Source organism: Mycobacterium alsense (genome assembly GCF_002086635.1).
GTDB classification, from domain to species: domain Bacteria; phylum Actinomycetota; class Actinomycetes; order Mycobacteriales; family Mycobacteriaceae; genus Mycobacterium; species Mycobacterium alsense.
The window spans coordinates 1-94,409 of sequence record NZ_MVHD01000016.1 but is presented as its reverse complement, the minus strand read 5'-3'; the positions used below and the strand labels follow the sequence as shown (position 1 = coordinate 94,409).

Genomic DNA, 94,409 nt, shown 5'->3' with positions numbered 1-94,409 from the left:
CGAACTCGTTGCGGTTGGCCGTGACCAGCGCGGGATGCACGGTGGCGGCGACGGTCGATTCGAACGCGCCGGCCACCACCCGGGCCTGCGCCGCCGCCGCCTGCGCCTGCGCCGCCGCCTGGGCCAGGTACCCCGCGTAGCGGGCCGCGTTCTGCGCCATCGCCGCCGACGCGGGCCCCTGCCAGGCCTGGCCGGCCAGCCCCGACGTGACCGAGGAGAACGACTGCGCCGCGGTGGCCAGCTCGGTGCCCAGCCCGTCCCACGAGGCGGCGGCGGCCAGCATCGACGCCGGGCCGGGACCGGAGTACAGCAACGACGAAAGGATCTCCGGTGGTGACGTCAGAAAGCTCATCGCCGGCTCGTCCTTTCGCTCCGCTGCCACCACCCCGCCGTTGGGAACGGGACCCACGCCACGTCGACGTGGGGCAGACAGACTTTAGGAAATTGCGAACCGAAAATCCGGGATTTCGCCGAAGCTCAGATCTACTACGAATAAATCTTTGCTTCGCCGGTGCCGTAGTTGATGAGCACCGGATGGTTCTGGAAGAGCCGGTTGCCGGTGTTCATCTGCCCGCTCGAGATCGGCACCGGGGAGTAGTCCTGGCCGTAAGTAAACGAATAGAGCAGAGTGTCACCGGCAGACACCTTGATGACATCCCCCGGTTGCGCGTTCAGGCCCGCCGGGAGGGTGCCCTGCACGCCACCGGAGTCGACGATTGACGGCACGGTGATGGGGGTGGCGGTGGGGCTATCGCCGACCGTGACGTTCAGGTTGGTAATCGGCATCGCGGGAAGCGGAGCTAGCTGGGTCAAACCGGTTCCGAGCTGCATGGGGTCACCGAACTGCAGAACGTGGCCGGGCTGGTTGATGAGCAGGCCCTGGTTGAACGGCCCCGGCAGCGCCTGCAGCGGGATGCTGGGGCCCGGGCCGGTGGCGTTCGGCCCCACGCCCAGGACGCCGGCCGCGCCGTCGGACGCGAAGAACGACTGGAACGTGAACCCGTTGTTCACCAGCGTCGACAGGTTCGTCGGGAACGCGAAGAGCTCGACGTTGACGGGCGTGTTCGCGGTGACGAGCCCGCCGCCGAAGTTCACCGGCGCGTTGTAGGTGGCGTAGACGTAGTCCAGCCCGCCGCTGTAGCCGCTGATGCCCAGGCCGAGGGGCAACCCGAGCCGCAGCAGGCCCGTCAAACCCCCCACCTCGGTGAAGGGGATGACCAGCCCCGCCGATCCGGTGTCGACCAGCAGCGGCACCGGGGCGCCGGCGCCGACGGAGGCGTTCACCAGCGGCTCGGTGCCGCCGTAGACCGACAGCGGGACGGAGCCGGTGGCGGACGGCCCGGTGCCGGAGATCGAGCCGCCGAGGGACACCGGCGGCGTCGTGGGGATCAGCTGAAAGCCGAACAGCACCTCGGTGGGCGCGTTGATCACGTTGATGGCGTAGTGCTCGACGGTCCCCAGCAGGCCCGTCAGGGGGTCGGCGGCCGCCGGGGCCACGGCACTCAGCGCCGCGCTCACCGGGTTGGCCGCCGCTGTGGAGGCCGCTGTGGAGGCCGCTGTGGAGGTCACCGCGGCCGCCTGGCCCGGCAGGCCCTGCAGCGCCTCCGACCAGGTGGACAGCTGCGCGGCCGCGGCCGAGGCCCCGCCGTGGTAGCCGATCATCGCGGCGACGTCGGCGGCCCACATCTGCTCGTAGGTGGATTCGGCGGCGGCGATCGCGGGCGCGTTCTGGCCGAACAGGTTGGACAGGACCAGCTGCACGAACTCGTTGCGGTTGGCCGTGACCAGCGCGGGATGCACGGTGGCGGCGACGGTCGATTCGAACGCGCCGGCCACCGCCTGGGCCTGCGCGGCCGCCGCCTGCGCCCGCGTGGCGGCGGCGGACAAAACCCCCGTGTACTGCGCCGCGGCCGTGGCCATGGCCGTCGACGCCGCGCCCTGCCACGCCTCGGCGGCCAATCCCGAGGTGATCGAGGAGAACCCCTGCGCGGCGGAACCCAACTCGGTGGCCAGCCCGTCCCAGGACGCCGCGGCGGCCAGCATCGGCGCCGAGCCCGGGCCCGTATACAGCAACGACGAAATGATCTCCGGCGGCGACGTCAGAAAGCTCATCCCCCGGGCGTCCTTTCCCCTCAACCGCAAGACCGGTACGCCAAACTCTAGGAAAATCCGGCCCGGATATCTCGGAATTCACCAAAGCGGTTCCCCGCCAACAACGTTCGGGCGGGTCGGCCGCGCCCGGCACCGCCGGGCGGGTCCCCTTACATCGACCGCCGGTGGCGGCAACGGGCTGCCGCCGGGCGGTGGCCGGCGGTGTGTCAACATTTGGCAATGAACCCACGCAGGCTTGCCCGCATCGTTGGTATCCCGGCCGTGACGGCGTGGGCGGCGCTGAGCGCGCCCGTGCTGACCCCCGCCGCGTCCGCCGCACCGTGCGCCGACGTCGCCGTGGTGTACGCGCGCGGCACCCACCAGGAGCCCGGGCTCGCCGACGTCGGCCAGGCCTTCGTCGACTCCCTCACCGCCCAGGCCGGCGGGCGGTCCGTCGACGCCTACGCGGTGAACTACCCGGCCAACGACGACTACCACAACAGCGCGACGGCCGGCTCCAACGACGCCAGCGCGCACATCCAGGACGTCGTCGCCAACTGCCCGAAGTCCAAGATCGTGCTCGGCGGATACTCCCAGGGCTCGACCGTGATCGACCTGGCCAGCCAGACGCTTTCGGCCCCCGCGGCCGACCGCGTCGCCGCCGTGGCCCTGTTCGGCGAGCCCTCCAGCGGGTTTTCCAGCATGCTGTGGGGCGGCCAGCCGCTGCCGACCATCAGCCCGCTGCTCGCCGGCAAGACCATCAGCCTGTGCGCCCCGGACGACCCGATCTGCTCCTCGGGCGGCAACATCATGGCCCACGTCTCCTACATCCAGTCCGGGATGACGGATCAGGCCGCGACGTTCGTGGCCAACCACCTGGGTCCGGCGTCGCCCAACACGCAGACCGGGTGAAATCCGTCGGTGCGTTGACCCGCGACACCGTCGCGGTCCGCATCCTGATCGCCCTCGTGCTCGGCGTCGTCGTGGCCGTCGCGGTGGGCAACACGGCCGGCTGGCGGTTCGCCCTGGTCGGCTGGATCGCGACCGCCGGTCTGTATGTCGTGTGGACGCGGCTGCTGCTGGGCGGAATGGATGCCGACCGGACCCGCGAATACGTGACCCGCGAAGACCCCACCCGGTGGGTCGCCGACTCGGTCATCGTATGGGCCAGCGTCGCGAGCCTGGCCGGGGTCGGCTACGTGGTGGCCGCCGGGACGCGCAGCGGCGCCCAGGCCCTGGCCGCCGCCCTCGTCGGCGTCGCGACCGTCGTGGCGTCCTGGTTCGCCGTGCACACGCTGTTCACCGTGCACTACGCGCGCCTGTACTACTCCGGCGAACCGGGCGGGATCAACTTCCACGACCCCGAGCCGCCGTGCTTCCGGGACTTCGCGTACGTGGCCTTCACCGTCGGCATGACCTTCCAGGTCTCCGACACCGAGGTCGGGCTGGCGTCGATCAGGGCCACGGTGCTGCGGCACGCCATGCTGTCCTACCTTCTCGGCGCGGTCGTCCTGGCGGTCACCGTCAATCTCATCGCGGGCCTGGGTTCCAAGCTGTAGCGCCGAGTTAGGCTGGCGGGCATGGCCATCGAGTCCACCATGCTCGCCCTCGGCACCCCCGCCCCGTCGTTCTCGCTGCCCGAGCCGGCCACCGGCGCCACGGTCAGCCTCGACGACCTCACCGGGCCCGCGCTCGTCGTCACCTTCATCTGCAACCACTGCCCGTACGTCAAGCACGTCGCCGCCGGACTCGCCGCGCTGGGCCGCGACCTCGCGGAGAAGGGCGTCGCGATGGTCGGCATCTCGAGCAACGACGTCGTCACCTACCCGCAGGACGGGCCCGACCAGATGGTCACCGAGGCCCGCGCCCACGGCTGGACGTTCCCCTACCTCTACGACGAGACCCAGGACGTCGCCCGCGCCTTCTCCGCGGCCTGCACGCCCGACACGTTCGTCTTCGACGGCGAGCGCCGCCTCGTCTACCGCGGCCAGCTCGACGACTCCCGCCCGAACAACGGCAAACCGGTGACGGCCGCCGACGTCCGGGCCGCCGTCGGCGCCGTGCTGGCCGGGCGGCCGGTCGACCCCGACCAGCGGCCGTCGATCGGGTGCGGGATCAAGTGGCGCTGAGCCGCGCCCACACCGGCGGGACGCGCTAGCCCTGTTGCGGGGCCGTATTTCGGCGGTCGCCGTTTGGCCGCCGTGTGCGCGGGTATCGCAAGGCCCCAACGAACAAATCCCAACGGGAGGGGGCCGGCGTGAGCTATCTGGGCTTGGCCAAAGGCGCCAGGGACCAAGCGGTGGGCGTGGTGAAGAAGATCCTCGAAGCCCAGCCGCGCCGGGTGGCCGGGCAGACCGTCACCATCGCATGCCCGCCCGAGCGGATCGAGCGGTTCTGGCGCGACCCCCAGCAGCTGTCGACGGTTCTCGGCGACATCGCCGACGTCGACACCGGCGGGCCGGATCGCTACCGGTGGCGCCTGCACACCGACCCCGAGGCGGTCTGGGAATCCCAACTGGTCGCGGAACCCGGCGGGGTCCGCTTCGTCGGCACCGGCGACAAGAACGAGATCGCGGTCAGCTACCGGCCCGCCCCGCGCGGCCTGGGCACCGAGGTGACCCTGCGGGTCGCCAGCCCGGTCCCGGGCCTGCTGTCGGGGGCGGCCGCGTTCAAGCTGCTGTACCGGCTGCGCGCGCTCATGCAGACCGGCGAGGTGCCGACCATCCGGAGCAACCCCAGCGCGCGGGCGTCGGCGCGGTAAGGGGGACGGCAATGCGGGCACTGTGCTGGAACGGCGTCAACGACCTCTCGGTGGAGACGGTCGACGACCCGAAGATCCTCAACCCCCACGACGCCATCGTCGAGGTCCGCCTCACCACCACCTGCGGGTCGGACCTGCATTTCATCGACGGCTACCTGCCCGGGATGCGCGAAGGCGACGTCTTCGGCCACGAGTTCATGGGCGAGGTGGTGGAAACCGGCCCCGAGGTGCGCGACACCAAGGTGGGCGACCGGGTGGTGGTGCCGTCGTTCATCGCCTGCGACCGGTGTTGGTTCTGCGAGCACGAGATGTATTCCTGCTGCGACACCACCAACCCCAATGCCGAACTGCAGCAGCCGCTGCTGGGCTACCCCTCGGGCGGAATCTACGGCTACACACACCCATTCGGCGGCTACGCGGGCTCGCACGCCGAATACGTCCGGGTCCCGTTCGCCGACACGAACTGCTTCGCGATCCCCGCCGGCATCACCGACGAACAAGCGCTGTTTGTGTCCGACGCGGCGCCCACCGGGTTCATGGGCGCCGACTTCTGCGACATCGCCGGCGGGGACACGGTCGCGGTGTGGGGCGCCGGCGGAGTCGGGTTGATGGCGGCGCGCAGCGCCCTGCTGCTCGGCGCCGAGCGGGCGATCGTCATCGACCGCTTCCCCGAGCGGCTTGCCTTGGCACGCAACGGGTTCGGGTTGGAGACGATCGATTACACCGCGGTGGACAGCGTGCACGAGACGCTGCGGGAGATGACCGGTGGCCGCGGGCCGGACGGCTGCATCGACGCGGTCGGCATGGAGGGCCACGGGACAGGGCTGCAGCAGGTTTACGACCGGGTCAAGCAGTTGCTGCGGATGGAGACCGACCGCGCCAATGCGCTGCGCCAGGCGATTTTGGCCTGCCGCAAGGGCGGAGTGGTGGCGGTGCTCGGCGTCTACGGGCTGACCGACAAGTTCCCGACGGGCGTGCTGACCAACAAGGGCCTGACCCTGAAGACGGCCCAGCAACACGGCCAGCGCTACGTCAAGCGCCTGTTCGACTACGTCGAGCAGGGCGACCTGGATCCCGCCAAGTTGATCACCCACGACCTTCCGCTGGCGGACGGCGTGCGCGCCTACGACCTGTTCAAGAACAAGAAGGACAACTGCGTCCGCGTGGCAATGCGCCCGGGCGGAAAACGAAAGGGCCGGCGAGAATGACCGCGCAACCCCCGGATCCCGATCCCGGGCAAACCCCCGGCCTCGAACGGGGCGGGGGCGTCACCCCGGGGACCACCCCGCCGGCCGCCCCTCAGACGTCGGGTGTGGCCCAGCGTCGGCCGCCCAACGCCCGCCGGATGACGCCCGGCGCCGTCCTCACGGTCGTCGGCGTCTGCATTTTCGCTGCGCTGTTCCTCGCGGTGGCGGTGCTGCTCGTCATGAAGATCGTCGGGGCGGGAGGCTGACATGACGGTCGGCCCCGACGACGTCAAGCGACTGCTCGCCTGCCAGGACGACGATGCCGCGCTGGTCGCGATCGAGGGGCGCGTCGAGGTCGTCACTCCGGCGAAACTGGACTCGGCGGAATATCGCGGGGCCCTACAGGTCGCGACCCGCGGGGAAGTGGTGCAGCGCGCGGGCGGCGAAAAGCTGTCGGATCGTGAAATCGCCGAGCAGGCCGAGGATCTCGACACCGCGGTGCGCAACCTGGGGGCCTGACCGCGGCCGCCGCCGCGGCTCACGGCCCGACGGTGACCGGGTCGCCGACCCGGACGACGCCCGCCGCCAGCACCGCGAGGTACACCCCGGCGCACGGCTGCTTGCCGTGACCGCCCGTGTCCCAACGGTTTTCGGCCGCGGGCGTGCGAAGGGCCTGCGGCGCGCGCGGCAGCGGACCGTGCTCGAGCGTGGGCACCACGCACCGTGACGTCTCCGTCAGGGGGCGCAGCCGCACCTCCCCGACGAGGAGTTCCCTACCGACCCAATCCTTTTCGCCATAGGGCGGCTCGCCCGGCGGCGTCGCGATCACCAGGTTCGGCCGGTAGCGCAGCGCCTCCACGCCGATGTGCTCGAGGGTGGCCGTGGTGATCGCGTGCAGCGGTGCCTCGTCGGTGAACGAGTCGCCCGGGGTCGCCTGCGCGATCTTCACGATCCGGCCACCGACCTCGGCGGCCGCGGCGTCCAGCCCCAGCTCGAGCAGCTTCTCCGGATCCGGGCGCTCCAGCGTCGCGCCGTCCGGTCGCTGCCTGACCAGCCGCACCGGCCGCCCCACCAGCCGCGACAGCACGTCGTCGACGCCGGGGTCGTCGGCGGTGACGGTGGTGCCGTCGGGCAGCCCGATGCGCACCGGCCCCGCGCCCGCGTGGGCCGTGCACTGGAGGAGCCCGCGCCACAGCCGCGCCTGCTTGGCGCTGGCCACGTGCCCGGTCTCGGTGTCGACGAGCGCCAGTCGCCGGTCCCCCTCGGCGCCGCCCTCGTCGACGAACAGGCTCTCCACGGCTTCGCCGAGCATCGACTTCACCGGGTAGCGGCGCAGACTGTCCACCCGCATCACGAGATCAGTATGCGGAGTGTGTGGGCGTTCGCGCGATGCCCGCCCGGTCGATTAACCCGGGCAGTACACGGACTCCGCCGCGCTCACCATCCCGGCGACGTCGGCGAACGAGTAGCCCTTCGAGCTCAGGGTGGAGTGGATGTCCGAGGCGATCGCGTCGGGCGTACTGCCGGCCATGCGGTCGGCGCAGATCTGGTGACCGATCGCGACCATGTCGGACTCCCCGCCCGACGCCCAGGTGAACCCGAGGCCGTGCAGCTTCGCGATGTAGGAGTCGTCGCTGCTGTCGGCCATGGCGACCGCGGTGCCGGTGGTCAGGGCAGCGCCGACCATTACGGGGATGGCCAGTTTCGTTAGCAAGCGCGGTGCAAACATTTCGTGCCCCTTCTTTTCTGTAGGCGTCTGGGGTGCCGTCAGTATATGGCCGTTTCGGGCGAGGTGAATATTAAAAATATAGAAACCCGTGGCGCGGATTAGCGCGCGTAAAACCGGTCAGCTCGCCGTGCCGCGATCGTGTCCTCGCCGGTGTGCCGCGCGCCCGTGAACGGGGAGATCGAGGACGCCCATCCACGCAGGCGCCGCAAAGATGCGGGCTCGAATTTCGTGCAAACGGCGGCACTTTCGGGCCCGCGAGTTCCGGCGTCTTCAAATGCAAATGCGCCATTTACGATCGAAGGGCAACTATTGCCCTGAGAGACAATTCGTTATGGGCTTAATGTGCCAATAGACGTTTTTTCTGCGCGTTGAATTCCTCGTCGGTGAGGATTCCCGCGTCGCGCAGGGAGGCCAGCTCGCGCAGCTCGGCGGCGATGCTCGTCAGCGGGCCGCCGGGCGGGGCCTCTTCGGGCGCGTCCTTGCCCTCGGCGGTCTTCTTCGTGCCGGTGGGCGCCCCGATCCGCTCCTTGCGGCCCGGTCCGCCGCCGGCGCCGCCGGTGCCGGCCAGCGCGCGCCCGGCCATGCCGGCCAGCGCCATCTGGCTGAACAGGCTTCCGGCGCTGCCGGCCGACGCCTCGGCGGCGGCGGTGCCCGCCGCCGGCAACGCGACCGCCAGGGGCCGTATCATCGTCGTCTCGGCCGTCCAGGACGGCGGAACCGACAGCGCCCCAACGGGTCTCGCCTCGCCCAGGCCGGCAGTGACGGCCGATCCACCCGCCAGGTTCGTGATGACGGGGAACGGCGTGGGCGGCTGCGGCCCGACTCCCGGAAACGGCTGCATGCCCGCCCAGCCGCTGACGATGTCGTCGGTGTGGAAACCGGTCAGCGCGCCGACCACGTCGTACGGAAGGGCGATCGTGCTGGTGACCAACCCCGCCGAACCGATCTCGGGGTCGAGCAAGAGTCCGCTCAGGCTGCCCAGCACGTCGATCAGGTCCACCGGCACCGATTGGGCCGGGGTCGCCGCGAGGCTGGACAGGGCGGCGGGCACCGCCGACATCGCCTGCGGGACGCTCGACACCGTGCTCTGCGCGCTTCCCGCGGAGGTGCCGGTCGCCTGCGCCACCGCGGCGGCCTGGGTGGCCGGCCCGGCGGCGTTGGTGTTTCGCGGTGGCGGCGAGAACGGCGTCAGCGCCGTCGCCAGCGCCGAGGCGCCCGCGTAGGCGTACATGGCGGCGGCGTCCTGGGCCCACATCTCGGCGTACTGCGCCTCGGTGGCCGCGATCGCCGGGGTGTTCTGCCCGAAGATGTTCGTCGCCACCAGGGCCACCAGCTCGGCGCGGTTGGCCGCGATCACCGGGGGCGGCACGGTGGCGGCGAACGCCACGTCGTAGGCCGCGGCGGCGGCTTTGGCCTGGTTGGCGGCCTGTTCGGACTGCGCGGCCGAGATCCTCGTCCACGCCACGAACGGGGCGGCCGCGGCGGCCATCAACTCCGACGCCGGGCCGAGCCAGGGCCCGACCGTCAGCGCCGCGAGCTCCGATTGGTAGGCGCTCGCCGCGGCGTGCAGCGAGGCCGCCAGCCCGTCCCAGGCCGTCGCGGCGGCCAGCATGGGGCCCGACCCGGGCCCGAAATACATGCGCGCGGAATTGATCTCCGGTGGCAACGCCGCGAAGTCCATGTCGTTTCCCTCCGATCGGGTCAAACACCGCCGGGGCGTTGGCGGCTTCGGTGACGACGTACTGGACGGCGCAGTCGGGACCGAGCCGGCAAACAATCGCACTTCCCCTAGTAGTACATGCCCGGCGGGTAACGATAGCCAATTCCGCGGCCAACTTGGGCCTCGGTGCCGGGCGCGGCCGGTATGCGACCGGGAAGCGGGTCGTGTAGAAGAGTCTGGTGGGCGAGCCACCCGAATCGTTCGACCCGTCGAAGCTGCGCGACGCGATGGCCAGCCGGTTGTATCGCCGATCGGTCGCCGAGGGCAAAATCACGCTGCCGGCCGTGCCGGGCCTGATCGACGAGTACGTCCACCTGTGCGGCAACCTGTGCGCGACCCTGGGCGTGGTCCACACGCCCGAGCAAACGGCACAGCTCAGGCGGGCGCTGGAAGCCGAGCTGGCGAAGGCCTACCAGGCGTCGCAGCGCTCGGACATCGTCATCTCGTTTCAGGCGCCCTTCGGAACCGGCCTGAACTACCGCGTCGACGCCGCCTGGCGCAGCGTCGAGGCCGACTACGACAACTGGGTGGCCACCCGGCCCGCCCCGTTGTTCGGCAGCGAACCGGACGCGCGGGTGCTGGCGCTGGCGTCCGAGGCGGCCGACCCGGCGGCGTGCCGGGTGCTGGACGTCGGCGCGGGAACCGGGCGCAACGCGCTGGCCCTGGCCCGGCGCGGGCACCCGGTGGACGCGGTCGAGATCGCGCCGAAGTTCGCCGACGTCATGCGGGCGGAGGCGGACAGCGAAGCGCTGGGCGTGCGCGTCATCCAGAGCGACGTCTTCACGGCCATGGAGGGCGTCCACGACGAGTACCAGCTGATGGTGCTCGCCGAGGTGGTGCCCGACTTCCGCACGGCGCGCGAGCTGCGCGGCCTGTTCGAGCTCGCCGCCGACTGCCTGGCCCCCGGCGGGCGCCTGGTGTTCAACACCTTCCTGCCGCGGCCGGGCTACGTCCCGGACGACGCCGCGCGGCAGCTCGGGCAGCAGTGCAACACCATGATCTTCACCCGCGAGGAGGTGACCGGGGCCGCGGCGGGCCTGCCCCTCGCGCCGGTGGCCGACGACTCCGCCTACGACTACGAGAAGGCCCACCTGCCCCCCGGCGCCTGGCCGCCGACCGGCTGGTTCGAGGGCTGGGCAAGCGGCCTCGACGTTTTCGACGTCACCCGCGAGGAGTCGCCGATCGAGCTGCGCTGGCTGGTCTACCGGAAGGCGGGCTGACCCGTGTGCGCTTGCGGTGGGCCTAGGCGGTCAGGTCGCGGGTGGCCGGGCCCTCCAGCAGGGTGCCGTCCGGGGCGAACCGCGACCCGTGCAGCGGGCATTCCCACGCCTGGTCGGCGTCGTTCCAGTTCACGATCCCGCCCAGGTGCGTGCACACCGGCGAGACGCGGTGCTCGGTGCCGTCCACCCGGCAACGGGCTTCGAGATGCCACGGCGGCCCGCTCACCACGCCGCCCTCGCCGTTGACGGGGCTGCGGCGCCCGGTGCGGATCGCCGGGGTGATCCAGCCCTTGGTCAGGTTGAAGCCGACCTCGAGGTTGGCCTGCATCGCCGTCAGCAGGCCCGTGAGCTCGTGGGGGCTCCAGCTGGCGAACGCGCGCGACCAGTCCATCCGGCCGCCCAGGATCCGGCTCGACAGCAACAGCGCCGCCGCCACCCCGTTGGTCATGCCCCATTTGTTGAAACCCGTTGCGACAAAGATGCTTTCGCTGTTGGGCAGGATGGGGCCGACGTACGGCAGATGGTCGATGGGCGTGTAGTCCTGCGCCGACCAGAAGTGGGTCTGCACGGCCCCCGGGAAGTGCTTGCGCGTCCACGACGAGAGCTCCTCCAGCGATTGCGAGGGACTCTTCTCGCGGCCCACTGTGTGACCGGCCCCGCCCACGATGAGCCGCTCGCCGTCGGCGACCGGCGCGTAGCGCACCGAGCGCGTCGGCGAGTCGGTGGAGATCATCATCGGCCGGGTGATGTCGCCGGGGACCTTGAAGGCCAGGCAGTAGGACCGGCTCGGCTTCACCCGCGCGAAATAGCCGCCGCGATCCAGGATCGGGATCCCGGTGGCCAGCACCAGCCGCCCGGCCGTCAGCTCGACGTCGCGTCGCGCGGCGTCGTTGACGTGCACGCGGACGCCGTTGCCGCGCCACGACACCCGTCGCACCCGGGTCTGCTCGACCAGCCGGCCGCCGCGCTCGAGCAGCTCGGCGGCCAACGAGTCCAGGAATGGCATGGGGTCGAACTGAACCTGGTCGGGCAGCCGCACGCCGCCGTGGTACGGGAACGGCACGTCCGCATCGTCGTCCCACACGGCGGGCAGGCCGGCCGCCTGGCACGCCTTCAGCTCCGCGCGCGCGGACGGCACGCCCCTGGCGGACTGCGCGTAGGTGTAGGCGTCCTCGCGCTGCACCGCGATGCCGTTGGACTCGCAGTGCTGCACGATCCATTCCTGGCCCTCGCGATTGCCGTCGACGTAGGCGCGGGCCAGGTCCCTGCCGTGCCGGGGCACGACCTTGGACAGCTGGCTGCCCTGGAGCAGGCTGATCTTGGCGGTGGTGTTCCCGGTGGCGCACGCGCCCACGGTGCGCGCCTCGAGCACCAACACGTCCTTGCCGGCGCGGGCCAGCAGGACCGCGGTCGTCAGCCCGGTGATCCCGGCGCCGACGACGATGACGTCGGCCGAACGGGGGCCGTCGTCAAGCCGGCTTGCGGTCCAAGGCTGTTCGGCTCGCTCGTCGAACCATAAAGAAGTCACGGCGGTGCTGATACCCCCGCAGCGAGGACGGAAACCTCGCCGGCGCCCTCACACCCGCCTGAGCTGCTGCTTCGCCTGCTTGACCGTCTCCGCCGCGGCACGGCCGGCGCGCTTCGCCCTATCGAGGTTGTCGTCGGCCCTGCGGTATTCGCGCTCGGCTCGGCGCACGGCGTCGTCGGCCTTGGCCTTGGCCCGCTCGGCGTCGGCCAGGACCTTCTTGGCCGCCTCCAGCGTCTCCCGGTGCCGCTCCGCGGCCCTGTCCCGCGCGGGCGGCTTTGAGCGCGCCCCGGACCGGCCTTTCGCCGGTGCCGCTTCGCCGAAACCGAAGCCCGACCACTGCTCCGGCTTGGCCAGGCGGCCGAGCCGTTTCGCGACGCCGGGGTCGGCGACGGCGGCCTGCAGCGTGCCGGTCACGTCCTCGCGCACCGACGCCGACGGCCGCTTCACCTCGGCCGCGTCGAACGCGGCCCGGGTGAGATTGGCGATGAGCCGGTGCTGCTCGGCGGACAGCTCGCGGATGCGCTCGCCGTCCATCTCGGCGTGCGCGGCGCGCAGCCGCTCGCCCAGGTCGGTCAGGCGCTTCGGGGCGTCGTGGTGGCGCAGCGCGAGCCGGTTGACCACCCAGGCCGCCGTCGTGGGTTTGCGCGTGGCGGAGATCCGCTTGGCCGCCGCGGCGTCGCCGCGCTCCTTGGCCGCGGCGGCCAATTCGGCGCGCCGCGCGGTGAACGCGTCGGGCCGCGCCCAGTAGAGACTGTCGAGTTCGTCGTCGGCCATGCCCCCATCATGGACTCGCGCCACGTTTCCCGGCACCCGCCGCGGGCTACTCGGTGCCCACCATGACAATCATTCGGTCGCGCCGGACCCCGTCGGCGGTTTTCATCGTCCTGAGCCTGGTCCTGAGCCTCGCGGTCGCCGCGTGCCACCACCCGGGGGCCGCTTCGAAAGCGCCTGAGGCGGCGCGGATAACCATCACCCCCTCCCCGGACGCGCGCGACGTCGACCCCGTCGCACCGGTCATGGTGAAGGCCGACGCCGGAACGCTGACCGACGTCCGCATGGCCAACGAGAGCGGCAAACCCGTCGAGGGCGTCATGACGCCGGACAACACCGTCTGGAAGACCACCGTCCCGCTGGGCTACGGGCGCACCTACACGCTGACGGTCACCAGCCGCGGGCCCAATGGCGTTGCGGCCACGCAGGTTTCGTCGTTCTCGACGCTGCGGCCGTCCAACCAGACCAAGGTGTCGTTCACCACCACCGCCGAGGCGGCGCTGCGCGAGGGCGGCACCTACGGCGTCGGCACGGTGGTCGTCGCCCACTTCGACGAGCAGATCCCCGACCGGGCCGCCGCCGAGCGGCGGCTGAACGTGACCACCGATCCGCCGGTGCCGGGCTCCTGGTTCTGGGTCGACGGCCAAAACGCCCACTGGCGCCCGGAGCGCTACTACTCCCCCGGGACGAGCGTGACCGCCGAGGCCAAGATCTACGGAATCGCCTTGGGGGAAGGACTTTTCGGCCAGGACGACACCCGGGTGTCGTTCCGCATCGGCGACGCGCACGTGTCGATCGCCGACGACGCCACCCACCAGGTGAGCGTCTTCGACAACGGCAAGCTGGTCCGCACCATGCCCACCTCGATGGGGATGGGCGGCACCGAGGACGTGGGCGGCCGCACGATCTCGCTGTGGACCCCGCCGGGCGTCTACACGGTGCTCGACAAGGGCAACCCGGTGGTGATGGACTCCTCGACGTTCGGGCTGCCGAAGAACTCGCGCCTGGGCTACCGCGAGACCATCAACTACGCGACCAAGATCAGCAGCGACGGCATCTATCTGCACCAGCTCGACGCGACGGTGTGGGCCCAGGGCCACCAGGACACCTCGCACGGGTGCCTGAACCTCAACGCCGACAACGCAAAATGGTTCTACGACTTCTCGGTGCCGGGCGACGTGGTCGAGGTACGCAACAGCGGCGGGCCGCCGTTGACGGTGGCGCAGAACGGGGACTGGACGCTGAGCTGGGATCAATGGCGCCACGGCAGCGCCCTGCAGCCGGCCCCGTGAAACGCCTCCAGGAAAGTCTTGACTGATTCCAAATAACGGAGTCATATTGGCAGAGTGTCCCCATCGTCGAGTTACGCGGACCGGCTGCGAGAGGCCGACCTGCGCGTGACCCGGCCCCGCGTCGCCGTCCTGGAGGCCGTGCACGCCAACCCCCACGCCGACACCGAGACGATCTTCACGGCGGTGCGTGGCGGGCTGCCCGACGTTTCGCGCCAGGCCGTGTACGACGTGCTGAACGCGCTGACCGCCGTCGGCCTGGTTCGGCGCATCCAGCCGCTGGGCATGGTCGCCCGCTACGAGTCCCGGGTCGGCGACAACCACCACCACGTGGTGTGCCGGTCCTGCGGGATCATCGCCGACGTCGACTGCGCGGTCGGCGAGGCGCCGTGCCTGACCCCGTCCGACGACAACGACGCACTGGATGGCTTCGTCCTCCACGAGGCCGAAGTCATCTACTGGGGCATGTGCCCCGACTGCACCGCCGAGCCCTGATCACCCCCGTGATCGCCGCATCACCCACCACCGGAAAGGAACGCTGTGTCATCCGATATCTCCCAGAGCCGCCCACCCCACGAAGGCAAGACGGCTAGCACCAGCGAAAGCGAAAACCCGGCGATCCCCTCCCCCAAGCCGAAATCGCATGCGCCGCTGACCAACCGGGACTGGTGGCCCGACCAGATCGACATCTCGACGCTGCACCCGAACAACCCCCAGGCGAGCCCGTACGGGGAGGACTTCAACTACGCCGAGGAGTTCGCCAAGCTCGACGTCGAGGCGCTCAAGCGCGACATGTTCTCGCTGATGACCACCTCGCAGGACTGGTGGCCCGCCGACTACGGCCACTACGGCGGCCTGTTCATCCGCATGAGCTGGCACGCCGCGGGCACCTACCGCATCTTCGACGGCCGCGGCGGCGGCGGGCAGGGCCTGCAGCGCTTCGCCCCGCTCAACAGCTGGCCGGACAACGCGAGCCTGGACAAGGCCCGCCGGCTGCTGTGGCCGGTCAAGAAGAAGTACGGCAACAAGATCTCCTGGGCCGACCTGATCATCTTCGCCGGCAACTGCGCCCTGGAGTCGATGGGGTTCAAGACGTTCGGCTTCGGCTTCGGCCGCGAAGACGTCTGGGCGCCCGAAGAGATCCTGTGGGGCGAGGAGGACGAATGGTTGGGCACCGACAAGCGCTACTCCGGTGAGCGCGACCTCGCCCAGCCCTACGGTGCGACCACCATGGGCCTGATCTACGTCAACCCCGAGGGCCCCGAGGGCAAGCCCGACCCGATCGCCGCGGCGATCGACATCCGCGAGACGTTCGGCCGGATGGCGATGAACGACGAGGAGACGGCCGCCCTCATCGTCGGGGGTCACAGCTTCGGCAAGACCCACGGCGCCGGCGACGCCGACCTGGTGGGTCCCGAGCCCGAGGCCGCCCCGATCGAGCAGCAGGGGCTGGGCTGGAAGAGCTCCTATGGCACCGGCAAGGGGAAGGACGCCATCACCAGCGGCATCGAGGTGGTCTGGACGCCCACACCGACCAAGTGGGACAACAGCTTCCTGGAGACGCTGTACGGCTACGAGTGGGAGCTGACCAAGAGCCCGGCCGGCGCCTGGCAGTACACCGCGAAGGACGGCGCCGGGGCGGGCACCATCCCCGACCCGTTCGGGGGCCCGGGTCGCTCGCCGACCATGTTGGTCACCGACATCGCGTTGCGCGAGTCGCCGATCTACCGCGACATCACGCGGCGCTGGCTGGACCACCCCGAAGAGCTGGCCGACGCCTTCGCCAAGTCGTGGTACAAGCTGCTGCACCGCGACATGGGGCCCATCAGCCGCTACCTCGGCCCGTGGGTCGGCGAACCGCAGCTGTGGCAGGACCCGGTCCCGCCCGTCGACCACGAGCTGGTCGACGAGAAGGACGTCGCCGCGCTGAAGGGCAAGGTGCTCGAGTCGGGGCTGTCCGTCCCGCAGTTGGTCAAGACGGCGTGGTCGGCGGCGTCCAGCTACCGGCGCACCGACAAGCGCGGTGGGGCCAACGGGGCGCGGCTGCGTCTTGAGCCGCAGCGCAGCTGGGAGGTCAACGAACCCTCCGAGCTGGACAAGGTGCTGCCCGCGCTGGAGAAGATCCAGCAGGACTTCAACGCCTCGGCCTCCGGCGGCAAGAAGATCTCGCTGGCCGACCTGATCGTGCTGGCCGGTTCGGCGGCGGTCGAGAAGGCGGCCAAGGACGCCGGCTACGAGATCTCGGTGCACTTCGCGCCGGGGCGCACCGACGCCACGCAGGAGAACACCGACGTGGAGTCGTTCGCGGTGCTCGAACCGCGGGCCGACGGGTTCCGCAACTACATCCGCGCCGGCGAGAAGGCGCCGCTCGAGCAGCTGCTGCAGGAGCGGGCCTACCTGCTGGGGGTGTCGGGCCCGGAGATGACGGTGCTCGTGGGCGGTCTGCGCGCCCTCGGCGCCAACCACGGCGGCAGCAAGCACGGCGTGTTCACCGACAAGCCGGGCACGTTGACCAACGACTTCTTCGTCAACCTGCTCGACATGGGCACCGAGTGGAAGGCGTCGGAGGCGGCCGAGAACGTCTACGAGGGCTTCGACCGTTCGTCGGGCCAGCGCAAGTGGACGGCCACCGCCAACGACCTGGTCTTCGGGTCCAACTCGGTGCTGCGCGCGCTCGCCGAGGTCTACGCCCAGGACGACAACGCCGGCAAGTTCGTCGAGGACTTCGTCGCGGCGTGGGTCAAGGTGATGAACGCCGACCGGTTCGACCTGAAGTGACGCTCGGATAGCACAGGCGACGCCCCGCGGGCCCTCGGCGCGCGGGGCGTCGTCAGCCCGTCGGCCGCCGAGGTTTATGTCTCGAGGTACGACGAGGCCTCAGCGGGCGAGGTCCCACTGCCCGTAGTCGGGCGCCAGGACGTCGTCGACGTCCACGTTGATCCCGCCGAGCAGCGGGCCCGGGTTCGACGGGCTGTTGACGACGGCCTGGTAGAGCACCGCCGCGGGTTCGCGCTCGCCGTTGGACCACGACCTGGTCTGCCACGCCCAGCGGTGCCCCGGCGTGCTCGAGTTCCCGATGACGCCGTCGCGGATCGCCCACCCGCAGGCCTTGGCATGCCCGTAGATGCCGGTGCGGGCCACGCCCAGCACCGAGTTGATCCCGCGAAACCATTGCACGGCAGGGTCATTCCACGTGTTGAGGTCGATGTTGTCGTCGACGCTGAAGAAGATGGGCGCCGAGTCCGGGCCGCCGGCCGCGGAGTGCAGGCGCATCGCGGTGTGGGCGTCGGCGACGCCGCCGTCGAAGCCGCGGGTGTAGTCCGACGGGTCGGGCCAGCCGGGCTTGCCGTACTGGAAGTTGCTGACGATCTGCAGGCCCGCCGCGCGCAGCGAATCGGCGTACGCACGGGTGAGGGGCTTGGCCTCGAAGTTCGCGCCCGGCCGCGACTCCGACACGTAGTTCACCACGCCGCCGTAGCCCGCCGCCTTGATCTCCTCCGGCGCGATCCGCTTCTCGGCGAAGTCGATCAGCTTCAGATCGGCGGCCGCCGCGTTCGGCCCGCCGGCCATGGCGGCCCCCAGGCCGAGGACGGCCGGGGCATACCTGAGGACGTCGCGCCTGGAGAGTCCGCGCACCGCGCGATGGTAACAAAGCCGGCGGCGCGCACGGTTGTCAACGACCGCGGGCCAGTTTGAAGCGCTGCATCATCAGGTCCAGCAGCTCCGGGGTCAGCATGCCCCCCGCGTACTCGACCCAACACCAGCTGCGGGCCGGCTCGTTGCCGGACGAATCGCCCGTCAGCCGCCCGAAGAAGTGCAACGGGCTGCCGCTGGTGTCGAAGGCGAACGAATACGAATCGTCGGCGATCGACGCGTCCAGGGCGACCAGTTTCCCGTCGCCGTCGAAGCCCGGCGTCGCGACGATGTCGTCGTGCACGGTGGTGACGCCGTCCTTGATCCGGTAGCCGGGCCCGAACGCGACGCCGTCGCGGCCCTGCCAAAAGCTGCCGCCGCCCAGGGTTCCGTCGCCGTACTCGTGCAGCCAGGACACCCACATGCCCTGCAGGTGGCGCGCGATCGGCAGTTCGGTGTAGGCCATCCCCGGCGGGCCGTAGGCGAAATCCTGGTGCGCGTACCCCGATACCTCGACGCCGGCGACGACGCCCGTCGCATGCATCAGCTCGTGGCGGTAGTACACCTCGTGGTCGACGCCGTCCTGCGCCGGCACGTGGGTGACGACGACGTCGCTGACCGGCCGGCCGTGGATCTGCCACCGGTCGCCCGCGTCGTACCAGTGAAAGCCGTCCGCGTCGCGTTCGATGCGGCCGCTGGAGTAGATCGTCTGCAGCCGGTCGCCGCCGTCGACGTACTCCATCGGCTCGAACCAGTCGATCGAGGAGTACTCGTCGAACAGGTGGGGCGAGTCGGGATCGAGGCCCTTGCGCAGCGCCCGGAACCCGCAGATCGGCGAGACGACGTGCGTCATCCCGACCAGGAAGTCGTCGGTTCCGCGCAGCCCCCAGTAGTCCTGGCCCGACGCGTCCGAGACGACCGCCCCCAGCCAGATGCCGGCCAAACCCGCGCCGTCGCGCGGCACCCATCCGCGCCGGTAGTGATCCAGCGACGGCGCCTCGCGGGTCACCTCGAAGTCGACTCGTTGCGGCACCCGATCAACATACCGTCGGCGCTCCTGGTTGCCGACTCCCCGGATCCGACGCGGCGCGCATGTCGTCGGCCGAGGTGCTGGATCGGCTCCCGCGGGCGCTGACCACGAAGCCTGCCCGCCGGCCAGTGAAGTCCGCGCGACGGCGCCCCTGCGTTGCGTCATTTAGGTCGGCGAACTATAGTCTGGACACATGTCCAGTTTGCTGTCACGGGGTTCGGGAGTCCGTTGATCGCGACCGAACAGGGGGCGGCCGTCCGCGCTCATTCTCCGGCGGATAAGAGTTAAGTATGCGAATTGCCCTGCTGTCCTACCGTAGTAAGACGCATTGCGGCGGACAGGGCGTCTATGTGCGCCATCTCAGCCACGGTCTGGTGGAACTCGGGCACGACGTCGAGGTCTTTTCCGGCCAGCCCTATCCGGAGCTGCTCGACCCGCGGGTGCGGCTGACCAAGGTGCCCAGCCTCGACCTCTATCGCGAGCCCGACCCGTTCCGGGTGCCGCGGCCCAGCGAGATCCGCGACTCGATCGACCTGCTGGAACTGCTGACCGTGTGGACCGCGGGCTTTCCCGAACCGCGCACGTTCACCATGCGCGTCGCCCGGCTGCTGGCCGAACGGGCCGGCGAGTTCGACGTCGTGCACGACAACCAGAGCCTGGGCACCGGGCTGCTCGCGATCGCCGACGCGGGCCTGCCGGTGGTGGCGACCGTGCACCACCCCATCACCCGCGACCGGGTGCTCGACGTCGCCGCCGCGCGGTGGTGGCGCAAGCCGTTGGTCCATCGCTGGTACGGCTTCTCCAAGATGCAGGAAGAGGTGGCGCGGCGGATCCCCGATTTGCTGACGGTGTCCTCGTCGTCGGCGGCTGACATCGTCGCCGACTTCGGTGTCGCACCGGATCAGCTGCACGTGGTGCCGCTCGGGGTCAACACCGAGCTGTTCCAGCCCGGGTCGCGCCCCCGCCACCGCGGCCGGGTCATCGCGATCGCCAGCGCCGACACCCCGCTGAAGGGCGTCCGCAACCTGCTTCAGGCGGTGGCCAGGCTGCGCACCCGCCGGGACCTCGAGCTGCGGCTGGTCGCCAGGGTGGAGCCCAACGGCCCCACCCACAAGCTGATCGCCGAGCTGGGCATCTCCGACATCGTCCACATCACCAGCGGGCTTTCCGACGCGGAGCTCGCGGCGTTGTTCGCCTCGGCCGAGGTCGCCTGCATTCCCTCGCTCTACGAAGGGTTTTCGCTGCCGGCGGTCGAGGCGATGGCCAGCGGCACCCCGATCGTGGCCAGCCGGGTGGGAGCGCTGCCCGAGGTGGTGGGGACCGACGGCGCCTGCGCCGAGCTGGTGCCGCCCGCCGACGTCGACGCGCTCACCGGCGCGCTCGGCGCGCTCCTCGACTCGCCGGAAAAGCGCCGCACCATGGGCAAGGCCGGGCGCGACCGCGCGGTCAGCGTGTTCAGCTGGGAGGCCGTGGCCGCGCAGACGGTGGGCGTCTACGAGCGGGCGATCGCGCGATGCTGACCGTGGACTTCGACCGCCTCGGCATCGGGCCGGCCACCACGGTCATCGACGTCGGGTGCGGGGCCGGCCGGCACGCGTTCGAGGCCTACCGGCGCGGTGCCGACGTCGTCGCCTTCGACCGTGACGAGACCGAATTACGTTCCGTCGAAACGATTTTGCGTGCGATGGCCGACAACGGCGAGGCGCCCGCCGCGGCGTCGGCGAAGGCGGTCCTCGGCGACGCGCTGAGGTTGCCCTACGCCGACGGGACGTTCGACTGCGTCATCGCGTCCGAAATCCTCGAACACATCCCGCACGACGACGCCGCCATCGCCGAGCTGGTCCGCGTGCTCAAGGTCGGCGGCACCCTGGCGGTCAGCGTGCCGCGCTGGCTGCCCGAGCGGGTGTGCTGGCTGCTGTCCGACGAGTACCACGCCAACGAGGGTGGCCACGTGCGCATCTACCGGGCGAGCGAGTTGCGGGACAAGATCAGCGGCGGCGCAATGGGCGCAATGGAATTGACGCACACCCATCACGCGCATGCGCTGCACTCGCCGTTCTGGTGGCTGAAGTGCGCGGTGGGCGTCTCCAACCCCGACCATCCCGCGGTGGCCGCCTACCACAAGCTCCTGGTCTGGGACCTGATGCGGCGCCCGCGACTGACGCGGTTGGCCGAGTCGCTGCTCAACCCGTTCGTCGGCAAGAGTGTCGCCATGTATTTCACAAAACGGCACGCGATCGAAAGCGAAGCGGCCCCGGGGTATTCCGTTGCATCGGTTTAGCCCGCCCGCCGTTCCGGGTGTCCTCACCCCCGGCCAATGCCGCCAGACCGCGCAGTCGATCGCGGCCGAGCAGGAATCGTCGGGCGCCATCCCCTGGTTCTCCGGAGGCCACACCGATCCGTGGGACCACATCGAATGCGCGATGGCGCTCACCGCCGCCGGTCTGCTGGATCCGGCGCGGGCGGCGTTCGAGTGGAGCCGTCGCACCCAGCGGCCCGACGGCTCCTGGCCCATCCAGGTCCGCGCGGGCGTCGTCGAGGACGCCAACAGCGACAGCAACTTCTGCGCCTACATCGCCACCGGGGTGTGGCATCACGTGCAGATCACCGGCGACCAGTCGTTCGCGTCGGCGATGTGGCCGATGGTGCACGGGGCGATCGACTTCGTCATCGACCTGCAGTTCGGCTATGGCGAGATCGCCTGGGCCCAAAGCGAATCCGGGCCTGTCCCGGAAGCGCTGCTGACCGGGTGCGCCAGCGTGTTCCACAGCATCCGTTGCGCGCTGGCGCTGGCCGCGCTGGTAGGCGACCCGCAGCCGGAGTGGGAACTGGCGCTCGGGCGGCTGGGCCACGCGATCGCCGTGCATCCCGAGGCGTTCACCGAGAAGGACCGCTACTCGATGGACTGGTACTACCCCATCCTCGGTGGCGCCGTGCGGGGCCCGGCGGCCGCGGCGCGGATCAAGCAGCGCTGGGACGACTTCGTGGTCGACGGCCTGGGCATCCGCTGCGTCGGCGACCGGCCCTGGGTCACCGGCGCCGAGACGTGCGAGCTGGTGATGGCGCTCGACGCCATCGGCCACCGGTCCGCCGCGCACCGGCAGTTCGCCGCGATGCAGCACCTGCGCGAAGACGACGGATCCTATTGGACCGGGCTGGTATTCGCCGACGGGAAGCGCTGGCCCGAGGAGCGCACCACCTGGACCGGCGCGGCAATGATCCTGGCGGCCGACGCGCTGTCGGACACCACCGCGGGCAGCGGGATCTTCCGCGGCGACGGGCTGCCGGTGGGGCTGCAGACCGGCTTCGACTGCGAATGCGTGGCTACGGGCCGCTGATGCGCTCCAGCACCCGCAGCGACCCCGTCGCCGAAACCTCCCGGAACTGGCCGGAATCCAGGGCGCGGCAATAGATGTGGTACGGCGGGCGCCCCCCGTCACGCGGGTCGGGAAACACATCGTGGATGAGCAGCGCCCCGCCGACGACCACCCACTTCGCCCAGCCGTCGTAGTCCCGGTTCGCGGCCTCCTCGGAGTGGCCGCCGTCGATGAACAAGAACCGCAGCGGCGATCGCCAGCCCCGCGCGACCACCGGCGAGCGCCCCACGACGGCGACGACGTGGTCGTCGAGCCCGGCGGCGTCCAGGGTGCGGCGGAAGCGCGGCAGCGTGTCGAACAGCCCCGTGACCTCGTCGACCAGCGAGGCGTCGTGGTACTCCCAGCCGGCCTGGTGCTCCTCCGAGCCGTGGTGGTGGTCGACGGTGTAGAGCACGCTGTTGGTCTGTTGGGCCGCCGCGCCGAGCAGAAGGGTGGATTTGCCGCAGTAGGTGCCGATCTCGACGCCGACGCCGCCGTCGAGGTAGCGCAGCGCGGCGTCGTAGAGCGCGCGCCCCTCGTCGGGTGGCATGAAGCCGGTCACCTGCTCGGCCATCGCGAACAGGCGCTCGGGCGACCCGACGTCGGCGCGGTTCATGAGCCGAACCTACCAGGCGTGCACCCGCATTCATGCCGGCGAGCGGCGCGCGCGGGTTGCCTCTAACATCATGCTGTGCGCGTATTGCCTCTCCTCGTCACGGCCGGGCTGTCGGTCGCCGCTGCGGTGCTTCCCCTCGGACCACGGGCGGCCGCGCCGCCCGCCGTCGCGGCCAGCTGTGCGCCGGTGCATGTCGTGTTCGCCCGCGGCCGCAAGGAATCACCCGGCCCCGGCGTGCTGGGGAACGCGTTCATCGGCGCCCTGCGATCCAAGGTGTCGAAGACCATCACCACGTACGCCGTGCGGTACCCGGCCGACACCGAGGTCGACGTCGGCGCCAACGACATGAGCCATCACATCCAGAGCGTGGTCAACGACTGCCCGGACACCAGGCTGGTGCTGGGCGGCTACTCGCTGGGCGCCGCGGTCACCGACGTGGTGCTCGCGGTGCCGTTCAACGCGCTGGGCTTCGACAGCCCGCTGCCGCCGGGCACCGATCAGCACATCGCCGCCGTCGCCCTGTTCGGCAACGGAAGTTCATGGGCGGGCCCGATCACGAACTTCAGCCCGATCTACAACGACCGGACCATCGAGCTGTGCCACGGCGCCGACCCGGTCTGCAACCCCGCCGACCCGAATACCTGGAAGGAGAACTGGCCGCAGCACCTCGCCAGCGCCTACATCGACGCGGGCATGGCCAACCAGGCGGCCGACTTCGTCGCGGGCAAGCTGTAGCGATCAGGCGCGCGACGGCGCGACGCGCCTGGTGCCGAGATTGGCGGGCAGCCTGCTGAATCCGCGCAGGTTGACCAGTCCCCTCGGCTGCGGCGGGCCGGCCAGCTCGAGGTCGGGGAAGCTCTCGAACAACGCCCGCAGCGCGGTCGCCCCCTCGATGCGCGCCAGCGGGGCGCCGAGGCAGGCGTGAATGCCCGACGCGAACGCCAGGTGCTCGCGGGCGTTGTCCCGGGCAACGTCGAACCGCTCGGGATCGGCGAACACCCGCGGATCGCGATTGGCGCCACTGAGCAGCAGGGCGACCATGTCGCCGGCGGCGACGCGCTGCCCGGCGATGTCGACGTCGCACTGCGCGGTGCGGGCGGTCATCTGCACCGGGCTGTCGATGCGAAGGATCTCCTCGATGGCGGACGGCCACAGCTCGGGGTCCGCGCGCAGCCGTGCGAGTTCATCGGGGTGCCGCAGCAGCACGACGATCCCGTTGCCGATGAGGTTGACGGTGGTTTCGAAGCCCGCGCCGATGAGCAGCGCGGCGTTGGCGGTGAACTCGTGGTCGGTGAGCGTGCCGTGGGTGGCCAGCCGGCTGAACGGATTGTCCCCGGCCTCACCGGAGCGCAGTTGATGGAAGCGTTCCCGAAGTTCGCGGTCGGCGCCGCGCAGGCTCTCGATCGCCGACCGGTACGTTCGCCAGCCGATGCCCAGGTCGAGCAGCGGGGCCCCGCTGTGCCCCCATTCCAACATGTCCGCGTGGGTGTCGGGAGGCAGGTCGAGGATTTCGGCGATGATGGCCACCGGCAGCCGGGACGCGAAATCGGCGATCAGATCCGGATGCGTTGTGCCGCCAAGGCGTTCGATGAGGTCGTCGGTGACTTCGCGGACGCGGCTGCCCAGGGCGTCGATCGCGCGCGGGGTGAAGCTCTGCGCCACCGCCTGCCGGTAGCGGGTGTGCTCGGGCGGATCGACGACGACCATGGCGGGCGGTTCGACGGGATTGGCGGCGATTGAGTCGTCGGTGCGCGCGATCAGCGCGCGCAGCGGGCGCGGCAGATCCATGGTGGACGGGGCCGTCACGCCGAACCGCTTGTCCCGCAACACCTCCCGGCAGACGACGTGGTCGACGCTCACCCAGGTGAACGGGGTGCGCACCAGCGGCCCGCGCGCGCGGATCTGTTCCATCAGCGGATAGGGGTCGATGCCGCGGCCATGGCCGGCGATCAGCCGGGCCAACGGGTCGCCGCGCGAGCCGCGAACCTTCGTGAACGCCCGGACGACCCCGTGCATTGCCGCCCACCGCGCCCACAAACGAAGGTCCATGACGAGCCCCCAGTGCCGTCGCTGTCGTGATACAAATAGACTTAGAATGTCTCGGACGTATCAGTGGCCACGATACGACGAGCCACACCGACAAGCAAGGGGCCAGAGTGACCACAAGGGTGACCACCAGCCGAACGGCGGAGTTCGTCCGGCGCCTCACCGCGCCCGAGCCCGCCCTCCTCGCCCAGCTGCGCCTGCCCGACGACCTCACCACCCGGATCCTGGACGCCACCATCGAACAGGCCGAGCTGGTCGGGATGCGGCGCGTCACCATGGACGACATCGCCCGCCGCAGCGGGGTGGGCCGCGCGACGCTGTACCGGCGCTTCCCCAGCAAGGGCGCGCTGATCGACGCGGTCGTCCTCGCCGAGGCGCGCCGCTATTTCGATGGCCACACGCAGGCGTGCGCGACCGCGACCACGCTGGAGGACCGACTGGTCCACGGGACGGTCTTCACGGTGACGTACCTCCGGGAACACGCCCTGCTCAAGAAGTTGCTGCGCACCGAACCCGAGACCCTGTTGCCGAGCCTGACCGTCGACGCCGGCCCGATCGTCGATTTCGCCACCGACCGGTCGGTCGCGGAGCTGCGGACCGGGCTCTACGGCACCGCGAAGACGACCCCCGCCCAGGAGCGCCATCTGCGCACCGTCGCCGAGCTGCACACCCGGCTCACGCTGTCGTTTATCGTCACGCCGCACACGAGCATCAACCTGGCGACCATCGAGGACACCCGCGCCTACGTGCGCCAATACCTGCTGCCGATGATTACGGGACACGGGACGGCGTAAATTTTTTTGGGAGGCAGCGCGGCAAAAATTGCCGCGAAAAATCTCGCGGACCGGCTCTACTCCGGCGAAGCGCGCCCGAAACGCATTGGTGCGCTAGGCGCATTTATTCAGGCCGGGGTATCGCCGTTGGAGTACACCGTGAAGCGACGGACCACGCCGCCCGCCGCCTGCCGCCGGGCCAGGTACGACGGGTGGCGGCGCATCGCTGCGCGGCGCTCCCATTCCCGCCGCCGGGCCGCCGCCCATGCCGGATGAGACCGAAGGTTGATGACCTTCGCCTCGGACCCATTCGCCATGATTTTCTCCTCCCGATCAACCCGTAAAACCACCGCGGTGGTTATGGGTTCGTGATTCAGGATGCCCGCGAATCCTGTGACCAAACCACCCGCCCAGGTGTGAATTGGCCATGAATTGCGGCGCATTCGGTAACCCGGTGATCCAGACTTTAACGGCGGCCACCGACATTCCCGTTTCGCGTCCGCGCGGCGCCGGCTGCTATGGTGCCTTGCTTATGCCGGAGATGGATCGCCGCCGCATGATGCTGACGGCCGGGATCGGGGCGCTGGCGGTCGCGCTGCCGTTCCCGACGGCCAAGGCCGCTCCCCCGCGACCGGCGCCCGGGGCGCCCAGCGGCCAGGCCGGGAGCTACGTCTTCCACGACGAGTTCGACGGCCCGGCCGGCTCGGCCCCCGACCCCTCCAAGTGGGCGGTGGCGAAGGCCCGCGAAACGATCAAGGACCCGACGCACTGGGAGCTCCCGGAGAACATCGGGCAGTACCGCGACGACCGGCGCAACGTGTTCGTCGACGGCAACTCCAACCTCGTCCTGCGCGCCGCCAAGGACGGGCCCACGTACTACAGCGGCAAGGTGCAAAGCCTGTGGCGCGGCGGCGTCGGCCACACCTGGGAGGCCCGGATCAAGCTCGGCTGCCTGACCGCCGGCGCGTGGCCGGCCTATTGGCTGGGCAACGACGACCAGGGCGAGATCGACGTCGTCGAGTGGTACGGCAACGGCAGCTGGCCCTCGGCCACCACCGTCCACGCCAAGGCGAACGGCGGCGAGTGGAAGACCCACAACATCGCGGTCGACGGCGGCTGGCATACGTGGCGATGCCAGTGGGACGAGGCCGGCATCCGCTTCTGGAAGGACTACTCCGACGGCGCGCAGCCGTACTTCGACGTGCCGGCCAGCTCGCTGCCGGACTGGCCGTTCAACGCCCCGGGCTACACCGTGTTTCCGGTGTTCAACCTCGCGGTCGCCGGTTCGGGCGGCGGGGATCCGGGGCCGGGCAGCTACCCCGCGGACATGCTGGTCGACTGGATCCGCGTCTGGTAGGACCGGCCCGTCGATCCACAGTCAGCTCACATTCAGCCGAACTCGAGCACGGTGTAGGCCCCGCGGAACGGCTTCGCGGGGCCGAACTGCCAGAACGCGGGGAACAGGGTCCCGAAAAACAAGCCTCGCCCTCTCGGCATCGGGATATCGTGCACCGCGCGCACCCCGGGCATGGTGTTGGCCAGTTTCGCCAGTTGACCCGCGGAGAGGCTGAAGGGCATCGGCGGCACCCGGTAGCGTCTCGATGACAACAGCCCGCGCGGCGCCAGCTTCTTGACGAAGATCGGCGGCAGGTCGAAGAACATCCGCCCGCCGGGAAACCGTTTGGCGCACTCGGCGATCAGTCCGATGGCCTCGTGGGGTTGCAGGTACATCAGCAACCCCTCGGCGGTGACGAACACACCGTCGCTGCTGTCGATGGTGGGCATCCAGCTGTAGTCGAGAGCCGACTGCGCCAGTTCCGTGATCCGTGAGGAACGCGGCAACAGGCGCTGCCGAAGTTGGATGATCGGCGGCAGATCCACTGACACCCAGCGGAATTGCGCGTCGGGCAGCGAACTGTCCAGGCGCCAGAAGCTGGTTTGCAGGCCTTCCGCGAGCGCGACGACCGTTGCCGCGGGGTGCTCGGTGAGGTATTCGGTGGCGCACCGGTCGACGGCCAGTGAGCGCAGCGCCATCTCCTGGCCCTTGCGGCCGAACTTCTCGAAGTCGAAGTCGATCGACTCGACGAGCTTGATCGCCACCGGGTCGTCGATGATCGGGTCCGGGCGGCCGGCCTGGTCGGCCCTGCCGTAGAGGGTCAACAGCGCGGTCTCCGAGACGCCGGTCAGCAGCCTGGCGTCCACCTTGTCATTGGCTCGGCTCATCTACCACCGGCGGTTCACTGCGTGAGCAGCGCGGTCGCGCTCCACACCCGGCGGCCCGGGTGACGCGGGTTCGGCTCGGGCAGCCAGGTCAGCGGGCGCATGTACAGCGGGAGCCGATGCAACCGGTGGGCGGCCAGATACAGCGGTTGCACGTCCACCACGCGCCAGCCCAGGCCCTCGAAGAAGGCCAGTCCGTTCTCGGGCGCGAACTTGAACGGCGCGTTCTGCAGCATGCCGGCCATCTTCTTGTTCATCATCTTCTTCAGGCCGGGGCCGGCGAAGTCGATCATCCACCAGGCGACCTCGGGGCGCTTGATCGCCGCCGACAGCGAGGCGATGTCGCCGTCGTCCAGGTACATCGACAGGCCCTCGGTCAGCACCAGCGCCCTGGTCGCGCCGCGCAGGGCCTCGTCGAGGAAGGCGCCCCGGGCCTGCGGGTCGGCGAGGTCGACGGCCGTGTGGGTCAACCGGCAGCGCGGCGCCTGGTCGGCCAGCAGCGCCGTCTTTTCCTCGAGCAACTTCGGCAGGTCCGCCTCCACCCAGGTGAAATCGGGCGGCAGCTCCAGCCGGTAGGGCCGGGTGTCCAAACCGGCGGCCAGGTTGAGCACCCGGTCGCAGCCGTCGGCGATCGCGTCGGCGATGGCGTCGTCGATGATCTTGGTGCGCGCGACGAGCCACCACCCGTTGCGGGTCGACCGCGGGACCCGGGAGACGATGGCGCGGCCGTGCTCACCGGCGAGGCGCCCGGCGAGCGGGTCCGTGAACACCGCGTCCGGCCGGGCCGACTCGGTCGCCCGGTGCAGGGCCGTCCACCGGGCCGTGTCGGAGACGTGGGTGATCGTGTGCGCGGGGCTTGCCATATCTGGGTTATAGCAGCCCTACTGGCCGGCCTTGCCGCCGGCGAGCCAGGCGGCGGTCACCGTGCGGGTCTGCGGCGGTGGGAAGACGGCGTCCGGTCGCCCCAGCTGGCCGACCTTGACCGTCCACACCGCCGACGAGCGGTCGATGCAGGTGCCGGGGGCCGCGTCGGGCAGCGATAGCACCGCGGGGTGGGCGCCGGGCGAGTCGCCGCACCCGTAGACGCCGACGTAGCCATCCGCCCGCCCGCCCCAGGCGCCGCCGTTGCGGAACAGGCAGCGCGTGCCGTCGTCCAGCGTCAGCGCGAACGGGTCCGGGTTGGCGTTCGCGCGCACGGGCGGCAGCGGACCGTCGTAAAGCACCCGGTGCATGCTCATGGTCCACGGGTTGTCCACGCACAGCAGCGATCCCGGCGTCGACGGCCAGCAGGCGTTGGCGCCCGCCGCGCTCGGCGAGCAGTAGTAGACGTCGTCGGCCACCGCCGAGGGCGACGCCGTCGAGCAATCGCCGGCCTCGCCGACGTTGCCCGGTCCCGTCGCTTCGCGGTAGCCGTTGATCGGCTGGCCGCCGGGCCCGACGGCGACCACGGTGATCACCTGAGTCGGTGGCGGATCGGCGCGAGCCGGTCCGTGCAGCGAGACGGCCGCGGCGGTCGTTACCACGATGGGCAGCAGGACAATCCGCGACACCACGTTCACCGCGCCAACCTCCGCGTTGCACTGCCCCCTTGTTGAAGAGTAGAGCCGATCGGCGCCGTGTCCAGTACGGTGCGCATATGTCCGATCGAAACCGCCGCTTCGTGCTCAGCAAACGCCCCACCGGACGCATCGGTCCCGACACCTTCCAGCTGAGCGAGGGCACCGTGCCCGACATCAGCGACGGCGAGGCGCTGGTGCGCGTCGACTGGATCTCGCTCGACCCGACCAACCGCATGTGGATCAACGACACGCCCACGTATCTGCCGCCGGTGGCCATCGGCGAGGTGATGCGCGCGGGCGGGCTGGGCGAGGTCGTCGCCTCGAAGAACCCCAGGTACGAGGTCGGGCAGGCCGTGCAGGGCCTGCTCGGCTGGCAGGAATACGCGGTCCTCAACGACACGTCGCTGGTGATGCCGCTCGAGCTCGCCGAGGGCATTTCGCCGAGCGCCTACCTGGGCGCGCTCGGAACGACGGGGCTGACCGCGTGGATCGGGATCCGCGACATCGGCAGGCCGAAGCGCGGCGAGACGGTCGTCGTCTCGGCCGCGGCGGGCGCGGTCGGGTCGGTCGCCGGTCAGCTGGCCAAGGCCGACGGCGCGCGCGTCGTCGGGATCGCCGGCGGACCCGAGAAGTGCGCCCTGCTCACCGAGCGGCTCGGCTTCGACGCCGCCGTCGACCACCGCGCCGACGACTGGGCCGACCGGCTGGCCGCCGCGACCCCCGATGGCATCGATGTCGACTTCGAGAACGTCGGCGGCGACATCATGGACGCGGTCTTCGCGCGGCTGAACATCGGTGCGCGGGTTGCCCTTTGCGGCCTGATCTCCGGCTACAACGCCGCCGACCCGCCGCCCGGCCCGCGCGCCTTCGGCAACCTGTTGATCCAGCGCGCCACGCTGCAGGGCTTCATCGTCCTCGACCATCTGGGGCGTGCGGCGGAGGCGGCCACCGAGATCGCCGGGCTGATCGCCGACGGCCGGCTCACGCCGCTCGAGACGGTGGTCGAGGGCTTCGAGCAGCTGCCGACGGCGATCAACATGCTGTTCGACGGCGCCAACGTCGGCAAGCTGGTGGTCAAGCTTCGCGACGACGGAGCGTAGAAGATCCCGCAACTGCGGCGGGGCCTTTCAAACCGCCACATCCAGCTGATCGCGATCGGCGGCGCGATCGGCACCGGGCTGTTCATGGGTTCCGGGCGCACGATCTCCCACGCGGGCCCGGCGGTCGTGTTGGTGTACGGAATCATCGGCTTCTTCGTGTTTTTCGTGCTCCGCGCGATGGGCGAGCTGCTGTTGTCGAACCTGAACTACAAATCGTTCGTCGACTTCGCGGCCGACCTGCTGGGCCCGGCGGCCGGGTTCTTCGTCGGCTGGTCGTATTGGTTTGCCTGGATGGTCACGGGCATCGCGGAAATCGTTGCGATCGCCGGCTATTCGAAGTTCTGGTGGCCCGGGCTGCCGGCCTGGCCGGTGGCGCTGGTGACGGTCGGCGCGATCCTCGCGGTCAACCTGTTCGGCGTCCGCAACTTCGGGGAGATCGAGTTCTGGTTCGCGCTGATCAAGGTGGCGGCGATCGTGTGCTTCATCGGCGTGGGCGCGGTGCTCGTGGCGACCAATTTCGTCTCGCCACAAGGCCATCGGGCGGCGGTGGCCAACCTGTGGAACGACGGCGGATTCTTCGGCGCCGGCTTCATGGGCGTGGTCGGGGGGTTCCAGATCGCGTTCTTCGCGTTTGTGGGTGTCGAACTCGTCGGCGCCGCGGCGGCCGAGTCGGCCGACCCGCGCCGCACGCTCCCGCGCGCGATCAACGCCGTCCCGATTCGGGTGGCGATCTTCTACGTCGGCGCGCTGCTGGCCATGCTCACCGTGGTCCCGTGGCGCCAGTTTCCCAGCGGCGAGTCCCCTTTCGTGACGATGTTCGCGCTGGCGGGTCTCGGCGCCGCCGCGTCCGTCGTCAATTTCGTGGTGACGACCGCGGCGGCCTCGGCGGCCAACTCCGGGGTGTTCTCGACCGGGCGCATGCTTTTCGGCCTGGCCGACGAAGGCAGCGCCCCGGCGATTTTCTGCCGCCTGAACCGCTCCAGCGTGCCGGCGGCGGCCCTTTGTCTCACGGCGGTGCTGCTGCTGACCTCGATCCCGCTGCTGTATCTCGGCGGTTCGGTCATGTGGGCCTTCACCCTCGTGACCACCATCGCCTCGCTGTTGTTCATGTTCGTGTGGGCGATGATCGTCGTCAGCTACCTGGTCTACCGGCGCCGCCACCCGCAGCGCCACGCCGATGCGTCGTACCGGATGCCCGCGGGCGTGGCGATGTGCTGGGCCGTGCTGGGTTTCTTCGCATTCGTGCTCTGGACGCTGTGCACCCAGCGGGAGACCGCGATCGCGCTCGCCTGGTTTCCGCTGTGGTTCGCCGCCCTCGGGTCCGGCTGGCTGATCGTGCGGCGCCGGCCCGGCCGCAGGGAGAGCTACCGCCGGTTCCAGGCCGAGATGAACCGGGTCTACGACGGGGCGTTGGGCAGGTCGAAGTAGTCGCGCCAGGCGGCGATCTTGTCGCCGTCCACCTCGAAGGCCCCCATGACCCGGGCATGGATCGGTGTGCCGTCGTAGACAAAATGATCGACGCGCTCGGTCAAGACCACGTTGCCCGCGACGGCGAGATTCAGGATCTCGATGTTGCCCTCCGCCGTGCGGTCGACGTAGCCCTGCACGGCCTTGCGGATCTGGTCGAGACCCGACACCGCCCCGAGAGGCACGTTGTCCCAGACGGCGTCGTCGGCGAAGTGGCCCACGATCTCGTCGACGTTCAGGCGACTCCAGGCGTCTAGTTCGGCGCGGACCACCTCTTCAGGGCTCACGGCTCCTCCATCGGTTCGGCAAACCGGATGTGTCCCGCGTGACAGTAGTGCACAGCGAAATCGCGCGCACATTGTCGGGATCTTGTCGGGATCTTGTCGGGATCTTGTCGGGATCTTGCCGGGACCGTTGTTGGGATCGGTAGCCGATCCCCCGGCTTCTACTTGTCGCAGCGGCGCCAACCCGGCGGCGCCACCGGAAAGGAAGTCACAGACATGAAGCTTGTACCCACCAGCATCGAAGAGCAGATCAACCGCGTCGACCGCCAGCGCAGCCTGTACTTCGGGATCAGCGCCGGCCTGGTTGCGGCGTGGAGCGTTTTCCGCCTGATCTGGGTGCTGTACATCGGACTGACGTTCGGCTGGCTCTTCGGATCGATGGTGTTCCAGCTGGTGCTGTGGGGGGTTATCGGTGCGGTCGCTGGGATCGCGGCCGCCGGGTTCTTGACTCGCTACTCCAAGGGATCTTGAGAAGGGACCTTGACAAGGGATCTTGAGTTGCGGTCTTGAACCGGGCGCGCTGCGCGCGCCGGGGAAGTCCCGAACCCGCCAGGGGTTCGGGACTTTTCCCGTTGCACGGGGCCGGGCGTCGAGGTGTTGCCCGGCAATTCGGGGGCGGATCCCCGCAACACGTCAACGTTCGGCGAAATTACGCGACCAGCTCGGGATGGAACTTGGCGGCCATGCGGCGCAATCCGTCCCGCCAGTCGACCGTCGTGCCGCCGATGAGCTCATGCATCCGGGTGACGTCGGTGGGGTTGCCGCGCAGCGCCCGCTCGCTCTCCTCGAACACCGGCTCCTTGCCGACGAGCGAACCCAGATAGCCGCACCAGTCCTGCAAGCTGACGCTCTGGTTGCCGCACCAGTTGACCGTCGTCGCCGGCACCGACGCCGCCTCGAGCAGCTTCGGGATGGTCGCGATGATGTCGTCCTCGTGGATCGGGTTGTAGCGGGCCGGCCCGCCGGGCGGGACGGGGATCGGGATCCCGGCCAGCATCATCTCCATGTGGTAGTACGGCCAGCCGCCGTTGTCGCCGTAGGGCACGTTGAGGCGGGCGATCGTGGTGGGCAGGCCGAGCACGCGCGCCATCGACCGGGCGACGACCTCGCCGGCGACCTTGGAGATCGAATAGGTGGGGAACAAGAACCTGTGGTTGTCGCCCAAAGCGGCCTTCTCGGTGCGGGGTTCGTCGTCGGGCGGGTCGTACACGGCCGCCGAGGAGCAGTGCAGGAAGGCCTTTGCGCCGCGGCAGTGCGCCATCAGCAGGCCGACGGACTCGGCGTTGGCCCCGAGGTCCTTGTCCCAGCTGCCGCTCTTGGCCACCGCCAGATTCAGCACGTAGTCGAAGTCGCTTGGCAGGCCGGTGAAGTCGCCGGCGGCCAGGTTGACCGTCTGACAGCGAATCCCCGCCCGCTCGAGGCCTTCCCGCGCCGCGGGATTGGTGAAGCGGGCGATGCCCCAGACCTCGTTGTCGGCCGCGAGCGCCAGGGCGATGGGGGTGGCGATTTGACCGGTCGGACCCGTGATCAGGATTTTGCAGCCGCGCATCCGCTGATACTAGCCAGGCCTACAGCCCGGGCTGGTCCTCGATGATGCCCAGCCAGATCTGCGCGACGTCGATGGCCACCTTCTCGCTGATGAACGCGTGCTGGGTGCCGGTGTAGATGTCGCGGAACGCCCGCTCCAGGCGGCTGCCCTCGCGGATCGAGCTGGTCCCGGCGACCAGGTGCGCCCACTCGGCGCAGGCCCGGGCCGTGTCGGTGGCGAAGACGGCGGCCACCCGCATGTCCGCGCGCAGGGCTGGGGTCAGGTCGTGTCCCTCGGCCACGGCGGCCTCGGCGGTGGTGAACGCGTCGAGCACCAACAGGCGGGCGGCGCGCCAGGCCGCCCGGTGGTGGGCCAGCCCCTTCTGGAATGTCGGGCGGCTGGCCAGGGCGGCCATGTCGCTCATCCGGAACTTGGTCGCCGCCAGTTCCTGGACGTCGTCGAGCATGCTCTTGGAAACACCCAGCGCCCACGACGCGTGGCCCGCGGCGGTCACGGGCATCAGGCCCATGCGCGTGGCCGGCGACGAGCCGCGGTAGGGCTCGCGGACGAACAGCTCGAAGGTGCGGCCGTCGGGGACGAACACCTCCCGGGCGTTGTAGTCGTAGGAGCCGGTTCCCTTGAGCCCCTGCACGAACCAGCCGTCGTCGAGGCTGATCTGGTCCCGCGGCACCACCGCGACCCGCATCTCGGGGAATCCCTCGCTGATCCAGCGCATCTCGCCGTTGTCCATCGGGAAGAACCCGGCGGCGATGTATTCGGAGTGGCCGGTGCCGGAGCCGAAGTTCCACGACCCGCTCACCACGTAACCGCCCTCGACGACGGTGCCCTGCCCGTTGGGGAAGAACTGGCCGCCCAGCGTCACGCGGTTGCCGTGGGCCGTGAACACCTCGGCGAATCCGTCGTCGGGCAGATAGGTCGCCGCGGCGAAGGACGACGGCAGGTTGGCGATGCCGATCCACCCGAACGACCCGTCCTGCCAAGCCATTTCGATCCAGGTTTCGATCATCTGTGCGAACGACGGCTCGACCCCGCCGGCCGCGACCGGGTTGAACGCCGACATCAAGCCACAGGCCCACATTTCGTCGACGATCGCCGGGGTGAGGGTGCGCGCCCGCTCCGATTCGGCGGCCTCGGCCCGCACCAGGTCGCGCATCCCGCGGGCCAGCGAAACCACGCGGTCATCGGTGTCGGCTAACGACGTCATCGGCGTTTTCCCATCGTCAAGCTGCTGGACCCGATTACTCTACGGCGCGCCCCCGCCCTACCGTGTGGTTTGTGCGCTGGATCGTCGACGGCATGAACGTGATCGGCAGCCGCCCCGACGGGTGGTGGAAGGACCGCAAACACGCCATGCTCACCCTGGTGGACCGGCTCGACCGGTGGGCAAAAAGTCCCGAGAGCCAAGGAGGCCAAGTGACCGTGGTGTTCGAGCGGCCGCCGTCGAGCGCCGTCGCGTCGTCGGTGGTCGAGATCGCCTACGCGCCCCGGGCGGCGGCGAACTCGGCCGACGACCAGATCGTCCGGCTGGTGCGGGCCGACGCCAAGCCGCACGAGATCCGGGTCGTGACCTCGGACAAGGAGCTGAGTGCCCGGGTCTCCGCCCTGGGGGCCTCCGTGTACCCCGCCGCAAGCTTCCGCGACCTGATCGATCCGCGCGGCTGATGGGCGACAACGGCCGCGGTCCCGCGCCCAACCGGGTCTGCGAACTCGCGCGGATCGACATCCCGATCATCCAGGCCCCGATGACCTACATCGCCGGCGCGCAGCTGGCGGCGGCCGTCTCCGGCGCCGGCGCGCTGGGCATCATCGAAACCACGTCCGAGCAGGGCCGGGCCGACCTGCGGCGGGTACGCGACCTCACCGACCGCCCGGTGGGCGCCAACATCGCGCTGCTGTTCAACCGCGACCCGGCCGTAATCGATCTCCTTGTCGCCAGCGGCATCCGGTTCGTCACCACCTCGGCGGGAGACCCGAAGCTGTTCACCGACCGGCTGCACGATGCGGGCATCACCGTCTTCCACGTGGTGGGCACGCTGGCCGCCGCGAGGAAGGCCGTCGACGCCGGCGTCGACGGGCTCGTCGTCGAGGGCGTCGAGGGCGGCGGGTTCAAGAACCGGTTCGGCGCCTCGACGATGGTGCTGCTGCCCCTGGTCGCCGCCCACGTCGACGTGCCCATCGTGGCGGCGGGCGGGATCTGCGACGCCGCGTCCATGGCCGCCGCACTGGTCCTCGGCGCCGAGGGTGTGCAGATGGGCACCCGGCTGATGGCCTCGGCGGAGTCGCCGGTGCACGGCAACCTCAAACAGGCGGTCGTCGGCGCCGACGAGACGTCGACGGTGCTGCTGCCCCTCGACGGCAAGCGCATGATGCGAGTGATCCGCACCCCGGCCGCCGAAAAGCTGGACCGCACCGGGTCCTTCGGGACGTCGTCCGAGTCGGGCGGCGCGGCCCTGCAGCGCGTGCAGCGGCTCTACTTCGACGGCGACATGGACGCCAGCGTCGCCAACACCGGCCAGGTGGCCGGCCGGATCGACGACCTGCCACCGGCCGCCGACATCATCAAGCGGATGTGGGCGGGCTGCCGCGACGTGCTGGCCGGCACGGTCGATCGCCTTGGGCCGGCCCATGGGTGCTAATGGTCTTGATTCGCAGATGAATTCGATCTGGCGCCGGGTGGCGATGTCGGGAGATAATCCCTTATCCGCCAGGCGACAAACGGAGCAGCCCATGAAAGACATCGGCCCTTTCCCCGGCCGCCGGTGGTATGCGGCGAAGGGACGCGGGTGGCCGGTCGTCCTGATCATGACCGCCGCCGTTGCCGGCGCGATTCCGGCGCCGCGTGCGGTTGCCGCTCCTGCGCCCGAAGTCGAGTACCTCTATGACGTGACGGTGCGGCGACATTACGACTTCCCGAACAATGACGCGCTGGGCTACGGCCGCGGGATCTGCGACAGGGTCACCGCGGGCGAGGGCTACCCGGAGCTGTTGGGTGGGGTGAAGGACACGGTGACGCCCAATGACGAGACCGCGGCCAATTACCTTGTCTCGTATGCGGTTAACCTCCTGTGTCCCGCCCAGCTCTGGCAGTTGCGGAACTCGGCCGCGCACTACCAACCGGGCGAATAGTCGCACCGAATCGACACGCGCCGCAAGTTCGCCTACTGCGGCGGCATGCCCGGCGGCGGGTACACCCCGCGCAGAATCCATGGGAGCCAACTGATGCCGAATTCGACCTCGTCACTGGCGTCGTAGTCGGGGCTGGGGTCGATCGGAACGTTGTCCGGTAGGGCCACCGTTGACGCGGGCCCCGGCTGCGGTGGCTTCGGCGGTGGCGGATCCGGCCGATCCGGCTGCCCGTACACGGCCACCACGACGGTGCGATCGGGGCTGTTCTCCGACCACACCCCGATTTGGCTATTGGCGCAGTCCGACATGATCGCGAAATCCGCCGGGTCGTAATACCACCGGTTGAGCAGGTCGATGCCGCTGATCGCCATGGCGGGGTTGATCGCCACGGTTTCGGCGACCCGGCCGGAAAAGCCCGCCGCGTCGGCGCGGTCCTGCGCCGTCGAGCCGTCGGAACCGACGTCGCCGTCGAGGTCTCGGTGATTCAGCACATCGAGGGTGTGCCGTTGGGCCGCCAGCCGCAGTTGCGGGTTGATCTTGACGTCGTTGGTGCAGCCGGCCTGATGCTGGACGGTGTAGACGTTGGCGACCACGCCGTCGTTGAGGCGCTTGTTGTCGGCGAGCGCCGTGGGCTCCCCCAGCGCCGCGCAGGCTGACCAGGCGAGCAATGCTGACACGGTCACCGATCGACGTCGCATCCCGGTTCTCCTTTGCTCACACGGGGTCGAATTGCGAGACCAGCCAACGGTCGTCGACCTTGTCGAGGGTGACCCGCACGCTGGACGCGGTGCTCGTCGGGGCGTCGTGACCGACGACGATGGTCTGGTTCACGAAGAGCAGGACGACGGCGTGGCGGGCCGAAGCCGACGTCGAGGCGGCGGCGGGGATGCTCGCGACGGCGGAGATCTGCTTCTGCTTCGCTCCTGGGATCACCACCTCGTGGGTCAGCTTCGTGTACGCGTCGAGAAACGGGCCGGTCAGTCTGCTCCGCGCCGCCTCCAGGTCCTTCTCCACCGTGTCGGGTCGATATGACAGCAGCGCGACGGTGGCATCGGTGGCGGCCCGCACCGATTCCGCACGGGCGGTGTCGGCGCCTCGCGCCGAGGACTCCTGCCACTTCAAAAAGCCCGCGGCACACGCCAACAGCAGCGCCAGGACGCCCGGAAGCACGTAGGTGATGATCCGCTGCCGGCGGATGTGGCGACGAGGTTTGACCGACTCGGCGGATGCCTTTGCCGCCGTTTCGGTGTCACCGCACTCGCCCGCGCGGGGCGACCCGCCCGCGCTCACGGCACGAACCTGACGTCGGAAACCTTCACTTGCCCCCCGGCCCGTTGCACGGAGACGCGCATCCGCCATGCGCGCGGCGCCTGGTCCGACTCGGCGGCGGTCGAGGTCCGTACGGACACCGCGACCAGGACCTGGGCCGTGTCGGCGGTCTCGGATTCCAGCCCGGCCTCGGTGATCGAGCCCACCGTGGTCGCCTTGGCTTGCTTGAGCACCTCGATGAACGGCTGCGCGCGCCTGGCGAAGTCGTTGTAGAAGTCTCCCGTCGCCCCGTCCAGAATGCGGTGCACGTCGGCGTCGGCGTGCTGCCAGTCGATCGTCGTCAAGTTCAGCGCGCCCTGCCGGGCCACCTGTAGGAACTGATTCCGTCGGGCCTGCGCCTCCTGCAGCTGGTGGACGCGAAATCCGAACCACCCCACGGGCGCCGCCAGTGCGAGGATGGCCGCCAGGCACAAGGTCGCCGCGCGCCGCCGTGTGGACGCGCGCCGCCCGCCCCGCGCCGCGGGCGCCTCCGGGTCAACGCGGGCGTCGTCCACCCGCGCTTCGGTGTCAGCGGTTACCGTCATACCGTCCTCCATCCCATCGCGACCAAGAGATCCGCGGTCATGCTCAGCCGCCCGGCGGCAGCAACATCGCTTGCCATGTCTTGTCTTTCGGCGCGGCCTGACCCAGGTCCGAGCGGGTGTATCGGTGTCCGTCGGGAGCCGTATAGGTTCCGGTCGCCGGGTCATAGTCGGCGAGGGGTAGGGGCGGCGGCTGTGGGATGTCCTGACCGGACAGGGTGGCGTTGGGGTCGCCCTTCCAGTTGGAGCCGTCGTTGAGTGGCACGTAGTGCTCGTCGCTCTCGCACATCTTCACGGTGGGCGCGCGCTTGCCGGGCACGGTTTCGCACGGGGTGTTGCGCGCGCCACGCACGTTGAGCCAGGAGTCCTGCGGCACCCGGCAATACAGGTCGCCGCCCGGGCGGTTCGGGTAGTCCTCGAGCGAGGGGACGCGCTGCTGCTGGGCCGGCAGGAACCCGGTGGTGCACGGCGGCGGGAGGTTGAGGTTGAGGTTGAAGCTCAGGTACTGACCGCGGTACGCCTGCTTGGTGTTCAGATTGGCGACGATGCCCGCCTGGTCGGCGGCGACGGCCATGGGGAACACCACCAGCAGCTGTTCGATGTCGTTCTGGTAGGTGAGCGCGACCTGGCCGACGCTGACGAGGTTGGCCAGCAGGAGCGGCAACGTGGGTCGCAGCCGCTCGATCAGCCCGCTCGCTTCGGCGAGTGCGGGTCCGGCTTTGTCGATGGTGCCGGCGACGGCGCCGTCATGGGCCCGCAATTCGGTGGTGACGGTGGCCAGGTGCGCCGCCCACCCCGCGATGGCATCCGCGCTGTGCGCCTGCGAGTCGAGGACCGGCTGGGCCTGGTCGATCAGGGCCACCAGCGGGTCGAGGTTTTCGCGTGCGTCGATCGCCAGCTTGGACGAACCCGCGACGAGGCGGGACAATTCGGGGCCGAGCCCGCCCACCGCGGTGTACGACTCGTTGATGACCGTCCGCAGGTTGTCGCGAGGTATCGCGGCCAGGGCGGTATTTGCGGCACCGAGCAGTTCGTTGATGTCGGGCGGCACGGAGGTATTGGCCAGCGGGATCACGTCGCCGTCGTGCAGCGGTGGCGACGTGCCGTTGCGCGGCAACAGCGCAACGTACGTCTCACCGATCGCCGTCTGACTGTGCACCTCGGCACGGAGGTCCGACGGGATGTCGATGCCCGATTTCAGGGAGAGCACGGCTTCGACGCCGGTGTCGGTCAGGCGCACGGATTCGACCCGGCCGACTTCGGAGCCGCGGTAGGTGACGTTGCCGGTTCCGTACAGCCCGGCGGCCTGCGGCAGCTCCACGCGCACCGTGTAGCGCCCGACGCCGAGAAGCATGGCCGGTAGTTTCACGAAGTGCAGGAACGTCACCGTCAGCGCGAGCAGCGCGATCGCACCAAAGACACCCAGCTGCAGGATGATTCGTCGGGGTAAATGCATCTATGGCCCCTGATCCGCGCGGTAGGGGGTGGTCAGCGGGTTGCCGGGGGTCCCGTGCGGGCCGCGAGCGGTGCACGGGCTGGGGTACTGACCGATGGTGCGGCCCCATTGCAGCTCCAACTCGGTGAGGTGGCACTCCCATCGGGTGCCGGTGAATATTCCTTGGTCGATTCGGCTGAGGGTGAGGTCGACGATCGCCGTCAGGTTGGCGTAGTCGCCGCGTTGGAAGTTCTCGAACGTTTCGTTGGGAAACGGGAAGGTGGCCAGCAGGCTCAGCGATCGGGTAAGGCTGGGCCCGGCGTTGGCCAGCGAATCCAGCACCGGCCCCAGTTGCCTCAGTTCCTCGACCAGGTTGTCCTTGGTCTTGTTGACCGAATCGGCGGTCAGGGCGCTGAATTTGCTCAGTTGATCGGCCGCCTCGACGAGTTGATCCCGCTCGTCGTCGAGCACCGCGAGCGCGTCGGGAATGGTCGCGAGCGCCCGGTCCAGCACCGGTCGCTGTTGGGCGAACTTGCCGACGAGGTGGTTCAAGCTCTCGGTGGCCGCGATGATGTCGCCCTTCTGGTCGTTGAGCGTTGCGGTGAACCGGTCCAGCTGCCCGATCAGGCTTCTCAGGTCCTGCTCGCGGCCGCGGAATGCGGTGCTGAAGGCCTCGGTGATGTCCTGGATTTGGCCCAGTCCGCCGCCGTTGAGGACCAGCGACAATGCCGCCAACGTCTGTTCGGTGCTCGGGTAGGCGCCCCCGCGCGACAGCGCGATGAGCGAGTGGTCACGCAGCTTGCCCTGCGGCGCTTCGGATCTGGGCGGCGCCAGCTCGATGTGGTACGAGCCGAGCAGGCTGGTCGTGCCGATCTTGGCCGTCGCGTTCGCGGGTAGGTCGACGTCGCCGTTGAGCCGCATGGTCACCAGCGCGTGCCAGCCCTGGCGTTCGATTTTCGTCACGTGGCCGATCGTCACGTCGGCGACGCGCACCCGCGAGTTCGGCTGGATGTTGTTGACGTCGGGCATCTGCGCCTGGATCTCGAAGGATCCCGCCCCGTTGCCCTCGGTCCCGGGCAGCGGCAGCGAATTCAGTCCTCGCCAGCCGCAGCCCGATAGCCCGACCGCGACCACGAACAGCGTTGCCGCCCAGCGCCATCGGCGGGTCATCACGGGCCGCCCGTCGGGGGCTGCATCATGCCGGACAGGCCGGCCGCGGGGTCGGTGGTGACCGCCGGCGCGGCCGGGGCACCGCTGGGCGGTGGCGGTGCATCCGGCGCCGGCGGGACGTGGTCGGGCCGCATCCAGTCCTCGCTGTAGGTGACCTCGTTGGGCCGGGCCTGCGCACCGACGAAGAGGTTCTCGCCGATCGGGGGAAAGTTGTATTGGCGGTTTTTGAAGATCGGCGCCAGGTACTGCACGCACAGCTTTGCGGCCTGCTCGCCGCCCAGCCGCGAGGCGGCCTGCACCGCCCCACAGAGGAACGCGATGGGATTGGCCAGGTTGTTGGCGGCCAGCGCGCCGGTCAGCGCGCCGTTGGCGGGTTCGTAGATGTTGTTGAAGTTCTGCAACACCGTCGGCGCGATGTGCAGCGTCTGCTTGATGTCGTCCAGGCTGTCGACCAGCGCCTTGCTGATCGAGGTGAGTTTGTCGGCCGTCGTGCCCAGCGCCTCGCGGTTTTCCGCGGCGAAGCCCTGCACGTTGGCGACGACCCCGTTCAGCTCCTCGGCCGCCCGAGCGATCTTGTTCGGGTCGTCGGCGAGCACCGACGACACCGCCTCCAGGTTGCGGTTGAGCCGCTCGAGCAGATCCGCGCTGTCGTGCAGGGCCTGCACCAGCGTCGACAGGTTCCTGATCGTGGCGAAGATGTCGTCGCTGTGGTCGCCGAGCGCCGAAACCGTCCGGGACAGCTTGATAATGGCGTCGCGGATGGTGGGGCCCTGCCCACGCAGGTTGTCGGCCGCGGTGTTGATCAGTGAGCCCAACGTGCTGACGCCGCCGGGCTGGGTGGGCTTGAGCAACTCGGTCAGCCGCTGAAGCTGAACCCGCAGGTCGTCCCATTCGACGGGCACCGCGGTGCGGTCCTGCGGGATGACTGCGCCGTCCCGCATGACGGGCCCGCCGGTGTAGGGCGGCGTGAGTTGAATCGCCCGGCCCGTCACCAGCTGCGGCGACAGAATCGCGGCCCTTGCGTCTGCGGGCACTTTGTACCTGCGGTCGAACCAGAACGAAACCTTGGATCTCAGCGGCTGCGGTTCGATTTTGACGATCTTGCCCACCGGCACGCCGCGGATGCGCACCTCATCGCCGGCGAACACGCCGTTGCTGTTGTCGAAGTAGGCGACCACGGTGGTGCGCTCGGCCGCGTCGGAGGCGCGCATCGCGACGATCACCCCCGCCACGAGCACCAGGGCGAGGGCGGTCGCCAGCACCGTCCGCGCGCGTCGGAGTCTCGTTGTCACCGTTGGCCTCCGGGCTGCTGTGCGGGTGGTCCGGGCGGTGGCCCCCCGGGCGCGGGTGCCGGCGGCTCGGGCCGGTACGGATAGCGCGGATCGCCGGGGTTGCCGGTGATCGCGTCCGGCAGGTTCGTCCGTGGTGGGCCACCCTGGCCGGTGCGGGGGTATGGCATGGGCAATGGCGGGGTGCCGGACTGGCCGGTTTGGGTATCGGTCAGCTGCGACGGCAGCAACGTGGCCGGGTCCAGCCCCAGGTCCGAGAACGCGGCGCTGACGAACGGTTGAACGAACTGCCCCGGCAGCAGATTCACCACGTACGCCTTGAAAAAGGGGCCGGACGACAGCGACTCGCCCAGCGACATGACGTAGGTGTTGATCATCGGGATGGCCTTCTGCAGCCGTTCCTTGCGGTTTGCGACGATGTCCAGCACCCCGTTGAGCTTGTCGAGCGCCGGGCGCAGTTGTTGCCGGTTCTCGGCGATGAGGCCCTGCAGCTGCCGCGCAGTCGCCGAGATGTTGCCCCAGATCTGATCCAGGGCGGCGCTTTGCGTTCGCAGCTGCGCCAGCAGCGCATTGGTGTCGCGCACCAGGCCGACGATCTGGTCGGTGCGCCCGGCCAGCACGCCGGTCGCCCTGGCCGCGTTGTCCAGCAGGCCACGCAGCTGGGCGTCGCGGTCGTCGAGGGTCTGCGCGAGCCGGGCGACGCCCTGTACGGCGTTCCTGAGGTCCGCCGGTGTGTTGGCGAAGGTTTGCGCAAGGGTGGCCATCGATTCGGACAGCCGGTCGGTGTTCAGCCCGCTGATCGTGGCGGCCAGGTCGCCGAGCGCGTCGGGCAGCTGGTACGGCGAGATGGTCCGCTCGATCGGGATGGGGCCCCGCAGTGTGCCCTCCCCGCGCGGGGTCACGTCGAGGAACTTGCTGCCCAACAGCCCCTTGGTCTTGATGGCGGCCTCGGTGCGGTTCCCGAGCCGGACGTTCTCACCGACCGTGAACTTGACCAGCACGCCGGGGCCGTCGAGTTCGATGCCGGACACCTTGCCCACCGGGTAGCCGGAGACCTCGACGGTGTTTCCCGTTCGCAGGCCGCCGACGTCGGCGAAATAGGCGCCAACGTCGGTGCCCCGGTTGAAAATTGGCAGCTTCTGGTATTCCAGGGTGGTAAACACCACCGCCGCCACGGCCACCACGCCGACGGAGCCGACGATCATCGGGTTGCGTTCGGAGAACGATTTCACTTCGGAGCGCACCGTCCCGTGGCCTGGCCGGCCACCTTGATGTACACCGGCTGACCGCCCTTGCCGTTGACCTTGAGCACGACGTCGCAGAGGTAGAAGGCGAAGAAGTCGCCATACATGCCCTGGCGGACCAGGGCCTGGTACTTGTCCGGCAGCGTGTTGAGCAGGTTGTCGAGGTACTCGCGGTCGGAGAGTGCGACGCTCGCGACGCGGTCGGTCTCGTGCACCACCTTCGCGAACGGGGCCCGGGCCTGCGACAGCAGGTCGGCGACCGAGCCGGCCGCCGCGTTGGTGTAGGCCACCGCGTTGGCGATGTCGGCCTTGCGTTCGGCGAGCCCGTGAATCAGCTCCGACAGCGACACCACCGCTTTGTCCAGCCGATCGCTTTGGCCGCCCAGCGAGCCCAGCACCACGTTGAGGTTGTTGACGACCTGTCCGATCAGCTGATCGCGGTCGGCAAGCGTATTGGTCACCGCCGCAGCCTGTTCCAGGAACGACCCGATGGTGGCGCCCTGTCCTTGAAACGCCTGCAGCAGTTGTTCGCTCAGCGCGTTGACCTGATCCGGGTTCAGCGCGCGAAACAGCGGCCGGAAGCCGCCGATGAGGGCGTCCAAATCCAGCGCCGGTTTGGTGCGGGCGAGTGGAATCGTTTGACCCGGGGCAAGGGTGCGGAGCCCGCCGGCCCCCTCCTCGAGCGCCAGGTAGCGGTCGCCGAACAGGTTGTCATAGCGGATCACCGCCTGGGTTCCCTCGGTGAGGGTGACGGAGTCGTCGGCGGTGAACTCGACCCGCACGGTCGCGTCCGGGTTGATGGAGATCTTCCTGATCTTGCCGACCTCGACCCCGGCGATCCGGACCAGCTTGCCCTCCCTCAGATTGGAGACGTTGGTGAATTCGGCGTAGTACCTCTTGCCGTCGCCGAACCGCAGCTCTCCGAAAACGGCGAAGAGCAAGAACGCGGTCAGCAGACAAACCACAAGGAAGCTGCCGAGGCGCATACCGATGCCCCGCAAGTCTTCTCTCATGGTCGCTCTCCTGCGTGTGTAAAGTTCCGACGGTCGCCAAACGGGTCCGCACGTATCAGGGTGGCGGTGAATCCCCTTGCGGTGGAGCCGGATCCGTCCGTTGCGGCGCAGACGGGGCGGGCGTGGCCGGCGGAACCCCCGGCCAGAGCGGGACCCCGCCGGGCCCGTACTGCGCCGCCCCGTACGGCGGCCCCCCGGGGCTGGGCCCGACCGCCGGCCCGGGAATGCACTGGCGGACGCTGGGCGGCTGAGGGAGCGCGCGGGTCACCGGAAGGTAGTCGACCCAGCACGGATGGCCGATGCCGGGATTGGGCCGGATATCGAGCCCGGTTCCCCACCCCGTGTCGGTGATGAGTTCGCGCACCGGAAAGTTTTTGGTGGCGTCGGGCAGCGACCCGCACCCGGGTCTTCCGCCGGGGCCGCCCTTGGCCGCGACGCGTGGCAGGTTGTCCGGATACGCGTAGGGGTCGTTGCCCAGCAACAGGCCGACATCGAGTTGCAGCGTGCGGCCGTCGGCACCGCCCCACGCCGAATACCCGCCGTTGTCCAGATACCACTTGGCGCCCTGCAAAAAGCAGGTGTACTCGGGGTTGTACTTGAGCAAGAGGGCGGTGGTGGGTTCCAGGATGTTGACCGCCGCGGCGAGATTGTCCCGGCTGGTACCGATCAGGTTGGTCCCCGATTTTGACAAGCCGATCACGTTGAGCAGCAACGCATCCAGCGCCTTGGAATGGTCGACGATGGTGCGGCTGGTGGTACTGGCGGCGTCCAGGATCTTCACGATGTCCGCGGCCGCCGCGTCATAGGCCTCGTTGAAGCCCTTGACGGAGTGCAAGTCCCGGCGAAAGGCGTCGCTGCGCGCGTTCAGTGCCACCAGAACCTGGTTGGCGGCGGTGGTCGCCTCCCCGATCCGTTCGCCCTGCCCGCGCACCCCGTCGGCCACCGCCGTCAGCACCGAATTCAGCTTCAGCGGGTCGATCATGTCGAGTAGATCGACGACGTTTTGGAAGACCGTGTTGATCTCCGTGCTGACGTTCTTCGAATGCAGCACCGCGCCGGCGGCCAGCCGCTGCGGACTCGGGTTCGGCGGATACACCAGCTCGACGAACTTGGCGCCGAAAGCGGTGGTGGCACTGATCTTTGCCTCGACGTTGGCCGGGATGTACCGGAGCGAATCGGTGTCGATCTCCAGTTTCAGGCGCGCGGCATCCTTGTCGTCGCCGATCTGACCGACGCGGCCCACCTGCACACCGCGCAGCATGACCTTGGCGCCGGGGTCCATCACCAGGCCGGAGCGATCGGAGGTCAGCGTGACCGGCGCATAGGACCGCAAGCTGCCGGTGAACGACATCGCCGTCACCAGGACGGCCACCCCGATCGCCGCGAACAGGATCAGCGTCCACCACGCGTCGTGCAGACGATGTCTTTCCGGCCCGGGACTCATGACACTAGCTCGCCAAATGAAAGTCGGGAGACCGCCCATAAATGGCCAGCGTCATGATGACTATCGCGACCGACGCGACAACCATCGAGGCGCGCACCGCCCGGCCGACGGCCTCGCCGACCCCGGCGGGGCCGCCGTGCGCCATGTAGCCGTAGTAGGTGCACAACAGCATGATCATCAGCGCGACCACGATGACTTCGGCCGACGACCAGAGCACGTCGCTCGGGCGGAGGAACGTATTGAAGTAGTGGTCGTACACACCGGATCCCTGCCCGTAGACCGCCGTGGTGCCGACGCGGGCGGCCAGGTAGGCGGTCATGAGGCCCACGCAGAAAAGCGGCACGGCCACAACCACTCCCGCCAGCACCCGGGTGCTCGCCAGGTAGCTGACGCTGCGGATACCGATCACCTCCAGCGCGTCGATTTCCTCGTTGATCCGCATGGCGCCAAGCTGCGCCGTGGCGCCGGCACCCACGGTGGCGGCCAGCGCGACCATCACCGTTCCCGGCTGGATCTCCCGGGTATTGAAGAAGGCCGACGCGAAGCCGGTCAACGCCTCCACGCCGACCGAGGCGAACTGGTTGTAGCCCTGCACCGCCACGATTGCGCCGGTGGTCATGGCCAGGAACCCGACGATGACCACCGTCCCGCCGATCACGGCGAGCGTCCCGACCCCGAACCCCATTTGCGCGATCACCCGTAGCAGCTCGCTGCGGTAGTGGATGATCGCGTCCGGAATCCCGGCCACGGTGGTGATGTAGAACCGCATCTGCGATCCCAGCTGATTCCATTCGCGGGCAAGGGTTTTCATCGCTGTCATGGATTCACCTCAAGACACCATGAGCGGCATTCCGACGGCGGTGACGATGATGTTGATCACGAACAAGACGATGAACGCAAACACCACGGTTTCGTTGACCGCCCTGCCGACGCCGGCCGGGCCACCGCCGACGGACATGCCCTTGTAACAGGCGATCAGTCCGGCCATCAGCCCGAACAACGTCGCCTTGATCATCGAAATGACGACGTCGATCGTGTGGGTGAGCGTGGTGAGGCCGGTCACCCAGGCCCCGGCCGAAACGTGCATGAGGAAGACGGAGCAAAAAAACGCGCCGATCAGACCGGCCGCGGTCACCACCGAACTCAGGGCAAGCGAGACCGTGGTGGCCGCCAGCACGCGGGGAACCGCCAGGGCCTGAATCGGGTTGATGCCCATGACCCGCAGCGCGTCGAGTTCCTCACGGATGGTGCGTGCGCCCAAGTCGGCACACATGGCGGTGGCGCCCGCGCCCGCCACCACCAGGACCGTGACGATCGGGGCGCTCTGGTCCACGGTGAAGACCGCGCAGCCGGTGCCGGAGAAGTCCGCGGCACCGATGTCGGTCAGCAGGACATTGAAGAGAAAGCCCGAAATCACCGCCCACGGGATCGTCATCAACACTCCCGGCAGGGTGGACACCCGCGCCACGAACCAGCACTGGGACAGGTATTCACGCCACGCGAACGGCGGCCTGAACATCGACACGAACGTGTCGAGGGCCATCGCGAAGAACTCGCCCATCGCCCGGACCGGCCTGCCGACGGGAAAAATCGCCCGCTCGACCGCGAGGCTGGAGTTGCTCACGCTGCCCCCCGGATGGGTCGAAGTGGACGAACGATATCCGCGAGGGTACGCGGGCCGGGGGCCTCATGTCCATAGCGGATACGCATTCAGGCGGGGAGTCGAACCGTAAATAGCCAAGAAACTAGCCATTTATGGACGATGATGTATCTTGCTAGTACTGTAATATCGGCTAGCAGGTGCCCGCCCGAGTCGTCTGGTCACCTGAGGAGGAACTGTTGGCATGACCGATACCAAGCAAGCCAGCGAGAGGGTCGTCCGCGACTTCCTCGGGTCCTGGCAGGGGCGCGACCTCGACGCCATCTGCGGCGGCTTCGCGGACGAAGCGGTCTACCACAACGTGCCGGTCGAGCCGATCGTCGGCATCGCCGGCATCCGCGCGATCTTTCGGGCGTTTCTGGACGCGTTCAGCGACGCCAGGCTCGATATCCTGACGTTGGCCGCCGAGCCCGGTCGGGTGCTCGTCGAGCGCATCGATCGCTTCACCATGAACGACGGGCGCAAGGTCGTGCTGCCGGTGACCGGCGTGTTCGAGGTCGAGAATGGCAAGATCAGGCGCTTCAGCGACTACTTCGACCTCGCGGACTTCGAGGGGCAGAGTGGAATGAAGCTCTAGGTGAGGCTTCTGGCAGGATTTGTGGTTCCGGTGCGCAGGAAGGGGATTCGAGTCGATGGAGACCGTCGCGACCCCGGCCCAACCCGTTAAGCGCCGGCCGAAGGACCGAAAGAAGCAGATCCTGGAGCAGGCCGTCGGGCTCTTCATCGAGCGCGGGTTCCATTCGGTCAAGTTGGAGGACATCGCCGAGGCGGCAGGGGTCACCGCCCGCGCGTTGTATCGCCATTACGACAACAAGCAGGCGCTGCTCGCCGAAGCGATCCGAACGGGCCAGGATCAATACCAGAGCGCGCGTCGCCTCACCGACGGCCGGACGGAGGCGACGCCCCGGCCGCTGAACGTCGAGCTACCGGAGTTGATCGCCGCGGCCATCGCGTCTCGGGCCCTGACGGTGTTGTGGCAGCGCGAGGCCCGTTACCTCAACGACAGCGACCGCGCGGAAGTCCGGCGCCGAATCAACGCGATCGTCGCCGGCATGCGCGACAGCGTGGTCCTGGAGGTGCCCGGGCTGAGCCCGCAGCACTCGGAATTGCGGGCGTGGGCGGTGTCCAGCACGCTGACCAGCCTGGGGCGGCATGGCCTGACCCTTCCGGCTGACGAACTCAAGGAGCGCCTGCACCGGGCGTGCCTGGCCGCGGCGAGGACGCCGCCCGTCGCCGAGTTGCAGCCCGTCCCGACCGATGCCGACACGCGCGACGAGGACGGCGTGCTGTTCTCCCGGTACGAAACGCTGCTGGCCGCGGGCGCGCGACTGTTCCGTGCGCGTGGTTATCCCGCGGTGAGCACCAGCGAAATCGGGAAGGGGGCAGGAATCGCGGGCCCCGGGCTGTATCGCTCGTTCTCGTCCAAGCAGGCCATCCTCGACGCGCTCATCCGCCGCCTCGACGAGTGGCGGAGCCTGGAGTGCGTCCGCGCGTTGCGCGCGAGTCACCAACCGGCGCCGCGCCTTCGCGGGCTCGTCGAGGGTCATGTCCGGATCAGTCTGGACGCCCCTGATCTGGTTGCCGCGTGTGTCACCGAACTGTCGTACGCCTCGGACGAGGTGCGCGACGGATACGTCAGAAATCAAACCGACCGCGAGGCGCTCTGGATCGACCTCATCGGAAAGCTGGTCCCCGAGACCGGTGTCGCCCAGGCGCGACTGCTCGTGGCGGCGGCGGTCAGCTTCATCGAAGATGTCGCTCGCACATGGCATCTGACGCGCTACACCGGGGTCGAGGACGAGATCACCGCCATCGCGATGTCCATCCTGACCAGCTAGCGGGTCACCAGAGCGCGGCGATCGTTCCGCCGTCGGCGATCTGCGTCGTACCGGTGATCATCGCCGCATCGTCGGACAACAGGAAAGCCACGATGCCGGCCATCTCCTGCGGCGTCGCCATGCGCCCCTGCAAGCGGGCGATCATCGCGCGCGCGCCGCCCTCACCGAGCGCTTGGTCGAACATCGTGATGGCCGTCTGCTGCATCGGTGTGTCGACGAACGCGGGCAGCACGGCATTGGAGCGGATGTTCGACGCGCGCAACTCCGCGGCGGTGATGCGACTCAGGTGGCCGATCCCGGCTTTGGACATGCCGTATGCCCCCGTGCCGCCCACGCCGACGTGGCCCGCCAACGACGACATGTTGACGATGGCTCCCCCGCCCCGTTCGTTCATCTTCGGCGCGGCGTGTTTGGTGCATAGCCACGCCCCGCGCAGGTTGACCGCCATGACCCGGTCGAAGTCCTCGACGGTGGTGTCGATGACCGGAGCCATGTGGACGATGCCCGCATTGGCGACGAGCTTGTCCACCCCGCCGAATGCCCCGGCGCACGCCTCGACCATGCCGATGACCTGCTCCTCGTCGCTGACGTCGACGCGGTGACCGATTGCGCCGCAACCGATTTTCGCCGCGGCCGCATCGGCCGCGGCGCCGTCGATGTCGGCGCAGAGCACGTGGCAGCCCTCGGTGACGAGGCGCTCGGCGACCGCGAGGCCGATGCCGGCCCCGGCCCCGGTCACGATCGCGGCCTTGCCCGCCAGGTCCGGATGGCTCAACCCGCAACCGCCAACGCGTCGGCTGCTATGCCGTGCTCCCGAATGGCTCCGAACAAGACGATGCCGAATCCCGGCGATGCGTCGGACAGCTTGAGGGCATACACCCCGAGGTCGCGCAGGATCCATGCCACGGTGTGCGACACCGGGTCACCGGTCGCGCCCCGGGCGTACAGCCCGCAGGAGCGCGGCGGTCCGGGCGGGCGCAGGTACACGACCAGACCGTTGCCCCGGGCCGACATCCGCGCCAGCGCGTCGTGCAGTTCCCCGCCGCAGCGGCACGCGCGCGAGCCGAAGACGTCGCCGGTCAGGCACTCGATGTGGACGTGCAGCGGAACGGGCACGCCGGCGTCGGCCGCGCCGATGATCACCGCCAAATGCTCACCGTGGCCGTGCACATCGCGAAAGCCGATGACTCGCGAGTCGCCGGCCCGGGTGGGCAGCATCGATTCCGCCACGCGGAGCACCTGGGGTTCGGTGCGTTGCCGATACGCCACGAGTTCGGCGATCGAGACGACGGCCAGCCCGTGTTCGACGGCGAATTCGACCGGCTCACCGCCGCGGGCCATCTTGGCGGGGCTTCGGCGGGAGACGATTTCGCCGAGCGCCGCGGCGCGCGGCCGTCCCGCGAGATCGGCCAAGTCGACGGCCGCCTCGGCGGCGGCCGCGCGCCCGAGCACCCCGTCGGCGCGGGCCCGCACCGGAAGCACGTGACCCGGGCGCACGAAGTCCGCGGCCGCACTGTCCGGCGACGCGAGCGCGGCGATGGTGCGCGCGCGATCCCGCGCCGAAATCCCGGTTCCGGTCCCGCGGCAGTCGACCGACACGCACTGCGCCGTGTCGTGGTGGCACATGGGAGGCAGGTTCAGCCGTTCGCACTCGGAGCCCGGCAACGCGACCCGCAGGTATCCCGAGGTGTGCCGGATGGCAAATGCGACCAGCCGCGGTGTCGCGGCGTCCGCCGCGAAGACGAGACGGCCGTCGCCATCGGCGTCACCGGCGAGGACGACGGGTTGCCCCGCGGCCACCGCCGTGATCGCGCGGCGCACGCGGACATCGCTGGTCTTCATCGTGTTGCCATACGACTAACCAAGCCCGCCAAGGAAATCGAGCAGGAGCCGGTTGGTCTCCTCGGGGGCTTCCTGCTGAATCCAGTGCCCGACGTCGGCGATCATGTGGGTGCCGCGGTAGTTCGGCATGAGCTCGTGGGCACGCTCGAGGGCCTCGGCGCCCCAGGTCGTCCCGACGTCGTACTGGCCGCCGATGAACATCGCGGGCGGGGTGAGCGGCGTGCCCTCGTACTCGGCCAGATCGTGCCAGTCGTTGTCGATGTTGTGATAGAAGCTCAGCGGCCCCCCGAAGCCGGAGCGCTCGAACTCGCCGGCGTAGAAATCGAGGTCGGCGTCGGTGAACCAGGCCGGCATCGTCTCGGGATAGATGAACGCGTCCTTCAGCTTTGCGCCCGCGGCCATGCAGAGCGGGCCGGCGCGGATCACGTCGATCGGGTCCATGGACTCCAGGTCGACGCCGGCGTCGACGGCGGCCTTGGTCGCCGCGATCATCCCCTCACCGGACACCGTGTACGTCAGCCCGAGTAGCCACGCCCGCACGTCTTCTTCGATCTCGGCGATGATGCCGTCCTGCGCGGAGAAGTAGTCCTGGTACCAGACCCTGCCCTCGCCGGCGAGTCGCAGGTGGTAGTCGTTGGGGCGGTGCTCGCCGAACGGACTGCCCGGCAGGCCGATTACGCCGCGCCCGGCGAAGGGAACGCTGATGCCCACCACCCCGGCGCATCGTTCCGGGTGCAGCCAGGCGAAGGTCCACGCGACCGGCGCGCCCCAGTCGTGACCGATGACGACGGCGGTGTCCTCGCCGTAGGCGTCGAGGACACCGACGACGTCGCCGACCAATTCCTTGATGCGATAAGCGGTTTGGACACGGTACTTCGACGAGCGCCCGTAGCCGCGCTGGTCTATGGCCACCACGCGGTAGCCGGCACCGGCGAGCGCGGGGATCTGACGGCGCCACGAGTACCAGGACTCCGGGAACCCGTGGAGCAAGACCACCAACGGTCCCTCGCCCTCCTCGACGGCGTGGATGCGGGTGCCCCGGCAGCTCAGCGACTTATGGACCTGCGACATGTCGGCCTCTCTCTCGCGGTGCGCGTCGTTTCAGTGCCCGTCCGAAGCGCCGGCGCCCACGAGTTGACTCGCGGGGGCGGCCGGTATCGAACGGTTTTCGTAGTTGCGGGCGATCAGCGTCTTCTCCCCCGCCAACCGGGTGCGGGCCCACTTGCCGAGGACGCGGCGGGCGATCGCGGGCTTCATCAGCGCCATCGGCGGCTTGACCAGGTGCACGACGGCCAGAAACTCGCGGTAGGCGTCGAGGTCGTCGTGCACCAACTCCAACAACCGGTCCATGTACCAGGTGAGCGCCCGGAAATAAAAGGGGCGCTTCTTGTCCACGTCCTTGATCCAGTCGAAGCGCAGGTTCTGTTCGCGGATCACGAACCAGGCCGTGTCGGCCATCTTGGCGATGGACCGATAGTACCGGCGTGGCAGATCCCGGTGCCCGGGACGATACTTGGCCAACAGCAGCTGCATCTCGCGAACTTCCTTGAGCGCCAAGCTCATACCGAGCCCGGAGACGGGGTCGGCACTCGTGTAGGCATCGCCCACCGCCACCAGCGCGCGCGGAAGGTTTCGCTTCTTCTCGTAGCGCAGACGCAGCATGTTGGGGTATCGGAAGTTGTAGATCGGCGAGGCCGGCTCGAGCCCGTCGATGTTCTCCCCGATGACCGGCGACGGCATCAGGTCGGCGAACTCGCGGAACTCCCGCGCGGTGCGTGGGGGCGAGTAGCAGTTGTACGCCACCAACGACGTGGACAGGATGGTGCGCGAGCTGTCGGTGTAGTACTGCGCGGCGTAGGTGTCCTCGTAGGGCCGGTAGGCGTAGCAGATCACCATCACCTTGTCCTGCCATTGCCGCTCCGGCGGAACCCGGTGCTGCATGGTGGAGTAGAAGCAGTTGATGATGTCCTGCTCCACCTCGGGAGCCCCGATGCCGATGCGCTCCAAGAACTCCGGCACGCGGGTGTTCTTGCCCGACGCGTCCACGACGAACTCGGCCGGCACGATTTCGAGGCCGCCGCCGTCACCCGGCACGGCGACGCCGACGACGGTGTTGGTGTGGCGGTCGAACACCAGGTCGGTGACCTCCGACTCGTAGCGGAAGTCGATTTTCGGTTCGTCGTCCAGCCGGCGCCGCACACACCATTCGAGCAGCGGACGTCCGGCGCACACGATCTCGATGTCGCTCGTCCCGGGTTTCTTCCAGGTGCCGCCCAAGCGGATCCGGTACTGGGCCGCCATGTCGACCTTGAAGGCTCCCTCGCGCACCATGTCGTCGACGATGCCGGGGAAGAAGCGCTCCAACTCGATCTGGCCGGCGGTCAGCAGGTGATGGAGGTGCCAGCCCTGCGCCGCGCCCGGCCTGCCCTCACGGCGACGGTGCGGATCGTCCATTTCCAGCACGATGACGCGTTCGAAGGTTTCACTGCATACCTTGGCCGCGGCGATGCCCGCGATGCTGCCGCCGATGACCACCGCCGTACCGCGGCCGCGGCGGCGGACGTCGGCCAGGTCCAGACTCGAGTAGTCGAGGAAGACCGGGTTGCGGCGCAGCGCGGCCCCGCTGGCCACGAATTTCTCGTGGTACAGCCCGACGCGGTGGAAGCCGTTGCGTTGCAGCCAGGTTCGGGTGGCTTCGACCATCGCGCCGGGACCGCACAGGTAGACGTCGGCGTCGCCGCCGGCCAGCATCCGCTCGTCCAGCAGATCGGTGACCAGCCCCGTCCGCCCGTCCCATTCGGCGTCCGGGCGCGCGACGATGACGTGCAGCTCCAAGCCCGCGACGCGGCGTTCCAGCGCCTTCAGTTCGTCGAGCTTGCACAGGTCTTCGACCGAGGTCACTCCGTAGAGCAGGTGAACGGGGTGGGCCGTCCCGCCCTCGAGGCTCTCGGCGATGGCCAGGATCGCCGACAAACCCGTGCCGCCCGCGACGAGGATGACCGGCCGCACGACGGGGCGCAGGTAGAAGTTGCCTTTGCTGCCCCGCAGCGCGATGCGGTCGCCGGGCCGGGCGCGGTCGCGAAGGTAGTTCGACATCTCCCCGTCGGGCAGCAGCCGGATGACGAACTCCAATTCGGCCCCGTCGCCGCTCGCGTGGGCGTAGGAATAGTTGCGCCACGCGGTGGTGCCGGGAACCTGCAACTGGGCGAACTGGCCCGGCTTGTATTTCGGGGCCGGCGCCATGGCGGAGACGTCCACGCGCAGCAGGGCGGTGCCGGGTGACACCAGGTCGATCCCGGTCACCACGCCCTCGCCGGCGACCAGCAGCGCCGCGTTGTCGTCGGCCGGGTACTGCAGTTCGATCCGGCAGTCGCTGTCCGCGAACGTCTGGCACGTCAGGATCTTGCGGGCCTCCCGCTCCACGTCGGACAACCCCTCGGTGCGCCCCATCTGGTAGCGCCCGGCGGTGCACGTCGCGACGCAGGTGCCGCAGATCCCGCTCTGGCATTCGTTGACGATGGCCACACCGTGTTCCTCGGCGGCCTCGAGGATGGATTGATCCGGCCGCACCGGCATCGCCCGGTGCGTCCCGTCCGAATAGCCGACGGTGACCTGACGAACCGCCATTTCGGTGTCCCTTCCCACGAGCGCGGAACGCTAGACGATGGCGACGGCGGGCTTCTTGGCGATGCGGGCGTTGAGTCTCGGCATGACTTCCTCGGCCAGCAGTCGCAACGACTCCTTCCAGGGGCCCGGGTTCTCGACGTAGTCGAATCCAAGCACCAAGAGGTGGCCGAAGCCACCGACCTGGTCATAGGTCGCCTCGAGTTTGTCGACGACCGTGTCCACCGACCCGACCACGAAGGTGTTCTCCGCGAGGTATTCCGGGGTCACGTCGTCATCGGGCACCGACGGGTTGTGCTTGTAGAACTTGGTCATGCCGAACATGCGGAAGGTCGGCAGCACGTATTCGCGCATGGCCCGGCCCATCGTGCCGTCGACGGCATACCGGAACGCCTGTTCGTCCGTCTCGGCCACCAGTACTTCACGCACCAGTCGCCAGTCGCGGCGATCCGGCGTCCGGCCGGATCGCTCGGCGCCTTCCAGCACCGCGTCCCAGTGGGTCGCAACGTATTCGGTGTTGAGGTCCAAACTCATTGGCAGATAACCGCGTTCGCCGGCCAGCTTCAGGGTCTCCGAACCCGCGCTGAACCCGGTGACCCCGATGGGCGGATGAGGCTTCTGGTAGGGCTTGATGTGACGCTTCATCAGGCCCTCGAACATCGGCGCGATTCCGTTGGCGTTCCAGTACTTTCCGCGATGTTCCCAGGGCTCGTCCTCGGTCCAGATGCGCAACATGATTTCGAGCGCTTCACGCGTCATCTCGCGATGCTCGCCGTTCTTTCCGTCCACGTCATAGAGCGCCCAGTCGCCCGGGATGCCGCTCGCCCCGACTCCCAGCATGAAGCGGCCCTGGGCCAGGTGGTCGAAATAGGCCACCCGATGGGCCAATTCGACCGGGTGGTGGTAGGGCAGCAGGTGCGCGCCGGGAGCCAGCTTGATGCGGGTGGTGCGCAGCAACGCCTGGGCCAACAGCAGGTCGGGCGCGCAGATCGGCTCCCACGGCACGGTGAAGTGTTCGCCGACCCAGGCCTCGACGTAGCCCAGCCGATCGGCCAGCTCGATGATGTCGAGGTCCCATTGGGTCGCGTCGTAGAGGGAGCGCTCCGGCGGATGGGCGGGCATGAGAAAAATTCCGATCTCCACGTTGAACCCTTCCTCGTTGCGCCCGGCCGGATCGTCCGGCGCCGTGGCGGCGTCCTCTGTAGGTATACCACAGTACTAGCAAGATACTTCATAACATACAAGACCCATTTTGCGTGGGAATTCGTATGATCTATCGTTGTACAGAAGCGTATTGGTTATGGACATATCGGGTGATCGCCGCGTAACCTCGCACAGGTCGCCCGCGCAGCGCGCAGCGAGCAGTGAGGAGCCGCCATGAGCGTCACCGGGACCGGTCCGGTCGATCGCCCGCCCGATGAACGGTTTGTGCAGGATTTCGCCTTCATCCGGTACGAGACGTTGGACGAGGGTCGGATCGCCGCGATCACCCTGGATCGCCCCAAACAGCGCAACGCGCAGACTCGCGGCATGCTCGTCGAGTTGGGCGTCGCGTTCGAACGCGCCGAGGCCGATGACACCGTTCGGGTGGTCATCTTGCGCGGCGCCGGGCCCTGCTTCTCCGCGGGACACGACCTCGGCTCCGCCGACGACGTTCGCGAGCGCTCGCCGGGCCCGGGCGGTCACCCCACCTATCGGTGCAACGGCGGGACCTTCGGCGGGGTGGAGTCGCGAAACCGCCAGGAGTGGCACTACTTCTTCGAGAACACCAAGAGGTGGCGCAACCTGCGGAAGATCACCATCGCCCAGGTACACGGGACGGTCCTGTCCGCGGGCTTGATGCTGGCCTGGTGCTGCGATCTGATCGTCGCGGGTCAGGACACGGTGTTCGCCGATGTGGTCGGGACCAGGCTGGGGATGTGTGGGGTCGAGTACTTCGGTCACCCGTGGGAGTTCGGGCCGCGCAAGGCCAAAGAACTCCTGCTCACCGGCGACTCGATCGGCGCGGACGAAGCGCATTCGCTCGGGATGGTGAGCAAGGTGTTTCCCGATGCCGAATTAATCGACAGCACAATCGAATTCGCTCGGCGCATCGCGAAGCTACCCACGATGCCGGCGCTGCTCATCAAGGAATCGGTGAACCAAACCGTCGATGCCATGGGCTTTTCGACCGCACTGGACGGCTGCTTCAAGATCCACCAGCTCAATCATGCCCACTGGGGCGAAATCACCGGGGGGAAACTCTCTTACGGAACGGTCGAGCACGGGCTCGACGACTGGCGCGCCGCGCCGGACATCCTGCCCGCCGCAAAGCACCGACCGTGACGGGGGTGGCGCGCATGGATGTCAGCTACCCGCCCGAAACGGAAGCGTTCCGCCACCGGATCCGCGCGTTTCTCGCCACGCACCTGCCGGCCGGCTGGGCGGGCCCTGGGGCCCTCGGCCAGGACGAGCGAGAGGCGTTCGCGCGGCAGTGGCGGCAGTGCCTTGCCGCGGGCGGCCTGGTGGCCGTGTCCTGGCCCAAAGAGTACGGCGGCGGCGGCCTCTCCCCGATCGATCAGGTGGTGCTCGCCGAGGAGTTCGCGCGGGCCGGCGCGCCAGAACGGGCGGAAAACGACCTGCTCGGCATCGATCTGCTGGGCAACACGCTGATCGCCCTGGGTTCCGAGGAGCAGAAGAAGACCTTCCTGCCCCGCATCCTCAGCGGTGAAGATCGCTGGTGCCAGGGATTCTCCGAGCCCGAGGCCGGCTCCGACCTGGCGGCCGTGCGGACCAGGGCCGTACTCGACGGTGACCGGTGGGTGATCAACGGCCAGAAGATCTGGACATCGGCCGGGGCCACCGCAAACTGGATCTTCCTGCTTGCGCGCACCGACCCGGCCGCCCCCAAACACAGGGGCCTGTCGTTCCTGCTGGTGCCCATGGACCAGCCCGGCGTCGTGGTGCGCCCGATCGTCAACGCGGTCGGACACTCCTCCTTTTGCGAGGTGTTCTTCACCGATGCGCACACCCCGTCGGTCAACGTCGTCGGCGGGGTCGGTGCCGGGTGGTCGACCGCGATGACCCTGCTGGGTTTCGAGCGCGGGTCACAAATTGCCACGGCGGCAATTGATTTCGGTCGAGACCTGGAGCGGCTGTGCGAACTGGCCCGACGGCGTGGATTGCACACCGACCCGCGCATCCGCGACGTGCTGGCGTGGTGTTACACGCGGGTGGCGATCATGCGCTATCGGGGCTATCGTGCCCTCACCCTGACGCAGGGCGGACAGGCGCCCGGGGCCGAGGCCGCCGTCACGAAGGTCATCTGGAGCGAGTACTTCCGGCGGTATACCGAACTGGCCGCCGAAATCCTTGGGCTCGAGGCGGTTTGCCCGCAGGGCCCGGGCAACGGTGGGGCGCGGCTAGTCCCCGAGGCGGGGACCCCGAACTCCCCCGCCTGCTGGATGGGCCAGTTGCTCTACGCGCGGGCGGCGACCATCTACGCGGGCAGTTCACAGATCCAGCGCAACGTGATCGGCGAACAATTGCTGGGGCTGCCCAAGGAACCGCGTCCGGAATCGAAGCGGTGACATGGACTTTCGTTACAGCACGGAGCAGGACGTTTTCGGCGCATCGCTGCGCGGCTTTCTTTTCGACCTGGCCCCCGCCTCGCGGGTACGCGAGGTTGCCGCCACCCCGGACGGCCATGACAAGGGGCTGTGGCAACGGCTTTGCACCGAACTGGAGCTGACCGCGCTGCACGCCCCACCCGAGTACGGCGGAGCGGGCGCCACGCTCGAGGAAACGGCGATCGCTTTCCGCGAACTCGGCCGGGCGCTCACCCCGGTGCCCTACGCGGCGACGACGTTTGCGATCGACGCGGTGCTGCGACTGGGCGACCAGGAGCAATGCAAGGGCCTTCTCCCCGGACTGCTGTCCGGGGAGAAGGTGGGAGCGTTGGCGGCCGCTGGACCCGACGACTCCGACCCGTCCGGGGTGAGGGTGCGGGCCGACCGCCGCGACGGTCGCATCCTGCTCACCGGCGAGTGCGCGGCGGTGCTGCACGGTCACGTCGCCGATCTCTTCGTGGTGCCGGCGGTAACCGACGGCGCGGTCGTCCTGCACGTCGTGGCCGCCGACGCCCCGGGCGTCACCGTGCGGCGGCTGCCATCGTTCGACATCACCCGGCCCGTCGCCGCGTTGTGGCTGAGCGGCGCCCCGGCCGAAGCCCTGACCGCGGGCCCTCCCCAAGAGGTGCACCGGGTGTTCGATGTGGCCCGCACGCTGCTGGCCGCCGAAATGCTCGGCGGCGCCGAGGCGTGCCTCGACCTGGCGGTCGAATACGCCAAGACCCGACGGCAATTCGATCGCCCCATCGGCTCGTTCCAGGCGGTCAAGCACGCCTGCGCCGACATGATGATCGAGATCGACGCGACCCGGGCGACCGTGATGTTCGCCGCGATGAGCGCCGCCAGGGACGACGGGCTGGCCGTCGCCGGGCCGTTGGCGAAGGCGCAGGCCGCGGACACCTACGCGCTGTGCGCCGGTTCCGCCATCCAGCTGCACGGCGGCATCGCGTTCACCTGGGAGCACGACCTGCACCTGCATTTCCGGCGGGCCAAGGCCACCGCCGCGCTGTTTGGCAGCAGCGCGGGTAACCGCGCGCTGCTGGCCGACCGGGCGGGACTGTAAAGCACGATGCGGACCCTGGCCGGTACCGGCATAACCCTGAGCGACATCCTCGCGCGGCACGCCCAGGTCCGGCCGCACGAGGTCGCGTTCGTCGATCCGCACCGCCGGTGCACCTTCGCCGAGATGAACGACAACGTCACCCGAACGGCCAATGCCCTGTCGGCGAGCGGCGTGGGCCGGGGCGATCGGGTCGCCGTCGTGGGGCTGAACAGCCTGGCGCTCATCGAGGCCTGGCTCGCCACGCTGCGCCTGGGCGCCATCGCGGTGCCCGTCAATTTCCGCCTCGTCCCCGACGAGATCGCGTACCTGCTCGCCGACAGCGGCGCGGTCACCGTCGTCGTCGACCAAGCGTGCGCCTCCGCCGTGGCGCGGGCGTGCACCACCGTGGCATCGGTGCGCGCCGTGCTGACGATCGGCGGCGACCTCGACGAAACCGCCGCCGCCGCGGGCGATCTCGCGATCGACACCGCGGTCGACGATGACGCACCCGCATTCATCATGTACACCTCGGGGACGACGGGCCGCCCGAAGGGCGCGGTGATCACCCACCGCAACCTGTACCTGCACGCCGTGAGCGTGATCGGCACGCTCGGCCCCCGCGATGACGACGATTGCTGGATGGCGCTCGCGCCGCTGTTCCACACCGCCGGCGTGTCCGGGATGCTGCCGGCGTTCCTCACCGGTGGCCGGGTCGTCGTTTCGCCCTCGCGCGGGTTCGATGCCGAGTCCACCGTCGCCACGATCGTCCGCGAACGGGTCACCTCGTGTTGGATGACGCCGGCCCAGTGGCAGCTGGTCTGCGCCCTGCCCGGCCTTCGCTCCCGGGACCTCGGCGGGCTGCGCCGCGTCTGGTGGGGCGCGGCGCCCGCGTCGGAAACCCTGTTGCGCAACATGATCGACGCATTCCCCGGGGCCGAGATCATCGCGGCGTTCGGACAGACCGAGTGCAGCCCCATAACCTGTCTGCTGCGGGGTGAGGACGCCGTCCGCAAGATCGGTTCGGTGGGCACCCCCATGCTCAACGTCGACGTACGCATCGTCGACGACGAGATGCGCGACGTCCCGCACGGGGAGGTGGGCGAGATCGTGTATCTCGGGCCGTTGATCATGCGGGAGTACTGGAACAAGCCCGAGGAGACCGCGGAGGCCTTCCGTGGCGGTTGGTTTCATTCCGGCGACCTGGTGCGGCAAGACCGCGACGGCTACATCTACGTCGTCGACCGGAAGAAGGATCTGATCATCTCCGGTGGCGAGAACATCTACAGCGCCGAAGTGGAGAACGTCCTGGCGGCCCACCCGAAGGTGGCGGAGGCGTCGGTCATCGGGGTGCCCGACCCGCGCTGGGGCGAGACGCCGTTGGCACTGCTGGTGCCGCGGGACCCCGCCGCCCCGCCGACCGATGCCGAAATCGAGTCGCACTGCCGGGCACACCTGGCCGCCTACAAGCGGCCTCGGCTGGTGGTCGTGGTGGATCGATTGCCGCGCAACGCCAATGGGAAGGTGCAGAAGGATCTCCTGCGCCGCAAGTACCGCGGCGTCGGGTCCTACGATGCGGGTCCGGTCGACACGCCGCTGCTGGACGAGACCATCGGGGCGAACTTCGCCCGCGCCGCGTCCGCGCACCCGGAGACCGAGGCGCTGGTCGATGTCGCCAGCGGCCGGCGCTGGACGTACACGCAACTGGACGCCGAAACCGACCGCCTGGCACGAGCGTTGATGGCCAGCGGCATCCAGCGCGGTGACCGGGTCGGCGTCTGGTCACCCAACTGCGCGGAGTGGATGATCCTCCAATACGCCACGGCGAAGATCGGCGCCGTCCTCGTCCCGATCAACCCCGCTTACCGCAGCGACGAGTTGTCCTACGTGCTGCGGCATTCGGGCGCCCGGCTGCTGGTGTCCGCGACGTCGTTCAAGTCTTCGGACTATCCCAGCCTGATCGGCCGGGTGCGGTGCGAGGTTCCCGGGCTGGCCGAAGTCGTTTTCGTGGGGACCGCCGATTGGGACGGGCTGCTGAGGCGCGCCGACGCCGTGTCCGAAGAACAGCTGCGGTCCCGGATGGCGACACTTCGGCCGTCGGACCCGATCAACATCCAGTACACCTCGGGCACCACCGGCTCGCCCAAAGCCGCCACCCTGTCGCACCGCAACATCGTCAACAACGGCTTCTTCGCCACCGAGCTCATCGGGCTGCGGGCGGGCGACCGGCTCTGCGTCCCGGTGCCCTTCTACCACTGCTTCGGCATGGTGATGGGCAGCCTCGGCTGTACCACCCACGGCGCCACGACGGTGATTCCGGCGCCGGGCTTCGACCCGGACGCGACGCTGGCGGCCATCGAATCCGAGCGTTGCACCGGCCTGTACGGCGTGCCGACCATGTTCATCGCGTTGCTCGGCCACCCCCACCTGGCCCGACGTGACGTGTCGTCGCTGCGCACCGGGATCATGGCCGGCGCCCCATGCCCGGTCGAGGTCATGAAGCGCTGCGTCGACGAGCTGAACATGCGCGAGATCGCGATCGCCTACGGCATGACCGAGACCTCCCCCGTGTCATGTCAGACGTTGATCGACGACGACCTGCACCGCCGCACCGCCACGGTGGGACGGGCGCATCCGCACGTCGAGATCAAGATCGTCGACCCGGACACCGGGGAGATGGTCAAGCGCGGCCGGCCCGGTGAGCTGTGCACCCGCGGCTACTCGGTGATGCTGGGCTATTGGCGCGACGACGACAAGACCCGCGCGGTCATCGACGACGAGGGCTGGATGCACACCGGTGATCTGGCGGCCATGCAGGACGACGGGTACTGCGTGATCGTCGGCCGCATCAAAGACATGGTCATCCGCGGCGGGGAAAACGTGTACCCACGCGAGATCGAGGGCGTCATCCACGCCCATCCCGACGTCGAGGACGTGCACGTGATCGGCGTTCCCGACGACACGTACGGCGAGGAGCTGTGCGCGTGGATCAAGGTGCGGCCCAACCGTCCACCCCTGGACGCCCGCGCCGTGCGGGCGTTCTGCGCCGGGAAGCTCGCGCACTACAAGATCCCGCGCTATGTCCACATCGTCGACGAGTTCCCGATGACGGCGAACGGTAAGGTCCGCAAGGCGGACATGCGGACGGAGTCGGTGCGGCTGCTGGGGCTGTGACCTAGCCGCCCACCGCGGCCAGCGCCGCGTCGTAGTTGGGCTCCTGCGCGATCTCGGGCACCAGCTCGGTGTAGGCGACGTTGCCGTCGGCGCCGATCACGACGACGGCGCGCGCCAGCAGCCCCGCCATCGGGCCGTCGGCGATGGTGACGCCGTAGTCCTCGCCGAAGCTGTCGCGGAACGCCGAGCCCGTCTTGACGTTCTCGATGCCCTCGGCGCCGCAAAAGCGCGCCTGCGCGAACGGCAGGTCGTTCGACACGCACAGCACGGACGCGCCGCCGGACGCCGCGCGCTCGTTGAACGTCCGCACGCTGGCCGCGCACACCGGCGTGTCGATGGACGGAAAGATGTTCAGCACGACGGGCTTACCGCTGAACTGGTCGCTGCTCACCGCGCCCAGGTCCGCGCCGGTCAGGGTGAAGGCCGGGGCCGGGGACCCGACGGCCGGAAGCTCGCCGACGGTGTTGATCGGGTTTCCACGCAAGGTTATCTGTGCCATGGCCACAGTCTGCCAAGGCCCGTGCAGCCGCCGCGGACCAGGTCGGCATGTCCTAATTGGTGGGGTACATGGCGTAGACGCCATGGCCGGGCGTGGCGAACACTGAGTCCATGGTTCGCAAGGTGGTGATCGTCGGCTTTCCCGGCGTGCAGGCGCTCGACGTGGTGGGACCCCACGACGTGTTCAGCGGCGCCTCGCTGCTGACCGGCGGCGGATACGACGTGGTGCTGGCCTCGGCGGGCGGCCGGCCGGTCACCACGCCCACCGGGCTGGCCTTCGTGACCGCGGCGCTGCCCGACCCGACCGAGCGCCTCGACACCGTCGTGCTGCCCGGCGGCGGCGGTGTCGAGGACGCGCGGTCGGATCCCGAGCTGGTGGACTGGATCAAGAGGGTCACCGGCAGCGCGCGCCGCGTCGTCAGCGTCTGCACCGGCGCGTTCCTGGCCGCCGAGGCGGGGCTGCTCGACGGCCTGCGGGTCACCACGCACTGGGCATTCGCCGGACGGCTGGCCCGCGAGTTCCCCGCCGTCGAGGTCGATCCGGACCCGATCTTCGTCCGCAGCTCGGACACGGTCTGGACGGCCGCGGGCGTCACCGCGGGGATCGACCTCGCGCTCTCGCTGGTCGAGGACGACCACGGCACCGAGGTGGCGCAGACGGTGGCCCGCTGGCTCGTCCTGTACCTGCGCCGCCCCGGTGGGCAGACGCAGTTCGCGGCGCCGGTGTGGATGCCGCGCGCCAAGCGCGCGCCCATCCGCCGGGTGCAGGAGGCCATCGAGGCCGAGCCGGGCGGGCCGCACAGCGTCGAGGGCCTGGCCCGCCGCGCGGCGATGAGCCCGCGCCATTTCACGCGGGTGTTCACCGACGAGATCGGCGAGGCGCCCGGCCATTACGTCGAACGCATCCGCACCGAGGCCGCGCGCCGCCAGCTGGAGGAGACCGACGACACCGTCGTCGCGATCGCCGCCCGGTGCGGGTTCGGCACCGCGGAAACCATGCGGCGCAACTTCGTTCGGCGCATGGGCATCTCACCGGATCAGTACCGCAAGGCTTTCGCCTGATTGAGAAAGGACACCCCCGATGACCCAGATCGCGTTCGTCGCCTACCCCGGATTCACCGCGCTGGACATGATCGGCCCCTACGAGGTGCTGCGCAACCTGCCCGGCGCCGACGTCCGGTTCGTGTGGCACGAAACCGGGCCGATCACCGCCGATTCCGGTGTGCTGGTGATCGGCGCCACCCACTCGCTGGCCGAAACCCCTTCCCCCGACGTGATTTTGGTTCCGGGCGGGCCGTCGACGCCGGTGCACGCGCGGGACGAGGCGCTGCTGGAGTGGCTGCGCCGCGCGCACCGCACCGCGAGGTGGACCACGTCGGTGTGTTCGGGCTCGGTGATCTTGGCGGCCGCCGGCCTGCTCGAGGGCCGGCGCGCGACGTCGCACTGGGTGACCCTTTCCGCGCTGAAGGCGTTCGGCGTCACCCCGGTCGCCGACGAGCGGATCGTGCACCAGGACGACGTCGTCACCAGCGCGGGCGTGTCCGCCGGGCTGGACCTCGCGCTGTGGCTGGCCGGGCAGATCGCCGGCGAAAACCGCGCCAAGGCAATCCAGCTCGCGATCGAATACGACCCACAGCCACCGTTCGACTCCGGCCACATGTCCAAGGCGTCGCCCGGCACGAAGGCGGCCGCCACCGCGCTGCTCTCCCGCGACGCCGTCAAGCCGGCCAACATCAAGGCGGCAACCATGCTGGCGTGGCAGCAGGCGCTGGCGGCGGTCCGGTCGCGAGGCCGGAATCGCCTCAGCCCGACGGGCGCGCGCTAACCGCAACGGCGAGTGTGCAATCCGCGACGCGACACGCCGATGACGCGTCGCGGATCGCACACTCGGAGCGGAGGGTTATCTCTGGGGCTGCAGGATTTCGTCGGACTCCAGCTTCCCGCCGGCCCGCAGCCACGCGGCCACGACACCGGGGGCGTCGCGGTTGGGGTTGTAGATGTCCTCCTCGCTGGAGAACAGTCCGTCGCCGGCGTAGACGAGGCGGGTCCAGTTGGGGAACCAGAACGGTTCGCCGTTGGGGTCGGTCGGGTGGTCGAGCAGGTTCCTGATCATGACGACGACGGCGTCGTTGTCGTCGTCGTAGGCGATCCAGTCGCTCGGAAACCGCATGTGCGGGAACGGCGCCATCACCGCGACGATCCAGTCCCGCACCGCCTCGCGGCCGTGGAAGACGCCGTAGTGGTGCTCGGTGTAGACGACGTCCTCGGTGAAGAGGTCCGCGAAGGGTCGCCAGTCACCCGAGGAGCTGCACCCCTCGACGACGGCGGTGTAGTTTTCGACGGCTCGCTCGATTTCGGCCCTGCTGAATTTGCCCATGGGCCACACCCTAGAACGTGTTTCGGTCGGCGCCTGGTGAATCCGCCGGTAAAAATATGCACCGCAGGTCGGGCATTGCGGTGGTACGATTTTTCTTCCATCGGCGGCGGGAGATGAGATGGGCTTCGGGCAAGCGATTTCGGCCGGATTCGCCAAATACTTCAACTTCAGCGATCGATCCTGCAGATCCGAATACTGGTATTGGGTCCTCTTCACCACCCTCGTCGCCATCGCCGGAAACGTCGGCAACGTGATGCTGCACACGCGGGCCGTCAACATCATTCTGTCGCTCCCCTTCATCATTCCCAGCTGGGCGATCGCCGTTCGCCGCCTGCACGATATCGACCGCACGGGTTGGTGGGTTCTGATCAGCTTGGTCCCCATCATCGGCGCCATCGTTCTCATCATTTTTTTCGTCAACAGGGGCACCGACGGACCGAACCGGTTCGGCGCAGATCCCTTGGCCGCGGAGCCATCCCCGAATCAGCAATTCGGCGCCCCGGCTTAGGTGACGACGGGAGGCGACGGCTTCCCGCGGGCAGCGCCCCGCCGAGCGTGAAGTCAGCCCCACATTCGCGCGCAGCGTGAAGCCGACTTCACGTCGGGAGAAAAGGCCGGGCTGAACGGAGTCATCGGATGAGTGTTTTGGACCTGTTCGATCTGCGCGGCAAGCGGGCGCTGGTGACCGGGGCGTCCAGCGGCATCGGCAAGGAGGTGGCGCGGGCGTACCTGGAAGCCGGCGCCCAAGTGGCCATCGCCGCACGGCATTCCGAGGCTCTGGAGGCCGTCGCCGGCGAACTCGCCGGGGCCGGCGGGCGGGTTGTGCCCGTGCGGTGCGACGTGACGCGCCCCGACCAGGTCGACGCGATGCTGGACCGGGTCACCGCGGAGCTGGGCGGCGTGGACGTCGCGGTCTGCAACGCCGGGATCATCTCGGCCGCACCGATGCTCGAGATGCCGCCCGAGGAATTCCAGCGTGTCCAGGACACCAACGTGACGGGCGTGTTCCTCACCGCCCGGGCCGCGGCGCGGGCGATGGTCCGGCAGGGCCGCGGCGGCGCCATCATCAACACCGCCTCGATGTCCGGGCACATCATCAACGTTCCGCAGCAGGTCGGGCACTACTGCACGTCCAAGGCCGCGGTCATCCACCTCACCAAGGCCATGGCCGTCGAGTTCGCGCCGCACGGCATCCGGGTCAACAGCGTCAGCCCCGGCTACATTCGCACCGAGCTCGTCGAGCCCCTGGCGGAGTACCACGCCGCGTGGGAGCCGAAGGTGCCGCTGGGCCGCCTGGGCCGGCCCGACGAGCTCACCGGTCTGTATCTGTATCTGGCCAGCGCGGCGTCGAGCTACATGACCGGTTCCGACCTCGTCGTTGACGGCGGCTACTCCTGCCCCTAGATGAGGTGGGCGCGACCGAAACGCGTTCGCAGCCCGGGGGAAAACAGCGCGCGCAGGCGCTCCCCGGCGGGCCGCACCGCGGCGGCGCCCACCAACTCGTCGCTCAGTTCGACGATCTCGGCCGCGCGCAGGGGCCACGGCTGGTGCTCGATCGGCACCCACCAGGTCCGGCCGGCCCTGCGGGTGTGGGCCCCCCAGCGGGCGGTCAGCCAGTCCTCCAAGGGTGTCGGTTCGACGGCGCCGCCGACGGCGACGGTGACCCGGCTGCGCAGGCCGCGCCGGGGCCAGCGGCGGACGGCCTCGTAGGTGATGCGGTCGCCGCGCCGCGTCACCCGCATCCGCGACCAGGTATAGGGGACGCCGAGGCCGATCCGGATGGCGGCCACGGCGGCCAGGCGGGCCGTCTCCGCCGACCGGAACACGATGCCGTGCCGCCCGGCGTCGTCGACGGTGTAGAGCCGGACGTTGGTCTCGGCGAAACTGCCGAAGTACGGCAGCGGCAGTGCGGTGCCGACCCGGGTGCTCGTCAGCGTGAACGGGATCAGCCCCACGTAGGTCATCCCGTCGGCGAAGACGTCGGGGCGGGTCCCGGGCGGGCACAGGCCCTCGACGCCGTCGGGCCGGACCGGCCAATGGATGAAGGTCAGGTCGGCCCAGCGCTGTTCGAAGGTGACCCGACCGGGAAGCGGTGGCGCGGCCGTCATTCGGTCATTCTTCCAGCTGACCCGCGATCCCCCGCTCGATGCCGGCCTGCGTCGTGGACGGCAACACGATGAGGCCGTCGAGCTCCTTGCGGGCCAGATCGAAGGCCTGTTGGCGTTCCTGCGGCGCCGCGGCGGCGTCCGACGCCACCCGCAACAGGCTCTGGGCGCGCCCGATCCGCTGCTGATCTGTCCGCGAGAAGTCGCCGCGGCGCCGGCGCGTCGCCTCGGCCTCGGCGACGTTGAACGCGGTCACGTAGTCCTCGACCGCGGACTGGTACCGCGCCGCGGCCTCCCGGTCGTCGAGGAGCTCCTCGGCCTTGACGGGGCGCAGGAAGTCGGCCCGGAGCTTGGCCTTGTGGAACGCGACCGTGAGGGGGTCGCGCATGTCGGTCATCAGCGGGAAATCAAGCAGCTTGGCGACGTCGAGTTCGTAGGAGAGCCATCGCGCGTCGACGCGACGGTGCTCGTCGATCACGCGACGCAGCGAACGCCATTGGGCCGCTTGGTTATCGGCGCCGCGATCCGTGGGTTCGGCGTGCTCGCCCGCCGGGTCGAAGGCTTCCCGCGGCCGATCGGCGCGGCGCTTGTTGGCCGTGAACGTCTTCACCGCGGCGACGGCCACGCCCGCCAGCGGCAGGATCACGATCAGCAGCTCCGCCAACCGGATGAGCAATCCCACACGGCCAGGATGCCACGGCTAATGCACGCCCAATGTGCCGTCGAGGTATTCGGCGCGGCAGGCCAGGCGGGCCAGCTTGCCGCTGGTGGTGCGCGGAATGGCGCCGGCGGGCAGGAAACGCACGTCGGAGACCGTCACGCCGTGCCGGCGCGAGACCGCGTTCTGGATCGCCTCGATCGCCGGCCCCGGGTCGTCGCGGCTGGTGCCGGCGGCGCGTTCGGCGACGATCACCAGCCGCGGCTCGCCGCCGGCGACCGGCGCGGAGAACGCCGTCACGTATCCGCGGCGCACCATCGGCGAGGCTTCCGCCGCGGTGGCCTCGATGTCGTGGGGGTAGTGGTTGCGGCCGGCGATGGTGACCAGGTCGGCGATGCGGCCCGTGACGTAGAGCTCGCCGTCGAGGAACACGCCGAGGTCCCCGGTGCGCAGCCAGCTTCGCCCGGCCGTGGCGCCCTCGGCGCGGCTGTCCTGCGGTAACCGCGAGCGCAGCCGGGCGCCGAACGCCCGCCGGGTCTCGTCGGGCAGCCCCCAATACCCGCGGCCCACGTTGTCGCCCTGCAGCCAGATCTCGCCGACCGCGCCGTCGGGCAGTTCGGCTCCGGAGTCGGGGTCGACGATCACCGCCCACAGGCTGCGCGCCACCCGGCCGCACGACACCTGCGCCACGGCGTCGGGGTCACCCGCGGGGACGGGCACCGCGCGACCGGCGCTCAGCTGATCGCGGTCGAGATAGACGACCGACGCCTCGGCCGACGGGTCGATGGTCGCGATCAGCAATGTGGCCTCGGCGATGCCGTACGACGGCTTGAACGCGGTGCGCGGCAATCCATACGGCGCGAACGCCTTGTTGAAGGTCGTGATCGCATCGATGCTGACCGGCTCGGAACCGATGATCATCACCACGTTGCGCAGGTCGACGTCGTCACCGGGGCCGGGCAGGCCGCGCTGCGCCGTCCACTCGTAGGCGAAGTTCGGCGCGGCGGTCACCACCCGGCCCTGCCGCGATCCGGCGGACAGGGCCTGGATCCAGCGCAGCGGCCTGCGGACGAAGGCGGCGGGCGACATCAGGGTGGAGTGCCCGCCGTACACCGCGGGAAAGCCGATCATCGACAGGCCCATGTCGTGGTAGAGCGGTAACCAGCTGACGCCGTGGGTGTTTCGGTCCAGCAGGTCGATCGAGAGGATCATCTGCACAAGGTTGGTGCCGACCGCCCGGTGGGTGATCTCCACGCCGACGGGCGGGCGCGTCGAGCCCGAGGTGTACTGCAGGTGCGACACGCGGTCGATGTCCAGCTCGACGGGGACGAACAGCTCCCCCGCCTTATCGGGTATCTCGTCGATGACGATCAGGTGGGGCCGGCGCAGTTCGGGCAGGCCGGCCAGGAAGTTCTCGACGGCGTCTTTCGCCGCCCCCGTCGTGAGGACCGCCGCGGGTTGGGAGTCGCGCAGCGCGGTCTCCAGCCGTTCGGCGTGACCCGGCAGCTCGGGCGCGAACAACGGCACCGCGATGGTCCCGGCCTTGATCGCCGCGTAGAAGCCGGCGACGTAGTCGATGCCCTGCGGCGCCAGGATCGCCACCCGGTCACCGTCGCCGGCGACCTGCTGCACCCGCGCGCCGATGGCCTGCAGCCGCACCCCGAATCGGGCCCAGGTCACCTCGACGGCGTGTCCCTCGGAGCGGGCGTAGTCCAGGTAGCGGTACGCCACGGCGTCACCGACATTGGCGACGTTGCGCTCGATGAGGGAGATCAGGGTGGTGCCCGGGGGCAGGGCGATGCCGCCGTCGGCGTCCAGGCAGTCCTCTATCAGTAGCAAGCCTTTTGGAGCCGCGGCGCTGTCTGGGGAACCGCAATCCATATGCGCAGTCTAGGTGCCGGGCGGGTCCGGCCCGGGTTCCCCGGGGCGGCGGCGCCGGCGCCCACGCGAACGCCGCGCGCGCCTACCGGCGGCCCGGTCGCCGGCCGAACAGCGCCAGGAGCTGGTCACTTGGGGTCGCGGTCGCCGGCGATGGCAGTGGTTCGGCGAACACGTGGCCGGCCAGCCCCGCTTCGGCCAGCGGTGGTGAAATGCACAACAGCGACGACGCGACGTCCGGCGAGATGGGGCGGTCGACCCGGCACGCTTGGGCGATGTCCCACGCGTGCAGCACCATCTCCAGGGCCCCGACGGAGACGACGATGCCGGACGGGAGCGACCGGCCCGCGACCTCGCACCGGCGGCCCGGCGCGCTGGCGGCGAGCAGGAAGTCCACGGTCCCGCTTCGCACCGCGGCCACCGGATCGGCGCCGCTCCGGGGCCCGGACGGCGGGTCGACGCCGCGCAGCACGTCGGTGACGTCCGTCAACGATGTGCTGACATGCCGCAGCAGGCGGCGCAGATCCCAGCCCGCGCACGGCGTCGGCGCCGCGAGGTCGGCACGGCGAACCAGCACCAGGCTGCCGAACAGGTACCGGGTCGCCTCGCCCAGGACGTAGCGCTCGTCGGGGTCAGGCACGGTCCGTGAACGTCTCCGGAAGCCCGAACGACGCGACCAGGGCCGCCTCGTTGAAGGCGACGATGCGCGAGATGCGACCGCCGGCCAGCGACAGCACGTCCAGCCCGTGGGCCTGGAAGGACTCGTCCGGCCCTCGCCGGTACATCGCGAACGCCGGAGCGCCGTTGGCCCGGGTGTGCACCAGCCGCCATTGGTCGGGGGTATGCAGCACGACCCGGGCCAAAAATCCGCAGACGGCGTCGCGGCCAGTGAACCACGTTGGGATGGGCGGCATTTCGAGCTCCACGTCGGCGCGCAGCAGCTCCGCCAGTTGGTCGACGTCGGCGCGCTCGAAGGCCGACATGTAGCGGTCGAGCACGTCGCGCGCCCGGGCTTCGGCCGGTTCGCCGAGTTGGTCCAGCGTCGGGGCGGCCTCGGTCAGTCGTGCACGGGCGCGTTGCAGGGCGCTGTTGACGGCCGCGGTGGACGTTTCCAGGATCTCGGCGACTTCGCCGGCCTGCCAGCCCAGTACGTCGCGCAGCACCAGGACCGCCCGTTGCAGCGACGACAAATGCTGCAGGGCGGCGACGAACGCCAGGCGGACGCTGCTGCGAACCGACACGACCACCGCCGGGTCGTCGGTGGCGCCGTACAGCAGGCTGTCCGGGGCGGGCTGCAGCCATGGGATGTCGGATCGCGCCGGGGCCAGCGTGGCTTCCGCGTTGCCGGCCGCGGCGCTCAGCCCGGAGGGCATGGGGCGCCGATTGCGTGCCTGCACCGAGTTCAGGTAGGTGTTGGTCGCAATCTTGTAGAGCCACAACCGTACCGAGGATCGGCCCTCGAACTTCGCGTAGGACTGCCAGGCCCGCAGGTAGGTGTCCTGCACGAGGTCCTCGGACTCGTCGACCGAGCCCAGCATGCGATAGCAGTACGCCCGCAGCTCGGGCCGATACCGCTCGGCGACGTCGGCGAAGTCGTCACCGCTGGCGACCGGCATGAGCCCAGCCTTTCACGATTCGCGGCGCGGCGGTCGGGGGTCGTTGGGGCTGCGCTCCCCCGGCTCGGGGTCCTCCCACCATTGCGCCGGCTGCGCGTCGGCCTCCGGGCCATAGGCGTCGTGCCAGTTCCACCACGCGTACGCGGGTGTCTGCGGGTAGCCCTCCGGGGAGTCTTCCCAATCCTTTTGCCGGCCAAGGGCTGTCATGTCCAGGTAGCTCCAGGTGGTGCCGAGCGCCTCGTCGCCGCGGCTGTTGATGAAGTAGGTGCGGAACACCCGGTCGCCGTCGCGGATGAACGCGTTGGTGCCGTGCCACTCGTCGACGCCGAAGTCGCGGTCGAAGTCGTCGGTGATCGTGTACCAGGGCATCCGCCAGCCCATGCGGTCCTTGACCCGCGCGATGTCGGGCTGGGCGGCGCGCGAGGCGAACACCAGGGTGGTGTCGCGGGCGTTCAGGTGGGCCAGGTTGCCGACGTGATCGGCGATCATCGAGCAGCCGCGGCACGCGTGGTCGGGCCAGCCGTCCACCCCGGGTTCCAGGAATGCCCGGTAGACGACCAGCTGACGCCTGCCCTGAAACAGGTCCGGCAGGCTCACCGCGCCGCCGGGCCCGTCGAAGCGGTACGCCTTGTCGACCGCCAGCCACGGCATGCGGCGGCGCTTCGCGGCCAGGGCGTCGCGCGCCCGGAACAACTCCTTTTCCTCGATCAGCAGCCGCTGGCGGGCGGCCTCCCATTCCTGGGCCGAGACGATCGGGGGCGTCGGCATGGTCATGTCAAACCTTTCTGTTGTGGTCTCGATCAGGCGATCTTTTGCAGACCCGAGGCGGTCAGCAGGTAGGCCGGCGCGATGCCGGCGCCGTCGGACCCGGCCAGTTCCACGACGGCCGCGCCGGCCGCCTCCGGGGTGAGCGGTTGGCCGAGCTGCTTGACGTAGTCCTCCTCGGACATGCCGTCGCGGGCGGCGTACGCGCGCACGGCGGGCCGGCCGAGTTCGGTCAGCGGGGTGATTCGGGGCATCAGGGCGGTGAACGTGATGCCCAGGTCGGCGCGGTCCGCCTCCTGTTGGGCGTATCCGGTGATGAAGCGTTGGGTGGCCTTGGCGCCGGCGTACCCGCCGCTGAGCGGCGATCCCGCGAGGGCGGCACCGCTGCTGACCACCACCACCCTGCTGCCGGGCCGCAGCGGCTTGAGCAGGGCCTCGCGCAGCCAGTGAAAGGCGATGCGCACGTCGGCGTTCCAGTTGGCCGAGAACGACTCCCAGGTGTGGTGCTGCAGGGGACGCATCAGCGGGCTGGCACCGGCCACCAGAACCAGGATTTGCGGATCGTATTGGTCCACAAGGCTGCCCGGCACCGACGGGTCGGCCGCGTCCGCGACGACGGCGTGCACGCCGCCGGCGCCGCTTCGCGGATCGGGGAACGTGGTGGCGCCGCGGGACACGGCGATCACCGAGGCGCCTGCGCCGGACGCGGCGGTCGCGATGCCGCGGCCCAGGCCGCGGCTGGCGCCCACGACGAGCGCGGTCTTTCCCTTGAGGCTGAACGTCTTTGGCGTGTACATGGTGTCCTCCTGGTGATGGTGTCAGGCGTGCGCGGTCACCGGCGGTGCCGTCGCGAGCATCCGGGCGTACTGGCGTTCCAGCTCGCTGGCGGGGCTGCTGGGCCAGCGGTGAGCGATGGACCGGGACACCGGATCGGGGAAGATGTCCTGTTCGTCGCTCTGCAATGCGTCGAAGACGGCCGCCGCCACGGACTGCGGAGTCGCCTTCGGTATGTCGAGGCCTCGGGTCATGTCGGTGTCCACCGGGCCGGTGAAGACCGCGTGAACGCGCACCCCTCGCGGTGCCAGGATGGCGCGCAGCGATTGGGTGAGGTTGAACGCGGCCGCCTTGGAGACCGAGTACGCGGGAATCAGCGGCAATGGCGCCAATGCGTTCACGGACAGGTTGTTGATCACCGCTCCGCGGGAACGGATCAGCGCCGGCAGGAACGCGCGTGTCACCGCGTAGGTGCCGAAAAGGTTGACGGCAAGGTGCCGTTCCAGCAGCGCGGGATCGCTCAGATCGTCGTAGAGCGCGATGCCCGCGTTGTTGATGAGCAGGTCGAGCGATTCGACTTGCGCGGCGGCGTCGCGGATCTGCGCCGCGCTCGTCACGTCGAGCGGCACCGGGACAACCCGCGCGTCCGAGGGCGTGAAGGCCGCCCGGGTGCCGGCGTATACCCGCCGCGCCCCCCTGCGCACGGCCTCCTGCACGAAGGCCCGGCCGATGCCGCGATTGGCGCCGGTCACAAAGACCGTTTTGCCGGCGGCCGTGTCCCTTGCCATTCCCATGACTGAGCCCTCTCTTTCAACGAAAAGCCCCCGCAGCGGGTGCGGGGGCTCGAGTGTGGTCGACCTACAGATGGTCGACCTACATATAGAGACAAGTTTCGTTGCCAAAACTCATCGCGGTAGGGTACGCGCGTGTCCGGTCGCGAGTTCTCGTTCGAAATCAACCGCACCAGCAGCGCGGACGCGGCGACGTTGTTCCGGCTGGTGGCCGACGGTGGCAACTGGTCGAAGTGGGCCAAGCCGATCGTTCTGCAGTCGAGCTGGGCGCGCCAGGGGGATCCGGCGCCGGGCGGCGTCGGGGCCGTCCGCAGGATCGGCATGTGGCCCGTGCTGGTCCAGGAGGAAACCACCGCCTACGAGCAGGACCGCCGCCACGCCTACAAGCTGGTCGGTCCCGCGAGCCCCGCCAAGGACTACGTCGGGGAGGTGATCCTCACCCCGAATCCGGCGGGCGGCACCGACATTCGCTGGACCGGCTCGTTCGTCGAAGGGGTGCGCGGAACGGGTCCGCTGATGCGAGCGGCGATGGGCGGGGCGGTCCGGTTCTTCGCGGGCCGGCTGGTCAAAGCCGCCGAGCGCGGGTCTGACGCGTGAGATCGGCCTTGGCGCCCAAGGCCTTTGAAAACATCCAGAGACGCGTAACGGCCGCATCCCGCGGCCGCCACGCCTGGAGACAAGACTAGGGGTTGTCGGCCTGCTGCTCGTCCAGCTGAGCCTGCTGCATGCCCTGTTCGAATTGCTGCTCGGCCTGCTGCATGGACTGCTCCATCTGCTGCAGCGCCTGCTGCTGCTGGAGCTGAGCCTGGTCATCGGAGCCGTCGTCGCCGGCCGCCGATCCCGAACCGAGCGCGAGCATTGCGAAGGCAGCGGCCGCGGCGACGGCCAGCCGCAGCGTGTGCGATCGGTGGGCGGGGGCCGTGCTCATGCCTCATGTATGCGCCCCGCGGCTAGCCGCGGGCTGAGAAGCGGCTATCGGCCGGATATGAGCTAGTTCGACCCGATCTCGTCCTGATACTTCTTGGTCATGTGCTCGACCGCCTGCAGCTGGCTTTGGGCGAGGCCCTCGCGCACCTGGCCGGCGCGGGCGGCGGCGTCCAGCGTCGGCTGCGCCTGGCCCTGGAAATGCGGGATCACCTCGGCGGCAAACAGTTCGGCCGACCGCTTGGTGGCCGCGGGATTGGCCCACTCGTGGCCCATCTGCAAAAAGCAGCCGAACCCGCCGGATTGATCCCAGAGCCGCTGCACCTGCGCGCGCGCCCGCTCCGGCGTGCCAATCACGCCCGCCCCGCTCTCGTTGATGACGTCGATCATCTCGTCGAGCTGCTCACCCGGCATGGTCATCTGGGGGAAGGCGGCCACCTTCTGGAAGTAGTTGAACCACGACTCGATGCCGAATTTCACGTCGGCGCGGGCCTGTTCGTCGGTCTCGGCGATGTGCATCGGCCCGACCAGGCTCCAGTTCCGGCGGTCGACCCGGGTGCCGAAGACCGCGGCGCGCTCTTCGACGATGCCCCAGTGATACGACAGCGCGTCGAAGCCCTCGACCGTCAGCGTCGCCCCGATGGAGAGCAGGCCGATGCCGTGCTTGCCGGCCAGGCGGGCACCGGTCGGCGAGGCGACCGCGGCGACCGCCAGGGGGATGCCGCCCTCGGAGTACGGGGCGAGTTGCAGCTTGGCGTCGAACAGCTGGTGCGTGGCGGTCTTGGCGCTCACGGTCTCCCCCGCCAGCAACCGAACGACGATGTCGAGGTTGGTCTCCAGCAGTTCGCGCGTGTCGGTGGGGTTGAGACCGATCATCGACGAATCCGTGGGCAACGAGCCCGGTCCCATCCCGCCGATCACGCGACCGTGGGTGAGGTGATCCAGCAGCATCAGCCGGTCGGCGACCCACAGTGGGTTGTGGTACGCCAGCGAGATGACCCCGGTGCCGAACCGGATCCGCTTGGCGCGTTCGGCGGCCGCGGCGATGAAGATTTCCGGCGAGCTGATGATCTCGCTGCCCGCGGAGTGGTGCTCGCCCAGCCATACCTCGTCGAAGCCGACGGCGTCGAGATGCTGGATGAACTCGAGATCGCGCTGCAGGGCGAGCGTCGGGTTAGTGCCCGCCCGATGGAACGGGGCGATGAAATATCCAAACCTGAGCCTGGCCATGCGGATCCCCTTGCAGTCGAGTTGCGGAGAACGATAACTCAACGCGCCCGCCGCCGGGCAAAAGGGAACGCCGCGGGCAGTGCTCAGCCGGCGGGGCCAGTTGCGCACGGCCCCACCGGCTTGGGAGCAAGCTCAATGAATCCTGGGCGATTTAGGGGTAGCCGCCGCAGACGTTGCCGACGCAACCGCCGCCGCCGCCCGGTCCGCCCCCGCCGCCGCCAACGCCGGGGATGCTGCCGCCACCGCCGCCGGGGCCGCCGCCTCCGGTCGGGCCGCCGGGGGTCCCGCCGCCCCCACCGGGCCCGGTCGACGGCGCGGGCGCCACGCTGGACGACGGGGTGGTGGTCGACGGGGTCGTGCTGCTGCTGCCGGGGCCCTTGTTGCCGCCGCCACATCCGACGGCCAACACGAGCATGGCCGCCCCGCCCAACAGCGCGACGCTATTCCTGGCTCCAGATCTCGCTCCGGATCTCATTGCCGGTCCCCACTTCCATTCGCACCCACTCTTGACGCGGACCACTTCCCCGTACCCGGGCGTGGGAGGCGGCAAACGGGGAGCCGGTAGATCGCCACGGACGTTAATTCTTCGGTCGCTTGACATTTGATCTTGAATGCCGAAAAACATGGGTGAATGTAAACAAGCTTTACAAAGCATCAGAAGAAAATCACGGTCTTATAACGAAATGATCTCACTTCAATAAAACAGGCGCACTGCCACCGGGGATGTGGCTAGCTTATGCGCTACTAAAGCGCGCTGGCGACCGGTCGAAGCTCGGCTGTTGCCATATTTTCGCGAGCTTTTATTGGCCGCGCTCGCCGAGAGAGGTTGACGTAAATGAGCTTTTTTGTGCTGCCGCCGGAGATCAACGCGGCCAACATATTCTCGGGCGCGGGGTCGGCGCCGATGCTGGCGGCGGCGACGGCATGGGACGGCCTGGCCGCCGAACTGGCCTCGGCGGGGGCCGCGTTCGGGGCCGTCACGTCCGACCTCGCGGGCGGAGCGTGGCAGGGCCCGTCCGCGGCGGCGATGACGGCGGCGGCCGCTCCACACGCGGCGTGGCTCACCGCGGCGGGCGCCATGGCCGAGCGGGCGGCCGCGCAGGCGCGCGCGGTCGTGAGCGGCTTCGAATCGGCGCAGGCGGCGATGGTGCAGCCGATTGTCGTGGCGGCCAACCGCTCTCAGTTGGTGTCACTGGTGATCTCGAACCTCTTCGGACAAAACGTGCACGCCATCGCCGCCATGGAGGCCGAGTACGAACAGATGTGGGCCCAGGCGGTGTCCGCGATGTCGAACTACTACTCCGGGGCGTCAGCGGCGGTCGGGGCGCTGACGCCGTTTGCGCAACCGGGCGGCGCCAACGCGGCGGCCGCCCAGCCCAAGACGACCACGCTCAACGCGGGCTTTGCCAACGTCGGCGGCGGCAACGTGGGCAACGCGAACGTGGGCGCCGGAAACCTCGGCGGCGGGAACCTGGGCAACGCCAACGTCGGCTTCGGGAACTCCGGCACCTCCAACGTCGGCCTTTCGAACCTGGGTGCCAACAACGTCGGCTTCGGCAACGCGGGCAGCGGCAACGTCGGCTTCGGCAACGCCGGCAACACCAACATCGGCATCGCGAACACCGGCAACAACAACGTCGGCGTCGGGCTGACCGGCAACAACCTAATCGGCATCGGCAACAACTACGTCGGCGTCGGACCCAACGGCATCAACCAGGTCAGCATCGGCGGGCTGAACTCGGGCAGCGGCAACATCGGCCTGTTCAACTCCGGCACCGGAAACGTGGGCTTCTTCAACTCCGGCACCGGAAACTTCGGCATCGGGAACTCCGGCAGCTACAACACCGGCATCGGGAACTCGGGCGTGGCCAACACGGGTCTGTTCCACGCGGGGTCGTTCAACACGGGCATGTTGGACGCCGGCCTGGCCAACACGGGCAACCTGGACGCCGGCAACTACAACACCGGCAACTTCAACCCCGGCGCGTCCAACACCGGCAGCTTCAACACGGGCAGCGCCAACACCGGCTTCTTCAATACCGGCAACGTCAACACGGGCGCCTTCAACCTGGGCGATATGAACAACGGCCTGTTCAACAGCGGCCAGGCGAATACCGGCGTCCTCTATCGGGGCGTGGGGCAGGGCAGCCTCCACCTCGCCGTTACCACACCGGATCTGACGGTGCCGCCGCTCGAAATACCCGGAATATCCATTCCCGGATTCAGCCTCCCGCCGATCGGCCTTCCGCCGATCACCATTCCGGCGCTGCATTCGCCGCCGAATGTGACGGTGGGCGGTTTCAGCCTGCCGGAGATCACGTTGGGGTCGTTTACGTTCCCGGCGTTGACGTCGCCGGCGAACGTTTCGGTGGGTGGTTTCAGCTTGCCGGATATTACGTTGGGGTCGTTTACGTTCCCGGCGTTGACGTCGCCGGCGAACGTTTCGGTGGGTGGTTTCAGCTTGCCGGATATTACGTTGGGGTCGTTTACGTTCCCGGCGTTGACGTCGCCGGCGAACGTTTCGGTGGGTGGTTTCAGCTTGCCGGATATTACGTTGGGGTCGTTTACGTTCCCGGCGTTGACGTCGCCGGCGAACGTTTCGGTGGGTGGTTTCAGCTTGCCGGAGATTACGTTGCCGTCGTTCACTGTTCCGGCGTTGACGTCGCCGGCCGGCGTGGCGGTGGGCGGATTCAGCCTGCCAACGATACACACCCCGCCCATTACCATAGGCGGGATAAACACCGACCCATTTGTTACCCCAAGAATACTCACGACGATCAGCATTGGGTATTTGGGCCTGCCCGAAATTAGAATTGACAACATACACATATTCATTCCCAACAACATTGCCGCTTTGCAGACACTTGCCCCCGGGGTCTTCCCGGAGATCGGGGGCAACTACATCTCCGGCATCGACGCCCAGGGAAATCCCATTTACTCAGGGGCGCCCAATGCATACATTACGATCGGTGGCGGTTATATCAGCGGCTTTTATTTCCCCGTGGCCATAGAGTCGTTCACGTTCCCGGCATTGAACCTGCCGGCCATCAGCATCCCCGGCGTCACCATCGACCCGATCACCCTGAGCGGCTTTACTCTCCCGCAGGTCAGCACGCCCGCGGTGACCACGACGCCGTACACGATTCCCTCGATCGGGTTGGGTGGCTTCACCCTCCCCCAGGTCAGCACGCCGGCGGTGACGACCTCGCCGTACACGCTGCCCTCGATCGGGTTGGGGGCGTTCACGTTGCCGCAGGTGAGCACCCCGGCGGTGACCACGACGCCGTACACGCTGCCCTCGATCGGGTTGGGGGCGTTCACCCTTCCCGAGGTCGACGTCCCGTCCGTCACCACCCAGGCCTTCACCGTGCCGCCCATCGGGCTCGGCGCCTTCACCACCCCGGCGCTCACCATCGGAAGCATCCGCCTGCCCAGCACCACCGTCGCGGGCTTCGACATCCCGTCGGCGCCGGGCTTTTTCAACTCGAGCGACGCGCCGTCGTCGGGCTTCTTCAACACCGGCGCCGGGGGCAATTCGGGCTTCGGCGGCAACGGGTCGGGGCTGTCGGGCTGGTTCAACACCAACCCCGTGGGCGCCCTCGCCGGCGGGTCCGGCTACCAGAACTACGGCGGGCTGAACTCGGGCTTCAACAACCTGGGCGCCGGGGTCTCGGGCTTCCTCAACACCGGCACGCTGCCGTTGTCGGCGACCAGCCTGGTCTCGGGCGCGCAAAACCTCGGTAACGAGCTGTCGGGCCTCTTCTTCGCGGACTGAGCGGCTGGAGCGGCCGGCCCTACCCCTCCTTGGTGATCAGCTTGCGCAGCGCGATGCGGTCGGGCGTCAGCAGCTCGGCGATGCGCGGCTTGTTCACCTCGGCGACGATGATCTCGCCGACCTCCTGGTAGACCTCGCTGAAGATGCCGTGCGACTTCATCTTCGAGGTCTGGTACTGGTTGTCCTCGGTCGGCGTGACGTAGTACACCGCGTCGGCCTTGAAGCGGTGCACCAGCCACAGGTGGATCAACGTCATCAGCCGCTTCTGGCGCAGCTTCTCGGCGAAGGTGTTCTGGTCGCGCACCGTGAGGATGCTGCGGCCGTGGCGGTCCTTGATGGGGTCGACGACGACGTTGGCCAGCTGCTCGTCGCCTTCCCCGTAGATCCCGAGCTCGAGCACGTCCGATCCCGGGCGGCGGGGCCGCAGCTGCACGCGCAGCTTCTCGCCCAGGTGGTAGTGCTCGCTCCACAGCGCCAGCCACTCCTCGAGCAGCTTCTTCGGCACCTCGGTCTGCACCAGATGCTGATGCTGGGTCGATCCCTTGCCCATCGCCTTGGTGGTCGCGGTGCGCCCCGAGGACGCGGCCAGCGCGGCGTCGCTGCGCGGCCCGCCGACCAGGGTTTGCGGTGTGCGGTAGGGCGACTCGACCAGCCGCATCTTGCGCTGCAGGCGCGCCAGCGCCAGCATGCCGTCCTGCTTGAGGGCCCCGGCGAACTCCTCGGCGGCGACGCCGTCGATCTGGTGCCCGCCGTAGGTGATGAAGTTGAAGACGAAGCCCATCTTGCCCAGCTCCTCGGGGAAGCGCTTCATCTCCTCGTCGGTCATGCCGGTGGTGTCCCAGTTGAACGACGGCGAGAGGTTGTAGGCCAGCATCTGGTCGGGGAACTCGGCGTGGATGGCCTCGGCGAACTCCCGGGCGTCGGCGAGGTCGGCCGTCTTGGTCTCCATCCACAGGATGTCGGCGAACGGCGCCGCCGCCAGCGACTTGGCGATCGCATACGGAATCCCGCCGCGGATCTGGTAGTAACCCTCCGGGGTCTTGGCGAGCTCGCAGTCCCAGCCGGGATCGACGCCCAGCTCCTTGGCCTTCGCGTGGGCGGTATACAGCGACGCCCGCTGGGCGAACCGCCGCCACTCGTCGGGGCTCATGTCCACCGGCTCGTCCTCGCTCTCGCCGAACGCGAGCACCTCGGCGACCGCCTCGCCGTAGGTCATCAGCCCGGCGTCGTCCTCCCAGGCGGCGACGAAACGCGACTCGACCTGGTCGAAGAGATCGTCGATCGAGGTCTTCCCGTCCTCCCGCCAGGCGTTGACGGCGTCGCTGACCAGGCCCTGGATGCCCTGGCGCTCGAGCCACGCGGTCGCCCCGGCGTACTCGGCGTCGGACATCGCGTAGAGCAGGTGGCCGTTGAGTTCCTTGACGCCCAACTCGTAGAAACGCCGAACGAGCGCCAAGAAGCACGCCTTGTAGGAAGGAATGTCCAGGTTGGTGGCGCCGAGCAGGAACGGCTGGTCGCGTTCGTCGGCGCGGCTGTCGAGCAGGTTGGCCGCCTCGGCGTCGGTGCGCGCGACGATGATGCCGGGCACCCGCATGACGTCGAGCTGGAAGCGGGCCGCGTTGAGCCGCTTGATCTGCTCGTCGGACGGAACGAGCACCTTGCCGCCCTGGTGGCCGCACTTCTTGGTGCCCGGCCGCTGGTCCTCGATGTGGTAACCCGGCACGCCGACCTCGACGAAGCGGCGGATCAGGTTGCGCACGTGCGGATCCCCGCCGTGGCCGGTGTCGGCGTCGGCGATGATGAACGGCCGGTAGTCGTAGGCCGGCGTCGCGTCGCGCTTCTGCTCGCTCATCTGCAGGCGCAGGTACTGCTGGTTGCGGTCGGCGGTGAGCAGCGCGCGCACCAGGACCGCCGCGTCGTCGGGCACCTGGCTCAACGGGTAGCTGGCGAGGTCGGGCCCGGGGTCCTCGGTGGTGGAGCCCTTGGCGGAGGTCGCCCAGCCCCCGAGGTAGATCCCCTCGATCCCCATCCGCTTCATGGCCACCGCCTGCCCGGGCGAATACGGGCCGAACGTCGTGATGCTCTTCTTCTCCGCGAACAGCTCGCGCAACCGGTCGTAGAAGGCGGCCGCCGCTTCCCGCGCGACCGGGTAGTCGGTGGGAATGGTGCCGCGCTGCTCGGCGACCTGGCGGGCCGTGTACAGGCGGATGATGCCGTTGAAGCGCGAACTGTCGAAGTATCGCTGCGTAGCCTCAACGTCCTGGTCGAACGGCGTACGGATCTCGTTGTCCGTTTCGATGATGGCCATGGGGTTACGCTCCTCTTCAGCACGATTCCGCTGAACGTGAGTTTATCCCCGGAACCGGCGGTTCAATCAGGGGTCGATGCACCCGATCCGAAACCGTTGTCGTACCGTGCTCCGGCGTCCCGCACCGGGACGACGCCCCCTGCGCTAATGCCTTGTGCCGCAGCGATTTTCGCGGATCATGGTCTCGGCCCTCGGGCGCTCAACCAATCCCGCTGCCTTCGGACGAACCCCGCGTCGACGGCTCTGCCGTGGCCGGGGACGTAAATGGCCCGCGGTCCCCCGGCCGCGAGCACCCGCGAAAGGGTGGCCGGCCAGGCCGCCACATCGGAGTCGGCGTCGATGAACGGGTCGGCGGATTCCTCGACGAGGTCACCGGTGAACACCACGACCCGACCGTCGGCAGGGTCGGCGCCCGGCGCCATAACCACGAGGTCCGACGTCGTGTGGCCCGCGCCCAGGTGGGCGATCGTGACGGCGCGGTCCCCCAGGTCGACGACGGCGTCGTGGACGGTGTGCCGTGGGCGGCGGATCGCGGCGACGGCGTGGTCGATCTCGGCGGGGTCGGCCCCGTAGCTGAGCGCCTGGGTACGGATCTCGCCGGGCGCCGACGACAGGTAGTCGGCGACCGCCGGCGCGCAATACACGTCGGCGTCGGCGAACGCCGGGGCACCCAGGACGTGGTCGAAGTGCTTGTGCGTCAACACAACATGCGTCACGGGGCGCCCGGCGATCCGGCGGGCGTCGGCGTCGATCGCGGTCGCTTCGCGCAGCGTCGTGCCGGTGTCGACGAGCAGCGCTCCGTCGCGTCCGCACACCAGACCGATCGTCACGTCGCAGAACGGCAGGCGGCAGCGATGCACCCCGGCGGCGAGCCGCTCCCAGGCGAAATGCATAACGAGGACGCTAGCCGCCAATGGCCGAACATGTCGGAAAAACTTGACATGTCGGGAATATCCGACATATATTGCCGGGCGTGGCCGCCGCCGATCGCGTCTTTCTCGCCCTGGCGAACCCGGTGCGGCGGGAACTGCTCGAGATCCTGGCCCGACGGTCCCTGTCGGCGGGGGAACTCAGCGACCGATTCGAGCTCAGCCGGCCCGCCGTCGCCGAGCACCTCAAGGTGCTGCGCGCTGCCGGGCTGGTGGCCGACGAGCCACAGGGCCGCCGGCGCATCTACCGCCTGACCGCCGAACCGCTGGCAGAACTGGGCGAGTGGCTGCATCCATTCGAGAAGTTCTGGCGCGCCCGACTGGGCGGGCTCGCCGAGGCCGCGGAGCGGTTGGAATGACGGGTCAATCGTTAGCCACGATCCGGGTCGACCAATTCGTGGCGGCACCGCCGGCGAAGGTGTGGCGGCTGCTGACCGAACCGGCCCTGCTGCGAGAGTGGTGGGCGGAGGGCGACGTGGCCGCCGTCGTCGGCCACCAGTTCACGCTCGACATGCCGGGCTACGGCAAGCAGCCCTGCAAGGTGCTCGAGGTCGATCCCCCGCACCGCTTCGTCTACACCTTCACGGCGGCCTGGACGCTCACCTGGCGCCTCGAGCCGGAGGGCAAGGGCACGCGAGTGTTCTTGGAGCACAGCGGGTTTGACCTCAGCGACACGAGGATGGCCGCGGCCTTCGACCGTATGGGCCCCGGCTGGCGCGACGTCGTGCTGCCGCGGCTCGCCCGAACCGCCGGCCCAGACCAAGGAGAACGCGATGCGCGCAGTCGTCATCACCAAGCACGGTGACCCCTCGGTGCTGCAGGTCCAGCAGCGGCCCGACCCACCGCCACCGGGCCCGGGACAGCTGCGCATCGCGGTGCGCGCGGCCGGTGTCAACTTCGCCGACCACATGGCCCGCGCCGGCATGTACCCCGATGCGCCGAAGCTCCCGGCCGTGGTGGGTTACGAGGTCGCCGGAACGGTCGAGGCCGTCGGCGACGGGGTGGACGCCGGTCGCGTCGGCGAACGGGTGCTGGCGGGCACGCGATTCGACGGCTACGCCGAGGTTGTCAACGTCGCGGCGAGCGATTCCGTGCGGCTCCCCGAGGCGCTGAGCTTCGAGCAGGGCGCCGCCGTTCCCGTCAACTACGCCACCGCGTGGGCGGCGCTGCACGGCTACGGGTCGCTGCGCGCGGGCGAGCGGGTTCTGGTGCACGCCGCGGCCGGCGGTGTCGGCATCGCGGCGATCCAGTTCGCGAAGGCCGCCGGGGCCGAAGTGCACGGCACCGCGTCGCCCGGCAAGCATGCCAAGCTCGCCGAGCTGGGCGTGGACCGCGCGATCGACTACCGCCGCGACGGCTGGTGGAAGGGCCTCGGTCCGTACGACGTGGTGCTCGACGCGCTGGGCGGCACGTCGCTGCGGCGCTCCTATGACCTGCTCCGCCCGGGCGGAAGGCTTGTGGGCTACGGCATTTCGAACATGCAGCGCGGCGAGAAGCGCTCGCTGCGCGCGGCCGCGCCGCACGCGTTGTCCATGCTGCGCGGGTTCAGCCTGCTCGACCAGCTCTCCGAGTCCAAGACCGTCATCGGCCTCAACATGTTGCGGCTGTGGGACGACCGCGGCACGCTCGAGCCCTGGATCACCCCGTTGACCGCGGCCCTCGACGACGGCACCATCGCCCCCGTCGTGCACGCGGCGGTGCCGTTCGCGCGGGCGCCCGAGGCCCACCGGATCCTGGCCGCCCGGGAGAACGTCGGCAAGGTCGTGCTGGTGCCCTGAGTTTCCCGTGGCGGCGCAGCGGCTATCCGTCCCCCATGGCTATCACCGACACCCGGGAAGTCGTCATCGACGCGACGCCCGAGCAGATCATGGACGTGTTGTTCGACCTCGAGTCGTTGACCGAGTGGTCCTCGTTCCACAAGAAGGTCGAAGTATTGGAGCGGGACAGCGACGGCCACCCGACCAAATCCCGGCAAGCGGTCAAGATCGTCGGCGTCACCGACGAGCAGGTGCTGGACTACACCGTCCACGACGACGGCGTGAGCTGGACACTGGTGAGCGCCAAACAGCAACGCGCACAGGAGGGCCGCTACCGACTGACGCCCGAAGGCGATTCCACCCGGGTCCATTTCGAGCTCACCGTCGAGCCCTCCGTGCCGGTCCCCGGATTCCTCCTCAAGCGAGGGGCCAAGGGGCTGATGGAAACCGCGACCGACGGCCTGCGCAAGCGCGTGCTGAAGGTCAAGGGCGGCAAGTAGGCGCTTCCCGAGCGCCGCTTCCGGAGCGACACTGTCCCCATGGAAGTCCCCATGGAAGTCCCAATGGAACCGACACGCATCGCATCGGTCGTGGGCGGGCTGGCGCTGCTGGGCGCGCTGACCGGCTGCGGCGGCGACGGCGGCAGCCACATGACGTCCCCGCCGACACCGAAGGTGACGTCCCTGGGCCGCGGCGTCCCCGAGGCGCCCGCCGGGGGCCCGCTGACGATCGGCAGCCCGGCCTTCCCCGACGGCGCCCCGATCCCCGCGCAGTACACCTGCAAGGGCGCCGACGTGCCGCCGCCGTTGACCTGGTCGGCGCCGCAGGGGGCGGCGCTCGTCGTCGACGACCCGGACGCCCCGCACGGGCCCTACATCCACTGGATCGTGGTGGGAATCCCGCCCGGACCCGGAAGCACCGCGGACGGCCAGACTCCGGCCGGGGGAAGCAGCCTGCCGAATTCGGCCGGCAAGGCCGGGTATAGCGGACCCTGCCCGCCCGCGGGCACCGGGGTGCACCACTATCGCTTTACGCTCTATCAGCTTCCCGCCACCTTCCAGCTGCCCCCGGGAGCCGTGGGATCGCAAGCCGCACAGGCGATCACGCGGGCGACGGCCGGGCAGGCGCAATACACCGGCACGTTCGGCGCCTGATGCCGGCGGCCGCCCCGACGTTAGACGTCACGCGGGCAATACAATTCGGCCAGCTGGTCAACGCGACCTCCGCGACGTCGCCCGGCGACCTGGCGAACGCGGCCGGTCGGGCCCTGAGCGCCGGTGGTGTGGACTACACCGTCGTCACGACGATCTACGCCAACGACCTGGCGACCGACATGAACCCGGCCCGAGCCGACGACGAGGTGTCCATCGGGCTGGTCTGCCAGGCGGACAAGACCGGCGACGTGGCGATCGCGATCCGCGGCACCGAGGGGATCCTGGAGTGGATCCACGACGCCGACTTCCTCCAGGTGCCCTGCCCGTTTCTGGCCGGCGCCGGCAACACGGAAGAGGGCTTCACCATCATGTACGAGTCGCTGCGGACCGGAACGGCGCCGGGTGCGCCGACGGTGGTCGACGCGCTCACGAAACTCAAGTTCCCCCAACCCGTCAACTCCGTGACGCTGTGCGGGCACAGCCTCGGCGGGGCCCTGGCGACCCTGCTCGCCCTCGACGTGGCGGTGAACACGCCGTTCACCCGCCCCGCCGTGTACAGCTATGCCAGCCCGCGCACCGGGGATTCGCTGTTCGCCAGCACCTTCGACCAGGTGGTCACGGATTCGTACCGCATCGCCAATCGGCTGGACATCGTGCCCGCGTTGCCCCCTCCCTTGGACTACGAACACGTGCTCAACCCGTACGAACTGAACCCGATCCGGCTGGTGCCGCTGCCGCCGAAGGTTTTGGTTAATTACTCGGTGGCGTGCGAACATTCGCTGGCCACCTACCTGCACCTGCTGTCGCTGCGATCGGGCGGCCCCGTCCTGCCGCTGGAACCGGCCTGCCGGCCCTGATCGGGTCAGGCCATGTCGTCGAGCGCCTGATAGGCGGCGTTGTAGCCGGGTGCGAACGTGATGCCGGGCCCGCCATGGCATCCCGCGCCGCCCAGGTAGAGCCCCTGGATCGGAATCGGGCAGTCCAGAAAGCCCTTCGGGCCGGGGCGGTTCGGCCCCATCAGGTCCGGATGCAGCAGCCCGTGGCAGAAGTCGCCGTCGGGCGCGGCGAACATGGTGTTCATGTGGTACGGCGCGAACGTGATGTGGCGGATCACGATGTCCTTGAAGTTGGGCGCGAACCTGGTGAGCTTGTCGATGACGCGCTGGGCCATCTCGTTTTTGAGCTGACCGTGCCGTTCGCGGTCGACCTCCACCGGGAAGGCGTAGGCGAACGCGCTGGCGGCGTGCTTGCCGGGCGGCGCCATGCCGGGGTCGTGCACCGAGGGAATCTGCATACCGAGCGACGGGGTGTCCGGTATCAGGCCCCGGCGGCAGGTTTCCCATTGCAGCTGTTGCTCTTCGGGCGAGCCGAAGATGCCGACCGACTGCTGCATGCCCTCTTCGTTCAAGAATTCGTACGGCGCTTTGAACTCGGGCAGACCGTCGAGGGCGAAGTGCAGCTGCACGAAGGAGGCGCGGTGATCGCGGCCCGACAGTCGTGAAACCAGCTGCGCCGGAACGTGTTCGGGGGCAATGAGCCCGGTGAGGGTAAGGTCGGGCGACAGGTTGGACACCACGATCGGGGCGGTGATCGTCGTGCCGTCGCGCAGTCGCACCCCGGTCACCGCGCCGCGCTCGACGAGGATCTGCTCGGCCTTCGCGCGGAACCGGATCTCGCCGCCGTGGGAGACGAAGATTTCGCGCAGGTGCTCGGTCAGCGCGCCGATGCCGCCCTTGAGCTTGGTCATCATCGCGGTGCCGTCGTCCGGCACCGCCAGCGCGAATGCCAGGCAGGTTGCGCTGCCCGGCGTGTAGGGGCCGCGGTAGGTGGAGTTGACGGCCAAGAACGCCAGCATCCCGCGCATCACCGCGTGCCGGTCCCTGTCGGGCAGGTAGCGGTCGATGACGTCCATCGCCGACCCGAACAGCATCTCATGAATGGCGCGGCGCTCTGCCTCGTCGGCCGCGCAGGCATACATCTCGTCGAGCGTCTTGGGGGGCTGGCGAACGTCGAAGCGGCCAAGGGCCTTCGCCGGTCCCCGGCTCCAGGCGATCAGCTCGGCCATCCCGGTGACCGCCTCGATGCCGTGCCTCTCGCCCAGGTGAGTCATCAGCTGGATGGGGTCGCGGTAGAAGACCATCGGCTCCTCGCCGTTTTCGCCGATGTTGGTCGACATCACGTCCGGCTCGACCGTGGGCAGGGTGTCGAGGCCGAGGTCCTTGGTGATCTGGCTCGCCGTCGGGAACTGCACCGATCCGGCGATCTCGTAGCGGAAGCCGTCGATCAGCTCGACGGTCGCCGCCATGCCGCCGGCGTAGGTGTTGGCCTCCAGGCACAGCGTCCGCAGGCCCGCCCGCTGCAGGACCGCGGCCGCGGTCAGCCCGTTGTGTCCGGCCCCCACGACGATCGCGTCATAGTCGGTCATCGGTGTCCTCCTCGGGTCGGCGCGTGACAAGAATATGTCAGTACTGACATAATTGGAAGATGCCAGTCGCGAAACCGGCCAACCGCCACGAGCAGCGCCGGCGGTCGACGCACGAGGCGCTTCGCCGTGCGGCGCTGAAGTGCTTCGCCCGCAAGGGGTTTGCCGACGTGACGGTGACCGAGCTGGCGCGGGAGGCCGGGGTCACCGAGCGGACGTTCTTCCGGCACTTCCCCACCAAGGAGGCCGTGCTTTTCCAGGACTACGAGACGCAGCTGGAATGGCTGGCCGAGGCGCTGGCCTCGCGCCCGGCCTCGGAGTCGCTGTTCGACGCGGTGCTGGCGAGCGTCTCGGCCTTCCCGCACGACCTCGAGGTGGTGCGTCAGGCCGCGACGGCCCGCGCCGAGCTGATCAGCGCCGAGCGCATCGCGGGCCATCTGCGGGTGGTGCAGGCGTCGTTCGCCGCGGTGCTGGCCGACTTCGTGCGGGGCCGCAACCCGGGCGTCGCCAACATCGACCTCGCCGCCGAGGTCGCGGGTTCGGCCCTGGCCGCGGCCCTCGTTGTGGCGGTGGAGAACTGGGGCCGCAACGGCTGCGTCGGGGACCTCGGTGAGCTGGTGGCCGCGAGCCTCGACCTGGTGCGTTCGGGGCTGGCGCCGCTCGCCTGACGCGGCTGCCCGCCCTAGTACAGCGGTGACCAGTCCGACGTCCGCAGCAGCCGGCTCTCCCACTGGTCGCGAAACTTCAGCGCCTCCACCATGTAGCTGCCGGGGCGCTTGTGCTCGGGCGCGGTCTCGGTGGTCAGCAGGCGCACCAGCGCGGCGTAGTTCTCGAAGTCCTCGATCTTCTGCCACAGCATCGCTTCTCGCCGCCGGTAGCTGCCGTGGGCGACCTGGAAGCAGGCCTGGATGTCGAGGATTCGCCGCTCCCTGGGGGCCTGGGAAAGCACCCGGTAGTAGATCTCGTCCCACATCCGGATGTAGTCGTCGAGCGGGGCGTATGGCCAGCCCGTGTCCTCCATGAACAGGCTCAGCGGATGGGTCGCGCCGGTGGTGGGCACGCTGGCCAGGTCGACCGTCTGCAGCGGCGACCAGTCGACCGGCAGCAGGATCTTTCCGGTCACCTCGTGGCGCAGGTTGTCCAGTTCGCGCATCCACGGCCGCAGGTCCCCGGTCTGGGCCCGGCGCGCCAGGCGCTCCCACGCCGCGCCGTCGCTGATCCCGGTAATGGTGACGACGTTGTAGGCCAGCCCGGAGCCGTGGGCGTGGTTCGTGTACCACAGCAGCCGGGCGTCGTCGTCCTGCGCCAGGGTGGGCATCCAGCCCTCCCGGTAGGCGGCCTCGAACTCGTCCTCGCGCGCGCCCACCACCTGGTGGGTCTCGTGAAGGAAAAGCACTGCAACTCCCTAGGTTTCAGGCCTCGTCCAAGATGAGCGCGGCGATCTGGCGCCGGCTGACCTTGCCGGTCGCGTTGTAGGGGATGTGGTCGACGAGCGCCAGCCGCTCGGGCAGCTTGAAGTAGGCGATCAATTCGCGGCAGTGCGAACGCAACTCCTCGAGCGTCACCGGGGCGGAAGCGACCACGGCGGCGCCGACCCGCTGGCCGAGTTCGTCGTCGGCGACGCCGGCGACCGCGACGTCGTCGACGGCGGGATGGCTGCGCAGCGCCTCCTCCACCTCGACCGGCCCGAACTTCTCGCCCCCGCGGTTGATCGTGTCGCTCAGCCGGCCGCTCGGGAAGATGTAGCCGTCGGGGTCCCGGCGCGCGAGATCCCCGGTGCGCAGCCAGCCCTCGGTGACATTCTGACTGGTGTTCACCCACAACTCGCCGACCGTTCCGGGCGCGACGTCGGCGCCGGTGGCGGGGTCCACCACTCGCACCTCGACCCCGGGCAGCGGCCGGCCGACCGAGCCGGCCCGCGCCGGGTCGTGGTGATCGCCGGGCAGCAGGGTCGTGTACGCGCCGAGGGTCTCGGTCTGCCCGAACACGTTGGCGAACGCGACGTGCGGAAGCGCCGCCATTGCCCTGCGCACCAACGTGATCGGCGCGGCGGCGGCCCCGTACGCGATGGCCACCAGCGACGTCAGGTCGGTGCTCGCGAAGTCCGGGTGGTCGAGGATGCGCTGCAGCATCGTCGGGACCATGAAGGTGCTCACCACCCGATGCCGCGACACCAGCCGCAGCCACTCGCCGGCGTCGAAGCGCGCCTGCACCACCGACGTGTTGCCGGAGTACAGGCTGCCGAGCGTGCCCAGCGCGCCGCCGACGTGGAAGAAGGGGACGCACATCATCCCCACCGCCGGCTCGACGCCCGGCCGGAACGGCGTCGTCATCCCCCTGATCCGGTCGCTGAGCCGCCGGCCGGAGATGCCGATCGCCTTGGGCAATCCCGTTGTGCCGCTGGTGAACAACACCAGCGCGTCCCGGTCGTCGTCGGTGTCGAGCCCCGCGTCAAACCCCGCGTCAAACCCCACGTCGGTCGGCGGCCGGCCGGCCCCGACGAGGTCGGAATCCGTCAACACCGTCGGCGCGCCCGCGTCGCGCAGGCGCTGCGCGTACGCCTCCCCGGCGACCGCCACGTCGGCGCAGCCGGCGTTGTGCAGCAGCCCGCGCAGCTCCGCCGGCGTCAGCGCGGGATTCATCAGCGCGGCCGCAGCGCCGATGCGCGCCGCGCCGACCATGGTCGCGATCGACAGCAGGCTGCCGTTGTCGACGACCGCGACGCGTTGGCCGGGCCGAACGCCACGGCCGGCCAGGCCGGCGGCGCAGTTCCGCACCGTCGCGGCCAGCTCGCCGTAGCTGGTGGCGCGGTCGTCGATGACGAGGGCAACCCGGTCGGGCTCGCCGGTCGCGGCGGCGTCGAGAATCGTCCCGGTGTTCATCGGCGGCCTAATACTCCTAATACAGGGGCGACCACTCGGAGGTGCGCAGCAGCCGGGAGGTCCACTGGTCGCGCAGGTCCAGGGCGTCGTGCATCCAGGTTCCGGGCGCACGGTACTCGGCGGGAATGTGGGTGCGCAGCAGGTCGAGCAACGCCTCGGGCCGGCTGATGCGCTGCATCAGGATCACCTCGCGACGCACGTGGCTGCCGAGGGCGGGCTGGAACGCGGCGTGCATGGTCAGCATCGACGACGGCCGCTCCAGGCTTCTCGCGTACACCTCGCCGCACTGGACGATGTACTCCTCGAACTTGTCCTCGTACGGCCACATGGTGTCTTCCATGTAGAGGCTCATCTCGTGCTCTCGCCCGTCGGCCGGCACGTCGTCGAAGGACACCTCCAGCAGCGGCGACCACGGCAGCGGCACCAAGAGCTTCGCGTCGACCTCGTGGCGCAGCTCGTCGAGGTGGCGCATCCACTCCTGCAGGTCGCCCTTCTGGACCCGCGTGGTCAGCCGCTCCCACGCCGCCCCGTCGCGAACGGCGGTGACGGTGACCACCGTGTAGGCCGGGCCGCTGCCGTGCGCCTGATTGGCGTACCACAGCAGCCGGGCGTCGTCGCCCGCGGCCAGCATGGGCATCCAGCCCGTCCGGAAGGCGGCCTCGAAGTCGTCCTCGAGGCGGCCACGCACCGTGTGCACCTCGTGCATGAACAGCACGCCGAGACCTCCAAACCACGGGGCGCTCCGCCGTGAACGCCCCTCGTCCACGGACGGTAGCCCGCCCCGTTCTCCGGGTCTGCGCCGGGCCTACATATGCGCAATAAGACGCAATAAGGCCCGGCGCCCGACCTAGACAGCCGAGTTGAGAATCTGGTTTGCTCAACGCGGTAACGATCTTCACCGGGCAGGAGTTCGATGATGGCCCGAATTGACATCCCGGACGGCCCCGGTGGCGAAGCCGCCATGATCTGGTCGCTGCGCCCGCAATTGGGGGGCATGGTCGAGCGGATGATCCGGGGCGCATACCAGCAGAGCATCCTGCCGCCCGAGGAGCGGGAACTGGCCCGGATGCGGATCGCCCAGATCAACGACTGCGTCGCGTGCTCGGACTTTCGCGCCCAATCCGTCCTGGACGCCGGCGTCGCCGCCGAGGTCTACGACAACGTCGCCGCCTACGCCAGCTACCCCGGCTACACGCCGCGCCAGCGCCTGGCCATCGAGTTCGCGGAACGCTTCGCGAACGACCACGCGTCGCTGGACGACGGGTTCTTCGCGCGGCTGCGCGGGTCGTTCTCCGACGAGGAGGTCCTCGATCTCACGCTCTGTGTGGCGGTGTTCCTCGGTCTCGGGCGCTCGTTGACCGTGCTCGGGGTGGACCAGTCCTGCGCGATCGAACTCTAGAGAGGATTCAAAGGACCCGATGGATCTCGCCACGGTCGACGAATTGCTGACCACCACCCGATCGGTGCGCAAGCGCCTCGACCTGAACCGGCCCGTCGGCCGCGAGGTGATCCTCGAGTGCATCCGGCTGGCGATGCAGGCGCCGACGGCGAGCAACGCGCAGGACTGGCGCTGGCTGGTGGTCACCGACCCCGACAAGCGGGCCGCGATCGCGGACATCTACCGCGGCGTGGGCGCCGAATACCTCGCCCACGCGGCCAAGGAGGCCCCTGACCCGCAGACCAAACGCGTGTACGCCAGCGCGTTCGCCCTGACCGACACGTTGGCCCGGGTTCCGGTGCACGTCATCCCCTGCCTGGACAACCGCATCGACAACTCCAACCTGCTGACCGCCGCGTCGGCGTGGGCGTCGATCATCCCGGCCGGCTGGAGCTTCCTGTTGGCCCTGCGGTCGCGTGGGCTGGGATCGGTGTGGACGACGATGCACCTGGCCAGGGAGCGCGAGGTGGCCGAGTTGCTGGGCATTCCGCCCACGGCCACCCAGGCCGCGCTCTTCCCGGTCGCCTACACCGTCGGGACCGACTTCCGGCCGGCGTCGAGGCCGCCCGCGGAGACCATCACCTTCTGGGACACCTGGGGCTAGCTGGGGCTAGCAGGGAGAGCTGGGGAGAGCACTGATGCAGTCCTACACCGTGCGATTCCACGTCGACGCGCCGCCCGGCAAGGTGTGGCGGGTCCTTCCCCCCCCCCCCCCCCCCCCCCCCCCCCCCCCCCCGGGCCCCCCCCCGCCCCCCCCCCCCCCCCCCCCCGCGGTGCCGGGCCCCGCATTCCCTTCGGTGCCTCCCCCCCCCCCGCCGGCCTTCCCGCCGGTGCCACCCGTGC

Annotated in this window: 97 protein-coding genes and 2 pseudogenes; 46 read left to right on the top strand and 53 right to left on the bottom strand. The window is 69.4% G+C overall.

Translation table 11 applies throughout. The annotated features are described in order from the left end of the window. Together BST11_RS12095 and BST11_RS27605 are read right to left on the bottom strand one after the other, a co-directional pair. The coding region (locus tag BST11_RS12095; protein ID WP_142276312.1) for a PPE family protein at window positions 1-352 on the bottom strand (352 nt) is incomplete at its 3' end. A gap of 134 nt (window positions 353-486) precedes the next feature. Beyond that, window positions 487-2,112 (bottom strand): PecA family PE domain-processing aspartic protease, encoded by a 1,626-nt coding sequence (locus BST11_RS27605; protein ID WP_083138201.1) that lies wholly within the window; start codon window positions 2,110-2,112, stop codon window positions 487-489. A 219-nt stretch (window positions 2,113-2,331) separates the two neighbouring features. Between BST11_RS27605 and BST11_RS12085 the strand changes: the two genes are divergently transcribed. The 7 genes from BST11_RS12085 (at window position 2,332) to BST11_RS12055 (ending at window position 6,558) form a co-directional block, all read left to right on the top strand. Then, the gene (locus BST11_RS12085; RefSeq protein WP_067321525.1) at window positions 2,332-3,003 is read left to right on the top strand and encodes a cutinase family protein; all 672 of its coding nucleotides are present in this window, start codon (window positions 2,332-2,334) and stop codon (window positions 3,001-3,003) included. Further along, window positions 3,000-3,650: a DUF1345 domain-containing protein gene (locus BST11_RS12080; protein WP_083138200.1), complete on the top strand. Its 651-nt coding sequence runs from the start codon at window positions 3,000-3,002 to the stop codon at window positions 3,648-3,650. The genes BST11_RS12085 and BST11_RS12080 overlap by 4 nt, the downstream gene beginning before the upstream one ends. A gap of 21 nt (window positions 3,651-3,671) precedes the next feature. After that, window positions 3,672-4,220, top strand: a complete 549-nt coding sequence (locus BST11_RS12075) for a thioredoxin family protein (protein ID WP_083138199.1) — start codon at window positions 3,672-3,674, stop codon at window positions 4,218-4,220. A 128-nt stretch (window positions 4,221-4,348) separates the two neighbouring features. Beyond that, complete coding sequence (locus tag BST11_RS12070) at window positions 4,349-4,852, top strand: SRPBCC family protein (protein WP_083138198.1); 504 nt, start codon at window positions 4,349-4,351, stop codon at window positions 4,850-4,852. An 11-nt stretch (window positions 4,853-4,863) separates the two neighbouring features. Continuing rightward, window positions 4,864-6,060: a zinc-dependent alcohol dehydrogenase gene (locus BST11_RS12065; RefSeq protein WP_083138197.1), complete on the top strand. Its 1,197-nt coding sequence runs from the start codon at window positions 4,864-4,866 to the stop codon at window positions 6,058-6,060. Then, a complete protein-coding gene (locus tag BST11_RS12060) occupies window positions 6,057-6,305 on the top strand; it encodes a DUF6480 family protein (protein ID WP_083138196.1) in 249 nt (82 codons plus the stop codon). The genes BST11_RS12065 and BST11_RS12060 overlap by 4 nt, the downstream gene beginning before the upstream one ends. 1 nt (window position 6,306) lies before the next feature. Next, entirely contained in the window at window positions 6,307-6,558 is a 252-nt protein-coding gene (locus tag BST11_RS12055; protein WP_083138195.1) for a hypothetical protein, read from the top strand. Between the two features lie 19 nt (window positions 6,559-6,577). On the opposite strand, the gene BST11_RS12050 is transcribed toward BST11_RS12055, so the two are convergent. The 3 genes from BST11_RS12050 to BST11_RS12040 form a co-directional block, all read right to left on the bottom strand. Continuing rightward, window positions 6,578-7,390 carry an MOSC domain-containing protein gene (locus tag BST11_RS12050; RefSeq protein WP_083138209.1) on the bottom strand — a complete coding sequence of 271 codons (813 nt, stop codon included), beginning with the start codon at window positions 7,388-7,390 and terminating at the stop codon, window positions 6,578-6,580. A 54-nt stretch (window positions 7,391-7,444) separates the two neighbouring features. Continuing rightward, complete coding sequence (locus BST11_RS12045) at window positions 7,445-7,768, bottom strand: DUF732 domain-containing protein (RefSeq protein WP_244897622.1); 324 nt, start codon at window positions 7,766-7,768, stop codon at window positions 7,445-7,447. Between the two features lie 337 nt (window positions 7,769-8,105). Beyond that, window positions 8,106-9,449: a PPE family protein, SVP subgroup gene (locus BST11_RS12040; protein ID WP_083138193.1), complete on the bottom strand. Its 1,344-nt coding sequence runs from the start codon at window positions 9,447-9,449 to the stop codon at window positions 8,106-8,108. A 266-nt stretch (window positions 9,450-9,715) separates the two neighbouring features. On the opposite strand from BST11_RS12040, the gene BST11_RS12035 reads away from it, so the two are divergent. Further along, complete coding sequence (locus BST11_RS12035) at window positions 9,716-10,708, top strand: class I SAM-dependent methyltransferase (RefSeq protein WP_276034103.1); 993 nt, start codon at window positions 9,716-9,718, stop codon at window positions 10,706-10,708. Between the two features lie 22 nt (window positions 10,709-10,730). Here BST11_RS12035 and BST11_RS12030 read toward each other — a convergent pair whose 3' ends face one another. Both BST11_RS12030 and BST11_RS12025 read right to left on the bottom strand, forming a co-directional pair. After that, a complete protein-coding gene (locus tag BST11_RS12030; protein WP_083138191.1) occupies window positions 10,731-12,236 on the bottom strand; it encodes an FAD-dependent oxidoreductase in 1,506 nt (501 codons plus the stop codon). A gap of 48 nt (window positions 12,237-12,284) precedes the next feature. Continuing rightward, window positions 12,285-13,010 (bottom strand): hypothetical protein, encoded by a 726-nt coding sequence (locus tag BST11_RS12025; RefSeq protein WP_083138190.1) that lies wholly within the window; start codon window positions 13,008-13,010, stop codon window positions 12,285-12,287. A 62-nt stretch (window positions 13,011-13,072) separates the two neighbouring features. Here BST11_RS12025 and BST11_RS12020 point away from each other — a divergent pair, with 62 nt between their 5' ends. From BST11_RS12020 to katG, 3 genes are read left to right on the top strand one after another with little or no spacing between them, the layout of a single operon-like run. Beyond that, a complete protein-coding gene (locus tag BST11_RS12020) occupies window positions 13,073-14,299 on the top strand; it encodes a L,D-transpeptidase (protein ID WP_083138189.1) in 1,227 nt (408 codons plus the stop codon). A 54-nt stretch (window positions 14,300-14,353) separates the two neighbouring features. Beyond that, a complete protein-coding gene (locus BST11_RS12015) occupies window positions 14,354-14,791 on the top strand; it encodes a Fur family transcriptional regulator (protein ID WP_083138188.1) in 438 nt (145 codons plus the stop codon). A 45-nt stretch (window positions 14,792-14,836) separates the two neighbouring features. Continuing rightward, window positions 14,837-17,074: a catalase/peroxidase HPI gene (gene katG, locus BST11_RS12010; protein ID WP_083138187.1), complete on the top strand. Its 2,238-nt coding sequence runs from the start codon at window positions 14,837-14,839 to the stop codon at window positions 17,072-17,074. Between the two features lie 99 nt (window positions 17,075-17,173). On the opposite strand, the gene BST11_RS12005 is transcribed toward katG, so the two are convergent. Continuing rightward, window positions 17,174-17,866, bottom strand: a complete 693-nt coding sequence (locus tag BST11_RS12005) for a DUF1906 domain-containing protein (RefSeq protein ID WP_244897625.1) — start codon at window positions 17,864-17,866, stop codon at window positions 17,174-17,176. A gap of 103 nt (window positions 17,867-17,969) precedes the next feature. After that, window positions 17,970-18,962, bottom strand: a complete 993-nt coding sequence (locus tag BST11_RS12000; RefSeq protein ID WP_083138185.1) for a hypothetical protein — start codon at window positions 18,960-18,962, stop codon at window positions 17,970-17,972. Between the two features lie 287 nt (window positions 18,963-19,249). On the opposite strand from BST11_RS12000, the gene manT reads away from it, so the two are divergent. The 3 genes from manT to mmpH are packed head-to-tail and all read left to right on the top strand — an operon-like array spanning window position 19,250 to window position 22,297. Continuing rightward, complete coding sequence (gene manT, locus BST11_RS11995) at window positions 19,250-20,479, top strand: MMP alpha-(1->4)-mannosyltransferase (protein WP_083138184.1); 1,230 nt, start codon at window positions 19,250-19,252, stop codon at window positions 20,477-20,479. Next, on the top strand, window positions 20,473-21,240 hold the full coding sequence (locus BST11_RS11990) for a class I SAM-dependent methyltransferase (protein ID WP_083138183.1): 768 nt from the start codon (window positions 20,473-20,475) through the stop codon (window positions 21,238-21,240). The genes manT and BST11_RS11990 overlap by 7 nt, the downstream gene beginning before the upstream one ends. After that, window positions 21,227-22,297: an MMP endo-(1,4)-3-O-methyl-alpha-D-mannosidase gene (gene mmpH / locus BST11_RS11985; RefSeq protein WP_083138182.1), complete on the top strand. Its 1,071-nt coding sequence runs from the start codon at window positions 21,227-21,229 to the stop codon at window positions 22,295-22,297. Before BST11_RS11990 ends, mmpH begins: the two co-directional genes overlap by 14 nt. Here mmpH and BST11_RS11980 read toward each other — a convergent pair. Further along, entirely contained in the window at window positions 22,284-22,931 is a 648-nt protein-coding gene (locus tag BST11_RS11980; protein WP_067321576.1) for a class I SAM-dependent methyltransferase, read from the bottom strand. The genes mmpH and BST11_RS11980 overlap by 14 nt on opposite strands. A 75-nt stretch (window positions 22,932-23,006) precedes the next feature. Here BST11_RS11980 and BST11_RS11975 point away from each other — a divergent pair, with 75 nt between their 5' ends. Beyond that, on the top strand, window positions 23,007-23,666 hold the full coding sequence (locus BST11_RS11975; RefSeq protein ID WP_067321578.1) for a cutinase family protein: 660 nt from the start codon (window positions 23,007-23,009) through the stop codon (window positions 23,664-23,666). A gap of 3 nt (window positions 23,667-23,669) precedes the next feature. Here the strand turns inward: BST11_RS11975 and BST11_RS11970 are convergent, their stop codons facing one another. Further along, window positions 23,670-24,980 (bottom strand): cytochrome P450, encoded by a 1,311-nt coding sequence (locus tag BST11_RS11970; RefSeq protein ID WP_083138181.1) that lies wholly within the window; start codon window positions 24,978-24,980, stop codon window positions 23,670-23,672. A gap of 119 nt (window positions 24,981-25,099) precedes the next feature. Here BST11_RS11970 and BST11_RS11965 point away from each other — a divergent pair, with 119 nt between their 5' ends. Then, on the top strand, window positions 25,100-25,771 hold the full coding sequence (locus tag BST11_RS11965; protein ID WP_083138180.1) for a TetR family transcriptional regulator: 672 nt from the start codon (window positions 25,100-25,102) through the stop codon (window positions 25,769-25,771). 107 nt (window positions 25,772-25,878) lie between these two features. Here BST11_RS11965 and BST11_RS11960 read toward each other — a convergent pair whose 3' ends face one another. After that, window positions 25,879-26,067 (bottom strand): hypothetical protein, encoded by a 189-nt coding sequence (locus tag BST11_RS11960; protein ID WP_083138179.1) that lies wholly within the window; start codon window positions 26,065-26,067, stop codon window positions 25,879-25,881. A gap of 215 nt (window positions 26,068-26,282) precedes the next feature. On the opposite strand from BST11_RS11960, the gene BST11_RS11955 reads away from it, so the two are divergent. Next, window positions 26,283-27,107, top strand: coding sequence for a glycoside hydrolase family 16 protein (locus BST11_RS11955; RefSeq protein WP_083138178.1), 825 nt, complete (start codon window positions 26,283-26,285; stop codon window positions 27,105-27,107). A 32-nt stretch (window positions 27,108-27,139) separates the two neighbouring features. On the opposite strand, the gene BST11_RS11950 is transcribed toward BST11_RS11955, so the two are convergent. The 3 genes from BST11_RS11950 to BST11_RS11940 are packed head-to-tail and all read right to left on the bottom strand — an operon-like array spanning window position 27,140 to window position 29,529. After that, window positions 27,140-27,973, bottom strand: a complete 834-nt coding sequence (locus BST11_RS11950) for a class I SAM-dependent methyltransferase (protein ID WP_083138177.1) — start codon at window positions 27,971-27,973, stop codon at window positions 27,140-27,142. A 14-nt stretch (window positions 27,974-27,987) separates the two neighbouring features. Next, window positions 27,988-28,833, bottom strand: a complete 846-nt coding sequence (locus BST11_RS11945) for a class I SAM-dependent methyltransferase (RefSeq protein WP_083138176.1) — start codon at window positions 28,831-28,833, stop codon at window positions 27,988-27,990. An 18-nt stretch (window positions 28,834-28,851) separates the two neighbouring features. Then, window positions 28,852-29,529 carry a hypothetical protein gene (locus tag BST11_RS11940; RefSeq protein WP_083138175.1) on the bottom strand — a complete coding sequence of 226 codons (678 nt, stop codon included), beginning with the start codon at window positions 29,527-29,529 and terminating at the stop codon, window positions 28,852-28,854. Window positions 29,530-29,606: 77 nt separating this feature from the next. On the opposite strand from BST11_RS11940, the gene BST11_RS11935 reads away from it, so the two are divergent. Next, a complete protein-coding gene (locus BST11_RS11935) occupies window positions 29,607-30,629 on the top strand; it encodes an NADP-dependent oxidoreductase (protein WP_068212734.1) in 1,023 nt (340 codons plus the stop codon). Between the two features lie 3 nt (window positions 30,630-30,632). Then, a complete protein-coding gene (locus BST11_RS11930) occupies window positions 30,633-32,057 on the top strand; it encodes an amino acid permease (protein WP_083138174.1) in 1,425 nt (474 codons plus the stop codon). Here BST11_RS11930 and BST11_RS11925 read toward each other — a convergent pair. Beyond that, window positions 32,027-32,383 (bottom strand): limonene-1,2-epoxide hydrolase family protein, encoded by a 357-nt coding sequence (locus BST11_RS11925; protein WP_083138173.1) that lies wholly within the window; start codon window positions 32,381-32,383, stop codon window positions 32,027-32,029. The genes BST11_RS11930 and BST11_RS11925 overlap by 31 nt on opposite strands. Before the next feature lie 213 nt (window positions 32,384-32,596). On the opposite strand from BST11_RS11925, the gene BST11_RS11920 reads away from it, so the two are divergent. Beyond that, complete coding sequence (locus BST11_RS11920; RefSeq protein WP_083138208.1) at window positions 32,597-32,851, top strand: hypothetical protein; 255 nt, start codon at window positions 32,597-32,599, stop codon at window positions 32,849-32,851. A 178-nt stretch (window positions 32,852-33,029) separates the two neighbouring features. Here the strand turns inward: BST11_RS11920 and BST11_RS11915 are convergent, their stop codons facing one another. Together BST11_RS11915 and BST11_RS11910 are read right to left on the bottom strand one after the other, a co-directional pair. Next, window positions 33,030-33,929 carry an NAD-dependent epimerase/dehydratase family protein gene (locus BST11_RS11915; protein ID WP_083138172.1) on the bottom strand — a complete coding sequence of 300 codons (900 nt, stop codon included), beginning with the start codon at window positions 33,927-33,929 and terminating at the stop codon, window positions 33,030-33,032. Between the two features lie 19 nt (window positions 33,930-33,948). Continuing rightward, complete coding sequence (locus BST11_RS11910) at window positions 33,949-35,133, bottom strand: acyl-CoA dehydrogenase family protein (RefSeq protein WP_067321616.1); 1,185 nt, start codon at window positions 35,131-35,133, stop codon at window positions 33,949-33,951. Window positions 35,134-35,204: 71 nt separating this feature from the next. Here BST11_RS11910 and BST11_RS11905 point away from each other — a divergent pair, with 71 nt between their 5' ends. From BST11_RS11905 to BST11_RS11895, 3 genes are all read left to right on the top strand, one after another. Continuing rightward, window positions 35,205-35,591 (top strand): NYN domain-containing protein, encoded by a 387-nt coding sequence (locus BST11_RS11905; protein ID WP_083138207.1) that lies wholly within the window; start codon window positions 35,205-35,207, stop codon window positions 35,589-35,591. Continuing rightward, on the top strand, window positions 35,591-36,565 hold the full coding sequence (locus BST11_RS11900; protein WP_083138171.1) for an NAD(P)H-dependent flavin oxidoreductase: 975 nt from the start codon (window positions 35,591-35,593) through the stop codon (window positions 36,563-36,565). The genes BST11_RS11905 and BST11_RS11900 overlap by 1 nt, the downstream gene beginning before the upstream one ends. A gap of 91 nt (window positions 36,566-36,656) precedes the next feature. After that, on the top strand, window positions 36,657-37,055 hold the full coding sequence (locus BST11_RS11895) for a DUF732 domain-containing protein (RefSeq protein ID WP_244897621.1): 399 nt from the start codon (window positions 36,657-36,659) through the stop codon (window positions 37,053-37,055). Window positions 37,056-37,087: 32 nt separating this feature from the next. Here BST11_RS11895 and BST11_RS11890 read toward each other — a convergent pair whose 3' ends face one another. The 11 genes from BST11_RS11890 to BST11_RS11840 all read right to left on the bottom strand — a co-directional run bounded on the left by BST11_RS11890 (window position 37,088) and on the right by BST11_RS11840 (window position 48,061). Continuing rightward, on the bottom strand, window positions 37,088-37,753 hold the full coding sequence (locus BST11_RS11890; protein ID WP_083138170.1) for a CAP domain-containing protein: 666 nt from the start codon (window positions 37,751-37,753) through the stop codon (window positions 37,088-37,090). A gap of 16 nt (window positions 37,754-37,769) precedes the next feature. Continuing rightward, window positions 37,770-38,252 carry a hypothetical protein gene (locus tag BST11_RS11885; protein WP_083138205.1) on the bottom strand — a complete coding sequence of 161 codons (483 nt, stop codon included), beginning with the start codon at window positions 38,250-38,252 and terminating at the stop codon, window positions 37,770-37,772. Between the two features lie 89 nt (window positions 38,253-38,341). Next, entirely contained in the window at window positions 38,342-38,908 is a 567-nt protein-coding gene (locus BST11_RS11880; protein ID WP_083138169.1) for a mammalian cell entry protein, read from the bottom strand. Between the two features lie 43 nt (window positions 38,909-38,951). Continuing rightward, window positions 38,952-40,361 carry an MCE family protein gene (locus tag BST11_RS11875; RefSeq protein WP_083138168.1) on the bottom strand — a complete coding sequence of 470 codons (1,410 nt, stop codon included), beginning with the start codon at window positions 40,359-40,361 and terminating at the stop codon, window positions 38,952-38,954. Further along, a complete protein-coding gene (locus BST11_RS11870; RefSeq protein ID WP_083138167.1) occupies window positions 40,362-41,510 on the bottom strand; it encodes a virulence factor Mce family protein in 1,149 nt (382 codons plus the stop codon). Next, window positions 41,510-42,802: a virulence factor Mce family protein gene (locus BST11_RS11865; protein ID WP_083138166.1), complete on the bottom strand. Its 1,293-nt coding sequence runs from the start codon at window positions 42,800-42,802 to the stop codon at window positions 41,510-41,512. Before BST11_RS11865 ends, BST11_RS11870 begins: the two co-directional genes overlap by 1 nt. Beyond that, window positions 42,799-44,031, bottom strand: coding sequence for an MCE family protein (locus BST11_RS11860; protein ID WP_067321645.1), 1,233 nt, complete (start codon window positions 44,029-44,031; stop codon window positions 42,799-42,801). The genes BST11_RS11865 and BST11_RS11860 overlap by 4 nt, the downstream gene beginning before the upstream one ends. Continuing rightward, window positions 44,028-45,056: a virulence factor Mce family protein gene (locus tag BST11_RS11855; RefSeq protein WP_067321648.1), complete on the bottom strand. Its 1,029-nt coding sequence runs from the start codon at window positions 45,054-45,056 to the stop codon at window positions 44,028-44,030. Before BST11_RS11855 ends, BST11_RS11860 begins: the two co-directional genes overlap by 4 nt. A 55-nt stretch (window positions 45,057-45,111) precedes the next feature. Further along, the gene (locus tag BST11_RS11850) at window positions 45,112-46,500 is read right to left on the bottom strand and encodes an MCE family protein (RefSeq protein ID WP_083138165.1); all 1,389 of its coding nucleotides are present in this window, start codon (window positions 46,498-46,500) and stop codon (window positions 45,112-45,114) included. Window positions 46,501-46,504: 4 nt separating this feature from the next. Beyond that, entirely contained in the window at window positions 46,505-47,320 is an 816-nt protein-coding gene (locus tag BST11_RS11845; protein WP_083138164.1) for an ABC transporter permease, read from the bottom strand. Between the two features lie 9 nt (window positions 47,321-47,329). Continuing rightward, entirely contained in the window at window positions 47,330-48,061 is a 732-nt protein-coding gene (locus tag BST11_RS11840; RefSeq protein WP_242660938.1) for an MlaE family ABC transporter permease, read from the bottom strand. A gap of 283 nt (window positions 48,062-48,344) precedes the next feature. Here BST11_RS11840 and BST11_RS11835 point away from each other — a divergent pair, with 283 nt between their 5' ends. After that, a complete protein-coding gene (locus BST11_RS11835) occupies window positions 48,345-48,737 on the top strand; it encodes a limonene-1,2-epoxide hydrolase family protein (RefSeq protein ID WP_083138163.1) in 393 nt (130 codons plus the stop codon). A 55-nt stretch (window positions 48,738-48,792) separates the two neighbouring features. Continuing rightward, window positions 48,793-49,998: a TetR/AcrR family transcriptional regulator gene (locus tag BST11_RS11830; RefSeq protein WP_083138162.1), complete on the top strand. Its 1,206-nt coding sequence runs from the start codon at window positions 48,793-48,795 to the stop codon at window positions 49,996-49,998. A gap of 4 nt (window positions 49,999-50,002) precedes the next feature. Here BST11_RS11830 and BST11_RS11825 read toward each other — a convergent pair whose 3' ends face one another. From BST11_RS11825 to BST11_RS11805, 5 genes are read right to left on the bottom strand one after another with little or no spacing between them, the layout of a single operon-like run. Beyond that, window positions 50,003-50,773, bottom strand: coding sequence for an SDR family oxidoreductase (locus tag BST11_RS11825; protein WP_083138161.1), 771 nt, complete (start codon window positions 50,771-50,773; stop codon window positions 50,003-50,005). Next, window positions 50,770-51,840 carry a 3,4-dihydroxy-2-butanone-4-phosphate synthase gene (locus BST11_RS11820; RefSeq protein ID WP_083138160.1) on the bottom strand — a complete coding sequence of 357 codons (1,071 nt, stop codon included), beginning with the start codon at window positions 51,838-51,840 and terminating at the stop codon, window positions 50,770-50,772. The genes BST11_RS11825 and BST11_RS11820 overlap by 4 nt, the downstream gene beginning before the upstream one ends. 15 nt (window positions 51,841-51,855) lie before the next feature. Beyond that, window positions 51,856-52,911, bottom strand: coding sequence for an alpha/beta fold hydrolase (locus BST11_RS11815; RefSeq protein WP_083138159.1), 1,056 nt, complete (start codon window positions 52,909-52,911; stop codon window positions 51,856-51,858). 30 nt (window positions 52,912-52,941) lie between these two features. After that, window positions 52,942-55,467: a 2Fe-2S iron-sulfur cluster-binding protein gene (locus BST11_RS11810; RefSeq protein WP_083138158.1), complete on the bottom strand. Its 2,526-nt coding sequence runs from the start codon at window positions 55,465-55,467 to the stop codon at window positions 52,942-52,944. A gap of 30 nt (window positions 55,468-55,497) precedes the next feature. Further along, entirely contained in the window at window positions 55,498-56,607 is a 1,110-nt protein-coding gene (locus BST11_RS11805; protein WP_083138157.1) for an LLM class flavin-dependent oxidoreductase, read from the bottom strand. A gap of 234 nt (window positions 56,608-56,841) precedes the next feature. Here BST11_RS11805 and BST11_RS11800 point away from each other — a divergent pair, with 234 nt between their 5' ends. The 5 genes and pseudogenes from BST11_RS11800 (at window position 56,842) to BST11_RS28525 (ending at window position 63,285) form a co-directional block, all read left to right on the top strand. Then, a complete protein-coding gene (locus BST11_RS11800) occupies window positions 56,842-57,789 on the top strand; it encodes an enoyl-CoA hydratase (protein ID WP_083138156.1) in 948 nt (315 codons plus the stop codon). Window positions 57,790-57,803: 14 nt separating this feature from the next. After that, the gene (locus BST11_RS11795; RefSeq protein ID WP_083138204.1) at window positions 57,804-59,033 is read left to right on the top strand and encodes an acyl-CoA dehydrogenase; all 1,230 of its coding nucleotides are present in this window, start codon (window positions 57,804-57,806) and stop codon (window positions 59,031-59,033) included. A 1-nt stretch (window position 59,034) separates the two neighbouring features. Next, window positions 59,035-60,135: an acyl-CoA dehydrogenase family protein gene (locus tag BST11_RS11790; protein WP_083138155.1), complete on the top strand. Its 1,101-nt coding sequence runs from the start codon at window positions 59,035-59,037 to the stop codon at window positions 60,133-60,135. Between the two features lie 6 nt (window positions 60,136-60,141). Beyond that, window positions 60,142-61,656: pseudogene (locus BST11_RS28530) on the top strand (long-chain-fatty-acid--CoA ligase); the annotation flags it as partial. After that, on the top strand, window positions 61,651-63,285 hold the full coding sequence (locus BST11_RS28525; protein WP_067321848.1) for an AMP-binding protein: 1,635 nt from the start codon (window positions 61,651-61,653) through the stop codon (window positions 63,283-63,285). The pseudogene BST11_RS28530 and the gene BST11_RS28525, both read left to right, overlap by 6 nt. A 1-nt stretch (window position 63,286) precedes the next feature. On the opposite strand, the gene tpx is transcribed toward BST11_RS28525, so the two are convergent. After that, window positions 63,287-63,784: a thiol peroxidase gene (gene tpx, locus BST11_RS11780; protein ID WP_083138153.1), complete on the bottom strand. Its 498-nt coding sequence runs from the start codon at window positions 63,782-63,784 to the stop codon at window positions 63,287-63,289. Between the two features lie 110 nt (window positions 63,785-63,894). On the opposite strand from tpx, the gene BST11_RS11775 reads away from it, so the two are divergent. Together BST11_RS11775 and BST11_RS11770 are read left to right on the top strand one after the other, a co-directional pair. Next, window positions 63,895-64,845, top strand: coding sequence for a GlxA family transcriptional regulator (locus BST11_RS11775; RefSeq protein WP_083138203.1), 951 nt, complete (start codon window positions 63,895-63,897; stop codon window positions 64,843-64,845). A 19-nt stretch (window positions 64,846-64,864) separates the two neighbouring features. Further along, the gene (locus BST11_RS11770) at window positions 64,865-65,608 is read left to right on the top strand and encodes a DJ-1/PfpI family protein (protein ID WP_083138152.1); all 744 of its coding nucleotides are present in this window, start codon (window positions 64,865-64,867) and stop codon (window positions 65,606-65,608) included. 75 nt (window positions 65,609-65,683) lie between these two features. Here the strand turns inward: BST11_RS11770 and BST11_RS11765 are convergent, their stop codons facing one another. Continuing rightward, window positions 65,684-66,160 carry a nuclear transport factor 2 family protein gene (locus BST11_RS11765; protein WP_083138151.1) on the bottom strand — a complete coding sequence of 159 codons (477 nt, stop codon included), beginning with the start codon at window positions 66,158-66,160 and terminating at the stop codon, window positions 65,684-65,686. A 118-nt stretch (window positions 66,161-66,278) separates the two neighbouring features. On the opposite strand from BST11_RS11765, the gene BST11_RS11760 reads away from it, so the two are divergent. Both BST11_RS11760 and BST11_RS11755 read left to right on the top strand, forming a co-directional pair. After that, window positions 66,279-66,668, top strand: coding sequence for a DUF805 domain-containing protein (locus BST11_RS11760; protein WP_083138150.1), 390 nt, complete (start codon window positions 66,279-66,281; stop codon window positions 66,666-66,668). A gap of 128 nt (window positions 66,669-66,796) precedes the next feature. Next, window positions 66,797-67,564, top strand: coding sequence for an SDR family oxidoreductase (locus tag BST11_RS11755; protein ID WP_083138149.1), 768 nt, complete (start codon window positions 66,797-66,799; stop codon window positions 67,562-67,564). Here BST11_RS11755 and BST11_RS11750 read toward each other — a convergent pair. The 8 genes from BST11_RS11750 to BST11_RS11715 form a co-directional block, all read right to left on the bottom strand. Continuing rightward, window positions 67,561-68,268 carry a YqjF family protein gene (locus BST11_RS11750; protein WP_083138148.1) on the bottom strand — a complete coding sequence of 236 codons (708 nt, stop codon included), beginning with the start codon at window positions 68,266-68,268 and terminating at the stop codon, window positions 67,561-67,563. The genes BST11_RS11755 and BST11_RS11750 overlap by 4 nt on opposite strands. Before the next feature lie 4 nt (window positions 68,269-68,272). Further along, window positions 68,273-68,947, bottom strand: coding sequence for a hypothetical protein (locus tag BST11_RS11745; RefSeq protein ID WP_083138147.1), 675 nt, complete (start codon window positions 68,945-68,947; stop codon window positions 68,273-68,275). Between the two features lie 18 nt (window positions 68,948-68,965). After that, window positions 68,966-70,804 carry a fatty acyl-AMP ligase gene (locus tag BST11_RS11740; protein ID WP_083138146.1) on the bottom strand — a complete coding sequence of 613 codons (1,839 nt, stop codon included), beginning with the start codon at window positions 70,802-70,804 and terminating at the stop codon, window positions 68,966-68,968. Between the two features lie 82 nt (window positions 70,805-70,886). Further along, window positions 70,887-71,441 carry a TIGR03086 family metal-binding protein gene (locus BST11_RS11735; RefSeq protein WP_083138145.1) on the bottom strand — a complete coding sequence of 185 codons (555 nt, stop codon included), beginning with the start codon at window positions 71,439-71,441 and terminating at the stop codon, window positions 70,887-70,889. Further along, on the bottom strand, window positions 71,434-72,417 hold the full coding sequence (locus BST11_RS11730; protein ID WP_083138144.1) for a sigma-70 family RNA polymerase sigma factor: 984 nt from the start codon (window positions 72,415-72,417) through the stop codon (window positions 71,434-71,436). Before BST11_RS11730 ends, BST11_RS11735 begins: the two co-directional genes overlap by 8 nt. 12 nt (window positions 72,418-72,429) lie before the next feature. Then, the gene (locus tag BST11_RS11725) at window positions 72,430-73,185 is read right to left on the bottom strand and encodes a DUF899 domain-containing protein (RefSeq protein ID WP_083138202.1); all 756 of its coding nucleotides are present in this window, start codon (window positions 73,183-73,185) and stop codon (window positions 72,430-72,432) included. 32 nt (window positions 73,186-73,217) lie between these two features. Further along, window positions 73,218-73,979, bottom strand: a complete 762-nt coding sequence (locus tag BST11_RS11720; RefSeq protein WP_067321725.1) for an SDR family oxidoreductase — start codon at window positions 73,977-73,979, stop codon at window positions 73,218-73,220. Between the two features lie 21 nt (window positions 73,980-74,000). Continuing rightward, a complete protein-coding gene (locus tag BST11_RS11715; protein WP_244897620.1) occupies window positions 74,001-74,744 on the bottom strand; it encodes an SDR family NAD(P)-dependent oxidoreductase in 744 nt (247 codons plus the stop codon). 138 nt (window positions 74,745-74,882) lie between these two features. On the opposite strand from BST11_RS11715, the gene BST11_RS11710 reads away from it, so the two are divergent. Continuing rightward, the gene (locus tag BST11_RS11710) at window positions 74,883-75,344 is read left to right on the top strand and encodes an SRPBCC family protein (protein ID WP_083138142.1); all 462 of its coding nucleotides are present in this window, start codon (window positions 74,883-74,885) and stop codon (window positions 75,342-75,344) included. Window positions 75,345-75,429: 85 nt separating this feature from the next. Here the strand turns inward: BST11_RS11710 and BST11_RS11705 are convergent, their stop codons facing one another. From BST11_RS11705 to BST11_RS27600, 3 genes are all read right to left on the bottom strand, one after another. Further along, entirely contained in the window at window positions 75,430-75,675 is a 246-nt protein-coding gene (locus BST11_RS11705; RefSeq protein ID WP_083138141.1) for a hypothetical protein, read from the bottom strand. Window positions 75,676-75,737: 62 nt separating this feature from the next. Beyond that, window positions 75,738-76,901, bottom strand: a complete 1,164-nt coding sequence (locus tag BST11_RS11700) for an LLM class flavin-dependent oxidoreductase (RefSeq protein ID WP_083138140.1) — start codon at window positions 76,899-76,901, stop codon at window positions 75,738-75,740. A gap of 151 nt (window positions 76,902-77,052) precedes the next feature. Then, window positions 77,053-77,376 carry a hypothetical protein gene (locus BST11_RS27600; RefSeq protein ID WP_211284698.1) on the bottom strand — a complete coding sequence of 108 codons (324 nt, stop codon included), beginning with the start codon at window positions 77,374-77,376 and terminating at the stop codon, window positions 77,053-77,055. Window positions 77,377-77,736: 360 nt separating this feature from the next. Here BST11_RS27600 and BST11_RS11690 point away from each other — a divergent pair, with 360 nt between their 5' ends. Next, the gene (locus BST11_RS11690; protein WP_083138139.1) at window positions 77,737-80,676 is read left to right on the top strand and encodes a PPE family protein; all 2,940 of its coding nucleotides are present in this window, start codon (window positions 77,737-77,739) and stop codon (window positions 80,674-80,676) included. A gap of 19 nt (window positions 80,677-80,695) precedes the next feature. Here BST11_RS11690 and aceA read toward each other — a convergent pair whose 3' ends face one another. Further along, window positions 80,696-82,984 (bottom strand): isocitrate lyase ICL2, encoded by a 2,289-nt coding sequence (gene aceA, locus BST11_RS11685; protein ID WP_083138138.1) that lies wholly within the window; start codon window positions 82,982-82,984, stop codon window positions 80,696-80,698. Between the two features lie 176 nt (window positions 82,985-83,160). Next, window positions 83,161-83,877, bottom strand: a complete 717-nt coding sequence (locus BST11_RS11680) for an MBL fold metallo-hydrolase (RefSeq protein WP_083138137.1) — start codon at window positions 83,875-83,877, stop codon at window positions 83,161-83,163. Between the two features lie 80 nt (window positions 83,878-83,957). Here BST11_RS11680 and BST11_RS11675 point away from each other — a divergent pair, with 80 nt between their 5' ends. The 6 genes from BST11_RS11675 to BST11_RS11650 are packed head-to-tail and all read left to right on the top strand — an operon-like array spanning window position 83,958 to window position 87,681. Next, window positions 83,958-84,272 (top strand): ArsR/SmtB family transcription factor, encoded by a 315-nt coding sequence (locus BST11_RS11675; protein ID WP_083138136.1) that lies wholly within the window; start codon window positions 83,958-83,960, stop codon window positions 84,270-84,272. After that, the gene (locus BST11_RS11670) at window positions 84,269-84,718 is read left to right on the top strand and encodes an SRPBCC family protein (RefSeq protein WP_083138135.1); all 450 of its coding nucleotides are present in this window, start codon (window positions 84,269-84,271) and stop codon (window positions 84,716-84,718) included. The genes BST11_RS11675 and BST11_RS11670 overlap by 4 nt, the downstream gene beginning before the upstream one ends. Beyond that, window positions 84,687-85,691 (top strand): zinc-binding dehydrogenase, encoded by a 1,005-nt coding sequence (locus BST11_RS11665; RefSeq protein ID WP_083138134.1) that lies wholly within the window; start codon window positions 84,687-84,689, stop codon window positions 85,689-85,691. Before BST11_RS11670 ends, BST11_RS11665 begins: the two co-directional genes overlap by 32 nt. A gap of 35 nt (window positions 85,692-85,726) precedes the next feature. Beyond that, window positions 85,727-86,170, top strand: a complete 444-nt coding sequence (locus BST11_RS11660; protein WP_083138133.1) for an SRPBCC family protein — start codon at window positions 85,727-85,729, stop codon at window positions 86,168-86,170. A 51-nt stretch (window positions 86,171-86,221) separates the two neighbouring features. Continuing rightward, window positions 86,222-86,824: a YbhB/YbcL family Raf kinase inhibitor-like protein gene (locus BST11_RS11655; RefSeq protein WP_083138132.1), complete on the top strand. Its 603-nt coding sequence runs from the start codon at window positions 86,222-86,224 to the stop codon at window positions 86,822-86,824. Continuing rightward, window positions 86,824-87,681 carry a lipase family protein gene (locus BST11_RS11650; protein WP_083138131.1) on the top strand — a complete coding sequence of 286 codons (858 nt, stop codon included), beginning with the start codon at window positions 86,824-86,826 and terminating at the stop codon, window positions 87,679-87,681. Before BST11_RS11655 ends, BST11_RS11650 begins: the two co-directional genes overlap by 1 nt. 5 nt (window positions 87,682-87,686) lie before the next feature. Here BST11_RS11650 and BST11_RS11645 read toward each other — a convergent pair whose 3' ends face one another. Further along, window positions 87,687-89,249 (bottom strand): phytoene desaturase family protein, encoded by a 1,563-nt coding sequence (locus tag BST11_RS11645; protein ID WP_083138130.1) that lies wholly within the window; start codon window positions 89,247-89,249, stop codon window positions 87,687-87,689. Between the two features lie 59 nt (window positions 89,250-89,308). Between BST11_RS11645 and BST11_RS11640 the strand changes: the two genes are divergently transcribed. Further along, window positions 89,309-89,914: a TetR/AcrR family transcriptional regulator gene (locus tag BST11_RS11640; protein ID WP_083138129.1), complete on the top strand. Its 606-nt coding sequence runs from the start codon at window positions 89,309-89,311 to the stop codon at window positions 89,912-89,914. A 14-nt stretch (window positions 89,915-89,928) separates the two neighbouring features. Here the strand turns inward: BST11_RS11640 and BST11_RS11635 are convergent, their stop codons facing one another. The 3 genes from BST11_RS11635 to BST11_RS11625 are packed head-to-tail and all read right to left on the bottom strand — an operon-like array spanning window position 89,929 to window position 92,834. Next, on the bottom strand, window positions 89,929-90,642 hold the full coding sequence (locus BST11_RS11635; RefSeq protein ID WP_083138128.1) for a hypothetical protein: 714 nt from the start codon (window positions 90,640-90,642) through the stop codon (window positions 89,929-89,931). A gap of 16 nt (window positions 90,643-90,658) precedes the next feature. Then, the gene (locus BST11_RS11630) at window positions 90,659-92,128 is read right to left on the bottom strand and encodes a class I adenylate-forming enzyme family protein (RefSeq protein WP_083138127.1); all 1,470 of its coding nucleotides are present in this window, start codon (window positions 92,126-92,128) and stop codon (window positions 90,659-90,661) included. Window positions 92,129-92,144: 16 nt separating this feature from the next. Next, window positions 92,145-92,834 (bottom strand): hypothetical protein, encoded by a 690-nt coding sequence (locus tag BST11_RS11625; RefSeq protein WP_244897623.1) that lies wholly within the window; start codon window positions 92,832-92,834, stop codon window positions 92,145-92,147. Between the two features lie 210 nt (window positions 92,835-93,044). Between BST11_RS11625 and BST11_RS11620 the strand changes: the two genes are divergently transcribed. The 3 genes and pseudogenes from BST11_RS11620 to BST11_RS29140 form a co-directional block, all read left to right on the top strand. Further along, entirely contained in the window at window positions 93,045-93,527 is a 483-nt protein-coding gene (locus BST11_RS11620) for a carboxymuconolactone decarboxylase family protein (RefSeq protein ID WP_083138125.1), read from the top strand. 19 nt (window positions 93,528-93,546) lie between these two features. Continuing rightward, entirely contained in the window at window positions 93,547-94,170 is a 624-nt protein-coding gene (locus tag BST11_RS11615) for a nitroreductase family protein (RefSeq protein ID WP_083138124.1), read from the top strand. Window positions 94,171-94,204: 34 nt separating this feature from the next. Then, a pseudogene (locus tag BST11_RS29140) lies at window positions 94,205-94,300 on the top strand (SRPBCC family protein); the annotation flags it as partial. Between the last annotated feature and the right edge of the window lie 109 nt (window positions 94,301-94,409).

Bases quoted from the DNA above. Each gene is read 5' to 3' on its own strand.
- BST11_RS11670 (WP_083138135.1), top strand. From the start codon at position 84,269: ATGACGGGTCAATCGTTAGCCACGATCCGGGTCGACCAATTCGTGGCG.
- BST11_RS11895 (WP_244897621.1), top strand. From the start codon at position 36,657: ATGAAAGACATCGGCCCTTTCCCCGGCCGCCGGTGGTATGCGGCGAAG.
- BST11_RS12045 (WP_244897622.1), bottom strand. From the start codon at position 7,768: ATGTTTGCACCGCGCTTGCTAACGAAACTGGCCATCCCCGTAATGGTC.
- BST11_RS11625 (WP_244897623.1), bottom strand. From the start codon at position 92,834: ATGCACGAGGTGCACACGGTGCGTGGCCGCCTCGAGGACGACTTCGAG.
- BST11_RS11715 (WP_244897620.1), bottom strand. From the start codon at position 74,744: ATGGCAAGGGACACGGCCGCCGGCAAAACGGTCTTTGTGACCGGCGCC.
- BST11_RS11845 (WP_083138164.1), bottom strand. From the start codon at position 47,320: ATGACAGCGATGAAAACCCTTGCCCGCGAATGGAATCAGCTGGGATCG.
- BST11_RS11855 (WP_067321648.1), bottom strand. From the start codon at position 45,056: ATGAGAGAAGACTTGCGGGGCATCGGTATGCGCCTCGGCAGCTTCCTT.
- BST11_RS11740 (WP_083138146.1), bottom strand. From the start codon at position 70,804: ATGGATTGCGGTTCCCCAGACAGCGCCGCGGCTCCAAAAGGCTTGCTA.
- aceA (WP_083138138.1), bottom strand. From the start codon at position 82,984: ATGGCCATCATCGAAACGGACAACGAGATCCGTACGCCGTTCGACCAG.
- BST11_RS11750 (WP_083138148.1), bottom strand. From the start codon at position 68,268: ATGACGGCCGCGCCACCGCTTCCCGGTCGGGTCACCTTCGAACAGCGC.
- BST11_RS11690 (WP_083138139.1), top strand. From the start codon at position 77,737: ATGAGCTTTTTTGTGCTGCCGCCGGAGATCAACGCGGCCAACATATTC.
- BST11_RS11810 (WP_083138158.1), bottom strand. From the start codon at position 55,467: ATGGCGGTTCGTCAGGTCACCGTCGGCTATTCGGACGGGACGCACCGG.
- BST11_RS11790 (WP_083138155.1), top strand. From the start codon at position 59,035: ATGGACTTTCGTTACAGCACGGAGCAGGACGTTTTCGGCGCATCGCTG.
- BST11_RS11630 (WP_083138127.1), bottom strand. From the start codon at position 92,128: ATGAACACCGGGACGATTCTCGACGCCGCCGCGACCGGCGAGCCCGAC.
- BST11_RS11980 (WP_067321576.1), bottom strand. From the start codon at position 22,931: ATGAACCGCGCCGACGTCGGGTCGCCCGAGCGCCTGTTCGCGATGGCC.
- BST11_RS12035 (WP_276034103.1), top strand. From the start codon at position 9,716: ATGGCCAGCCGGTTGTATCGCCGATCGGTCGCCGAGGGCAAAATCACG.
- BST11_RS11800 (WP_083138156.1), top strand. From the start codon at position 56,842: ATGAGCGTCACCGGGACCGGTCCGGTCGATCGCCCGCCCGATGAACGG.
- BST11_RS11730 (WP_083138144.1), bottom strand. From the start codon at position 72,417: ATGCCGGTCGCCAGCGGTGACGACTTCGCCGACGTCGCCGAGCGGTAT.
- BST11_RS12060 (WP_083138196.1), top strand. From the start codon at position 6,057: ATGACCGCGCAACCCCCGGATCCCGATCCCGGGCAAACCCCCGGCCTC.
- BST11_RS11990 (WP_083138183.1), top strand. From the start codon at position 20,473: ATGCTGACCGTGGACTTCGACCGCCTCGGCATCGGGCCGGCCACCACG.
- BST11_RS11950 (WP_083138177.1), bottom strand. From the start codon at position 27,973: ATGAGCCGAGCCAATGACAAGGTGGACGCCAGGCTGCTGACCGGCGTC.
- BST11_RS11760 (WP_083138150.1), top strand. From the start codon at position 66,279: ATGGGCTTCGGGCAAGCGATTTCGGCCGGATTCGCCAAATACTTCAAC.
- BST11_RS11815 (WP_083138159.1), bottom strand. From the start codon at position 52,911: ATGTCGCAGGTCCATAAGTCGCTGAGCTGCCGGGGCACCCGCATCCAC.
- tpx (WP_083138153.1), bottom strand. From the start codon at position 63,784: ATGGCACAGATAACCTTGCGTGGAAACCCGATCAACACCGTCGGCGAG.
- BST11_RS11840 (WP_242660938.1), bottom strand. From the start codon at position 48,061: ATGGGCGAGTTCTTCGCGATGGCCCTCGACACGTTCGTGTCGATGTTC.
- BST11_RS11725 (WP_083138202.1), bottom strand. From the start codon at position 73,185: ATGCCGACGCCCCCGATCGTCTCGGCCCAGGAATGGGAGGCCGCCCGC.
- BST11_RS11875 (WP_083138168.1), bottom strand. From the start codon at position 40,361: ATGCATTTACCCCGACGAATCATCCTGCAGCTGGGTGTCTTTGGTGCG.
- BST11_RS11755 (WP_083138149.1), top strand. From the start codon at position 66,797: ATGAGTGTTTTGGACCTGTTCGATCTGCGCGGCAAGCGGGCGCTGGTG.
- BST11_RS12020 (WP_083138189.1), top strand. From the start codon at position 13,073: ATGACAATCATTCGGTCGCGCCGGACCCCGTCGGCGGTTTTCATCGTC.
- BST11_RS12085 (WP_067321525.1), top strand. From the start codon at position 2,332: ATGAACCCACGCAGGCTTGCCCGCATCGTTGGTATCCCGGCCGTGACG.
- BST11_RS11615 (WP_083138124.1), top strand. From the start codon at position 93,547: ATGGATCTCGCCACGGTCGACGAATTGCTGACCACCACCCGATCGGTG.
- BST11_RS11900 (WP_083138171.1), top strand. From the start codon at position 35,591: ATGGGCGACAACGGCCGCGGTCCCGCGCCCAACCGGGTCTGCGAACTC.
- BST11_RS11945 (WP_083138176.1), bottom strand. From the start codon at position 28,833: ATGGCAAGCCCCGCGCACACGATCACCCACGTCTCCGACACGGCCCGG.
- BST11_RS11775 (WP_083138203.1), top strand. From the start codon at position 63,895: ATGGTTCGCAAGGTGGTGATCGTCGGCTTTCCCGGCGTGCAGGCGCTC.
- BST11_RS27605 (WP_083138201.1), bottom strand. From the start codon at position 2,112: ATGAGCTTTCTGACGTCGCCGCCGGAGATCATTTCGTCGTTGCTGTAT.
- BST11_RS12075 (WP_083138199.1), top strand. From the start codon at position 3,672: ATGGCCATCGAGTCCACCATGCTCGCCCTCGGCACCCCCGCCCCGTCG.
- manT (WP_083138184.1), top strand. From the start codon at position 19,250: ATGCGAATTGCCCTGCTGTCCTACCGTAGTAAGACGCATTGCGGCGGA.
- BST11_RS11795 (WP_083138204.1), top strand. From the start codon at position 57,804: ATGGATGTCAGCTACCCGCCCGAAACGGAAGCGTTCCGCCACCGGATC.
- BST11_RS11880 (WP_083138169.1), bottom strand. From the start codon at position 38,908: ATGACGGTAACCGCTGACACCGAAGCGCGGGTGGACGACGCCCGCGTT.
- BST11_RS11640 (WP_083138129.1), top strand. From the start codon at position 89,309: ATGCCAGTCGCGAAACCGGCCAACCGCCACGAGCAGCGCCGGCGGTCG.
- BST11_RS11910 (WP_067321616.1), bottom strand. From the start codon at position 35,133: ATGACGTCGTTAGCCGACACCGATGACCGCGTGGTTTCGCTGGCCCGC.
- BST11_RS12040 (WP_083138193.1), bottom strand. From the start codon at position 9,449: ATGGACTTCGCGGCGTTGCCACCGGAGATCAATTCCGCGCGCATGTAT.
- BST11_RS11665 (WP_083138134.1), top strand. From the start codon at position 84,687: ATGCGCGCAGTCGTCATCACCAAGCACGGTGACCCCTCGGTGCTGCAG.
- BST11_RS12055 (WP_083138195.1), top strand. From the start codon at position 6,307: ATGACGGTCGGCCCCGACGACGTCAAGCGACTGCTCGCCTGCCAGGAC.
- BST11_RS11655 (WP_083138132.1), top strand. From the start codon at position 86,222: ATGGAAGTCCCAATGGAACCGACACGCATCGCATCGGTCGTGGGCGGG.
- BST11_RS11890 (WP_083138170.1), bottom strand. From the start codon at position 37,753: ATGCGACGTCGATCGGTGACCGTGTCAGCATTGCTCGCCTGGTCAGCC.
- BST11_RS11700 (WP_083138140.1), bottom strand. From the start codon at position 76,901: ATGGCCAGGCTCAGGTTTGGATATTTCATCGCCCCGTTCCATCGGGCG.
- BST11_RS11835 (WP_083138163.1), top strand. From the start codon at position 48,345: ATGACCGATACCAAGCAAGCCAGCGAGAGGGTCGTCCGCGACTTCCTC.
- BST11_RS27600 (WP_211284698.1), bottom strand. From the start codon at position 77,376: ATGAGATCCGGAGCGAGATCTGGAGCCAGGAATAGCGTCGCGCTGTTG.
- BST11_RS12005 (WP_244897625.1), bottom strand. From the start codon at position 17,866: ATGGCCGGCGGGCCGAACGCGGCGGCCGCCGATCTGAAGCTGATCGAC.
- BST11_RS11850 (WP_083138165.1), bottom strand. From the start codon at position 46,500: ATGAGTCCCGGGCCGGAAAGACATCGTCTGCACGACGCGTGGTGGACG.
- BST11_RS12065 (WP_083138197.1), top strand. From the start codon at position 4,864: ATGCGGGCACTGTGCTGGAACGGCGTCAACGACCTCTCGGTGGAGACG.
- BST11_RS11765 (WP_083138151.1), bottom strand. From the start codon at position 66,160: ATGGGCAAATTCAGCAGGGCCGAAATCGAGCGAGCCGTCGAAAACTAC.
- BST11_RS11970 (WP_083138181.1), bottom strand. From the start codon at position 24,980: ATGGACCTTCGTTTGTGGGCGCGGTGGGCGGCAATGCACGGGGTCGTC.
- BST11_RS11915 (WP_083138172.1), bottom strand. From the start codon at position 33,929: ATGCGCGGCTGCAAAATCCTGATCACGGGTCCGACCGGTCAAATCGCC.
- BST11_RS11680 (WP_083138137.1), bottom strand. From the start codon at position 83,877: ATGCATTTCGCCTGGGAGCGGCTCGCCGCCGGGGTGCATCGCTGCCGC.
- BST11_RS12025 (WP_083138190.1), bottom strand. From the start codon at position 13,010: ATGGCCGACGACGAACTCGACAGTCTCTACTGGGCGCGGCCCGACGCG.
- BST11_RS11920 (WP_083138208.1), top strand. From the start codon at position 32,597: ATGAAGCTTGTACCCACCAGCATCGAAGAGCAGATCAACCGCGTCGAC.
- BST11_RS11660 (WP_083138133.1), top strand. From the start codon at position 85,727: ATGGCTATCACCGACACCCGGGAAGTCGTCATCGACGCGACGCCCGAG.
- BST11_RS11720 (WP_067321725.1), bottom strand. From the start codon at position 73,979: ATGTACACGCCAAAGACGTTCAGCCTCAAGGGAAAGACCGCGCTCGTC.
- BST11_RS12050 (WP_083138209.1), bottom strand. From the start codon at position 7,390: ATGCGGGTGGACAGTCTGCGCCGCTACCCGGTGAAGTCGATGCTCGGC.
- BST11_RS11770 (WP_083138152.1), top strand. From the start codon at position 64,865: ATGACCCAGATCGCGTTCGTCGCCTACCCCGGATTCACCGCGCTGGAC.
- BST11_RS11955 (WP_083138178.1), top strand. From the start codon at position 26,283: ATGCCGGAGATGGATCGCCGCCGCATGATGCTGACGGCCGGGATCGGG.
- BST11_RS11620 (WP_083138125.1), top strand. From the start codon at position 93,045: ATGGCCCGAATTGACATCCCGGACGGCCCCGGTGGCGAAGCCGCCATG.
- BST11_RS11645 (WP_083138130.1), bottom strand. From the start codon at position 89,249: ATGACCGACTATGACGCGATCGTCGTGGGGGCCGGACACAACGGGCTG.
- BST11_RS11870 (WP_083138167.1), bottom strand. From the start codon at position 41,510: ATGACCCGCCGATGGCGCTGGGCGGCAACGCTGTTCGTGGTCGCGGTC.
- BST11_RS11935 (WP_068212734.1), top strand. From the start codon at position 29,607: ATGTCCGATCGAAACCGCCGCTTCGTGCTCAGCAAACGCCCCACCGGA.
- BST11_RS11830 (WP_083138162.1), top strand. From the start codon at position 48,793: ATGGAGACCGTCGCGACCCCGGCCCAACCCGTTAAGCGCCGGCCGAAG.
- BST11_RS11705 (WP_083138141.1), bottom strand. From the start codon at position 75,675: ATGAGCACGGCCCCCGCCCACCGATCGCACACGCTGCGGCTGGCCGTC.
- BST11_RS11820 (WP_083138160.1), bottom strand. From the start codon at position 51,840: ATGAAGACCAGCGATGTCCGCGTGCGCCGCGCGATCACGGCGGTGGCC.
- BST11_RS11650 (WP_083138131.1), top strand. From the start codon at position 86,824: ATGCCGGCGGCCGCCCCGACGTTAGACGTCACGCGGGCAATACAATTC.
- BST11_RS11960 (WP_083138179.1), bottom strand. From the start codon at position 26,067: ATGGCGAATGGGTCCGAGGCGAAGGTCATCAACCTTCGGTCTCATCCG.